Source organism: Edaphobacter flagellatus (genome assembly GCF_025264665.1).
GTDB classification, from domain to species: domain Bacteria; phylum Acidobacteriota; class Terriglobia; order Terriglobales; family Acidobacteriaceae; genus Edaphobacter; species Edaphobacter flagellatus.
The window spans coordinates 3,267,501-3,382,843 of sequence record NZ_CP073697.1; the positions used below are offsets into that span (position 1 = coordinate 3,267,501).

At 54.6% G+C, this 115,343-nt stretch carries 85 protein-coding genes, 1 tRNA gene and 2 rRNA genes (2 of these 88 cut by a window edge); 47 read left to right on the plus strand and 41 right to left on the minus strand.

Annotated features, from left to right (window positions below; translation table 11 throughout):
- Positions 1–2,084 (plus strand): 23S ribosomal RNA (locus KFE13_RS13640); it begins 862 nt to the left of the window's first position.
- Between the two features lie 148 nt (positions 2,085–2,232).
- Positions 2,233–2,349 (plus strand): 5S ribosomal RNA (gene rrf / locus KFE13_RS13645).
- Between the two features lie 123 nt (positions 2,350–2,472).
- Here rrf and KFE13_RS13650 read toward each other — a convergent pair.
- From KFE13_RS13650 to KFE13_RS13660, 3 genes are all read right to left on the minus strand, one after another.
- Positions 2,473–3,174, minus strand: a complete 702-nt coding sequence (locus KFE13_RS13650; protein WP_260703659.1) for a DUF899 family protein — start codon at positions 3,172–3,174, stop codon at positions 2,473–2,475.
- Positions 3,175–3,229: 55 nt separating this feature from the next.
- The gene (locus tag KFE13_RS13655; protein WP_260703660.1) at positions 3,230–3,751 is read right to left on the minus strand and encodes a hypothetical protein; all 522 of its coding nucleotides are present in this window, start codon (positions 3,749–3,751) and stop codon (positions 3,230–3,232) included.
- Positions 3,752–4,101: 350 nt separating this feature from the next.
- Positions 4,102–4,482, minus strand: a complete 381-nt coding sequence (locus tag KFE13_RS13660; protein ID WP_260703661.1) for an MGMT family protein — start codon at positions 4,480–4,482, stop codon at positions 4,102–4,104.
- Positions 4,483–4,624: 142 nt separating this feature from the next.
- Here KFE13_RS13660 and KFE13_RS13665 point away from each other — a divergent pair, with 142 nt between their 5' ends.
- Positions 4,625–5,059 (plus strand): ExbD/TolR family protein, encoded by a 435-nt coding sequence (locus tag KFE13_RS13665; RefSeq protein WP_260703662.1) that lies wholly within the window; start codon positions 4,625–4,627, stop codon positions 5,057–5,059.
- Positions 5,060–5,172: 113 nt separating this feature from the next.
- Here the strand turns inward: KFE13_RS13665 and KFE13_RS13670 are convergent, their stop codons facing one another.
- The 7 genes from KFE13_RS13670 to KFE13_RS13700 all read right to left on the minus strand — a co-directional run bounded on the left by KFE13_RS13670 (position 5,173) and on the right by KFE13_RS13700 (position 13,988).
- Positions 5,173–6,690, minus strand: coding sequence for a sulfatase-like hydrolase/transferase (locus KFE13_RS13670; RefSeq protein WP_260703663.1), 1,518 nt, complete (start codon positions 6,688–6,690; stop codon positions 5,173–5,175).
- 231 nt (positions 6,691–6,921) lie between these two features.
- Positions 6,922–8,892, minus strand: coding sequence for a DUF4097 family beta strand repeat-containing protein (locus KFE13_RS13675; protein ID WP_260703664.1), 1,971 nt, complete (start codon positions 8,890–8,892; stop codon positions 6,922–6,924).
- Between the two features lie 6 nt (positions 8,893–8,898).
- Positions 8,899–10,137, minus strand: a complete 1,239-nt coding sequence (locus KFE13_RS13680) for a B-box zinc finger protein (protein WP_260703665.1) — start codon at positions 10,135–10,137, stop codon at positions 8,899–8,901.
- Positions 10,134–11,090, minus strand: coding sequence for a zf-HC2 domain-containing protein (locus KFE13_RS13685; protein WP_260703666.1), 957 nt, complete (start codon positions 11,088–11,090; stop codon positions 10,134–10,136). The genes KFE13_RS13680 and KFE13_RS13685 overlap by 4 nt, the downstream gene beginning before the upstream one ends.
- Positions 11,091–11,149: 59 nt before the next feature.
- Positions 11,150–11,950 carry an RNA polymerase sigma factor gene (locus KFE13_RS13690; RefSeq protein ID WP_260703667.1) on the minus strand — a complete coding sequence of 267 codons (801 nt, stop codon included), beginning with the start codon at positions 11,948–11,950 and terminating at the stop codon, positions 11,150–11,152.
- Between the two features lie 75 nt (positions 11,951–12,025).
- Positions 12,026–12,562, minus strand: a complete 537-nt coding sequence (locus tag KFE13_RS13695; RefSeq protein WP_260703668.1) for a superoxide dismutase family protein — start codon at positions 12,560–12,562, stop codon at positions 12,026–12,028.
- Positions 12,563–12,641: 79 nt separating this feature from the next.
- On the minus strand, positions 12,642–13,988 hold the full coding sequence (locus tag KFE13_RS13700) for an energy transducer TonB (RefSeq protein ID WP_260703669.1): 1,347 nt from the start codon (positions 13,986–13,988) through the stop codon (positions 12,642–12,644).
- A gap of 106 nt (positions 13,989–14,094) precedes the next feature.
- Between KFE13_RS13700 and KFE13_RS13705 the strand changes: the two genes are divergently transcribed.
- Positions 14,095–15,669 (plus strand): tannase/feruloyl esterase family alpha/beta hydrolase, encoded by a 1,575-nt coding sequence (locus tag KFE13_RS13705; protein WP_260703670.1) that lies wholly within the window; start codon positions 14,095–14,097, stop codon positions 15,667–15,669.
- A gap of 135 nt (positions 15,670–15,804) precedes the next feature.
- Here the strand turns inward: KFE13_RS13705 and KFE13_RS13710 are convergent, their stop codons facing one another.
- From KFE13_RS13710 to trpD, 4 genes are all read right to left on the minus strand, one after another.
- Positions 15,805–16,437: a thymidine kinase gene (locus tag KFE13_RS13710; RefSeq protein ID WP_260703671.1), complete on the minus strand. Its 633-nt coding sequence runs from the start codon at positions 16,435–16,437 to the stop codon at positions 15,805–15,807.
- A 91-nt stretch (positions 16,438–16,528) separates the two neighbouring features.
- Complete coding sequence (locus KFE13_RS13715) at positions 16,529–17,224, minus strand: copper homeostasis protein CutC (protein ID WP_260703672.1); 696 nt, start codon at positions 17,222–17,224, stop codon at positions 16,529–16,531.
- 192 nt (positions 17,225–17,416) lie between these two features.
- A complete protein-coding gene (locus tag KFE13_RS13720) occupies positions 17,417–17,779 on the minus strand; it encodes a YbjQ family protein (RefSeq protein ID WP_260703673.1) in 363 nt (120 codons plus the stop codon).
- A gap of 54 nt (positions 17,780–17,833) precedes the next feature.
- A complete protein-coding gene (trpD, locus tag KFE13_RS13725; protein ID WP_260703674.1) occupies positions 17,834–18,898 on the minus strand; it encodes an anthranilate phosphoribosyltransferase in 1,065 nt (354 codons plus the stop codon).
- A 509-nt stretch (positions 18,899–19,407) separates the two neighbouring features.
- On the opposite strand from trpD, the gene sucC reads away from it, so the two are divergent.
- Both sucC and sucD read left to right on the plus strand, forming a co-directional pair.
- On the plus strand, positions 19,408–20,586 hold the full coding sequence (gene sucC, locus KFE13_RS13730; protein ID WP_260703675.1) for an ADP-forming succinate--CoA ligase subunit beta: 1,179 nt from the start codon (positions 19,408–19,410) through the stop codon (positions 20,584–20,586).
- A complete protein-coding gene (gene sucD, locus KFE13_RS13735; RefSeq protein ID WP_260703676.1) occupies positions 20,586–21,461 on the plus strand; it encodes a succinate--CoA ligase subunit alpha in 876 nt (291 codons plus the stop codon). Before sucC ends, sucD begins: the two co-directional genes overlap by 1 nt.
- A 214-nt stretch (positions 21,462–21,675) precedes the next feature.
- On the opposite strand, the gene KFE13_RS13740 is transcribed toward sucD, so the two are convergent.
- Positions 21,676–21,837: a hypothetical protein gene (locus KFE13_RS13740; RefSeq protein ID WP_260703677.1), complete on the minus strand. Its 162-nt coding sequence runs from the start codon at positions 21,835–21,837 to the stop codon at positions 21,676–21,678.
- A gap of 105 nt (positions 21,838–21,942) precedes the next feature.
- On the opposite strand from KFE13_RS13740, the gene ndk reads away from it, so the two are divergent.
- A complete protein-coding gene (gene ndk, locus KFE13_RS13745; protein ID WP_260703678.1) occupies positions 21,943–22,359 on the plus strand; it encodes a nucleoside-diphosphate kinase in 417 nt (138 codons plus the stop codon).
- A gap of 51 nt (positions 22,360–22,410) precedes the next feature.
- Here the strand turns inward: ndk and KFE13_RS13750 are convergent, their stop codons facing one another.
- Both KFE13_RS13750 and KFE13_RS13755 read right to left on the minus strand, forming a co-directional pair.
- Positions 22,411–22,875 (minus strand): GNAT family N-acetyltransferase, encoded by a 465-nt coding sequence (locus KFE13_RS13750; RefSeq protein WP_260703679.1) that lies wholly within the window; start codon positions 22,873–22,875, stop codon positions 22,411–22,413.
- Positions 22,876–22,921: 46 nt separating this feature from the next.
- Positions 22,922–24,133, minus strand: a complete 1,212-nt coding sequence (locus tag KFE13_RS13755; protein WP_260703680.1) for an SGNH/GDSL hydrolase family protein — start codon at positions 24,131–24,133, stop codon at positions 22,922–22,924.
- Positions 24,134–24,262: 129 nt separating this feature from the next.
- Between KFE13_RS13755 and KFE13_RS13760 the strand changes: the two genes are divergently transcribed.
- From KFE13_RS13760 to KFE13_RS13775, 4 genes are all read left to right on the plus strand, one after another.
- Positions 24,263–25,369 (plus strand): aldose epimerase family protein, encoded by a 1,107-nt coding sequence (locus tag KFE13_RS13760; protein WP_390891572.1) that lies wholly within the window; start codon positions 24,263–24,265, stop codon positions 25,367–25,369.
- A 24-nt stretch (positions 25,370–25,393) separates the two neighbouring features.
- On the plus strand, positions 25,394–26,107 hold the full coding sequence (locus tag KFE13_RS13765) for a CoA transferase subunit A (protein ID WP_260703681.1): 714 nt from the start codon (positions 25,394–25,396) through the stop codon (positions 26,105–26,107).
- Positions 26,104–26,760 (plus strand): 3-oxoacid CoA-transferase subunit B, encoded by a 657-nt coding sequence (locus KFE13_RS13770; RefSeq protein ID WP_260703682.1) that lies wholly within the window; start codon positions 26,104–26,106, stop codon positions 26,758–26,760. The genes KFE13_RS13765 and KFE13_RS13770 overlap by 4 nt, the downstream gene beginning before the upstream one ends.
- Before the next feature lie 80 nt (positions 26,761–26,840).
- Positions 26,841–27,914, plus strand: coding sequence for a glycosyltransferase family 2 protein (locus KFE13_RS13775; RefSeq protein ID WP_260703683.1), 1,074 nt, complete (start codon positions 26,841–26,843; stop codon positions 27,912–27,914).
- Here KFE13_RS13775 and KFE13_RS13780 read toward each other — a convergent pair.
- The 5 genes from KFE13_RS13780 to KFE13_RS13800 all read right to left on the minus strand — a co-directional run bounded on the left by KFE13_RS13780 (position 27,911) and on the right by KFE13_RS13800 (position 33,412).
- The gene (locus KFE13_RS13780) at positions 27,911–28,912 is read right to left on the minus strand and encodes a polysaccharide deacetylase family protein (protein ID WP_260703684.1); all 1,002 of its coding nucleotides are present in this window, start codon (positions 28,910–28,912) and stop codon (positions 27,911–27,913) included. The genes KFE13_RS13775 and KFE13_RS13780 overlap by 4 nt on opposite strands.
- A gap of 83 nt (positions 28,913–28,995) precedes the next feature.
- A complete protein-coding gene (locus tag KFE13_RS13785) occupies positions 28,996–30,234 on the minus strand; it encodes a carboxylate--amine ligase (RefSeq protein WP_260703685.1) in 1,239 nt (412 codons plus the stop codon).
- Positions 30,235–30,294: 60 nt separating this feature from the next.
- Entirely contained in the window at positions 30,295–30,669 is a 375-nt protein-coding gene (locus tag KFE13_RS13790) for a hypothetical protein (protein WP_260703686.1), read from the minus strand.
- A gap of 122 nt (positions 30,670–30,791) precedes the next feature.
- Positions 30,792–31,697, minus strand: a complete 906-nt coding sequence (locus tag KFE13_RS13795; protein ID WP_260703687.1) for an NAD(P)-dependent oxidoreductase — start codon at positions 31,695–31,697, stop codon at positions 30,792–30,794.
- A gap of 35 nt (positions 31,698–31,732) precedes the next feature.
- The gene (locus KFE13_RS13800; protein WP_260703688.1) at positions 31,733–33,412 is read right to left on the minus strand and encodes an L-lactate permease; all 1,680 of its coding nucleotides are present in this window, start codon (positions 33,410–33,412) and stop codon (positions 31,733–31,735) included.
- 176 nt (positions 33,413–33,588) lie between these two features.
- Between KFE13_RS13800 and KFE13_RS13805 the strand changes: the two genes are divergently transcribed.
- Positions 33,589–34,944, plus strand: a complete 1,356-nt coding sequence (locus KFE13_RS13805) for a glycerate kinase type-2 family protein (RefSeq protein WP_260703689.1) — start codon at positions 33,589–33,591, stop codon at positions 34,942–34,944.
- Positions 34,945–34,965: 21 nt separating this feature from the next.
- Here KFE13_RS13805 and KFE13_RS13810 read toward each other — a convergent pair whose 3' ends face one another.
- Genes KFE13_RS13810 through KFE13_RS13820 form a run of 3 tightly spaced genes read right to left on the minus strand, consistent with a single transcriptional unit; the run spans position 34,966 to position 37,758 of the window.
- On the minus strand, positions 34,966–35,985 hold the full coding sequence (locus KFE13_RS13810; protein ID WP_260703690.1) for a PfkB family carbohydrate kinase: 1,020 nt from the start codon (positions 35,983–35,985) through the stop codon (positions 34,966–34,968).
- A gap of 24 nt (positions 35,986–36,009) precedes the next feature.
- The gene (locus KFE13_RS13815) at positions 36,010–37,032 is read right to left on the minus strand and encodes a beta/alpha barrel domain-containing protein (protein ID WP_260703691.1); all 1,023 of its coding nucleotides are present in this window, start codon (positions 37,030–37,032) and stop codon (positions 36,010–36,012) included.
- A gap of 36 nt (positions 37,033–37,068) precedes the next feature.
- Positions 37,069–37,758: a D-lyxose/D-mannose family sugar isomerase gene (locus KFE13_RS13820; protein WP_260703692.1), complete on the minus strand. Its 690-nt coding sequence runs from the start codon at positions 37,756–37,758 to the stop codon at positions 37,069–37,071.
- 216 nt (positions 37,759–37,974) lie between these two features.
- Here KFE13_RS13820 and KFE13_RS13825 point away from each other — a divergent pair, with 216 nt between their 5' ends.
- The 3 genes from KFE13_RS13825 (at position 37,975) to KFE13_RS13835 (ending at position 46,448) form a co-directional block, all read left to right on the plus strand.
- The gene (locus tag KFE13_RS13825) at positions 37,975–39,147 is read left to right on the plus strand and encodes a substrate-binding domain-containing protein (RefSeq protein WP_260703693.1); all 1,173 of its coding nucleotides are present in this window, start codon (positions 37,975–37,977) and stop codon (positions 39,145–39,147) included.
- Between the two features lie 391 nt (positions 39,148–39,538).
- Positions 39,539–43,372, plus strand: a complete 3,834-nt coding sequence (locus KFE13_RS13830) for a carboxypeptidase regulatory-like domain-containing protein (protein ID WP_260703694.1) — start codon at positions 39,539–39,541, stop codon at positions 43,370–43,372.
- Between the two features lie 37 nt (positions 43,373–43,409).
- Positions 43,410–46,448 (plus strand): DOMON domain-containing protein, encoded by a 3,039-nt coding sequence (locus KFE13_RS13835; protein ID WP_260703695.1) that lies wholly within the window; start codon positions 43,410–43,412, stop codon positions 46,446–46,448.
- A gap of 904 nt (positions 46,449–47,352) precedes the next feature.
- On the opposite strand, the gene KFE13_RS13840 is transcribed toward KFE13_RS13835, so the two are convergent.
- Positions 47,353–51,255, minus strand: a complete 3,903-nt coding sequence (locus KFE13_RS13840; protein WP_313900647.1) for a carboxypeptidase-like regulatory domain-containing protein — start codon at positions 51,253–51,255, stop codon at positions 47,353–47,355.
- 59 nt (positions 51,256–51,314) lie between these two features.
- Positions 51,315–52,247 (minus strand): LysR family transcriptional regulator, encoded by a 933-nt coding sequence (locus tag KFE13_RS13845; protein WP_260703696.1) that lies wholly within the window; start codon positions 52,245–52,247, stop codon positions 51,315–51,317.
- 171 nt (positions 52,248–52,418) lie between these two features.
- Here KFE13_RS13845 and KFE13_RS13850 point away from each other — a divergent pair, with 171 nt between their 5' ends.
- A complete protein-coding gene (locus tag KFE13_RS13850; protein ID WP_260703697.1) occupies positions 52,419–53,453 on the plus strand; it encodes a DUF1338 domain-containing protein in 1,035 nt (344 codons plus the stop codon).
- Between the two features lie 59 nt (positions 53,454–53,512).
- Here the strand turns inward: KFE13_RS13850 and KFE13_RS13855 are convergent, their stop codons facing one another.
- Positions 53,513–55,117, minus strand: a complete 1,605-nt coding sequence (locus KFE13_RS13855; RefSeq protein ID WP_260703698.1) for a ribulokinase — start codon at positions 55,115–55,117, stop codon at positions 53,513–53,515.
- Between the two features lie 125 nt (positions 55,118–55,242).
- Between KFE13_RS13855 and KFE13_RS13860 the strand changes: the two genes are divergently transcribed.
- Positions 55,243–56,493, plus strand: a complete 1,251-nt coding sequence (locus KFE13_RS13860; protein ID WP_260703699.1) for an MFS transporter — start codon at positions 55,243–55,245, stop codon at positions 56,491–56,493.
- Positions 56,494–56,497: 4 nt separating this feature from the next.
- Here KFE13_RS13860 and KFE13_RS13865 read toward each other — a convergent pair whose 3' ends face one another.
- Positions 56,498–57,211, minus strand: a complete 714-nt coding sequence (locus tag KFE13_RS13865) for a GntR family transcriptional regulator (RefSeq protein ID WP_260703700.1) — start codon at positions 57,209–57,211, stop codon at positions 56,498–56,500.
- 272 nt (positions 57,212–57,483) lie between these two features.
- Here KFE13_RS13865 and KFE13_RS13870 point away from each other — a divergent pair, with 272 nt between their 5' ends.
- The 8 genes from KFE13_RS13870 (at position 57,484) to fdhD (ending at position 72,163) form a co-directional block, all read left to right on the plus strand.
- Positions 57,484–58,368 (plus strand): dihydrodipicolinate synthase family protein, encoded by an 885-nt coding sequence (locus tag KFE13_RS13870; protein WP_260703701.1) that lies wholly within the window; start codon positions 57,484–57,486, stop codon positions 58,366–58,368.
- A gap of 8 nt (positions 58,369–58,376) precedes the next feature.
- Complete coding sequence (locus KFE13_RS13875; RefSeq protein ID WP_260703702.1) at positions 58,377–59,963, plus strand: fucose isomerase; 1,587 nt, start codon at positions 58,377–58,379, stop codon at positions 59,961–59,963.
- A 274-nt stretch (positions 59,964–60,237) separates the two neighbouring features.
- Positions 60,238–63,585, plus strand: a complete 3,348-nt coding sequence (locus KFE13_RS13880; protein ID WP_260703703.1) for a TonB-dependent receptor — start codon at positions 60,238–60,240, stop codon at positions 63,583–63,585.
- A gap of 88 nt (positions 63,586–63,673) precedes the next feature.
- Complete coding sequence (locus tag KFE13_RS13885) at positions 63,674–66,178, plus strand: hypothetical protein (protein ID WP_260703704.1); 2,505 nt, start codon at positions 63,674–63,676, stop codon at positions 66,176–66,178.
- The gene (locus KFE13_RS13890) at positions 66,175–67,005 is read left to right on the plus strand and encodes an HpcH/HpaI aldolase family protein (protein ID WP_260703705.1); all 831 of its coding nucleotides are present in this window, start codon (positions 66,175–66,177) and stop codon (positions 67,003–67,005) included. Before KFE13_RS13885 ends, KFE13_RS13890 begins: the two co-directional genes overlap by 4 nt.
- Positions 67,006–67,662: 657 nt before the next feature.
- Positions 67,663–70,677 (plus strand): formate dehydrogenase subunit alpha, encoded by a 3,015-nt coding sequence (fdhF, locus tag KFE13_RS13895; RefSeq protein WP_390891574.1) that lies wholly within the window; start codon positions 67,663–67,665, stop codon positions 70,675–70,677.
- Between the two features lie 33 nt (positions 70,678–70,710).
- A complete protein-coding gene (locus KFE13_RS13900) occupies positions 70,711–71,163 on the plus strand; it encodes a hypothetical protein (RefSeq protein ID WP_260703706.1) in 453 nt (150 codons plus the stop codon).
- 46 nt (positions 71,164–71,209) lie between these two features.
- Positions 71,210–72,163, plus strand: coding sequence for a formate dehydrogenase accessory sulfurtransferase FdhD (gene fdhD / locus KFE13_RS13905; protein WP_260703707.1), 954 nt, complete (start codon positions 71,210–71,212; stop codon positions 72,161–72,163).
- Positions 72,164–72,306: 143 nt separating this feature from the next.
- On the opposite strand, the gene KFE13_RS13910 is transcribed toward fdhD, so the two are convergent.
- Positions 72,307–72,381, minus strand: a tRNA-Phe gene (locus KFE13_RS13910).
- A 405-nt stretch (positions 72,382–72,786) separates the two neighbouring features.
- On the opposite strand from KFE13_RS13910, the gene KFE13_RS13915 reads away from it, so the two are divergent.
- The 5 genes from KFE13_RS13915 (at position 72,787) to glgP (ending at position 78,980) form a co-directional block, all read left to right on the plus strand.
- Complete coding sequence (locus tag KFE13_RS13915; RefSeq protein WP_260703708.1) at positions 72,787–74,235, plus strand: adenosine deaminase family protein; 1,449 nt, start codon at positions 72,787–72,789, stop codon at positions 74,233–74,235.
- A 24-nt stretch (positions 74,236–74,259) separates the two neighbouring features.
- Positions 74,260–75,165 carry an alpha/beta hydrolase gene (locus KFE13_RS13920; protein WP_260703709.1) on the plus strand — a complete coding sequence of 302 codons (906 nt, stop codon included), beginning with the start codon at positions 74,260–74,262 and terminating at the stop codon, positions 75,163–75,165.
- Positions 75,166–75,206: 41 nt separating this feature from the next.
- On the plus strand, positions 75,207–75,503 hold the full coding sequence (locus tag KFE13_RS13925; RefSeq protein WP_260703710.1) for a hypothetical protein: 297 nt from the start codon (positions 75,207–75,209) through the stop codon (positions 75,501–75,503).
- Between the two features lie 15 nt (positions 75,504–75,518).
- Positions 75,519–76,895, plus strand: coding sequence for a pyridoxal phosphate-dependent decarboxylase family protein (locus tag KFE13_RS13930; RefSeq protein WP_260703711.1), 1,377 nt, complete (start codon positions 75,519–75,521; stop codon positions 76,893–76,895).
- Positions 76,896–77,174: 279 nt separating this feature from the next.
- On the plus strand, positions 77,175–78,980 hold the full coding sequence (glgP, locus tag KFE13_RS13935; protein ID WP_260703712.1) for an alpha-glucan family phosphorylase: 1,806 nt from the start codon (positions 77,175–77,177) through the stop codon (positions 78,978–78,980).
- 75 nt (positions 78,981–79,055) lie between these two features.
- On the opposite strand, the gene KFE13_RS13940 is transcribed toward glgP, so the two are convergent.
- Genes KFE13_RS13940 through KFE13_RS13950 form a run of 3 tightly spaced genes read right to left on the minus strand, consistent with a single transcriptional unit; the run spans position 79,056 to position 87,090 of the window.
- Positions 79,056–82,415 carry an efflux RND transporter permease subunit gene (locus tag KFE13_RS13940; protein ID WP_260703713.1) on the minus strand — a complete coding sequence of 1,120 codons (3,360 nt, stop codon included), beginning with the start codon at positions 82,413–82,415 and terminating at the stop codon, positions 79,056–79,058.
- A complete protein-coding gene (locus tag KFE13_RS13945) occupies positions 82,415–85,600 on the minus strand; it encodes a multidrug efflux RND transporter permease subunit (protein WP_260703714.1) in 3,186 nt (1,061 codons plus the stop codon). The genes KFE13_RS13940 and KFE13_RS13945 overlap by 1 nt, the downstream gene beginning before the upstream one ends.
- Entirely contained in the window at positions 85,597–87,090 is a 1,494-nt protein-coding gene (locus tag KFE13_RS13950; protein ID WP_260703715.1) for an efflux RND transporter periplasmic adaptor subunit, read from the minus strand. The genes KFE13_RS13945 and KFE13_RS13950 overlap by 4 nt, the downstream gene beginning before the upstream one ends.
- 215 nt (positions 87,091–87,305) lie before the next feature.
- Here KFE13_RS13950 and KFE13_RS13955 point away from each other — a divergent pair, with 215 nt between their 5' ends.
- Positions 87,306–88,796 carry a UbiA family prenyltransferase gene (locus KFE13_RS13955; RefSeq protein WP_260703716.1) on the plus strand — a complete coding sequence of 497 codons (1,491 nt, stop codon included), beginning with the start codon at positions 87,306–87,308 and terminating at the stop codon, positions 88,794–88,796.
- Positions 88,797–88,826: 30 nt separating this feature from the next.
- Positions 88,827–89,951 (plus strand): phenylalanine--tRNA ligase subunit alpha, encoded by a 1,125-nt coding sequence (pheS, locus tag KFE13_RS13960; RefSeq protein WP_260703717.1) that lies wholly within the window; start codon positions 88,827–88,829, stop codon positions 89,949–89,951.
- A gap of 41 nt (positions 89,952–89,992) precedes the next feature.
- Here the strand turns inward: pheS and KFE13_RS13965 are convergent, their stop codons facing one another.
- Positions 89,993–90,346 (minus strand): phage holin family protein, encoded by a 354-nt coding sequence (locus KFE13_RS13965; RefSeq protein WP_260703718.1) that lies wholly within the window; start codon positions 90,344–90,346, stop codon positions 89,993–89,995.
- A 208-nt stretch (positions 90,347–90,554) separates the two neighbouring features.
- Between KFE13_RS13965 and KFE13_RS13970 the strand changes: the two genes are divergently transcribed.
- The 14 genes from KFE13_RS13970 to KFE13_RS14035 all read left to right on the plus strand — a co-directional run bounded on the left by KFE13_RS13970 (position 90,555) and on the right by KFE13_RS14035 (position 107,408).
- Positions 90,555–91,115, plus strand: coding sequence for a pyridoxamine 5'-phosphate oxidase family protein (locus tag KFE13_RS13970; protein WP_260703719.1), 561 nt, complete (start codon positions 90,555–90,557; stop codon positions 91,113–91,115).
- A gap of 55 nt (positions 91,116–91,170) precedes the next feature.
- Positions 91,171–93,303: a phenylalanine--tRNA ligase subunit beta gene (pheT, locus tag KFE13_RS13975; RefSeq protein ID WP_260703720.1), complete on the plus strand. Its 2,133-nt coding sequence runs from the start codon at positions 91,171–91,173 to the stop codon at positions 93,301–93,303.
- Between the two features lie 123 nt (positions 93,304–93,426).
- Positions 93,427–93,684: a hypothetical protein gene (locus tag KFE13_RS13980; RefSeq protein ID WP_260703721.1), complete on the plus strand. Its 258-nt coding sequence runs from the start codon at positions 93,427–93,429 to the stop codon at positions 93,682–93,684.
- Between the two features lie 21 nt (positions 93,685–93,705).
- Positions 93,706–94,077 (plus strand): cell division protein ZapA, encoded by a 372-nt coding sequence (locus KFE13_RS13985; RefSeq protein WP_260703722.1) that lies wholly within the window; start codon positions 93,706–93,708, stop codon positions 94,075–94,077.
- Between the two features lie 77 nt (positions 94,078–94,154).
- A complete protein-coding gene (locus KFE13_RS13990) occupies positions 94,155–94,751 on the plus strand; it encodes a TlpA family protein disulfide reductase (RefSeq protein WP_260703723.1) in 597 nt (198 codons plus the stop codon).
- Positions 94,752–94,784: 33 nt separating this feature from the next.
- On the plus strand, positions 94,785–95,417 hold the full coding sequence (locus KFE13_RS13995; protein ID WP_260703724.1) for an FMN-binding negative transcriptional regulator: 633 nt from the start codon (positions 94,785–94,787) through the stop codon (positions 95,415–95,417).
- 72 nt (positions 95,418–95,489) lie between these two features.
- Complete coding sequence (locus KFE13_RS14000) at positions 95,490–96,653, plus strand: esterase (RefSeq protein WP_260703725.1); 1,164 nt, start codon at positions 95,490–95,492, stop codon at positions 96,651–96,653.
- 116 nt (positions 96,654–96,769) lie between these two features.
- The gene (gene mreC, locus KFE13_RS14005; RefSeq protein WP_260703726.1) at positions 96,770–98,047 is read left to right on the plus strand and encodes a rod shape-determining protein MreC; all 1,278 of its coding nucleotides are present in this window, start codon (positions 96,770–96,772) and stop codon (positions 98,045–98,047) included.
- A gap of 2 nt (positions 98,048–98,049) precedes the next feature.
- Complete coding sequence (mreD, locus tag KFE13_RS14010; RefSeq protein ID WP_260703727.1) at positions 98,050–98,574, plus strand: rod shape-determining protein MreD; 525 nt, start codon at positions 98,050–98,052, stop codon at positions 98,572–98,574.
- A gap of 51 nt (positions 98,575–98,625) precedes the next feature.
- Entirely contained in the window at positions 98,626–100,575 is a 1,950-nt protein-coding gene (gene mrdA / locus KFE13_RS14015; protein ID WP_260703728.1) for a penicillin-binding protein 2, read from the plus strand.
- 4 nt (positions 100,576–100,579) lie between these two features.
- Positions 100,580–101,680 carry a rod shape-determining protein RodA gene (gene rodA, locus KFE13_RS14020; RefSeq protein WP_260703729.1) on the plus strand — a complete coding sequence of 367 codons (1,101 nt, stop codon included), beginning with the start codon at positions 100,580–100,582 and terminating at the stop codon, positions 101,678–101,680.
- Between the two features lie 1,079 nt (positions 101,681–102,759).
- Positions 102,760–102,903, plus strand: coding sequence for a hypothetical protein (locus KFE13_RS14025; protein ID WP_260703730.1), 144 nt, complete (start codon positions 102,760–102,762; stop codon positions 102,901–102,903).
- An 87-nt stretch (positions 102,904–102,990) separates the two neighbouring features.
- Positions 102,991–106,236: an Rne/Rng family ribonuclease gene (locus tag KFE13_RS14030; RefSeq protein ID WP_260703731.1), complete on the plus strand. Its 3,246-nt coding sequence runs from the start codon at positions 102,991–102,993 to the stop codon at positions 106,234–106,236.
- Between the two features lie 221 nt (positions 106,237–106,457).
- On the plus strand, positions 106,458–107,408 hold the full coding sequence (locus tag KFE13_RS14035; RefSeq protein WP_260703732.1) for a porin family protein: 951 nt from the start codon (positions 106,458–106,460) through the stop codon (positions 107,406–107,408).
- A gap of 49 nt (positions 107,409–107,457) precedes the next feature.
- On the opposite strand, the gene KFE13_RS14040 is transcribed toward KFE13_RS14035, so the two are convergent.
- From KFE13_RS14040 to KFE13_RS14065, 6 genes are all read right to left on the minus strand, one after another.
- Positions 107,458–107,841 carry a hypothetical protein gene (locus KFE13_RS14040; protein ID WP_260703733.1) on the minus strand — a complete coding sequence of 128 codons (384 nt, stop codon included), beginning with the start codon at positions 107,839–107,841 and terminating at the stop codon, positions 107,458–107,460.
- 91 nt (positions 107,842–107,932) lie between these two features.
- On the minus strand, positions 107,933–109,300 hold the full coding sequence (locus tag KFE13_RS14045; protein ID WP_260703734.1) for an aminopeptidase P N-terminal domain-containing protein: 1,368 nt from the start codon (positions 109,298–109,300) through the stop codon (positions 107,933–107,935).
- A 20-nt stretch (positions 109,301–109,320) separates the two neighbouring features.
- The gene (locus KFE13_RS14050; RefSeq protein WP_260703735.1) at positions 109,321–110,973 is read right to left on the minus strand and encodes a cellulose synthase family protein; all 1,653 of its coding nucleotides are present in this window, start codon (positions 110,971–110,973) and stop codon (positions 109,321–109,323) included.
- Between the two features lie 59 nt (positions 110,974–111,032).
- A complete protein-coding gene (gene mqnC, locus KFE13_RS14055; protein WP_260703736.1) occupies positions 111,033–112,079 on the minus strand; it encodes a cyclic dehypoxanthinyl futalosine synthase in 1,047 nt (348 codons plus the stop codon).
- A gap of 34 nt (positions 112,080–112,113) precedes the next feature.
- Positions 112,114–112,506 carry a hypothetical protein gene (locus KFE13_RS14060; protein WP_260703737.1) on the minus strand — a complete coding sequence of 131 codons (393 nt, stop codon included), beginning with the start codon at positions 112,504–112,506 and terminating at the stop codon, positions 112,114–112,116.
- Between the two features lie 11 nt (positions 112,507–112,517).
- Positions 112,518–112,982, minus strand: a complete 465-nt coding sequence (locus tag KFE13_RS14065; protein ID WP_260703738.1) for a vitamin K epoxide reductase family protein — start codon at positions 112,980–112,982, stop codon at positions 112,518–112,520.
- 82 nt (positions 112,983–113,064) lie between these two features.
- On the opposite strand from KFE13_RS14065, the gene KFE13_RS14070 reads away from it, so the two are divergent.
- On the plus strand, positions 113,065–113,982 hold the full coding sequence (locus KFE13_RS14070) for a metallophosphoesterase family protein (protein ID WP_260703739.1): 918 nt from the start codon (positions 113,065–113,067) through the stop codon (positions 113,980–113,982).
- Positions 113,983–113,991: 9 nt separating this feature from the next.
- On the opposite strand, the gene KFE13_RS14075 is transcribed toward KFE13_RS14070, so the two are convergent.
- Positions 113,992–115,343, minus strand: partial view of a hypothetical protein gene (locus tag KFE13_RS14075; RefSeq protein WP_260703740.1) — the 3' portion only. 202 nt of this gene lie beyond the right edge of the window; 1,352 of the gene's 1,554 nt are visible here — the last part of the coding sequence; the start codon falls outside the window, past its right edge — the gene reads right to left on this strand; it ends in the stop codon at positions 113,992–113,994.

Consider the following 115,343-nt stretch of genomic DNA (forward strand, 5'->3'; position numbering starts at 1 on the left):
TCGTTCTCTCCGAAATAGCTTTAGGGCTAGCCTCGGGTGATTTGGATCGGTGGTAGAGACATGATTGGACTAGGGGGCTTTCCGGCTTACTGAATCCAGCCAAACTTCGAATGCCGATTACAACCAGCCCGGGAGTCAGACTGTGGGGGCTAAGCTTCACAGTCGAGAGGAAAACAGTCCAGACCGCCTGCTAAGGTCCCCAAGTTACAGTTAAGTGGGAAAGGAAGTCGGAACTCTCAGACAGCCAGGAGGTTGGCTTAGAAGCAGCCATCCTTTAAAGAAAGCGTAATAGCTCACTGGTCAAGAGGTCCGGTGCCGACAATACAACGGGGCTAAAACTGTACACCGAAGCAGCGGATGCACACTTTGTGTGCGTGGTAGGAGAGCATTCTCACAGCGATGAAGTCAGACTGAGAAGACTGATGGAGCGTTGAGAAGAGACCCTGCCGGCATAAGTAGCGATAAGGAAGGTGAGAACCCTTCCCGCCGAAAGTCTAAGGTTTCCTGAGGAAGGTTAATCCGCTCAGGGTTAGGCGGTCCCTAAGCTGAGGCCGAAAGGCGTAAGCGATGGACATCCGGTTAATATTCCGGACCTCCCAACTGTCGTTTGACGATGGGGTGACGCAGAAGGATAAGCAGGACCTCCTATGGCTATGAGGTTCGATGCGCGTAAGCTGGTTTCTCTAGGCAAATCCGGAGAGACTTAACAGTGAGGCGCAAAGCAGTAAGCCGTATGGCTGAAAGCTGCTGATTTCACGCTGCCGAGAAAAACCTCTAAGAAGAATAGTTGGGAACCGTACCACAAACCGACACAGGTAGACGAGGAGAATATCCAAAGGCGCTCGAGTGAAAGCTTGTTAAGGAACTCGGCAAATTAGACCCGTAACTTCGGGAGAAGGGTCGCCACGGAGGTTCATAGCCTCTCGTGGCCGCAGCGAAATGCGAACGGCGACTGTTTAACAAAAACACAGGTCTCTGCAAAGTCTAAAACGACGTATAGGGGCTGACTCCTGCCCGGTGCCGGAAGGTTAAAGGGAGAGGTTAGGGCGCAAGCTCGAAGCTTCGAACTGAAGCCCCGGTGAACGGCGGCCGTAACTATAACGGTCCTAAGGTAGCGAAATTCCTTGTCGGGTAAGTTCCGACCTGCACGAATGGAGTAACGATCGTTCGACTGTCTTAACGAGTTGCTCGGCGAACTTGTAGTACCGGTGAAGATGCCGGTTACCCGCAGCTAGACGAAAAGACCCCGTGCACCTTTACTATACTTTTACTGTGAGTTACGGCAATTGCTGCGCAGGATAGGTGGGAGGCTTTGAGACCGGATTCTCGGATTCGGTGGAGCCAACGGTGAGATACCACCCTGCGATTGTTGTGATTCTAACCTCCTCCCATGATCTGGGAGAGGGACATAGTAAGACGGGTAGTTTGACTGGGGCGGTCGCCTCCTAAATTGTAACGGAGGCGCGCGAAGCTACACTCAGGTCGTTTGGAAATCGACCGTCGAGTGCAAAGGCATAAGTGTGGTTAACTGCGAGACCTACAAGTCGAGCAGATGCGAAAGCAGGCCTTAGTGATCCGGTGGTTCTGTATGGAAGGGCCATCGCTCAACGGATAAAAGGTACGCCGGGGATAACAGGCTGATCATTGCCAAGAGTTCATATCGACGCAATGGTTTGGCACCTCGATGTCGGCTCATCACATCCTGGAGCTGTAGAAGGTTCCAAGGGTTAGGCTGTTCGCCTATTAAAGTGGTACGTGAGCTGGGTTCAGAACGTCGCGAGACAGTTCGGTCTCTATCTGCTGTGGGCGTAGGAGATTTGAAGAGGGCTGTCCTTAGTACGAGAGGACCGGGATGGACGAACCTCTTGTGTTCCAGTTGTCTTGCCAAAGGCACGGCTGGGTAGCGAAGTTCGGTTGTGATAACCGCTGAATGCATATAAGCGGGAAGCACGCTCTAAGATGAGATCTCCCAACCCGTAAGGGAAATGAAGGGCCCAGGAAGACCACCTGGTTGATAGGCTGGAGGTTGAAGCGCAGTAATGTGTGTAGCTTACCAGTACTAATCGCCCGTTCGGCTTGTCCATAGAATTTACTCTGCGCAGAAAGAACATTCGCGCTAGAGAAACTCAATACAAGCTTTGTAGTTATAAAGACTACGTAATACGCAAATTTGGTAAATGTCTGCTCAATCTATTCAGTTGTGAACGATCGCGCGAGCGAGTTCGACAATTTGCCGGTGAGTTTACCGCGAGGGTCACACCCGTTCCCATCCCGAACACGGAAGTTAAGCCTCGTTGGGCCGATGGTACTGCACGCGTAAGTGTGTGGGAGATTAGGTGATCGCCGGCATAATTTTGAAAGCCCCATCTTCGGATGGGGCTTTCTGTTTCTGCAGGTATTGTTTTCTGCAAATCCTGCAGATGTCTCTTCGCATACATAAGTTTGCTGGATAGCTCGGAGTGCCAACCTTGTTTAGCGGTATTCGAGTTTGGGATACCAGTTTCCTCCGCGGCCATCTGGTGTCAGGTCGAAGACGCTCCACAGAGGATCTGGGTCCGGAGCTCCGCGCGGGTCCTGACCTGGATCCGCCATTTCACCACTCGTTTCGCCAGACCAGAAGTGATAGATTTTGCCGTCGCGGCGTGTGAAGATGCTGAGTCCGGGAACGTCGCCGTCTTCGGCGCTGACGTAGGTGCGGGTATAGTCGCCTGTTCCGTCGGAATACAGAGGAAGATAGCGCCAACCGCGTTCTTTTTTGAAGTCGAGAATGCGGTCAATCGGTGAGCGCGCTGTGACTGCGATGGCGACGCGCTCGCGCAAGTTCTTTGCCATACCATCCCATGAGGTGAGCATGGCGGTGCACATGGGACAGGGGCGCTCGCGCTGCGGGCCGAACATCATGCTGTAGATGACGAGCGACTGTTTATCGCCGAAGAGATCGGAGAATCGCACGGAGCCGTTTTCTCCTTCGAAGATGTAGTCCTCAGGAAGCTCTCCGCCAAGCGGCATGGCGCGGCGCATCTCGGCGACGCGTTCGATATGACGGCGAAGCTCGATCTCTTCGGCTAAAAGGGCGTTGCGTGCCTTGCGATATTCGGGACTTTCGTTTGGAAAGTGCGCTCTATTTTTCGCCGCGAGTTCTGCAGCTGGAGTGAGCGGTGTGGAGCTGGCCATCGAATCTCCTTTGTGTTGGATCGAGTCGTACCTGGCGGTTTTTGCGGGCGACGCTTTATTCGTTTGAGATGGTGTTTGGGGCCAATGCAGGTGCTCGGTTCGTCACAGATTCGTGAGGCAGTTGCGGTGGCGTATGCGGCGAAGCCAAAGCGGATTCGCTGGCGATTTCGAGTTCGGCGTAGGTCTTTGGCAGAGCGATGGTGAGGCCGTCGTTGGTGGTGGCGACGGAGCGGACGAGATCCTGGGGGGCCGGCTTTGGAGGAAGATTGCGGAGGTTGGCTGAGGCGAGCTGAAGTCCGTAGAGGAGCGCGGAGGCGATGTTGGGGCGGAGCTGTCCGGTTGCGAGTTCATTGACGACGATGGAGATGGCGAGCTGGATGGATTCGGCGTCTTCAAGAGCGTGGAGCTTGACGTCATGCTGCGGAACGAGGCCGCGCTCGGTGGTCCGGCTGAAGCGGTAGTTTTTGTGGCGTTCGTGAAGGCGGTCGTGGAAGAAGCAGTAGTTGCTGTATTCAAGTGCCGGAGACTGGCATTGTGTTCCGTTGGTCTTGAGGTGCCGGCAGAGTGAGACTCGCATGTGTCGTTTCTCCTAATGGCCCCCCCCCGGGGGCCTTTTCTTGTAAACCTTTTTGTTGCAGTCGTTTATACGATTTGCACAGGATAAAATATTGAATGCAGGTGGTTTACGGGTAAAAATATTGATTCCAAAAGAGAAAGCCCCGGATGGGATGTCCCGGGGCTTTCTGTGAGCTGATTTAAGTGTAACGAAGCGGGGGAAACTAATCGGCAGATTTTTGAAGGTTTATTTGCTTTGGAATGAGGGAGTTGCAATTTTAGGGGGCTTGACAGGTTTTCGCTATGGCCGGCGGTGTGGGGCCATCGGTCCTCTCTGACCCTCCCCCAACACGCGAGCAGCGTTGCGGGGATTTAGGGTAGTGCTTCCCAACTGCGCAGCTGGTGTTCGTAGAGAGTCATGTTGACGCGTTTGCCGCGGAAGCGAACACCTTCCATCTGCAGTCGTAATCTCTGCTCTGCTGCTGCTTCGCCGCGCAGTTTGATCTCGCCATTTGCTCCGACGATGCGTTGCCAGGGGAGTCCATGGAGGGGTTCGGTGCGGAGGAGGCGTGCGACGGCTCGATGGTAGAGCGGATAGCCAGCGGCTGCGGCGACCTTGCCGTAGGTGGAGACCTTCCCTTTGGGGACGGAGCGGATGATGCGGCGGAAGGCATCATCGCGGGACTCGTTTTTGCGGAGAACGTCTTTGAGGATGCGGCGTTTGAGATCCTGCGGGATGGGGCCGGGGCGCATGAAGGGAATGTATCAAGTTTTGCAGAGCTCCCTTATGCGTGGGAGCCCTGCATTGGTTTAAGGGCCTGTCCTCTTCGTGAGGTGCGCGTTCGGGAACCTTGTGTTGGAGAGTGGTGTCAAAAAGCTCATAAGAGGTGAGCGCATGGGCATGACATCGGATGGGAGCAGAGGATTGAGCTCGGAGATCAACGTAACTCCTCTGATTGATGTGCTTCTTGTACTGCTGATTATCTTCATGGTCATACAGCCTGAGACGACGCAGGGGCTGGATGCCCTGGTTCCTCAGCCGCCGAAGGCTCCTGAGAAAGCGCAGACGACGCCGGATGCGATTGTTGTTCAGATTGCTGCCGATGGCATGCATGGCGCGACGTACAGGATCAATGAGACCGCCTTCGATAAGGCGGCGATTGAGCCGAAGCTAGCGGAGATATTTGCGAATCGCGGTGACAAGGTAATGTTCATTAAGGGTGATGCGGATTTAGATTTTTCGGCGGTGGCTGAGGTGATCGACGATGCACATCGGGCGGGTGTGAACAACATTGGGATTATGACGCCCGGGCTGACATCTTCTCGTTGAGTGAGATGTTGTGCCGGTACGGGAGGAATGCGGGGGTTCCTCGGTTCGCTGCGCTCACTCGGAATGACACTTCTTTTTGGAAATACCCCATTTTGTATGGGAGGTTTGCTGGCTTAGGTTTTTAGAGCGGCGAGCCAGGGGCTGGCGGGTGTGGCCAGGGGTTGCTGGTCGAGGTGCAGGCCGTCGTGTTGGGGTGTGGTGTAGGTTGCGAAGTACTGGCTGAGCTGTGCGGCGAGCGATTCGGTGATGGCAGCGTATTGCGACTGGCTGTAGAGGCTGATGGTTTCGCGTGGGTCGGCCTTGAGATCGTAGAGCTCGTTGGGGAAGGTGACGCCCTGGTAGGGGTAGCGGAGGATGAGTTTGTAGCCTCGGCTGCGGATCATGCGGGCATTGCCGTACTCGCAGATGACTGTGTCGTCTTCGCGCATGGGTGCGGTGGATGGCTGGCCGCGCAGGTGAGCCAGATAGGAGCGGCCGGGAGAGTTGATCTTCTGCGCCTGTTGGGGTGATGGTGTGGCCTGCGCGGCTTCGAGCAGCGTGGCGAAGAGGTCGCAGTGATTGACGGGGAGGTCGGAGGTTAGATTCTGCGTGATTCCTCCGCGGGGCCAGGAGATGGCGCAGGGGATACGGATGGATTCGTCGAGGAAGTTTTGCGGGGTGGTGGCGTTGCCTTTCTCCCACATGCCGTGATGGCCTGCGTTGAGGCCGTGGTCGCCGGTGTAGACGATGAGTGTGTTGTCGAGCTGGTGGATGGATTGGAGATGGTCGAGGACGCGGCCGATCTCGCGGTCGATGGTGGTGGCTGCGGCGTAGTACTGCTGGTGCTTCGCGCGTTCGGCTGCGGCATCGGCGGTGACAGGGAGGAGCGGCTTGCCGTGGACGTTTGCGAAGGGCTCGCGGGGTATGTCGCGGAAAGTGGCGTCACGGTAGAGGGCGACGATCTCGTCGGGCATTTGTGTGTGGGGGGAGTGGGTGTCGGTATAACCGACGAAGAGGAAGAAGGGTTTCTGTGCCGTGGATTTGGTTTCGTAGTGGGTGTGAAGGAAGCGCAGCGCCTGGTCGGTGAGCAGAGGTGACTGGAGGCCATCGGGGGTGACGAGCGTGCCGTTGTCGGAGAACTGCTGCTTGCCGGTGTGCGGATACTGGTTGACCCAGTAGGAGAACCAGAAATCGAAGCCAGGATGCGGCGTACGCTCGTGGCCGCAGTGCCACTTGCCGACGAGGCCGGTGTGGTATCCGGCATCGTGGAGAAGTTGCGAGATGAGGGTCTGGTCCTCGAGCCAGGGGAAGGCGTAGGCCTGTTTCGATTCTTCGATCCAGTCGTGAATGCCGTGCTGCGAGGGCATGCGTCCGGTGAAGAAGCTGGCGCGTGCGGGTGAGCAGACGGGGCTGGTGGTGAAGGCATTGTCCATGCGCACCCCGTTGCGTGCGATGCGGGACATATTGGGAGTGTGGACTTCGGAGTTCCCATAGGCCTGCTGCAGCCACTGGCCATGATCGTCGGTGAGGAAGACGAGGATGTTGGGGCGTTCTGCGAGGTGTTGCGGGGTGGCGGCTTCAGCAGGGTGGGTTGTGATCGCAGAGGTGGCGGTGAGGGCTCCGAGCGATTTCAGCAGGTCTCTGCGCTTCAACGTGTGTGGCTCCGATCCGAAGAACTGTTCGAAGCCATCATAGTCAAAAGGAAGGTATAGGTGACGGTGGTGCAGTGAACTCCATCGGAGCCTGGTGGAGTTCCATATTTTTGGGCCAGTATCGCGATCTCGAGGGCTTCGCTTGAAGCGAGGCGCTTTTAAGCGAGGCGAGGACGGCGGACCAGCCTCCGCCGATGGACTGGAAGAACTGCGGCGGAGGCTGGAGATGGCTTAGTGGTGGATGGCCGCGTCGCGTTGAGCGGCGGCTTGTTTGATCATGGCTTCGGCTTGAGCGAGGCGAGCTTTGATCTCTGCGTCGGTGAGGGCATGGCCGCTGGGGCTGCGGGCGTCCTTCGATCCATCCGCGTTGATGCGAATGCTGGTGCCGTCCCTGCCGACGTAGATCTTGGAGCCGTCGGCGTTGCTGGTGTACTGCGTGCCATCGGGGCCGGAGTAGATCTTCGTGCCGTCGGCATTGGTGGTCAGGCGGGTTCCTTTGTTGGCGTAGACGGACGATCCATCGACGTTGGTGGTGATGCGGAGTCCGCTCTTGTCGATGATGACTGCGGAGCCGTCGGCGCTGGTGATGTTGACGCCCTCTTTGCCGATGTTGACGGAGTCGCCACCGTCTCGCATGGAGATTTTGGGTGGTGGTGGCGGCGGAGTCGGAGGCAGAGGAGCGACGGCGGCCTTCTTGATGCTGACGTCCTGCTGCGTGGTGTTGATGCGGACGAGCGGGCCGCCTTTGCCGACGGTGCCGGAGTAGGATTTGCGGTTGGAGTTGTCGCTGCTCTGCTCTTCGAGTCCGAAGTCGTTTTCGAGGTCGCCGTTGGTGGTTTCGGCCTGGACGGTGAACCCGGCTTTTTCAGGTAGCGTGACGCTGACGGAGCCGTTGCGGTTTTCGACGGAAATGTTGCCGATCGGAGGAGCGCTGGTGACGTCGACGGAGCCGTTGCGGTTGGTAACGGAGACGTCGCCTGCGACGCGATCGAGGGTGATGTTGCGATTGCGCGTGGTGAGCGTCAGGGGCCCGACGAGCTGGTCGGCCTGAAGGTCGGCGTTGGGGCTGATCTCGACCTCGCCGTCGAGGCGGGCGAAGCGCAGCTCGGTACGGCTGGTGTGGAAGCGAATATTGCCGGTGATGTGCTGGAGGTGCGTGGTGCCGAAGAACTCGCCGTCGATGTTGGCGGGGCCGGTGATCTCGGAGAAGGAGACATCGCGGGCGCGGCCCTGAACGGTGACGGGGCCGGTGACCGAATGCGAGGAGAAGGACGAGTCTCCGTTGTTGATGCGAGTGAGGACCGGGCCGGTGATGCCGGTGATGGTGACATCGCCGTGGTTGGCGGTGACGTTGACGGGTCCCTTGATGGAGGCGACGTGGACGTCTCCCCGGTTGGAGAAGACGGTGGAGGCGACGGTGGCCGGGACGGTGATGGTGACGTCGGCGCGGCTGCCCTCGATGGAGGGAAGCGTGATTTTAACGGTGTCGTCGAGCGTCTCGATTTTGGGGCTGAGCTGCTGGGCGCGGGAGTCGGCCTCGGAGTCGGAGCGGGTATAGACCTGCTTATGGATGTCGATGTGGACCTGATTATCGTCGCTGGTGCCGGCGATGGAGATATCACCGCGCGGATTGTCGACGGTTATGCTGTGATTGGCGGGCAGGGCCTGAACCAAGGTCTGATCGCTCTCGTGTTTGTCGCCGAGGAACTGGTCCATGTTGTCGGGATCGATAGCGAAGTTGCGGCCCCAGACTCCGTTGTGGAAGCCGTTGAAGGCAGCGCCGACGATGCCGAAGAGGATGAGGAGGAAGAAGACACCTCCACCAAGCGAACGGCGGCGGAACTGGGGATCATCGGCGTGGGCATAGCGGTCCCATCCCCACTCGAGCAGCATGATGATACCGGCGGAGATGAGGACGGCGGGCCACCAGCGGGAGTACCAGCTCCAGAAGTACATGGAGGAGATGCGACCGGTCTGGATGAGCAGGAAGACGACGCCGACGGCGATCAGCAGCAGAGGGCCGACGATCGAGGTACGGCGGGAGCCACGTGCCTGGGCGCGGTAGGCGGCCTGTTGCGCGCGGTAGTAGTCACGCTGCATACGGGCCTGCTCCCTGAGGACGCGGCGCTGGTAGCGCCAGTCGCCCTGGGGCGGAGGATACTGGCCGGGAGGTGGCGGATACGGTGGTGGTTGGCTTGCCATGGCTGTCTAGCGCCCTTCCTGATTGAACGGATTCGGAGTCTCGTCCTGCTGGGCAGGTGGGACGACGGAGGTTGTGGAAGAGCTGGCAGCGGGCGGGGCCTGATAGGGCGGCGGCGGATAGTAAGCCGGAGCGGAGGAGGAGGCGAAGGCTGTGCGCTCAACGAGGATCAAAACGCCGGCGACGATGATGAACAGAGGCCAGCTATGTCCCCAGGAGAGGATGTGGAGGTTAGAGAGCAGGAACATGATGCCGACGAGGATGATCCAGACGGAGCCGCGCATGGCGCTGGCGAGACGCATGCGGTAGTAGGGGGTGCCGTCGTCGCCGAGGGGGCCTGTAGCGGTCATGCGGTTGTAGAAGATCCAGACACCGAGCCCGATAAGGAAGGACGGAAAGAGGATCTGCATGGGAAGCACACGGAAGATGCCGGAGTTTCCGACGAGGAAGAATATGCCGAGGCCGATGAGCCACATGGCTCCGACGGGGAAACGATTGCGGGGGACAAAGGGAGGAGCACTGTTCGGGTCGAAGGCCGGAGGCGTGCTCACGTATGGATTCGAGGCCGGGGGAACGTAATTGGCCCAGGGGGTTTCCCATGGCTGCTGTGGGGGAACTCCCACGACAGGAGGCGTGTTCGGGTCGGCCGGAGGAGGCGCATAGGCAGCGACCGGAGCCGTGTATGGGGTCGACGATCCAGCGCCCCATGACTTACCGAAGCCGAGGCGCTCACCGATATCGTTGAATCCGAATGGGTTGGGTAGCGGCAGACCGTCGCGGCGGGCGACTGCTGTCTGGTAGGCGTCGAAGACCTGATAGAAGATCCAGCCCGCTACGAAGAGGCCGAAGACGTCATGGTGATCGGTCAGCGAGACGAGGACGGCAAAGATGATGAGGTGAACGATGCCTTTGGCGTACTGCTGGTTGTACATCGCGCCGACGCCGGGGATGAAGCCAAGCAGGGCGGCGAGGCCGGGATTGGAGGAGCCGGGGGATGGGGGGACCGCTCCGCTGGGCGGAGGCGGATAGCTGCCGTTGAGGTCAGGATAGGCGTAGCTGTTGCCGAAGTTCGCGGAGGCAGACGGGCCTGCGCCAGCAGACGGTGGCGCGCCGGAGAGTTTAGAGGCGAGGCAGGGCTCGCAGAAGACAGCCGTGCCTACGATACGGGTGCACTCCGGGCAGAGTGCCTTGCCGCAGTTCTGGCAGAAGGCGGTTCGTTCCCGCTCTGGATGGTTGGCGCAGTTCATGCCTGTCCCCCTTGCTGGTGATACCTGAAGACGTTGGGAGTTGAGAGAAGCGAAATCTGTTCACGCGGAGCTGCAGGCCGGGGGGATGTGCCTTGCTCTGCGGAGGCCGTGTATTGAAGGGTCGGCCGCGGGGCTTCGCTGCGGCTGGAGCCGGAGCGAGAACGCGGTGCAGGCTGCTTCTGTTGGCCGGGCGCCTTCTGGTCTTCGTTCTTCTGATCGCCGGAGGGACTGTTCTGATTGGAATCCTGGGCCGGGGTGTTCTGGGCTGGTGCCGGGGTCGAGTCGTCGTGACGCTGCAGGTCCTGAACGCGGGATTCGAGCTCGTAGACCACGCGGAGGTTGTCGATGGAGCGGGCGAAGCGGGCGTTGGCATCGTAGAAGCTGCGGCGGAGGCTGGAAGGCTTGAGGTCGCTGGCTTTGAGCTGGGTGACGTGAATGCCGGTGAGGTTGAGCGTAAGCGCGACGGAGAAGAAGGCCATGGCCGCCGTCATCGCCAGACGCGGCTGCATGAAGTTGTGCCGCAGGGCCTGGACACGGAAGGCATTGACGACGCGCTGACGGAAGGGGACGACGTTGCCGGAGGCAGCCGGCGCGGCGGAGACTGCCGCGGGAACGAGTACCGGTCCCAGCAGCGTGTTGGGCCGGACGTCGGCTACGGGGAGTTCGGCGGTACGGCTGGCGTTGCTGGTTGCGGCGAAGATGCGATCGAGCAGGGCCGGGCTGGGCTCGGGCTGCGGGGTCTTGAGCATGACGAGCCAGTCGGCTCCGCGACGGGCGTCCTTGTACATACGGGAGCAGTCGGCGCAGCTGGCCAGATGAAGGTCGAAGGTGGCCTGGTCGTCCGCCGAGAGAGTATGGTCGAGCGCGTCGGCCAGCATGGCCTCGACGTGGGCGCACTGGAAGCCCGCAGGCTTTGCGCTCCCGAACTGATTGAACTCCTTGAACTCGGCCACTTTTACCACCTCTCTTTCAACTGTATTTCTAACTTTCTATTTCAAGTGTTTCTAATGTTCTATACCTGTTTTTCTATACGTTGTAGCAGTCTTGCAAGTTCCCCCCGGCCACGGCTGATACGGCTCTTTACCGTGCCTTCAGGAATGCGTAAAACCTGAGCAATTTCTTTGTAGTCCATGTCCTCAAGATCGCGAAGGATAACAGCTTCGCGAAGCTCGGGCGAGAGCTGTTTGAGGGCGTCCTGGATGCGTCCCTTGAGCTGGAGGGAGGCGACGTGCTTCTCCTGCGATTCGCGGGGGTCGGCGAGGCGCTCGGCCAGGGTGGGGCCGTCCTCGTCCCCGTCGAAGGTGGCGTCGAGCGAATCGGAGGCGCGGTCGAGCCGGGTGCGGCGGAAGTGATCGACGAGGAGGTTGCGGGCCAGGGTCGTGATCCAGGTCTGGAAGCTGCCTTTCTGGAGGTCGAAGCTGGCAAGGTTCTTATAGAGCTTGAGGAAGACGTCCTGCGTGAGGTCTTCGGCGTCGGTGGAGGACCCGGTGAAGCGATAGCAGATGGCATAGATGCGCCGATGCTGGGAGACGACAAGCTGCTGCCAGGCCTGGGAGTCGCCAGCGAGACACTGACGGACCAGCCTGGCGAGTGCTTCCTGTGCGGCTTCCTGTTCGGGGGTGCGCTCCAATGTAACCTCAACGGACTTCGACGGCTGTACGAGTGTACCGCGTCGGGGGCCTGTTAAAGCCGTCTCCCGTTGTGGGTTATCGGGAGTAGAACGAATAACCTGCACGTGTTGTGCGGGCCTGCGGGCGCTCCTCGGGGAGATGCTGTGCCGGGGAGCCGGAATCGCCATGTGAAGAACGCCCATGCGCTTCTATACGCATGGGCGACGGGAGTTGTTCACATGGTTGTCAAGAGATTGAAATATTTGAGTTAGGAACTGTTATTTGGCGGTCGGGGCGGGTGCCATGATGACGCCGCAGGCGATCCGGTTGCCAGCGTTGCCGGTGGGATCGGTCTTCATATCGTCGGCCTTCTCGTGGACCATGATGGAGGTTCCGCCATTGGCCAGGATGGAGTTGGGGGAAGAGGGGTCGAGCGAAAGGTAATCGACGGTGAAGGTTGCGTTGGCGGTGCCGTCGCCTCCGGCAGTGACGTTCTGGGGCAGGTCGCCGTTGTGGTGGCCCATGGGGTTCTGGAGGCCATGCTGCTTGGCGTCGGGGTTGAAGTGGCCGCCGGCGGACTTGAAGTCAGGGGCTTCGCAGAGGGGCTTCTGGTGGATGTGGACGGCGTGCTCGCCCATGGGGAGGTTCTTGAGCTTGAGCTTGATGACGAGCTTGTTGTCCTTGGAGCTGGAGAAGGCGGCGGTGCCAGCGTCCTTGCCGTCGGAGGTTTTGAGGTCGACGATGAGGGGCTTGGTCTTGGCAAAGGCGGGAACGGCTACGAGGCTGATGGCGAGAATTGCTGCGGAAAGGCGCATCGACTTGTTTCTCCTGAAGAGTCGCTGTTGGTTGAGATGCTCAAACATGCCGAGGGGAAACCAGCAGCAACAGAATAACTTAGAACCGGTTGGCTGTACCGAACAATACTCTGATTGTGGTAATCACCTTCGCAGGAATGCCATCCAAAAGGAACGGCTGATACTTCCATTGCCTGACGGCATCCAGTGCGGTTTTTTCGAAAGACGGATTAGACGATTCGATCACCCCGAGACGGGAGATAGAGCCATCGGTGGCAATCTCGGCGGAGAGGTAGACCATTCCCTGAAGGTGCTGCACCTGGGCGCTCGCGGGGTATATCGGCTTTATTTGCGTAAGAGCCCGGCTCTGTATGACATTTACCGGCAGAGTTTCAAACACGGGTATTTCAGGCTGATCCTTGGTCGTTGTCTGAAAGGGTAATGTATACGGACCGGTTATCTGAACCGGATCGCCTGTCTTGGTTTTTGCCGTCATCCATGAAAATTGCAGCACTTGTTCGCGAGCAAATTGATTGAGTCGGACATTGTCGGAGTCCAGTACGGAGACCTCCTTTGTCGCTCCCTGCTTATCGACCGATACAAGCAGAGTGATGGTGCCTGATGTCTTTCCTTTAGCCACGGAAGGCCATGCGATATCGTGGTGTGGTCTCGCCATCTTCTGGACGGTCGTAGCCGCAATCGAAATGGAAGCAAGAGGGTTAACATCGGTCGCAGAAGCTGGTGTAGCAAAGAAGTCTTCCATCTCTTTTGTCGGCTCCAGAAGTTCAACCTTTCCGGCAAGCAGAGTATTGGGAAGGCGCGAGATGTAGAGGTGAGGGACAGACTTATCGCCAAAACGCTGGTAATTGTTGAACTCTATCTCGTAGCCGGGACCTGTAATCAACGGGAGAAGAGGATTTTTGAGCGTGGAGAAGCACAGAGTGGCGAGCGGAGCGACAGCTTCAGTGAGGTGAATATTCACTGCCGCACAAGCGACAGGGGGTACGCCGGAGCCGAGTTCCCTTTGTTGCAGATGTAGTCCGGGCTGACCCCAGCGGTCGACCGGAACAGGATCTTCAATCCCGCCGACAAACAGCGTGAGCCATTGGGGAAAGTAATCGCCGGTCGTCTCATAATGCAGCCCTGATGCGTTGCGCGTAGTGACCTGATGCAAATTTGGCGCGGTAACAATACGCTTCCAGAGTGTAGGAGACAGCCAGTATTCCTCGATCTCAGCCTGCATGGGGGAGTTTTCATCAAAGACATCGCGAACCTTGAGCTTGATATGAAAAGGGTTTGCCTTCGGCGCAGTAAGCGAGGAATTCGCCAGTGCTGCAGGAAGAACATCTGCAAGAGGAATGGCAACGAACTTTGGTGCCGGTGTTTGCGATGAGAGAGAGGCAGACAAAGAAAGAAAAAGAGCCCACGCGAACATGTTGCGTTGCATAGGAGCAATTATTCGGAATCAATGAGCCGAAAGACAAGCGAAATGTTGTCACTGCTTCGTGTCTTACCGTGTGGTGTAATTTAGTGCGTTCTGTGGAGAGTTCTTGATGAAGCGAATTGCTTTGGGACTAATGATGGCGACTGCGTGCAGTGTGCAGGCGTGGGGACAGCAGGGTTCGGCGACGCGGTGTGAGGGCATGACTACTGTGGTACTCAATAAGGCGAAGGTGACGCACGCAGGGCTGGCGACTCAGCCTGAGCTAGATGCGATGAAGGTGAGAAATGCGGGGACGATGCCTGCGTTCTGTCGTGTGCAGGTGACGGACAGGCCTTCGGAGGATTCAGACATCAAGACAGAGGTCTGGCTGCCGGTGGATGGGTGGAACGGCAGGCTGCGCGCCCAGGGGAATGGCGGGTTTGCGGGCACGATCTATCTGGGTGCGATGGCGGAGTCGGTGCGGCAGGGGTATGCGGCGGTGGGAACGGATACGGGCCATGTGGGAGGGAGGCCGGAGTTTGCTCTGGGGCATCCGGAGAAGGTGAAGGACTTCGGATGGCGTGCTGTGCATGACATGACAGTTCAGGCGAAGGAGCTGATACGGGCTTTTTATGGCAAGCCGCAGGATAAGGCATATTTCACGAGCTGCTCGGATGGAGGACGTGAGGCGCTGATGGAGGCACAGCGGTTTCCGGAGGATTATGACGGGATTCTTGCGGGCGCTCCGGCTTATAACTGGACAGGGTTGATGGCAGGCGCGGCGGAGAACACGAAGTGGATGCGAGCGTCGGCGGAGAATTTTCTTCCCGCATTGAAGGTGCCTGCGCTGGCTGCGGCGGTGAATGCTGCGTGCGATGCAAAGGACGGCGTGAAGGATGGCGTGATCAACGATCCGCGCGCGTGCCGCTTCGATCCTGCTGTGATTGCGTGCAAGGCGGCCGATAACAGCAACTGTCTGTTGCCTGCACAGGTGGAGACCGTGAAGAGGATCTATCGCGGGCCGGTGGATGATGCGGGCAGGGTTGTGTTGAAGGGGTTGGAACCGGGAGCGGAAGATGGGCCGCAGGGATGGGCGCAGTGGATTGCGGGCGATCAGCCGGGGTCGAATATGCCGTTCTTCGGCGAGGGTTTCTATTCGAACTTTGTTTATGGCAGGCCGGGGTGGAAGGCGAGCGAGTTCATGTTCGATCGCGATTACAAGCTGTCGCTGGAGAAGACGGCGGAGGCGCTGGACTCAAAGGACACGAACCTTGAGCCGTTTGTTGCACGCGGCGGCAAGCTGGTGATGTATCACGGCTGGAACGATCCGGCAATTCCGGCGACGATGTCGATCCACTACTACGAAGGCGTGACGAAGACGATAGGTGCGTCGAAGACGGAGAGTGCCATGCGTCTGTATCTGGTGCCGGGGATGCAGCACTGCGCATTTGGGCCGGGGGCGACAGAGTTCGGCCAGGGGATGGGAGCACGCGGGGATGCAGAACACGACATCTTTACGGCGCTGGAGCAGTGGACGGAGAAGGGGATGGCTCCTGGAGTGCTGACGGCGGAGAAATCGGCGGGCGAAGGTGCAGCGCGAGCGGTGGTGATGTCGCGTCCGTTGTGTCCTTACCCGCAGGTGGCGAAGTATGACGGGAAGGGTGATGTAGCGAAGGCAGGGAGCTTTGCTTGTGTGGCGAAGTGAGTGATTGTTGGCTTCGTGATGTACGGGTAGAGAAAATCGATCTCTCCGCTTTGCGCTTCGGTCGAGGTGACACCCCTTATTTCTTGTAATCGAGTTTTTTTGTAATCGAGTGTCCAGTGGGTCTTCGAGCTGGGTCTACCTGCTGACGGTGGGTAGCTCGAGTTGCTCGCTCTGGTGTTCGTCGATGTAGGGCTGGAAGTGGGCACGGCAGCGGGCTTCATAGAGTCCGGCGGCTCCTACGACGACGAGCTCCTGGCTTTGTCCGAGGCGTTGGGTGTGGATGGCGGGAGCTCCACAGGTCATGCAGACGGCGGAGAGCTTGGTGACCTCGTCGGCGAGCGCCATGAGGTTGGGGACGGGGCCGAAGGGCTCGTTGGCGAAGGTGGTGTCGAGGCCAGCGAGGATGACGCGCTTGCCGAGGTGGACGAGCTCGAGGGCGAACGGGATGAGGTGGTGGTCGAAGAACTGGACCTCATCGAGGCCGATGACATCGACTTCATGAATCTTGTTATTGGTGAAAAGCTCTTCGCGGAGGCGATCGCTGGACGGAGGGATGGTATCTGCGTCGTGTGTCTGTGAGCTGTGACTGGCGATGGCGGTGCGGTGATAGCGGAGGTCGATGTCGGGCTTGAAGCAGGCGACACGCTGACGGGCGATGCGTGCTCGCTTGAGGCGGCGGATGAGTTCTTCGGACTTGCCGGAGAACATGGGGCCGGTGATCATCTCGAGCCGGCCGACTTCGTGGCGGCCTATGTTGGTGGGTTGCATATGGGGACGGCCTCTCGATAGTTATCGTAAATATTGGAGGCGTGGATATCTGAGGCGAAACTTTTGAGCGGGTGGAGGAGCCTGAGCAAGGCTAGTTGTGTGCGGTGTGCAGGGTGCGGATTGCGGCGCAAATCTTGGAGGCGTCGAGGTGGCCGATGGGCAGTGGCGCCTCGGGTGTTCGGACCTGTGAGCCGAGATGGAATTGCTGGATGAAGGGATTCTGGCTGCGGAGTGTGTGCAGCTCGCTGATGGGATAGCCGTTGACGAGGAGCTTACGGTGGTCGTCCTGCCAGAGGTGTGCGTACTCACGAAGGCTTTGGGTACGTGCTTCGGGAGTGGTGCCGCTTCCATGTACAAGGACGGTGTCGATCTGGGGGATGGAGCGCAATGCTTTTAGCGTGCCAGTTGGGGAGACTGTTCTCTCGAGGGCGTTATGGAAGGTGATGCGCGTATTGGGAGCCGCAGCGGTGATTGCATTGACAGCGTCGAGATCGAGTCCGCCGTTGCGGATGAAGCCCAGGACGAGGCCATCTATTTTCATGGCGTCGAGTTCGCGGGCTTTGCGGACCATGGATGCCAGCTCGTCCTGATTGAGGATGCCGAAACCTCTGTTTTCGCGCAGCATGACACGTACGGGGATGGAGACGGTGTCGAGAGTCTCACGCACCATGGTTGCCGGTGGGGTGAGGCCGCCCTGGTTGAGATCGATAGCCAGCTCAATACGTGAGGCTCCTGCAGCAGCGGCGATGCGTGCCTCTTCAGCCGATGAGGCAATGATTTCGAGCATGATGGCGGGATGTGTTTCGGCAGGGAATGGAGCGAGTATGAAGCTGCCACATGCGGCGAGGAAGCATCGCCGATTGATTTGCGCTAACGATGTTTGAGAAGTTCTCACGCTATGACGGGATCATAGGCGCTGGGATGGATGCGGGAGGCCGCGGGTGGAAGGAGAGTCCCGCGGCTGTCCAATGGGTTGGAATCAGACGATTCGTTCAACGGTGACAGCGGTGCCGTAGGCGAGGACCTCGGTGACGCCGTTCATAAGTTCGTTGGCGTCGTAGCGGAAGGCGATGACGGCGTTGGCTCCGAGTTGTCCAGCGTGGAGGGCCATCATGGCGAAGGAGTCCTGGCGCGTCTTTTCGCAGAGCTGGGTGAAGATGGTGATGTCTCCGCCGAGCATGGTCTGCAGGCCGGCTCCGAGGGTTCCAAAGATGTTGCGGGAGCGGACGACAATGCCGCGTACGATGCCGTGGTTGCGGACGACGCGGTAGCCAGGCAGCTCAAGTGCCGAGGTGATGAGTGCAGGATCGATGGTGAGTTGTGGCGGAGGGTAGGTTGACATTTGCGCGATGCACTCCTTTACGGAAGTCAGGAAGAGGATACCTGACTTCGTGTGTCAGGAGTTACGCGCGAGCGAGGCGATGAGTTCCGTGACAGCGCCTGAATCTATAGTACGGGCCGCCAGAGCGACGCCGGTGGGGATGTCGGGCGCGAGGTCAGCCGCGACGAGTACGGCGGCAGCGTTAAGCAGAACGATATCGCGGCGCGGGCCGGGCTCTCCGTGAAAGATGGCAGTGAGGATCTGCGCGTTGGTGTACGCATCGCCTCCAACGAGCGATTCGAGGGGAGCGCGGGTCAGCCCGGCGTCTTCGGGGGTGAGAGTGGAGAGTGTGACGATGCCGTTGTGGACTTCGGCGATGTGGGTGGGGCCGGAGATGGAGATTTCATCGAGTCCGCGGGTGGAATTATCGGCGTTTTCCGCTGTTCCATGAACGACGAAGGCATGGCGTGTATTGAGCAGAGCCATGGCTTCGGCGACGAGTGCGACGGCGTGAGCGGAATAGACTCCCATGACCTGCGCCGAAGCTCCTGCAGGGTTGGTGAGGGGGCCGAGGAGATTGAAGACGGTGCGGACTCCGATGGCTTTGCGCACGGGCATCACGGCTTTCATGGCTGGATGAAGCGCAGGAGCGTGAAGGAAGGCGAAGCGATGCTGGCGCAGAGCCTGTGCAGCCTGATCGGGAGAGAGGCCGACGGGGATACCGAGAGCTTCGAGAACATCGGCTGAGCCGGTCTGTGAGGTGATGGCGCGGTTGCCGTGTTTGGCAACCATGATTTTGGCCCCGGCGGTGGTGGCTCCGGCGGCTGCGGCAACGAGGGCGGAGGCAGTCGAGATGTTGAAGGTGCGGGAGCCATCGCCACCGGTGCCGCAGGTGTCGACAAGTTGAAGACGCTCGTCTTCTGCCAGGGGGATTGCGGTGACATTGGCTCGCATGACGTCGACGAAGCCTGCGAGCTCGGCAGGGGTTTCGCCACGGGCTGCAAGTGCTGCGGTGAGCGCGGCGATCTCGATCTCGGAGAGGTTGCCGGCGAGGATCTGCTGGAGTACTTCGCTGGCTTGTTCGCGCGTAAGCGTGGCGCGGCTCTCGATGACGTGCCTGAGATGGGGATGTGCGGGCATTGACTTGAGGATACTTGAAATCTCAGAGGAACTCTGAACCCAGTTCCACACTGGGAATCGGCAATAACGAAGTGTTGATTTCGTTTAATTTATTCCATTTTGGGAGGTGAATTTGGATAGTAGCCACTTGTCTTTGCAAGGCAACAGAAAAAACGTGCAACTTTGTGAAGGGAAGTTTTTGTTTTTATTGTTGCCGCCAATATTCCTCTGTGGAGGTTGTTCCTTATATCGTTCTCCAACCGAAACAACTTGTGACCAAACCGATGGAGCAGCGGTTGCCAATGATGATGGCGACGCATAGGTCTGGCAATCATCGGAGACATGTTATTTCGAAGAGGTCGCCTGAGTCTGAGCGCCCGATTGAGTCTCCGACGGGGAGTGCTCTGGAGCAGTCGGAGATGGTTCCAGCGGGCGGGGAACGATAACCGCACTGTTGTTCGCACTTTGCATTGCAGGTAGATGTTTTGCTCCGCTACACTTTTCGCGCGGGTGGAGTTCACAAGACATCTATGAAAATTCACGAATATCAGGCAAAAGAGATTCTGCGGAAGTACAGTGTGCCGGTTCCCAGCGGCGAGATGGTTCAGACGCTGGAGGAGGCGGACCGGGCAGCGAAGGACCTTTTCGATAAGGGCAATCCTGTCGTTGTGGTGAAAGCGCAGATTCATGCTGGCGGCCGCGGCAAAGGCGGTGGTGTGAAGGTAGTGAAGTCGCTGGCAGATGCGTCGACGGCGGCGAAAGCGATTCTCGGCATGCAGCTGGTGACACACCAGACGGGGCCGCAGGGCCAGAAAGTACAGCGTCTGCTGATCGAGGAAGGTTCGGCGATCGATCGTGAGCTTTACCTGGGCATTGTGCTGGATCGCGCGGCGGCGCGGTTGGTGTTTATGGCTTCGCAGGCCGGCGGCATGGAGATCGAGGAGGTCGCGCATGCGACTCCGGAGAAGATTTTCAAGGAATATATTGAGCCGGGCATCGGGCTGCAGCCGTATCAAGCGAGGAAGCTGGCGTTCAAACTCGGCCTGAAGCCAACGCAGATCAATGACGCCGTGAAGTTCATGCTGGGGCTCTACAAGGCGTTTGTGGAGACAGACGCGACACTGATGGAGATTAATCCCTTCATCACGACGAAGGACGACAAGCTGCTCGCCCTGGATTGCAAGATCAACTTCGACGACAATGCGATGTTTCGTCATAAGGATTTGAAGGAGCTGCGCGATCTGAGCGAGGAAGATCCGCTTGAGGTGGAGGCTTCGAAGTTTGCGCTGAACTACATCAAGCTGGATGGCTCGATTGCCTGCATGGTGAACGGAGCCGGTCTGGCGATGGCGACGATGGACATCATCGAGTACGCGGGTGGCAAGGCGGCGAACTTCCTCGATGTGGGCGGCGGCGCCAACCAGGAGCAGATCGAGAATGCGTTCGGCATTCTGCTGAGCGATCCGAATGTGAAGGCGATCTTCATCAATATCTTCGGCGGCATTCTGCGCGTGGATGTGCTGGCGACAGCCGTTGTGGCTGCGGCTAAGAAGCTGAATGTGACGCTTCCGATCGTGCTGCGGCTTGAGGGCACGAATGTGGAAGAGGGCCGGAAGATTCTGAAGGAGTCCGGACTGAAGTTTGAGGTGGGCGCAACGATGAAGGAAGCTGCCGATTTGGCAGTTGCCGCTGCGAAAGGTGGTAAGTAATGGCAGTTCTGGTGGATAAGAATACGCGGCTGATCGTGCAGGGTATTACGGGGCGTGAGGGTACGTTCCATGCGAAGGCCTGCGCGGAGTACGGCACGAAGGTTGTGGGTGGGGTGACGCCGGGGAAGGGCGGTACGACGCATGAAGGCTGGCCGGTGTTCAACACGGTCGAAGAGGCAGTGCGGGAGACGGGTGCGAATGTGTCGGTGATCTTTGTGCCTCCCCCGTTTGCTGCGGACGGCATTCTGGAGGCGACAGCTGCGGGGCTTCCACTGGTGATCTGCATCACCGAGGGCATTCCGGTGCTGGATATGGTGAAGGCGTGGGATGTGGTGCGTCAGTCGAAGACACGATTGATCGGGCCGAACTGCCCGGGTGTGATCTCGCCGGGCAAGGCAAAGGTCGGTATCATGCCGGGACGCATTCACAAGGAAGGCTCAGTGGGCATTGTGTCGAAGTCGGGTACGTTGACGTATGAAGCGGTGTATCAGCTGACGCAGCGCGGCATTGGCCAGTCGACGGCGATTGGTATCGGCGGCGATCCGATCATCGGCACGACGCATATCGATGCGCTGAAGCTGCTGAACGAGGACCCGGAGACCGAGGCGATCATCATGATCGGCGAGATCGGCGGTACGGCGGAGGAAGCTGCGTCGAAGTATATCAAGGAGAATGTGAAGAAGCCGGTGGTTGGCTTTATCGCGGGGCAGACGGCGCCTCCCGGGCGCAGGATGGGCCATGCGGGTGCGATTATCTCGGGTGGCGAAGGCACAGCTGCGGAGAAGATGAAAGCGATGACTGCAGCGGGAATTACTGTGGTGAAATCGCCCGCTGAGATTGGCGATGCCATGGCGAAGGTGCTGGGTAAGGCTTAGTTCATTCGTTAATTGTTGGTGAATGGAAGGGCATGGCTTTGGCTGTGCCCTTTCTTCTTTTTCGACGGAATTCTGCAGCCATCTGGCGATGAAGCCGCCTGAGAGAGTACCCAGCTTGTAGGTGGGCGAAACTGGTGGTTCCACGAGCAAAATGCGGGGTTCCTCGACTCGCCTGTGGCTCGCTCGGAATGACACTTTGGGGGGAGATGGAGATTTATCGTTGCTGGCGGCGATAGAAGAAGCCTGCGGCGAGGAAGACCATGGCAACCAGAATGGACAGCTGGGCGTGCTGGAAGGCGTGCTGGCGCAGGGCGATGAGGCCACTGGCGAGCCAGGCGGCGCATCCGACGAACCATATCCAGGCGAAGTTCTTCATACAGTTAGGATGCCTCTTCCTGACTTGGACGCGCCATGCCCCAGCCGCGTCATAGGAGCGCTTGCTTTACACTAAATGAAGCAGAAAACAGCAAGGAGAGCTACGTTGTCACAGCGCACATTCAGCATTATCAAGCCGGACGCGGTCAAGAAGGGCCACGCGGGCGCCATCCTGGCCGAAATTGAGAAGGCCGGATTCAAGATTGTTTCGATCAAGAAGGTTTCGATCTCGAAGGCCCAGGCAGAGGGCTTCTACTATGTTCACGCGGCGCGTCCGTTCTTTGGCGAACTGACGGAGTTTATGTCGTCGGGCCCCATTTTCCCGATGGTTCTGGAGAAGGACAATGCCATCGCCGATCTGCGCAAGCTGATGGGCGCGACCGATCCGGCTAAGGCCGAGGAGGGAACGATTCGCAAGAAGTTTGCGGCTTCGATTGGCGAAAATGCGATCCACGGTTCGGATGCCGAGGAGACAGCGGCATTTGAGATCGGGTACTTCTTTGCTGGGTTTGAGTTGAAGTAAGTCGTTTCAAGAGATAAAGGCAGCTGCTGACCGGCGGCTGCCTTTATTGCTTTAAAGCGGTTTCCGAAAAGTTATACAGCGGTCGACGACTTCGAAGCCCAGGGCTTCGTGAGCGTGCAATGAGATTGTTTCTTCGATCCAGGTATCGGATGCCATCTCTCTGCATCCGTGACTACGAGCCCAAGCTTCTGCTGCATCGACGAGCGCCTTTCCTATCCCCTGCCGCCTGAACTGCTTCTTGACGAACCAGCCTTCGAGGAAGCCGACTGGGTGTTCCGAATCGCAACCGTCTGCATGGGAGCGAAGCCCCACTTGAACGAACCCCGTGATATTTCCTTCTGCATCCTGAGCCACGAAGACGGTGGCGGGCAGGGGGCCACACATTTTCGTTTTGAGGAGGCGCGCAATCTCGCGACGATACTCGTCTTCTGTGCCATCGGTCCAGAGAAGAGCGCACATAGCCGCAATCTCTGCTATATCCACCAGCTCAGCCTGCCTGACAGATCGATCTCGCATGAAATAAGCCTCTCAACTATTGGACGATCTGCGATGCGAGAAGAGGTTATTTTGTGAATAGCTTCAGGTCGATAGAGTTGCCCATGGCTTTGTAGCCTGCGTCGCCAGGGTGGAGGTGGTCGCCTCCGTCGGCGGTTGAGGAGAAGACGGCTGGGTTGGCTGGATCTTGTGTCGCTTTGTCGAAGTCGACAAAGCCGTCGAGGACACTGGTGGTACGAATCCACTTATTGACGGCCTGACGCATGGCTTCGCCTGCTGGGGAGGAGTATTTGGCTCCGACGTAGGGGGTGAGTGTGGCGCCGTAGACCTTGATGCCGTGGGTGTGGGCGCGAGTGGCAAGTTGGCTGAGTCCCTGGATGAGGTCTTCGGCGGTGACGATGTCGTAGGGTTTGGTGGGATCGGCTGCGTGGCCAATGTCGTTGATGCTTTCAAGGATGATGAGGTATTTGACGCTGGCCTGAGCAAGCACATCTCGATCGAAGCGGGCGAGGGCGCTGGGGCCGGCGTTGTCGTGCAGGACGCGGTTGCCTCCAATGCCTAGGTTGAGGACGCCGAGGTTGCGAAGTTTCTTATCGGCCTGCAGGCGCTGGGCAAGGATGTCGGGCCAGCGCTTGTTGGCGTCTTTGGTGCTGCGAGCGCCGTCGGTAATGCTGTCGCCGAAGGCGACGATAGCGGCGGAGTCGCCGTTGGTGCGTACGTCGATGCCTTTGAGGAAGGGCCAGTTGGTGATCTCGGAGAGAGTGTCGAAGGACCTGGCTCCGGAGACGCTGCCGGGGGCGGCATAACTCGTTTGATCGGCGAAGCTGTGTTGCGAAACCTGCTTCATAGGCTGGGCCGGGACAACGAAGCTGACGGCAACATCGGAGAGCGGAGCGAGCTTCAGGGCGGCCGGATCGCTGACAGCTAATGCTCCGGGAGGAATGACGATGGAGGTGCTGCCGCCGAAGGTGAGTGGGCGCGCGGAGGTTGTGTCGATTTCGTTGCCAGTGGTCCTGAGTGCGATATAGGCGGCGTTGATGGTGAGGGGGTCAAGGCCGAACTCGTTGGTGAAGATGACGCGAGCGGCATCACCGGCGATGGAGGTGTGGACGATCTCGCGGTAGGTGGTGTCGGCGGCGCCATATTTGCCTTCAGCGTTGGACTGCGCCATGGGAGCGGTGGCCCAGGTGCCGACCCAGTGGTCGGGGGGGGCGGCGGAGGCAGCAATGCAGAAAAAGAGTGAGAGCAGGCAGGAGGCGGCGAGTTTTACCAGGTTCATGAAGGTCCCTTCTCAGAGATGATCGACGCCCTCATGGTATCTCAATGGTTGAGGCTGGCGGGTTTTCCGGCGGATGATTGGTGAAGTATAGTGGCTTGGTTAGTTGGCTGATGCATGCGAGGTGTGGGAGTGACGATTCGAACGCTGGGGGTTATGGTGGTTGGCATGACGATGGCGATACAGGCTCATGGTGCCGTGACGAAGGCTGCATTTGGAAACACGCCGGATGGAACAGCGATCGAGATTTATACGTTGAAGAGCGATGCGGTGGAAGCGCGCGTGATGACGTACGGTGCGCGGCTGGTTTCGGTGAAGACAGCGGACAAGGCTGGTAAGGTGGGCGATGTTGTGCTGGGGTACGACTCGTTAGCTGGTTATCTCGCGGATGGAAAGACGTACTTCGGCGCGGTCGTTGGGCGTTATGGAAATCGCATTGCGCATGGACAGTTCACGCTCGATGGGAAGACGTATGAAGTACCGAAGAACAATGGCGAGAATTCGCTGCATGGCGGCACAGTTGGGTTCGACAAGCTGGTGTGGAAGGCGCGCGAGGTGGCTGAAGGCGTCGAGATGACATTGGTGAGCAAGGACGGCGACCAGGGGTATCCGGGAACGCTGACGGCACATGTCCGTTACACGCTGCATCACAATGCGCTGCGGATCGACTACAGCATGACGACAGATAAGGACACGGTGGTGAACCTGACAAACCACAGCTACTTCAATCTTGGTGGCGTGGGGAGTGGGACGATTTTGGATGAAGAGATGATGATTGCGGCGGACAAATATACGCCGACGAATAGTGGGTTGATTCCAACGGGAGTGCTGGCCCCGGTGGAAGGTACGCCGATGGACTTTCGTAAGCCGGTAGTCATCGGCAAGCGGATCAACGACAACTTTGAGCAGCTGAAGCTAGCGGGAGGCTATGACCAGAATTGGGTTCTGCGCGGATCCAATGGAGAGATCAAGACCGCGGCCAGGGTGCATGATCCAGTGACGGGGCGTGTGCTTGCGGTGACGACGACGGAGCCGGGTGTGCAGTTCTATACCGGTAATTTTCTGGATGGCACGTTCCATGGGCCGAATGGTGTGGTTTATGGGAAGAACACGGGACTTTGCCTTGAGACGCAGCACTTTCCGGACTCACCCAATCATCCTTCCTTTCCGACGACAGAGTTGAAGGCAGGGCAGACTCGTCACAGCATGACGACATTCACTTTTTCGGTTGAAAAGTAGCAGGCAGGATTTGAGGCAACACGCATGAACAAGGTTGTGGCATCGGCGGATGCTGCGGTTGCAGATATCGCGTCGGATTCGACGATTATGCTGGGGGGCTTTGGGTTATGTGGCATACCAGAGAACCTGATTGCTGCGTTGGTGAAGCGACGCATTACGGGCTTGCATACGATCAGCAACAACATGGGGGTTGACGGCTTCGGCATGGGGTTGATGTTGGAGGCGGGCATGATCGCTTCGCATATCGGCAGCTATGTAGGTGAGAACCGCAAATTGGAGAAGATGGTAATCGCCGGCGAGTTGAACCTGACGCTGGTGCCTCAGGGAACGCTGGCCGAACGGATTCGCGCTGGGGGCGCGGGGATTCCTGCGTTTTATGTGCCGACGGGGCTGGGGACTGTCGTTGCAGAAGGCAAGGAGATGCGGCAGATTGGCGATCGTACCTATGTACTGGAAACAGCGTTGCATGCGGATTATGCGTTGATCAAAGCGTGGAAGGGTGATCGGCTGGGGAATCTTATCTATCGGAAGACGGCACGGAACTTCAATCCGGCTATGGCGACTGCGGCGAAGGTGACGATTGCGGAAGTGGAAGAATTGGTGGAGCCGGGCGAGCTTGATCCGAACGACATTGTGACGCCGGGGATTTATGTGAAGCGCGTGGTCGTTGGCGAGCGTTACGTGAAGCCGATTGAGTCGAAATTTATTAAGGCGCAGCAGGCAGGTGGTGCGGGATGAACGGCAAGGAAATGATTGCTCGCAGGATAGCGCGCGAGGTGCAGGATGGGTTTTACGTCAATCTTGGCATTGGCCTGCCAACGATGGTTGTTTCATATCTGGCGCCGGGCATTGATGTGGTCTTTCAGTCGGAGAATGGGATGCTGGGTGTGGGGCCTCCACCGGATGAGGCGCATACCGATCCTGATCTGATTAATGCAGGAAAACAACCGGTGACGGAGCTGGCTGGGTGCTCGTACTTTGGCAGCGAAGAGTCATTTGCGATGATACGCGGCGGCCACATGGACATGAGTGTTCTGGGTGCGATGCAGGTGGATGAGCAGGGTAATCTGGCGAACTGGATGATTCCCGGCAAGATGGTGAAGGGGATGGGGGGCGCCATGGATCTGGTGGCCGGCGCCAAGCGCGTGATTGTTGCGATGGAACATCAGACGAAGGAAGGCGAGCCGAAGATTTTGAAGCAATGCACATTGCCCCTGACGGGTACGCGGGTGGTGCACGATATTGTGACGGAGTTGGGATGGATCTCTGTAACTGCGGATGGACTGGTACTTATGGAGATTGCCGAGGGGATTAACCCGGAAGAGGTACAGAAGAGGACGGAGGCAAAGCTTATGATCTCTCCTCAGTTACAAAAGATGACGATTCAATAGTCACTATTTGTCCCTGAATTCTGTGGGAAGCTCCTGAAAGCAGGATGGTGTGCTGTGTATGAATTTTCACACACGGCATATTGTTCGATTGCATCAAAATATTAGAAATGGCTTTTAACTCCCCATTCGTGACCGGCACGCGGGTTCCGTCTGTTCTTATCGTCATTCTGAATTGGAACAGTCTTGGCGAGACTGAGGCCGCACTGCAATCGGTGCGGGCGATGGAGTACTCCAATTTTCGTGTGCTGGTCGTTGATAATGGCTCTCGCGATGGCTCGAATGTTGAGCTGCGGCGATGGGCTGGTGATCGTATTGAGATTTTGGAATCACCTGCCAACGTCGGGTATACAGGTGGCTGCAATTTCGGTATTGAACGCGCGCTTGAGATGAATGCCGACTATGTATGGCTGCTGAATAACGATGCTTTGGTCGAGCCAGGGACACTGGCCTCACTGGTGGAACTGGCTGAGAGCGATACGCATATCGGTCTGGTTTCGCCGCAGATTGGTGCATTGGATCAGAACCGACTCACCTTTGCAGGCGGTGTGATTTCCTTGAAGCGCAAGCTCTATGAGGAGACGAACGATCCTGCTGTTGCTGCAGAATGGAAAGAGCGGTATCCCACTGCCGGACTTGTGATTGGAACGGCGATGCTCGTTCGAGTGGAACTGGCCCGAAGGATTGGAGTGCTAGATTCGACCTTTTTTGCTTATTTTGAAGATATTGACTATTCGCTGCGAAGTGCTGCAGCAGGTTATCGCAATGTTATTGACGCGCGCACAACGGTGCGGCATCTGGAGAAGAATCGTAATACACAGCCGTTCGAGATCAAGCCGCATTACTGGTATTACATGGCGCGGAATGAAAGCCGATTCTGGAGAAAACACCTGGGTTTATGGGGAAGCCTTCGGCTACGGTGGTATAGCTTCAACGGATTTATGCGGCATTACAATCGTCTGAACGCAAAAGAGCAGAGCAGAAATGCGATTCTTGCCGGGCTATGGCACGGGTGGCTCAATCGAGGCGGTGAATACAGCTCGGATTTTCGAATGCCAAACATGCTTGTAGCATGTGTGAAGCTTTACAGTCAGAGACCTGCTTTACGACGTTTCGAAAACGTATCTCAGAAGGAAGAGGTTCTTTCACGCGCCTAATAGGGAAGCCATCCAATGCGTGAGAGGAAGAGTGTTTCTGCGCGGAAGAGCAGGGCGTCAGGATTGGTCGCCATGCGAAGCAGATTCGTGGGCTGCATGCGCTGAGGCGTGTTGACGCCTCCATAAAAAGAGAAGCCTAAACGATAGCCGAGTTCCTGCGCAATTCGTTCGGTTGTTTGATTGAAACTGCCATAGATGCCTACGGGATAGGCAATCGAAGTAATGGAGCTGCCGATTCCTTCTTCGATCGCCTTCTTGGATTTTGAGAGCTCGAGCCACTGGTCTTCGGGGGAGAGCTGGCCAAGGATGCGATGGGACCGGGTATGCGATCCGATGGTCATGCCGGCGGCCTGCATCTCTCTCGTTTCTTCCCAATTGATAAAGCGGCGGCCTGTTATGGGAAGCTCGCATTCGGTTTGAAGGCGGAGCTGCTCCAGCAGCTTTTCGCCATGATGGTTATCGGGTCGCTTGTAATGACTGAGTACAGTACGAATGGCGGGTTGACGGTCTGATGTGAGATTGATCGTGAGAGGAACTGGATACTGAAACGAAAGGCTCGTCTTTTTTGTGTTGCGGACACGATAAGCGATTTCGTCCCACCAGGGGATTGTGTTGGTGCCGACATACTCAGAGACGAGAAAAAAGAATCCTGTACAGTCGTTGGACTTGAGGATATTAAAGGAGGTCAGATAGTCGTCGATATATCCGTCGTCAAACGTGATGGCGACGCTCATGTGGGTGAGTTTTTCTTTGCCCGAGACAATGGCTTCGAGTTCTTCGCCGTCGACGACATGAAAGTGGCGTTTAAAGTACTTGAGTTGCTGGTCGAGTTCATCGGTCGAGGCACTATAGAGCGCGCGGTCAAAGCGTGAGGCGCTGGCATTGCCGATTCGATGATGCGTTGCGATGAGAATTCCCGGCTTGGAGCGGAGAGCCTCAAGCGTATGAAGAACGCCAAGTCGCCTGAGTAGGTTGGCGGCTAGAGATCTTTTGGACATGCGGTAAGAATTCCCCCAATGATTCGATAACGGTCCCTAATTGCTTATTCGTTTGATGCAGTGAGAATTACGAGCACACGTACTTACTCAAGCTTTCGCAACAAACCAACTGAACGCAATAGTGTTCCAATTGCAACGCGTGCGCAGAACCTCATTGTTTCCAGTGTGGGACGAAGGTCGCGGAGATCGAAGTCAAAAAAATGCAGATTGCTTTTGTAGCTGCTAAATAGTTGCTTCCACGTCAGAATACCGCGCTCTACATAACGTGGCATAGCCGGGATGTCGCGACGTAGAACGACATGCCGGAAATTGAAGTTGGTGGTTTCCATGGGTTCGATCGGCTGTCCGATGAGATCGAGATAGTGCAGCCAGCCGATAGGAACCCCAGCGTAAATGGCAGCATCTGCGGTAACGCTGTAACGTGGATTGGCTTCGATGAGACGTACTACGCCGTCCCGGGTGTCTCTTTTGACTTCAATCTCACAGATGCCAACGTAGCGAATGCTGCGCAGAAAGTTATCGCATAGTGCGGCGATCTCCTGATCGATGACTGGTTCCACCATGGAGCCTGAGCCAAAGAGGATTGGGTTTGCGCGAAGTTCGTGGACGACAGAGTAGCCGATGCGACGGCTATCGGAGCCGTAAACGGAGAGATAGCAGAATTTAGCGTCGTCTCCGCCAGAGATGATTTCCTGTACGACTGCTTCGGGGCGATAGGTTTCTGCCTGCGAATAATTGTCGAGTAGGGAGGCTGGCGTCTCGGCGGTGATCAGTTTCAAGCCGCGCAGTTTGTTGCCTTCGGGAAGAGAGTCCCACTCGCGTTGATGGCGTGGTTTGATGAGGCACGGGAAGCGGGCTTCCGCGGTGAATCGTTCGAGATCGGCCCGAGACTGTATATAGGCCGTGCGTGGAATGGGCAGGTTGTGTTGAGCGGCTAGCGCATATTGCTGCTCTTTTGTGGCAAGGGCAGCCTGCACGGCGATGGATTCGAGGGAAAAGATATAGTGGGCCTGAAGCTCTTTTGCATGATTTCCTAAAGCCGCAACGAAGATATCGGCTGCCGGGATGATGACCGGTTTTGTGCCGAGCTGGTTAGCGAGGCCGATCATGAAGGCGACCCAGTCTGCCGGGGAGGTATCGGGATTGGGGCATAGATGCGACTTGCCGTACGAGGAGCGGAAACCTTCGTGCGAAGCATCATAGTCTATCCCAACTACACGAACGCCTTGACGCAGAAGATCACGCATAAGGTTGAGTCCGGTTTGATAGACGCTGGCGACTACGACTGGCGGCCAACTATTTTTTGCATGAGTTGCCGTCAAGCAAGGGTTTCCTTCTTTCATGTGAGATGCGGATAGTCGGAGTGGTGTTGGCGAGTGGCTCTATGGATTCTTTGAGCGCTCTTTGATGCTTTTTGCGAGCTGCTCTACCTCTTGCGCCTTTTTAATGACAGAGACGGAGAGCGTATCTTTATTGCTCTTCTCTACCTCGGCCTTCAGCTCCTGGGTCAGACGATAGAGTTTTTCTGTGTCGGCCTGGAGATCAGCTCTCCGCTTTTCCGCAGGGGTCATTGGCGAGGATGAAGTGGATTTTTGATTGGTAGCTGTAGCAGCCTGAGTTTGTTTGGTTGCTGAGCCGCTGTCTTGTTTTGACGTATCAACTGCCTGAGCCACTAATGCGCCACAAAACACGAGCGGTAGTGCAAGAGTGTGCAATGCGCTGCAGATCAATCCAGATTGGGTGAGTAGCTTACGCATAGTCGCTTCCGTCTGCTCAAGACAGGTGCCCGAGCCAACTGTATGACGATTGAAACAGATCGCTGTTATCGCGTCCAGATAAAGCACTCGGCCAGAGTTGTATCTGACCGAGTAGAGGAGGCTTAGTTAGAAGGAGTTCCGGATGCTTTCACTTCCGTTCCGGTGAGGTCTTCGAGAAGGCGGATGGAGCCGCAAATGTCGTCTTCGCCGTAACCTTTTGCGATGGCAGCGCGAAGCATTTGCCGGGACAGCGACGTTACGGGAGCGGGGATGTTGAGCTCAGCGGCGGAATCCAGCATGAGCTGCATATCTTTTTCCAGCCACTTGACGGAGAAGTTAGTTGTGAAGTCGCGTTTGAAGACCATAGGGGCTTTGACGGAGATAAACGTCGATTTAGCCGCGCTGTTGTTGAGGATATCGAGCATGATCTCTGGATCAACTCCAGCTTTGGTTGCGAGAACCATGCTTTCGTTGAACGCTTGCAGCAGATTGCCGAGGATCATGTTTTGGGACAGTTTGGCATGAAGTCCCATGCCAGGGCCGCCGCAGTAGTAGAGCAGCTTGCCCATGGCTTGAAAGTAAGGGGTGATCTTCTCAAAGATCTCCTTCTTGCCGCCAACCATAAAAGTGAGTTGCCCGTTTTCCGCTCCGGCTTTGGAGCCCGTGCAAGGGGCATCGAGGAATTCGATGTTTTTTATGGCAAGCTCTTCGCCGATTCGACGACTTTCGGAAGGAGAGACGGTACTGCAATCGACGATGATTGTGCCAGGTTTGGCCTTTTCGATGAGGCCATCTTTGCCGAGGATGACTTCACGCACCATGGCGGTGTCTCCGACACAGAGGAAGATGCAATCACTTACTTCGGCGACATTGGCCGGTGTTGCATACGCAGTGCCGCCTTGTGCGGCCAGTTGCTGCGCTTTGGAGGGATTGTGCGACCAGAGTGCTACGGTGTGTCCTGCGTCGATGAGGTGTTTGGCCATCGGACCACCCATGATGCCGAGGCCAAGAAATCCTAAATTTGCCATTGGTGTGTATCCCCTTTACTTGGATTGTGCATGGTTTAGAGGTGAGTGAAATAGGCGTAGAGCATGGCAATACCGCCTGTCATGATGATGAGGAGAAGGCTGTGGCGGAAGGTAAAGCGAAAGAGCCTGACCTGCTGCTGGGCCGTAAGACCGGTGGACGCTGCGGCAACGGCGATGGTTTGCAGGCTGATCATCTTCCCCATAACTCCACCTGATGAGTTTGCGGCTGCCATTAATACTGGTGAGAAGCCGAGCTTGTTTGCGGTAACAACCTGGAGATTGCCGAAGAGTGCATTCGATGAAGTATCTGAGCCGGTCAGGAAGACTCCAACCCAGCCAAGCAAGACGCTGAAGAATGGGAAAAATGGGCCGGTTGCGGCGAAAGCGAGGCCGAGCGTGGCAGTTGCTCCACAATAATTCATCAGAAAAGCAATGCCTAACACTAACGTAATGGTTGCGACAGGGAAGCGTAGCTGTCTGATGACGAACAGCAAAATATTGCCGAAGCGGGCTGGCCTGACACGAAGTAAAACAGCAGAAAGAAGGGCTGCCACCATGCAAGCTGTGCCTGGCGCAGCGAGCCAATTCAGGGTAAAGAGTGCGTGGTAGGGGGATTCATTGGCCACGATCGGCGGCATTCTGTGCACTATGTCGTGCAGATAAGGCCATTTGATAACGATGGTTACCGAACCGAGCAGATGCTGCATCGGCTGGATGCCCCAAAGCAGGACGCAGCAGACGACGAGGCCATAGGGCATCCACGCGCCAAGGACCTGAGTAAAGGAATAGTCGGCAGGTGTGCTTCCTTGACGAGAGATGTTAGCGGATTCTGTCTCGTTCTCCGTGCGAGAGAGTCTCCAGAATGCCGAGCTGTGTACGAGGTGTGGAGAGGATGGATCGGCGGGAGCAGTATTCTTCAGATAGATGATGAGCACTGCTATTGTTGCGACGGATGCAAGGATGTCGGTGAGAGCAGGGCCGAAGTGTGTTGACACAAGATACTGACCTCCACCGAAGACGACACCTGCGAGCATGCAGGGGAAGACAATTCCTTGTAATGCACGCTTTCCGCCAATGGCCATCATGAGATGGAGAGGTATGATGACGGCGATTGGAGAACAGAGCGCACCTACGGCAGCACTTAATTTATTGAGAGGAAGTCCTGTTGTTCCGGCAAGTGTGTATATCGGGATCCCGATGGAACCAAAGGCTACGGGAGCTGTGTTGGTGAGCAGGCAGATGGCTGATGCGCTAAACGGAGAAAAGCCAAGTCCGATGAGCATCGTGGACGCGATGGCAACAGGCGTTCCGAATCCAGATGCCCCCTCAAGGAAGCCTCCGAATGCAAATGCTATGAGTATGGCCTGCAATCGCGGATCAGGCGTGAGACGACCAATGGAGTTCTTGATGATTTCGAAGCGTCCTGTCTCCACTGTGATACGAAAAAGGATAAGAGCCCAGAAGATGATCCAGCATATAGGAAACAGTCCAAAGGCTGCGCCGTAAAGGATTGCACTACATGCAGCTCTGATGGGCATATGGTAGCCCGCTGTAGCCAGCAGAAATGTGATGATTAGACCTATGATGCCGGCTATCCATGCCGGCCTGCGGAAGACGCCAAGCAGCAGGAGCATCGCAATAATGGGCAACGCAGCCAGAAGAAAAGAAGTGGCAAGGCCAAAATGGAAGAGGAAATACGATTGCTGCCAGGTCAATATGGTGTCTCCTGAGAGCCGAATCAAGTTTGAAGTGGGTGCTGCCGACACAATGATTGTATGTGTTGAAGAATAGGTTGCGCTGCTGATCACGTGAGCTTGTATGATTTTTGCCAGTTTGAGTGGCAGAGGTCTAAGAAGATGCTTTCCATGTTTAGGACAAAAGCCTTATTTTTATGAGCGATCCAGGATTCAGTTCAAAATTGAAGTCTCTCCGCGAAATGGCACACCGCATATTCGAAGAGGCCATGGATGCTTGCTCGGTGTCTCGGGCATTTGCATCAAAAGTCAGCGCCAAAGACAACATTCTTCGATTGGGGGGAGTGGAGTGTGCCGATCTTTCAGAAGTGAAGCGCATCCTGACAATCGCAATTGGCAAGGGGGCTGGCAGCCTATTGCAGGCTTTTCTTGAGCAGCGATCGATTGTGGATGGCCGTGAGGTGCTGGGTGTTCTCGATGCGCCTGACGGCTTGGAAAATTTACCTGCCGGTATCTCTTATTTCCGGGGCGGACACCCTCTTCCCAATGAAGCTTCATTTGCAGCTGCGCGCAAGGCTCTGGATTTATTGGTTTTTTCTGTCGAGGACTCCAGGGCGAGTGAGACTTTCTGCTTTTTCCTGATGAGTGGTGGGGGATCTGCGATGTTTGAACTTCCTCTAGACCCCTCCATTTCGCTCGAAGATACCGCTCAATTTCATCGAGCACTCGTGCAGAGTGGCGCCTCCATCATAGAGATCAATTGCATCCGGAAACATTTCTCAGCTGTGAAGGGTGGGCGTCTTGCGTTGGCCGCGAAGGATCTTCGTCATATCACGCTTGCTGTCTCCGATGTGCCATCGGGGCAGTTGGATAGTCTTTCGTCCGGGCCTACCGTGCCCGATTCATCTACGGTAGAACAGTGCAGAGCTATTCTTGAGAAATATGCATTGCTTCCGCAGTTTCCTGAATCTGTTCAGCGATTCTTTATGACGCCGCAATTTGTAGAAACTCCGAAAGTTGGTGAGATCCGAGAGAATATTTTTTCCGTGCTTTCTTCCGATGATCTGGCGGTTGCGGCCAGTGAAGCTGCAGGACGATGTGGATTTAAGACATTTATCGATAATAGCTGCGACGATTGGGATTATGCCGCGGCGGCAGACTATCTGCTTAATCGCCTTAGAGTGCTACGACGGGAACATGGCCGAGTCTGCCTTATCTCGGCTGGCGAAGTGACGGTACGCTTGTCTTGTTCGAATCATGAAAAGCGTGCTGGAGGGAGAAATCAGCACTTCGCGCTCTACAGTGCACTGCAACTTCAAAAGCTGGAATCTACCGTGATCTTATCGGTGGGTTCGGATGGTATTGACGGAAATAGTATGGCAGCAGGTGCGGCCGTTGATATCACTACAGTGCTTGAGCGGAGATTTGAAGCGCAGAGAGCGTTGAGCAGGTTCGATTCCTTCTCGTTTCTGAATGCTATCGGAGATACCGTTATTACAGGTCCAACAGGCAATAACCTGCGAGATTTGCGTGTGCTGCTAGCGGATGAATAATTTACGCAATCTTATCCGATGTCATAGCCGTGTCGTTGTAGCTATCTTCGTAATGTTCTTTAATAAGCCCGCTTGAAAGGGTATTTCTGGCGACGACCGCAGCAGGAGAATTATGTCTTCAAGTGTTGGTATCGCATCCCAACCCTTCCGGGCATCGTTGCGTCCCGAAGCTTTGATGGCGGCAGCCGCTGAAGCAAATAAAATTGCTTCATCCAGCGGGATCTCACGGGCTATAGCAAGCGCAAATGCTCCATGAAATGTATCGCCACAGCCATTTGTGTCGAAGGCATCAACTTCGAAGGCTGGAAGATGCGTAACATTACTATGACGGTTGCTTGCGTAGTAACAACCATCTGCTCCTGCTGTTACTACAGTGGCCGCTCGTCCTGCTTTTGCAAGATGCAAACAGGCTTCATGCGGATTTTCAGCGTTACTCGCCCAACGGGCGAATTCATAAGGAACAACTAGATAGTCTGCAAGTTCGGCTAGTTGCTTGGCAGGCTCGGATTTACCTTCGATATCGCATAAAAGTGGAATGCCTATATTACGTATTTTTCTTGCTACATCAATGGGCACATGCCCCGACACGTGATCCAGTAACACAAGGCACGCTGACAAAAGAAGGGAATCGGGGATATCTTCTGGTGCGAGTGGACGAAATTTCGAGGCATCATAAAACACATTGCGATTGCCTAAGCTATCGACCACAATCGTGCTGTGGTATGGGGCTGCGATGCAATCTCGAATGATGTGAGAGGTGTCTATATTTTTTGTTTGCAGCTGTTGTTCAATGTACTGCGACAGCTCATCGCCCCCTAAGCGCGCACAAAACGCGGATCGTCCTCGGAGTGTGCCGACGGTAGCGATAGCAGTGCAGGCGGGTCCCCCGCCATAGCGCTTCTTGGCTTCAACTGCAATTTTAATGTTGGGCGGAGGATAGGATGAAATATACAAAAGATCGTCTACGGCAGCGATCCCTATGGCAAGAACATCATAGCTCTTCGGGGAGAGAATGCTTACGGATTTGTGTTCTTGCTGCATGGATGAATGTATTCGTTTAATGGCTTACTTGCCGTAGCTCAGTACGGGCGACGTTAGTTCCATATCTTGCTTCAGTGACCGCTGCGGTGGAATGTTTAGCTTAGTCAGGGCGCCGTGATAGGAACTTACGGCTTCTGCAGGGGATAATTCGTCGTCCGCGACCCTGCGGAGATGCTCAATAAATGACAATTGGTGTTCTGCAGTATTAATTTTTCGGCCAAATAGAGCAACACGAGCACCGCATTTTTTTGCCGAATGCAATAACGCAAACGCATCATGTGTTGTTCCTGCGGAACCACCAAGTACGCCTACAACAAGAGAGGGATCATACGTGCAAATCTCTTCCATCGCTGCGGGGCCATAGTAAGGGATTTTCAAAAAAAGTGGCCTGGCAATTGTTGGAAGTCCCGCCAGCAGGCGAACGATATGATCATTCACGAAGGACGGGATTGCTTCCTTCGGGATTCTATGTATGTCGGATGGAATATTGGGGCCGAAGACTTCAAGAAAATGATGAAATGTTTTCGTCTCTGCTTCAAGACGGAAATCCTTGTATGCCTGCATCGTAGCCAGATCGTAGTCGGGCTGATTGTTGAAAGTGACAGAATAGAGTCCAAGGTTAACGTATGATTTTCGGAGCTCATGGGGGGGCAGAACGCGGCCCATTTGAATATGGTCGATGGTTGTCGATGAGAAGGGTTTTGAAGGCATCTCAGCATATGAAGATCCGCGAACAACATGAATATCCGTCGTATCATTTGCACGGACGGCAGGTGTCACAGGAGAGTTTTCAAAGATACGTTCTTGAATAGATAAAATTTCAGAGGTACTTGCAGACATTAACATGATGTCGACAAAACCCTGGGCAACAATCTCACGAATCTGATCACGAAATTCGGGAAGGCTACGTTGATTTCCGTGGTGATTTTTGCCCGGTGCGCCAATACCAAATGCCATATCGGCGTCTTTCGCGTCAGCGATGATAAAAGCACGATTGCTGGGAGATTTTTGAAATGCTTCCAGTTTAGTGGCCAAAGTTTTTTGCATATCTCTAAGAATTGCGAACGATATTTGTTTGAGGCTTTAGCATGTGCGCTTTAAATATTCTGTGCAGAGTAGGCGCAGAGGTGGTTCATCTTCTTCTATAACAGGGAAGCGCGGTATAGGAAGATGGAAATAGTTGTCATCTGCATCATTATTGGTAGACGAAATTTCCCCGATAAGTGCAGGGCCATTCGTTGCGTAAAAAGTGTGATAGGTGTGTGGTAGAAGAGTTATCGATTCGCCAGCTTTTAGTGTTACTGTTTTGCCCGCATCAATCTTTCGAAGAATGCCATCGCAGATGACGTGGACTGATGTATCCGCCAGTTTTCCACCCGCAGTGGAATGATAGAGCTGGACGACAAGGTCGCCATTTGTAGTAAGACCACCTCGGTTGATGATGTCTTCCGTTTTGGTGTGATGACAATGTAAAGGGGTCACCTGTTGTTCTCGAACAAGCATGATCTTTTCTGCGTATGGTTTAAAATAGCCAGTTTTATCATCTCCACCATTGCGAAGTGTAAAGAGTGTGAGGCCGCACGATAGAAAATTGCCAGAGCCAAAATCCGTTATATCCCATCCAAGTTTACTTAGTTGAATCTCGTCAACTTCCTTTCCGCAAAGGCGCCACATATCTGGAGTCCAACTCGCGAAGGGAGGGAGAAAAAAGTGGTTTGCCGCAAAAAAATCTATCGCTTCGGCAATATATGAATTTATCTCAGACCGTTTCAATTCTTTCCTTTCGACAGCACACCAACGTTTCAGGACAATGCAAGAATACGTATAGCCGAGAAGAAGATGATATCGAAATCATTATTTGTTGCTAATCGTTTTGCACTGTAAAACAAAATTCTCTTTCGCGATGAGAATATGCGTGAGATGGGCTTATGAAAACCTGAATCTGTTTGGGTTTAGCTTGTCCTCAAAAATGCTAGAGTATTTCACTATATGAAATCATTGCCTGCTCCACACGATACTAAGTATCCAGTGCGCAAACGGTCTTATACGGTTCAAGCTGTTGTGCGGGCTGTTGCCGTGTTGAATGCCTTCGCTTCAACATCGGAAGTTCTTGATTTACATGTCGTTGCCGGGCGAGCCAAACTCAATCGAGGCACTACCTTTCGATTGCTGGAAACCCTGGTTGAAACAGGGCTACTTGAACGTGCTGGGAAGCAGGGCTACCGATCATCGATTCAGACAACGAAAGCAAGACGATTTCGTCTCGGCTATGCCTCGCAGAGCAATTTACTCCCCTTTACAACATCTGTAACAGACGGACTGATCACTGCTGCAAATGCAGCGAATATCGAATTGCTCATATTGAACAATAAATTTAGCGCACGGACAGCTCTGCAGAACGCCGAGACTTTCGTCGCGGAGAACGTAGATCTGGTGATCGATTCGCAGATCAATCTGAATGTTGCGGCGCAAATTGCGGCGAAGTTTTCGGATGCGCGAATACCTTTTATAGCCTTAGATATCCCGCATCCGGGCGCTATCTATTTTGGAGCAGACAATTACAAAGCTGGGCGTATGGCTGGCCGCTATCTTGCACGTTGGACAACGAGGTATTGGAAGGGGCATGCAGAGCAGTTGATCTTGTTAGGCGTCGATGCAGCGGGGCCATTGCTTAATGCTCGCTTAACAGGAATAGTCGATGGCATTACGGAGCTTCTACCAGGTGGGGCCGATATACCTCGCCACCATTATGACACTAAAGGTGGACAATTTGAAGCTACACTTGACCTGGTGCGGAAACACCTGCGTAGGCGTAGAGTGGAACGAGCTTTGATTGGAGCGGTGAACGATACGACTGCGATGGCTGCTCTGCAAGCGTTTCGTGAAGCAGGTATAGAAAAAGAGTGCGCCATTGCGGGGCAGGATGGTAGTGGGCTGGTCCGCGAAGAGCTAAGAAGATCATCTAGCCGTTTAGTCTGCTCAGTGGCCTACTTTCCTGAAACATATGGTTTAAAAATTATTCAGTTAGCGCTCGATATTCTCAACCGAAAACCCGTGCCACCAGCAATCTTTATTGAGCACGAAATCCTCACTCCAGAGAATGTCAATAAGATCTATCCGAATGATAACTGGATGCAGCATATCCCAAAGCGCTTTATCTAAGCGTTGTTTTTGGTGAGGTTTTCGTTTTATCCTATAAAACGAATTTTGAGGCGAATCCGCGCAGACAAATTTAGATGTTAGTGAACAGCTAATACCAAGCTGTTCCTATATTTTTAGCGATAATGCACGAAAAATGTAAAACCTTTTGCCTAAAATCCAGAAAAATAGGCATCTATTTTCATTTGAATGTCTAAACAAAAATAAAATGATTTTCGAATGAATGAAAAGTGAGATTTGAGCGTTGACAGTCTTTCTTTCGGCGCAATAAAAACCTTCTCGAACTCAATGAATAGTTCGCCGTTCCATTCTCATGCCTGCTATGCAGTCCGATGATGTTGGCTCGGTCAGATATGTGCGAAGGGACGACTTTGAGGCTCTCAGGGAGAATGGAATGAAGACAATAAAGACCAAATTAGATGAGAGATATTTGGCGCTACGCGAATATTTAAGGCTCTGGTTGCGGGCGAGTATGTTTTTGGCCCTTCTTTTGATGATGTTTCTTCTGAATCCTCATGCGCTTCGGGGCCAGACGGGACAGGGAACGATTGCCGGAACAGTCAGGGATTCCAGCGATGCAGTTGTTCCCGATGCCCTTGTAGACGTATTTAATACTGCGACTGGTGTGAGGCAATCCGCGAAGACAAATGGCCTGGGTATCTATAATGTTATTTCACTAAACCCGGGAGTGTATGAGGTGACTGTCACGAAGACGGGTTTTGAGAAGGCACTTACAAGTTCCGTTACGGTAAGTGCGGCTCAAGCTACCACGGTAAATGTTTCATTGCGGGCTGGAAGGGCCACCGAAGTTGTAACAGTGACATCGATGGATGCACTCCTGTCTAAGGATACGTCGGATGTGACGACGACTGTGGATCATGCGGTGGTCGAAAGCCTACCCTATCCTGAGCGCAGTTCACTTGAAGCTTCCTTATTAGTACCCGGTGTTAATGGTGATCCTCTACAGCCAGGTGGAGTCGCGACAGAAAATCCGAACGCTTATACGAGCTATGTTGTGCCGGGTGCAAGTATTAGTATCGGAGGCGCTCCTCCTGGAACCAATTCGATTCTTGTGGACGGATCAGATGTGACACAGGGAAGTTATGCCAGGGCAGGAGTGAATCTCTCGGGCCGGGATGTGCAGGAGACGACAGTTGTGGTCACAGGTCTTTCTGCGAAATATGGTCGCACTAGTAGTGGCGTGATTGTACAGACCAGCAAGCCGGGGACGAATGAATATCATGGTGCAATCACGTGGCGACATACAGACCCTTATTTCAATGCATTTCCGTTAGGTAATAGTGCGGCGAACGCGTTACACGAAAACTACTACGGCTTTTATATAGGTGGCCCTGTGTGGCTCCCCAAGATTTACAACGGACATGATAAGACGTTCTTTTATGTCGGCGTAGAGCCAGCACGTATGCGGAATCGATTTGCGTTTCGAGGAACTTTCCCGACACCGGATGAGCTTTCGGGACATCTGCATAATTCACTGGCGTTGTTGAATCAATCGATTTTGAAGAGTCAGGGGTATGCTGCTGCATTAGCAGCGCCACGGATTGGAACGATCAATTACCAGTCGACAGTTGATGCCAACGGATTTCCGAATGGTCCTTTCAGCCAATCTCAGATTCGCTCAGTTCCGAACGATGATGTATCTCAGCAGTTGGCTAAAAACCCGTTAGCACAGTTCGTTCTGTCGCAGTTTCCAACGCCGAGTAACCCAGGGCCTTATATCAAGTTCGACTCACCAAACGCAGATTCGCAAAATGATGGAACGAATGCTGTGTATGGTCGCGGCGTAATTAACGAAGACAATCGCTATTCGTTCCGTATCGATCATCAATTCAATAATGCGAATCAGATTTTTGTGCGGTATACAGTGATACCGGTGATCGCGACCCGCTTCTTTGCTGTGGATGCGACTAATCCTCTGACGATTGTACCGAGCGATGCTGCGCGCACACATAATATAGCGGTTGGCTATACGCATCTCTTTTCCAACTCGGTAGTTAATGTATTCCGTTACTCCTTTCTGCGGGTTAATCAACAACGACTCGCCCCGCACAGTGCGCAGTCTCAAGACTATGCGGCGAAGTATGGTTTGACCCCAGCCACATTTGGCAAGGGCTTTCCCAGTCTTGGCAATCTAAATGCGAATGGTGTTGCATACACGATGCAGATGGGCGTGGGAAATGCCGCGCAACAGGTGGATCAAAATTTTATTGTTGGAGACGACGTAACCTGGACGCTCGGCCGTCATGTTTTTCAGTTCGGAGTCGATGTTCGCTGGATTCAATCGAATCAATATGATCTAAGCGGTGCGACGGGCGGTAAATATACCTTCTCAGGGAACCAGACGAACAATGGTGCGGCGGGCGGCGCACCCCTTGCTACGTTTATTCTTGGCACAATTTCTACTTTTTCGAATACGCCGGTCACGGTACCAGGCTACTATCGCTGGCGCTACTATGCGGGTTACTTCCAAGATGACTGGCGTGTAACGCCAAAGCTTACATTGAACCTTGGCGTGCGGTACGAAGTAGAGACGCCGCGTTCGGAGAAATTTAACAACCAGGCATATCTCGCGTTTACACCGGGCAATTTGAATGGATTCGCAACGTCAACCGCATTCTGTTTCTCAGGTGCCTGCGGTTTACCGCGTTCGATGTGGCCGACGAATTTCTATGGACTGGAACCGCGTATTGGTATCGCGTATGCGCCAACGGAGAGGATGACGGTTCGTGCTGCGTATATGATGTCGCGTCTTCCACTGAGCGGCTATGAGAATGTACCCGATCCTAACTTCAATGTCTCTTCACAGACAGTCACATATCTATCGGGAGGTGTTTCACCCAATGCCATCACCAACTATATTACCAACCCGGTGGGGCCGCTAACCTCGGCTTATACAGCATTGAATGGGAATCGAGGACCAATTCTCTATTCTACCGGCCTTGCTCCGGTATATATTTCGCATTCGAATGCCGTGCCGTATTCGCAGACATGGTCGTTGACAATGCAATATCAGGCAGGAACAAAGACTCTGCTGCAAGCTACATACCAAGGGTTAAAAGGAACACATCTAGCAGGAGCATTCAATGGATCAAATAATCCTGGAAACAGAAATCTGAATGTTCCAGGTGTTGGCCAGCTTGTGACTGCGGTACAAAATCATGCCAATCTGAACTTTACATCTCCAAACCAATGGGGGATTACGCAGAATGGTGCTTTAATCCCGGAAAGCAATTTGCAATTGCTCAATCCTTATCAAAATTTCTTTAATCAACCACTACCTGAAGTTTTTCCGCGTATTGGAACATCGGAGTACAACGGCTTCTATGCGAGCATAAATCAGAGGTTTGGGAGCGGTTTCTCATTGCTGGCGAACTACAGCTGGTCGAAGTCTCTGGATAATGTCCCGAATACGAATACTGGGGCGAACTCCGGTGGATTTGGTGCTGCACTAGCGCAAAACCCGCTTGATCTTTCGAATGAATGGGCCGTGGCTAGCTATGATCAGCCGAGTAGGTTAAAGGCAGGCTATGTCTACCAGCTTCCGCTTGGAAGAGGAAAAAGGTTCGACGGCCATAACTGGCTCGTGAATCAACTGATTGGCAATCTAACCACCTCGGGCATCTTCACGATGGGGTCGGGATTCCCGGCTCAAGTCGTGCTTGGAACTTCAGGCTACTTTACATCGTTTACCCCCAAGGGGACTGCTGGATGTACGACATCAGGAAATAATCAGTATTGCAGCGGAGGGGCGTTGCCTGCGAACTTCAAGCTGCGTCCGAATATTGTTCCGGGAGTTCCTCTGATCAATAAAAACTGGAAGCAGAATGTGTTTAATGGACAGTTTGTGCCGTATCTGAATCCAGCTGCGTTCGCGACACCGGGATCACCAAATAATCCTGCGCTGGGAAATGCGCCGCGTACACTAGCAGGCGCAAGAAGCCCACGTGAGACGATGTTTGATGCGATGGTCAGCAAGGGCTTCAGCTTTACTGAGAGGTATAAGGTGAATGTTACCGGAACCTTCAGCAATGCCTTTAATCATCCGGTGTATTACGGATCAAATGGACAATTGCAAAGCTCGGTTACGACTAATAATGTCACGGGTGTTGTTACACCGGTGACATCTTCTACTTTTGGTCAGTTCAACGCTGGTCAGACGGCAGGCATGTCGCGCATTATTCGTGTTGGAGCTGAGTTTATCTTCTAACTTTATTGGGCGGTTTCAGCAAAGCTGAAAACCGCCCATGTTGTATTTAAAGCTACTGTCGGTGGGTCCTGTTTCTATGGTGATATTGGTGCGCGTTGGCATTACTTTTTCTCTCTACTTCTTCCTGTTGATTTCACTCCCAGTGCGGTTGATTGCACAGATGGTGACTGGGGCCAAGATGCCTGGCTATGCAGAAGCTTTTGGTTTAAATGCAAGTGAGCAGGCTGCGGATTACACGGTTCAGGAGATAGCTGTAAAGGCCGGGAGCGACACCATGGCAAACGTGCTTTTGCCAGACGAGAAGCTTGTGTTGACTTATCGCTTTACCAACAAGACTAAACAAAGGCTGCACGCGCATGGAATGTTCCAGCTTATTCGGTATCAAACGGCTGTAGCGGTTGGAGATATCTGGGTCCCACATGTCTCGAAACTAGCCGAAGAAGGCGTGACGCTATTCGAGGTCAATCTTGCGCCAGAGGGATTTCAGGATGTCACCGTACGCCCAGCAGTACCAGAACGTTTTGGGGGATATGTCCTGATTGCGGACCTCACCGGGCACGGCAGAGCTTTTGCCTCGGCGCTGGTGCGCTCGATTCAACCGGACACAGGACGCGTTCAGTATCCAACCTATGCTCTGGATGCGACATGGCCACAGTACATGAATGAAGGCGTGCTGGTGCTCTTTGAAAAACTAGGTATTAAAGGGATGCGACTAGGAGCATCCTATGCGCCGGAGAGTGCTCCTGAGTATATGAAGAATATGCAGGAGTTGGATCGTTACATGCAGTGGGTGCAAAAGCATGATGTCACTGCCATGTTGACACTCGATAACGGCAGTATGACGACGCAGCCGTTGGGTAGGCCACGCCCGTGGCTTTCTTCAGAAAGCAAGATGCTGAAGACAAAGTCGGACATGGCGTGGCTGCCGAGCTACGACAAAGATTTTCAGGACTGGGTGCAACGCATATCCACGAATTACGGATGGCCCAAGGGAAATGTGAATGCGGTCGAGTTATGGAACGAGCCGTGGGAGAGTATTTCCATTTCAGGTTGGGGTGCGGATATCCCTCGTTATCAGGAGATATTCACGCACATGGCTCTTGGAGTGGAAGCTGCGCGTGCAAAGGCCGGAGTGAAGGTTCTGATTGGTGGTACGTGTTCGTCGTCTAATGCACGGGACAAGCTCTTTGCGGATGGTACGGACAAATATTTGAAATGGTTGGACTTTGTCAGCGTGCACTATCAGATGCTCTCGGCGGACCCCTCGGAGGTTCCAGAGTGGATGAATCGGAAGAGTGAGTATGGCCCGGTTCGTGTGTGGGATACAGAGAGCTGGATTGCTAATTCGGAAGACCGTGTCGCTGGAGTTATTGCGTCGATGCGTGCGCAGGGACAGTCGCGCACGGCTGGGGTGTATGGCGGAAACGTCTATGACAGCCACAATGTTCGACTTGATGGTCAGGTCTATCCTGTAGTGCAAGCATGGGTGCCAGCTGCTGCAGTTGCCGCGACACAGAAGTTTATTGGGCAGCGTGCATTCAACCGTCTTCTCTTTCAGAACGGACTGCCCTGGATTTTTGTTTTTGACGGGATATCTACTGGGGAAAAGCAAGCGCAGGAAGAGGATGGAACGGTTGTCGTTCTTGGTGACCTCAAGGCGCTCTACGATCCAAATCGTACGGTCTTTCGTTCGGTAAAACTTTTACCAGATGCAGAGCTGACCGTATCGAATCAGGGCCACTTTATTCGGGCGTATGATTTTTACGGCAATGAGATACAGAGCGACAGCGATACGATCCACGTACCTCTGAATGGAAGGGGTTATTTTCTACGTGGTGATGGCCGTATCGGATCATTTGCAAGGCTTTTGGCGGAGTTGAAGAATGCAAATGTGACAGGGTACACGCCTGTTGAGATTATTGCTCACGACATGATGACGCCGGTCGATCAGGGATCCACGCTGCGTCTTTCATTGACCAACATTCTTAATCGTCCTGTTACAGGACAGATACATGTTGCGCTCGAAGGTTTGAAATTCGTAATAGCGCACCAGACTATATCCTTGGCCGCAAATGAAACGAAGGACATCCTATTCTCTATAGCTAACGAGAAACCTGTTGCAAGCAATACATATAACCTTTCCGCTGAATTCGATGGGATTGATGGGCATTCTGTATTGCGGGAAGAAGTTCATGTGAATCAAATCGCACATCGAACGATCCAGGTTGATGGAGATCTCGCTGATTGGAGAGGTGTGCTTCCGCAGGTAATGCCAGGTTCGGGGATCGGCGTCAATATGACAGAAGAAGCGTGGCTACCGTTTACAGATTTCAGTCAAGGCGTGACGAATGGAATTTCGACTGTTTATCTTGCTTATGACGATACCAATTTCTATTTTGCAGCCAAAATTTCCGATACCACATCCGATCCCGGAATGCTTCGTTTCGCCAAGCGTGATGATGACTCCTACTTCTACCCCGATCGTGCAGAAGATACTGATGGCAAGATGCTCACATGGCCTGCGAACACACGACACTATTCTTATCGCAAGCATTTCGACGTACCTTCAGGAAGCGGCGAACATGACAACGTTCAGATAGCCTTTAATGTTCTTAAGGACAAGCCGTGGTTGCCGCATCCTCTTGGCGTAATGCCGCACTTTATTACCTATTGGGATACGGATTATGAATATGCACTGAACCCAATAGCCGATACATATGGTGGCGGAGCGGAGATATGGAGATTGCAGTCGCCAGGAATGCCACGGAAGCACTTTTTTCCAAGACAGCCGAGGTCGCCTGTTGATGGTGGCCCGGTAACCGGTCAACTTGTTATTCGACGTCAAGACAATACGAGGCTTGTAGAAGCGGCTATTCCGTGGAGTGAGATGCCCGCAGTGCGCGCCCTGATCGCGGCTGGAAAACCAGTGAAGTTCACGTGCCGTGTGAATGACAATAAAGGACCAGCTCACGAGTTGGCGGCTGATCGCAGCGTTTCCATCACGAACTCAATCACATTTCATGATGACTGGAAAACGCATTGGGCGAATGAGCTTGAGTTTAGCGCTGAACAATAGCTATAGAAATGACTCTTCTTGCCAGAGCATTTCGAGAAAAGATGATCAGGCTTTCGGTTCCCATCTCTGTTGGTATTCGCGGCCCCACAACTGCATGGCAGTACTATCGTTTTTGATGCGTCCCGTAGTTGTGTCTATCTCCAACTTGCGGTTGACGAAGTAAGAGATGTTGGTTTAGCTGCAGCGCTGTAATCGAAATCTTCCCTCTGCATGAACGATTGACGGCAACCTTCAAAGCAAGGCTTCAATACGACGAACACGCGCCACTTCGCTGTACCCAATGTAAATTGGAGCAGTTCATCATCGTTTATGACAACCTCCAGCGCAGCGCAGGATCAGCGGCTCAGCATGAATTGGTGATAGCAGGATATGGAGGGGAAGATGCAATCTGCTTCTCCTAACGCAATGTACATGCTGCCCATGCGTTATTTAAGTGAAATTCTAAATTCAGCAGGCTTGTGCCGATGCTGTAGAAAGAGACCGGTGCCGACTGGATTTGTGCGTCTGTCTCTGTGATTGGTTGAAGCAGGGCCTGTCGTGCCGCGGGTTACACGCCACGTGTCCAACACGCACCGAGCATCTCCCTTTTTCAGTCTGGAGTACGCTGAGAAGCAGATCTGCGGCCATGCCAACATGGAGATGCCGGCGACCAGTTGAATAATGAACTGGCTTAAGTCGGTAAAGTGCGTCCGCCCAGAGGCCACCATCACAGAGTAGATCACCGTGACGCCCCCGGTGAGCAAGACTCCCTATCGCGGAGGGGTACCCCTGCCGCGGAAGTACGGCTACAGCGGCTAGAATTTCGCTAAACCAATGGGAATCTTCTCATTGGAATCTTTCGTCCTGAACCAATGGGGCGTAATCTCACCTAAGTAGATTTTGGGTGTATGGAGGGCTTATCTGCTTAAAATTCAACTCGCGCATGGAACTGGGCTAGTCGGTAATTGGTTAACAGGCCTGTCGCAACCCCGAAGTCATTTGGATTATCGATGCGTGCGGAGATGGTCTTTGCGTCAAAACGCACGCTGTTCGTGACGTTGAATAGTTCGATTCCTGCCTTCACTTTAAAGCGCTCGTTTACAGAAAATGCTTTTTCCAGGCCTGCATCTTCCTCGAAGTAGCCATCACCACGAAGCGGATTCCTTGTTCCCGATTCGCCCGGCAGGGCAAAGTCAAATGCTTTGAGAACTAATGAGGGGTTCGCAAAGCGTTGTGCTAAGGATCCACGGCCGCCAGGAATCCTTCCAATCTGTGTCGCAAATCCCTGAATATCATAGTTAGTAGGGAAGTTATTCCCGTTATTGACATCAAATGGCAAGCCGCTAGTCCAACGAACGATTCCTGTGGTCTGCCAACCACCGATCAACAAATCTTTAAAACGGGAAATTGAAGACCCAAACCGCTGGCCACGGCCAAAAGGCAACTTCCAGATGTAATTTGCATTAATTTGGTGGCGCAGATCGTAATCCGAGGGGCCATAAAGCTGATTAGGATTCCATGTATTGAAGATTTGCGCGTCATTCGTTGATCCCGAAGATCCCAGGCGCTCCGCCTGCGAGGTCGCGTCCAGCGACTTTGAATAGGTGTAATTGAAATCTGCTTGCAGGCCAAGTCCAAATCGTTGTCGATAGACAGCCTGAAGGGCATTGTAATTTGATGTACCGATTGATCTCCACGCATAGAGTGCGGAGAACTGATCATGAAAGAAGCGGTTGGATGGATAGGCCCCGTTGGCATTGATTCCGGCACCTGTTGCTGCATCAGGCATGTCTAGCGCATATAGTGCGTTGGCTTCGTTATATAAGTTCAGTTGATAAAGCTGATAAATATTCTGCGTTGCAGTGAAGCCAGGGCCAAACCCAATATCCTTTCCGTCAAGAACACCAAACAACTGTTGCCAGTAGGCGATTGGTTGAACAGTGGAGACATCGACACCGGCACCATTGTTAACTCGAGCCATCTTCGACATCTGTGCCGCAGCCGCAAAATAAGTTGTTCCTGCGGCGGCCAAATTCGTTGGCATGGCAACATCTTCCTGCTCCAGCAGGTGACGGCCGAAACGCCCGACATACGTGATCTCAAACGAGGACCCGTTGCGAATCTCACGTGCGATAGAAAGATCCACGACATGCGAATAAGGGGTTTTGATCGAGGAATCCTGGGACCAGTAAATCGCCCCACTCGTTGGGCCGCTACTTACAGGGATGCCGGGGAAGCCGATCTTGGGTGGCGGAGGTAGAAGGCTTTGAGGAACATTATTCACACCGGTAAATCGAGGGGCGTTTTCGATCTTCAGCGCTCCAGCACTAGTCTGAAGAGTTGTGGCAAGACCAAACGATCCTTCATTTACGAAGTTATTCACAATGGCCGCGCCAAAATGGTCAAACACAAGTGAATACCCTGCTCGAATGCTGGTCTTTCCGGTTCCCAATAACCTCTTTCCGAAACCTGAACTTGGAATGGGTGAATATGCGATGGCAAATCGTGGGCTAAAATTTGTTTTCTCTGGCGTCCAATAATCTGGCTTTCCGTTATAGCGTCCATTCAAGGGAAACCCGAGTTCTCCAGCACCACTAGCTGCTTGTCCTGCAGCAGCTAACGTTCCGCTATTATTCACAAAGTCAGTCAACGAAAAATTCCCAGGGGCGCAGGCATTATTCAAAATTTTACATACTCCTACCTGTGTTCCCGTTGTTTCTGCAGGGACCTGAAGGTAGGAGTAGCGCACTCCATAGGTGAGCGTCAAAGTGCTAAGTGCTTTCCAGCTATCCTGTGCAAAAAATTCGTATTCATTCCATCGATAATCGCGAGTGACAGGTGCGCCAACTGGAAGCGTGGATCCGCTCTTCGTGGTGTTGTAGGTGACATTTCCAACATTGATAATTCCAACAATTCCCATCAGGCTTGCGTTGTAGTTTCCTGCATACTGTTTAGCGACCGCGGGATAGTTAAACGCTGCGGGGTCAAATGGTCCACCGCTTCCAGCTATTGCCTGCGGGTTGAGGTATTGATAGGTTCCGGTCGCATTAGAGTATGAAAGTGCATTGCTGGACGTAATCGTCTCGATAAAACGAATATTAGTTCCGAAGGCCAGATTGTGGTTGTGCTTCATCCAGCTAAAATTATCTGCTAGATTATAGACAGGTATGATCGTCGAATTGGATGAGCTCGTAGGTGTGAACGAGGTAATCCCTTGCAACGTCACATAGGGTCCAGACAAAAGTCCTTTATTGCTAAATCCTTGGCGAGTAAGTCCGAATACAAGGTTATTTACCAAATTATTACTGAGAAGCTCCGTATAGCCGGCTGCAAATCCCTTGCTGTTCGTCAGCAAGGTTGTGCTCGGAGGTTGTCCAGGAAACTTCGGCCCGCTGGGCTCACTGTCGTTTTGTAGGTTTCCACGCCAGAAGAGCATATGCTTCCCATTGCCCATAATGTCCCAGTCGAGCCTTCCGGTATAGGCGTTATAGCTGTGTTTTGCGACATAAGAAAAGCTGAATCCCTGGTTGTTGAATCCATCACCAATAGATTTGTTGTTAGGTAAAGGATAAGAACTGATCAACCCAAGAACCGCAGGGTTGACTCCAATTCCTTGTGGATCCATAGCTTTCAGATCGGATGGATGCAGGGTATAAACCATTTGCCCATTCAGCGGGGAGCAACGAGAATCCGACCCGTCTGCGCAAACATAGGTTAGATTGCCAGATCGGAAGCCTGCGGTTGGAACCGTATTGCTGTTCGAAGTAGAACCTTCTGTATCGCGTCTCCCCTCGTAGTTCAGAAAGAAGAAGGACTTTTGTTTCTTGATTGGTCCACCAACAGAGGCCCCAAATACGTTGCGAATCAGTTTTAACGGGGTATTGGGCAAGCCGTTACTCAACTGCGTCTGTTTATTGAAGAAGTCGTTAGCCTGAAAAAGATTATTGCGATTATAGGCATATACCGCACCATGAAATGCATTTGTGCCACTTCGGGTAACCAGCGTTACTTGTGCTCCGGAAGAGCGCCCATCCTGAGCATTCGCATTACTTGTTATTACGCGGAAATCCCCAACTGCATCTTGCGATACGCGCAATACGCTGGTAAAGGCATAGCCCATGTTAATGTCGTTTACGTCAACGCCATCCAGAGTGATATTGGACTGATCCGAGCGGCCACCGTTAACTGCTCCACTTCGTGAGTCGTTACTGGTATTTCCGTTCGATGTTGTGCCTGTATTCGAACTCTCTCGGCCCAGAAACGTAACGCCCGGTTGCAGGCTCAATAAGTCGGGAACATTCCTCGCTTCGCTTGGCAAATTGACGATCTGCTGCTGAGAAAATGCATTGCCTAGCGTTGCGTCAGTTACATTGAGGACGGGCTGAACATCGGCGCTTACTGTCACATCCGATGAAACAGTAGCTATACTCAGCGCCACATTGATCGTGGCAGGCTGGCTTACCAGAAGTTCGATGCCCGTCTTTTTCACCGTAGTAAATCCTTTGGAACTGATCGTTAGTTCGTAACGTCCCGGTGCCAGTTGTGAAAACTGGTAATCGCCACTTCCATTTGTTAGGTCTGTACGGATAGATCCGGTCGTCGTTCGCGTGAGTTTGACATCTGCTCCAGGGATGACTGCGCCACCTGCATCGGTTACGCGTCCTCCTAAGGAGGTCGTTGCCTGCGACCAGGTCAAAGGGGGACAGAGGAACAGCAAACAGGCTAGAGCGGTCCACGTCGTGTGCTTTAAAGGCATGCTGACTAACCCTTTCTCACGCAAATAGAAACACGGAAATGGCCTTGAGCCTTTTCCTGATATCGTTTTCATCTAATAAGTTACCGATAACGATGACCAGCAAATTATCACTTAATTTGGGATCTGGGATATCAGTATTTTTTTAATCTCTTATGATTTTTTTGCATGACCGGCTGATCTGCTGTTCTGGCTTCGTGAATCATCCATTGAATGAAAGAGGCTGTAAGGGGTGCCGAAGCCTTGGCCTCAGGCGCAACCACATAGTAGGAATTCGTGCTTCGAATGGGATAAGTGAACAAGAGAGAGAGCTTGCCAGAAGTGAGCTCATCTTCAATCAGGAGTTTTGGCAAAAGGGCCACACCCAGCCCACAGACTGCCGCCTGTGCGATCAGACCGAACTGCTCAAATCGCGGACCGCGCAGGGGATGAGAGTTATTAATTCCCATCAATTTGAACCATTCCGACCAGGCTTCAGTACGAGTTGATTGATGGAGCAAGACGGCATGCGTTAAGTCCGCGGGTTTCCTGATTCGATGGGCTGTTTCGAATTTTGGGCTGCAAACCGGCACGGTCTCTTCGTCCATAAGGTGATAGGCGACAGCTCCAGGCCAATTCGGTGATCCGTAGTGAATTGCAGCATCGAAAGGCTCAGCTTCAAAGTCAAATTGTGTGGACCGAGTAGAAAAATTTACCGTGACATCCGGATATCGCTGTAAAAAACCAGATAGCCTTGGTACGAGCCATTGGGTCGCAAAGGTCGGCAGGACCGCGAGGTTAAGAAGGTTTGCATTTCCACCGCAAGCCATGACTCGACTAGTAGAGCTTTTCAAATCTACCAGCACCCTATTCACATCTTTGAGATAGAGCCTGCCTGCATCGGTAATCACCATTCGCTGGCGCACTCTTTCGAATAGAGCAACATCCAACAATCCTTCTAGCTGGTGAATCTGGCGGCTCACTGCGCTCTGGGTCAAATTCAACTCGACGGATGCACGCGAGACACTCCCGTGTCTCGCAACGCTTTCAAAAGATTGCAAGCAGGCGATCGATGGAAGCGATGTCATGAATATCCCCCTCAATGTAGTGATGATTAACTCTCATGAAGTGCTGAAAGCATAGCATTTTACATTTCAACCCAATGAAGAGATAACTATTGCGATCGGCAGCGAATGCGATCAGCCATTCCTTGATCAATACGCGTTCTACTGCAGGAGTACAGAAATGGAGACGGAGTGATGCAATCAGGATTCCGAGGTACGTTGCGAGTAGTCCTTGACGAGATAATTGGGATCGAGCGAACAGGACGGCTATTCAGGGTTCTCGAAGTTAATCGTGCACTTACCGCGGATTCAATGCCGAACGCTTCAAGAGCGATACTGGCACAAGCACTCAACATGCTGCTTTTCGAGGACCTGTTAGAGCGAGTTCCTGAGGCAAAAAGCTATGTAAAGTATTGCCTTCATCATGGAAGGACCGTCATGCACGATCATGGTGCTGTTCGCACAATTGCTACGACAGGTATGGGAAGCCTTCCAGGCGGAGAAGAAGCAATCACACGGATTTTGCGTCCTCTTGGATACGCTCTTAATGGGATCTATCCATTAGAGAGGCTGCGCATGACAGGGCGTTCCTATGCTCAGGTTGACCTCCCAGAGGAGATTGCACAATTTTTTATCAGCGAACTGCATCCTGAACGTTTTTCTACGGGCTTTCAGGAAGCTTTAAGTCGTGTTACTTCAGCTTCAACAGACCCACTCACTTCTGAGGCGCAAGTACTGCTTGAAGAGTTGGAATCTACGCATTCTCTAAGCATCGATCAGAGTGTCGCTTTACTGCCGGCTCTCGTCTCTTGTTTTGGTCGTCAGCACGGAGAAATAACCCTCAATGACTATGAGCTATTGCTGGCTGAATCCTCCGAAGCTGCATGGATTTCAACTGAGGGTAATGCCTTCAATCACGTCACAGATCGTGTTGAGGATGTTGACCGTTTGGCGGCCGAGCAAAAGGCATTGGGGCAACCCATGAAAGCTGCGGTCGAGGTTTCCCAATCCGGCAGAGTACGCCAGACCGCGTTCCATGCAGCACGCGTCCTCAGAACCTTCCATGTAGTAGGTGGCGTGGTAGAAAAAGAAGTGCCCGGCTCTTTTCTGGAATTCATTACGCGTCTGCCATTGCCGCAGGATGAATCAGAGAAAAAACGGTTGGACCTGAGTTTTGATAGCTCGAATGCGCAGGCTATCTTTAAGATGACTTCCACCGCAAAGGCATAAATTTCACTATAGACAAAAATGCGCTGACCTTCTTGTCGAAGCGATGCATCCGCAATCTCCTAACGCCAACTTGGAGTTGGAGCGGAGCAAAACATGCTTTGGCGAATGCTTTTAAGTCTCGGCAGCACATGTCCGAGGGGTTTGGGTTCAGCATGCGGAAGCCCCATTGCTAAATAGACATCTCGATAGAGGTGGTAGAGTGCCTCTGCTCGAGCGGACTCCTCTGGTTGCGGCATGGTTACTTTATACGGTAGACAGAGAGCGTCTTGGGCAGCTTCGATCGAAGGGAACGATCCAGCTGCCTTCATGGCGAAGATGACCGAACCTAAACTAGTGGGTATGCCGTCAGGAACCAACACGGGTTTGTTGAGAACATTCGCATAGATTTGGTTTAGCAGTGGACTGTTCTGAGGGATTCCACCTCCGTTCACTACACGATGTACTGGTACACCGCTTTCTTCCATGCGCTCCACAATAATTCTTGTCTGAAATGCGGTGGCCTCGATAGCAGCAAAGAGTTCGTCCTGCGGTGTACTCTGTAGGTTCCATCCCATGGTGATCCCGCCTACATCAGGATTACCGAGAACAGTGCGATCACCGTTATCCCAGCAGAGCTTTAGCAAACCTGTTTGGCCGATGCGGTAGCCCTGGAGCTTTCCAGCTAGTTCGCCGACCGTGGTTCCTGCACGTCTAGCTATGGCATCAAACATGTCACCAACGGCAGGAATACCTGCTTCAATGCCGGTTAGTGAAGGATTGACGCTACCAGGAACAATGCCGCTGACGCCAGGGATTGCATGTTTGTCGCGCATTACGGCAATTACACACGTAGACGTCCCCACGACATTGACGATGTCCCCCTCACGACAACCGGCTCCTATAGCGTCCCAATGTGCGTCCAGCGCACCTACCGGAATTGGAATGCCCGCTTTAAGCCTAAGCCTCTGAGCCCATTCATGCGTTAGTGAACCGCAAATCTCATTGGATGTAAGGAATGAACCACTAATTTGATCCCGCATACTTGCCAACAGAGGATCGACCTGAGCAAAGAACTCATCTGGTGGTAACCCACCCAAAGCAGCGTTCCACATCCATTTGTGGCCCATAGCGCAAATGCTTCGCTTTAAGCCATCGGGTTTTCTTGCGCCGGTCAAGGTCGCTGCTACCATGTCGCAATTTTCCAGAGCTGTCGCAAACCGCTCTCGCTTCTCTACTGAGGCGTGGCGCATCCAGTGCAATACTTTTGCAAATCCCCACTCCGGAGAGTAATAACCACCACACCAATCGATATGCGGCAAGCCCATGCGATGTGCAGTCGCGGTGATCTGTTGCGCCTCTTCTGAGGCTCTCGTATCACACCAAAGGTAATATTCATCAAGTGGCTGGAGGTCGCAATCAACCATGATCACACTCGACCCGGTCGTGTCGATCGCAATCGATGCAACATATTCTCCATCCGTTCCCGCTACGCTCAATACAGCACGACAGGCTTTTGTTAGTGCATCCATCTGATCGAAATGCGACTGAGTAGCATAGGCGCCGTAGTTCGCATGACGATGTAGGGGATACTCGGCCACTTCCGTGCCGAGCCGACCACGTTCCGAATCATACAAAGTAACGCGAACACTCTGCGTGCCAAAGTCCGCGCCCATGACAATTGCCATTTCGTTTCCCTCACATTGCCTATACAGTCATCGGTATGCTGCTAGAAGAAGCTAGTGTTGCACATTATTGTCGACATATGATACTCATATCCAGCCTAAGATGAACTAATTTTGGAGGGCTTCGTTTGCCTGCAACTACCTCGGCGGTATCGCTGAATAAGCATCATCAAAGCAGCTATCGCTGGTGGTTGATTGGGATGCTGTGGTTTGTTTGCTTTTGCAACTATGCGGATCGGCAGGCAATTTTCTCTGTTTTCCCTCCTTTGCGCAGCGAACTGAAGCTTACAGATGTCCAGCTAGGTATCGTTGCCTCTTCGTTTATGTGGATGTATGCGCTTGTTGGTCCGATAGCTGGCTGGGTCTCGGACCGTGTTCCCCCGCGTACAGTCATATTGTGCGCTCTAGGTTTCTGGTCCCTTGTGACAGCGGCCACTGCATTCTGTCATAGCTTTGAGCTGATAGTATTTTTTCGGACGCTTGGAGGATTAGGCGAAGCCTTTTACTTTCCAGCGGCAATGGCGCTGATTGGTCTTTATCACTCTGCGTTCACACGTTCTCGGGCCATGGCTCTGCACCAGTCTGGCGTCTATGCAGGCACCATAGCTGGCGGGACTCTAGCAGGATTTATTGCACAAGAGCACAGCTGGCGTACATCGTTTATCGTCTTCGGCGCAGCCGGTATTCTGCTGATGGTCTTCTTAGCTATCGGATTGCGCAAACCTCCGGCAAGTGCTTCGAATATTGAACTTAATGCAGATCAGGATTTCTTGCGCGGAGTGGTGGATGTTCTTTCTCGGGGGCGTGTTCTTACGCTGATTGGCGTTTTTATTGGCGCGAACTTTGTAGCTGTCGTTTTCTTGACTTGGTTGCCGACCTTTCTCTACACCAAATTTCACTTCGGCCTTGCGAAGGCAGGCTTTAGCAGTACGGCCTATCTGCAAATAGCATCTGTTACTGGCGTTTTATTGGGGGGAGCACTCGCTGATCGTCTTGCATCCCATCGAGTAGGAGGGCGCCAGCTGGTCCAAGCCGTTGGCTTACTACTTGGTGTGCCTTTTATTTATTTGACAGGTTGGTCCCTAACAATGACTGGCCTGATCGTTGGGATGGTAGGCTTCGGCTTTTTCAAGGGTATGTATGATGCGAACATATGGGCTTCGCTCTATGACGTAATTCCTGTTGAGCGACGGGGCGTTGCGGCCGGACTGATGAACTCATTAGGCTGGCTTGGCGGCGGTTTTGCCCCTATCTTTATTGCAAAAGCAGCAGAGAACTTTGGCCTGAGCGCATGTCTTAGTGCTACTTCTGCTATTTATCTTTGCTTGGGGTTTGTGCTTCTACGCCTCGTATCCAACATGCGGCGCAGTATTACCTGATACGCTACACAACAAACGGAGCGGAAGCATCCAGTGCGGTGAGATGGCTTTCACGCTCCCACTGATCGAATTCATCTAAGCGCTCTCGCGCGCTAGCTTGAATATGCTCAGCTAAAAGCCGCTTCGCTTCCTCAGGGTTGCGTTGCAACACCGCCTGAAGAATGGCTCGGTGATGTTTGTAAATCCGTTCCAATTCTTCCCTGCAGTGGCCACTCTTGTGGATTGCGAAGATGCGAATCATTAGCCTCGTGTCGTTCACGACTTTCAGAATGCGGACATTCGCGGCCAGGCGAATGAGCAAAGCATGAAAACTAAGATCGGCGACGGAGAAGCGCTTCATCTGTTCGACATTAAGCTCTGGCTTCCCGCTATTTTTAAGCTCGCGAATTAGGGCCTGCGTCTCTTCAAGAAAGCTTTCCAGGCGGGTTTTATCCGCTGGACGTACACCATCACGTGCGGCACGTCCTACGGCGAAGACCTCCAGAGCTTCTCTCAGCTCATACAGATCAATGATTGCTTGTCGGGTTAACTGGGTAACGACAAGGCCACCTCCAGGGTTTAAATCCAGAAGACCCTCAGCAAGCAGCTGCCCTGCGGCTTCTCGAACCGGCGTGCGGCTGCTGCCCAGTTCTTTTGCAATAGCGAGCTCGCTCAACAGGGTACCTGCTGGAAGTTGGCCCGTGGCAATTTTGGTTTGGATAAGCTGATAGGCCTTCATCCGTGCGGATTGCTTAGGACCAGGATGGTGCGTGCTGGATCGGCGTGGCACATCCCGAGTGTAAAACAGTCGTTCTAAAATTTAAAAATTAATTTATATGTCGACATACAAAATACAGATTTGCTACTCTCACTTGGAAGCTTTGTACGCGGCAATTCAGGTGACTTTTTCACATTTTGTGATGTGCGAGTGGTTATGTCAGATCGCTAATACACTCCACCGTTTGTTTCTTTTTGTTGTTGCGAAACCTTTCTTTGGAAGGAACAAAATTAATGACGAAATATTACGGAGTCTATGCGGCACTTCTGACGTCACGGGATGCGGAGGGCGATCTTGACCTCACAAACTACAGAAGACAATTCAACATGCCAGCCGAAGAATTACTCTCCGGTTATGCAATTAATGGTGCTACAGGAGAGTTTCTCATCTGTGCTCCAGATGAGCTTGCGGTAATGGTGAGTACCGCTCGCAGTGCCGCACCCTCTAAGCAGCTTATTGTCGGTATTGGGGCAAGCAATGTAAGAGGCGCCGTCTTGCGTGGAAAAATTGCGAAGGACAACGGCGCCGATACCTTATTGCTTCCGATGCCGAGCTTTTTCCCATATCGGCAGGATGATTTGCGAGCCTTTGTGCTCGCGGTTGCTGATGCCGTTTCCTTGCCCATACTGCTTTATAACCTTCCTCAATTCACTACTAGGCTTGATGTAGACACTGCGATAGCTCTTCTAAAGGCACACGAAAATATTGTTGGTATCAAAGACAGCAGTGGAATGCTCGACATCATGCGGGCCATTACAGAAGCCAAACTTGGCGTTGCGCGCATTATTGGCAACGACGATGCGCTGTGTAAAGCACTAGAGTTAGGTTTATGTGATGGTGTTGTATCCGGGGTAGCATGTACGCTACCGGAGCTAATAACACGCCTCTTTATCAATGGGCCTGCCAGTGAAAGTTTTGCTCCAGACCGGTTGCTGCTCGATCAGTTCATCGCACAGCTATCTTTGCTGCCGACGCCGTGGGGGCTGAAGGCTGCCAGTCATGTGCGAGGTTTCTCGGATGCAAGCTATCCTTTTCCGCTCTCATCAGAACGACAGATTGAGATCGCTGCGTTAGAAAAATGGTTTTGTGGCTGGATGCATTCCGTAATAAAGGAATAAAGGTGTTTATGAAAAGTATCTATCTTGTCACCAGTGGCGATCTTCGACAGAGCGCTAATGAAGTCTGCTGGCCAGCCCAGGCTGAGCTGGAAAGCACACTAACAAAGTGCTTCGCGGATAAAGGGTGTAATCTGATTCGCGCTTTTCCGTACGATGCTTCGAAGGGGCACGGTTTTATTTCCAGCCAGCGGATGGGGATGAATATCTTCACAACTATCCCCAAGGATGCTCCATTAGTTTTCGCTACGGCAGCTTGGCAATACACGCACCATGTGCTCCCAGGTATGCGATCACATCATGGCCCCATCCTTACTGTGGCTAATTGGTCTGGCAAATGGCCGGGACTTGTGGGGCTCTTGAACCTAAATGGCTCTTTGATCAAAGCGGGGGTACGCTTTTCGACGTTATGGAGCCAAGACTTTACAGATGATTTTGCTCTTGGCGGCCTAAGTGAATGGATCGACACTGGCACGATCAAGCACAATCCTGCACATGTAACATCGCTGGATGGTGCAATTCTTAGCAGCGATGCTCACCAGCTTGGAGAAAAACTCGCATCGGAATTGAAAAAAAGGAAGGTCATTCTCGGTGTTTTTGATGAAGGGTGTATGGGAATGTATAACGCCATCATCGACGATGAACTGCTTAACCGTTCAGGATTCTACAAAGAGCGCCTGAGCCAATCGGCACTGTATGCTCGCATGCGCACCATAAATAATGATGATGCAAATGCCGTGCGTGCATGGCTAAATGCGAAGGGACTAAAATTTAATACCGGCACTGACGAAGCAACGGAACTTACGGACAAACAGGTCTTCGATCAATGCCGTATGTATATTGCGGCAGTCAGAATTGCGGATGAATTTGGTTGTGACAGTATTGGTATCCAGTATCAACAGGGGTTGAAGGACCTTGTGCCTGCATCCGATCTTGTTGAGGGCCTATTAAATAATCCGGACCGCCCGCCTGTTAGGAACGACGATGGGCGTGAACTTTTTACTGGGGATGCCTTACCACACTTCAACGAAGTAGATGAGTGTGCAGGCGTGGATGCTGTCGTAACGAATCGCTGCTGGAAGGCACTTGGTCTTGATCCTTCCACCACGTTGCATGATGTTCGTTGGGGGAAGGAGTACGATGGCAACTTTGTCTGGCTATGGCAGATATCGGGGGCTGCCCCTGCAAGTCACTTCGTTAATGGTTATGCTGGCTCGGAGAGCGATCGTCAGCCTCCTATGTATTTTCCACTTGGAGGGGGAACGCTTAAGGGGATTGGCAAGCCGGGAGACATCGTCTGGAGCCGAATTTTTGTCGAGACTGATTCCATCCACATCGACATAGGTTTGGGAAAAGTCGTCGCGCTGCCTCCGCAGGAGACGGAAGCCAGGTGGAATGAAGTTACAAAGCAGTGGCCGATGATCAGCGTTATTACGGAAGGTATTGGACGCGATGCCTTCATGGCACGCCATCGGGCAAACCACGTCAGCATCGCATATGCGGGAAGTCGTGAAGAAGCACTGAAGGCACTTACTGTAAAAGCAAGTATGTGCGCGGCTCTTGGTATAACGGTCCATCTCTGTGGGGTTGTCTTATAGCAATATGGAGAGAATGGTGCTATCCCCTGTAGGACTAAAATTGGAAGATCCTATCAAAGACGCGCAGTAATTAAACTGGCTGCCAAGACCAAGACAGTGTGCTAGTCGCTTTAGCGGTTCCTAAAAAAACTTTAAAAATTCGTGCGATAAAAATAGTGAATTTTATATGTAGACAATTTATATACATAATCGTATAGTTTCGTCCGTATTGAAATCTCAGTTCGCTCGGTTGCTTTGAAGTGAGCAGATAAATTAGCGAACATAAAGGTGAACAATGACGACGAACGGACGATTCGGTTACGCTTCGGGCAGGGTCCTTGGTTCGTGGAGAGAGCATGTCGGGAAGAATATCCATGCTGCATTCACACTGATGGCGTATCTGATGTTGGGCACCACTACTGTATTTTCCCAAGTAAATTCGGCCGGAACGATTTCGGGCCGGGTGACAGATTCGCAAGGCCATACGATATACGGTGCCATCGTATCAATCGTTGAGCAGCAAACAAATGTTGAGAGCAAATTGACGACCAACAGTTCGGGGTTCTATTCGGCAGGATTTCTCAAGCCGGGCAGCTACTCCGTGAAGGTAAGCGCAGTGGGGTTCGAGAGCGCTTTGAGTCAAGGCCTGACCTTGCAGGTGGGGCAAGTCCTGGGGCAGGATTTTTCTCTTAAAATAGGTCAGGTTAGCGAGACTGTGAATGTAACGGCAGGAGCGCCGTTGCTTAATACAGAATCTGGGGATCTGGGGAATGTAATCTCGCATGAGCCTGTGGTGCAACTGCCTTTGAATGGGCGCAATTTTTCACAGCTTGCCCTGTTGGTGCCAGGCGTGAACTCGGGTTCGGTAGGTGGTGTACGTGCGACCGGCGGCGGTAATGAGACACAGCGCGCTGGAACATCGGTTACGGCGAATGGGGCGCGCGGTAGCTTTAATCTCTACATGATCAATGGCATTCAAAACGTAGATCAATCGGTAGGCACAGCGAAAGTATTTCCAAATCTGGAGGACATCCAGGAGTTCAAAGTGCAAGTTGGCAATTCTGATGCGCAATTTGCTGCTGGTGGAGCTGTAGTGAATGTCGTAACACGGTCGGGCTCTAACTCATTTCACGGATCGGCATTTGAGTTTATTCGCAACTCCGCATTGGATGCTCGTGGATACTTCGACTCGGCCAAACCTCCGTTCCAACAAAATCAATTTGGCGTAGCATTGGGAGGGCCAATCAAGAGGGATAAATTATTTTTCTTTGTGGATTATCAAGGATTAATTACTCACACTGCACCTACGGCGATTACAAGTGTCCCTACACAAGCGATGCGCGCCGGCAATTTTCAGGGTTTTGCGAGTGTATATGACCCAGCGACATATAACGTAGCCACAAAGACACGTACGCCATTTGTGAATAACCAAATTGACCCATCGCGCTTTGACCCCGTTGCTGTCAATCTACTGCAGGTGCTCCCACTACCAAATCTTGCCGGGAACGCTAATAATTTCCGCTATAACAACCTTCAGGTTAATGTGCAACATCAGTATGACGTACGGTTGGACTACATCATGTCGTCCAAGGATAGCGTATTTTTGCAGTACACCAACGGACGTGCCGATGTGAGCTTTCCTAAAACTCCTGTGAAGGTTGGCAGCAGTTTCAATCCCCTCGCATTTGCAGGTGCTAACCGAAATAATCATGCGCCAAGCCTACAAGCCACTCTACAAGAGACACACATATTTTCGTCGGCTTTGGTTAATGAACTAGCGCTAGGTTACACCCGGTTTATTTTGAGAGTGAGCCCCTTGGATCAGGGATACAACACATCAGCAGCATTGGGGCTGCAGGGTGCAAATACCGCTACAAATACTGATGGTTCAGGTCTAGCAAGTCTCACGATGTCCGGTTTTAGCGGGTACAGTGCGAGCTTCCAGCCTGAAATAGTACCGCAGAATACGATCCAGCTTTCAGATAATGTGCTCTTTAACTATGGTGCGCATGTATTCCGCTTCGGTTTTAGCGGTGTACATAACAATTTTGGATTCAATCAACTTTCTGCGCCATCGGGACAATTGAGTTTTACGGGAACCTATACGAACAATGGAGCATCATCAGGGGGATCTGGATTTGCAGACTTCTTGCTTGGACTCCCAGTGAGTTCTACAAAATCGATTCTTCCTAGTGGCATGCCCTATGTTAGCTACACAGATTTCGGATCTTATGCTCAGGATACCTGGCGCATTACGCCCAAGCTTACAGCGGTATTGGGACTGCGGTATGACTTATTTACATCGCTTATTGATCGAAAAGACCGTCAATCGAACTTTGTCCCGGACGGCGGAACAATCGCGGCGGCACCTGGTGGCACAGGTACCGTTGTCATAGGAAATCAGGGTGGTTATAGTCGCGGCATTGTGCAGACACGGAAGTTGAACTTCACACCTCGGCTCAGTCTTGCTTATAAAGTCGGCGATAAGACGGTAGTGCGATCGGCTTTTGGTGCATATTTCTTTAACGAACAAGGTACGGGGTCATCTGCGCGATTGTTCCTGAACTATCCATTCGCACAAACATTTAGTACAACCTGCGATGGTGGTGTGCCTTGCCTTTCGACCTCTACAGGTATTCCGCTTGTTCCTTCGGCAAGTAATGTACCGGTTGTTGTTTACTTTCCGCTGAAAAATCCGACACCTTATGTAAATCAATGGAATTTCACTATTGAGAATCAGGTTACGAGCTCTCTTGTCGTGCGTGGGTCTTATGTAGGTGCAAAAGGCACACACCTTGGTATTGCGCTCAATGAGAATGTAGCTATTCCGGGATCTGGAAATGTCTTATCACGACAGCCGTATGCCGCGTATTCGACAATTCAGGCGTGGGAGAATCGCGGTGTTTCGAGCTACAACGCATTACAGCTTTCAGCGGAACAACGCGCATGGCGAGGTCTGCAGTACCTTGCAGCCTACACCTGGAGCCGCAGCGTTGACGAAGGCTCTGGGGGAAATTCCTCTTCGAGTGAATCACGTATCAATATTCAAAATCCCCGCAATCTTTCGGCAGATTACGGCCTTTCAGATTTTGACCATCGGCATCGATTCACCTTCAGTCCAGTGTATGAACTTCCTTTTGGACGCGGAAGGCAATACGGGTCACATGTCCACTGGTTTGTCGATGGTGTAATAGGGCAATGGGATTTAACGGGTATTGTTACTTTGCAAAGTGGCGCTCCGTTCTCAGTTTCTATGTCATCAAATGCCTCGCTGAATACGGGAACATTTCTACGCCCTAATCGCATCTGCAATGGCAGTAAGCCTAGTGGGCAACGGACACTCTCCGCCTACTACGACATAAGCTGCTTCGTGAATCCACCCCAATATCAGTTTGGTAATACAGGACGTAATATCCTGATTGGACCGAGTTATCAAACTATTGATGCGGGCCTCCATAAGGAGTTCCGTATTCGAGAATCGCTGGGCATGCAATTCCGGGCAGAGTTCTTCAATCTGTTCAATACCGCGAACTTTGGCTTCCCAGGCAACAGTATTGGCTCCGCATCGGCAGGTAAAATCTCGGCGTTGGCAACAGGGGCAACGGCAAGACAATTGCAGTTTGCAGCGCGGCTTCACTGGTAACCAACAGGATCTATTTAGGAATAATTTAGCTGATTATTCAGGATTATGCCCATAACCGTTTTGTAGAAAGCATGAGGGAATAGAAGGCATGAAGCGTAGGACATTTTTGCGCGTTGCAACGGCGGCGGCCGCTGCCTCCAGCATAGGAAATAAAAGTCTGTTGAATGCGCTGGAGCTGGGATGGACGGAGATGAATGACGTCTCTGTATTGCTGCCCCCCTCCCCTACAAAGCGTGAGCGCGTTGCCGCAGAGATGCTAGTCGACGAGATTATGAAGCGGTGCGGTGTAGAGTGGAAGATAGGCTCTACAGGCACAATCAAAATTTATTTGGGAACACGATCCTCATGGTCTGGATTTGGGGGAAGAGTCGTCTCGGTTATGGGGAAAGCCACGAGGCTTCCTGCAGAATCGTTTGCGATTGAAAGTCGAAGCGAAGGTGGCTCATGGATTGCAGTATGCGGAAGTGATGAGCGCGGATTGATCTTTGGTGTAGGCAAACTGCTCCGTATGTTTAACCTGCAGCGACGATCCATTGCAACAAAGCTATCGTCGCTAAATCTAACAAGTTCGCCGCATTATGCGATTCGCGGCCATCAGCTTGGATATCGACCCAAGACAAATGCGTACGATGCGTGGACCGTAGAGATGTGGGACCAGTACATCCGGGAACTCGCGATCTTCGGGACAAATACAATCGAATTGCTTCCTCCCATCACCGATGACCTCTCCGATAGCCCACACTTCCCCATTCCACCACAGAAGATGATGGTGGAGATGTCGCGTATCTGCGATAAGTACGATCTGGATGTTTCGGTGTGGTATCCGGCGATGGCCAAAGACTATAGCGATCAGAAGACCGTCGAAGCTGAGGTTCGCGACTGGGCGGCCGTTCTTCATGATCTGCCACGCGTGAACGTCGTATTTGTACCAGGAGGAGATCCAGGACACACACCACCAAAGTACATGCTGGCATTACTCGAAAAAGAGAAAGCCAATCTACGCAAGACACACCCAGAATTGCAGATGTGGATGTCGCCACAGTCGTTCAATGCAGCATGGATGGACGAGTTTTACGCGATGGTGAAAGAGCCTCATACGCAGGTCTGGCTGGATGGAATTGTGTTTGGCCCGCAGAACAGAAGCTCGATTGCGGAATTGAGGAAAAAGCTTCCGGAAAAATATCCGATTCGCTTCTATCCAGACATCACGCATAGTATTCAATCGCAATATTCGATGAACAACTGGGATATCGCTCTTGCGCTAACAGAAGGTCGAGAGGTCGTTAATCCAAGGCCCGAGGCAGAAGCTGCAATCCTGCGGTCAGAACTAAAACACACGGTGGGGTTTGTAAGCTACTCAGAAGGTTGTAACGACGACGTAAATAAGTTTGTGTGGAGCATCCTGGCATGGAGTCCAGAGATGCCCGTAGATATTGCACTTAGAGATTTTGGGCATTACGTCATCGGAGCGAAGGAAGGTTCAGGCTACGCTCAAGGCTTGCTGGATCTGGAGCAGAACTGGAATGGGCCATTAGCCACCAATAAGTTGGTAGATATTACTCTGCAAAAGTTTCTGAACTTGGAGCGGAATGCTTCACCATTTGTACTGGAGAATTGGCGTTGGCAGCAAGCAATGTTCCGCGCCTGCTGCGATGCATATGTACGGCAGCGATTATTGTTCGAGACTGGAGAGATGACGAGGGCTAAAAGTGTTCTAGGGCGGATCGAAGATGTTGGATTCGGTTCGGTGCCATGGGGAATTGGCGATGCCCCCGCGAAAACGCCTGCTAATGGCATCGATCCGCAAAATTTAATCGATGAAGCCTTAGATATTTTACGCAGAAGCGCAATAACACTGGTTTCCCCAGTGCTTCGTACGCGAATTATGGAGCTTGGTTATGCCCTGCTGCAGAGCATTCACCAGCAACTTGCTGTTGAGCGCTATGCGGCTGAGGCTGTGGATCGTGGCGCACCACTCGACACGATCGATCACCCGGTAACCGACGGGCCGTACTTCCAAAAGCAATTAGCCACGATCGCGAAGATCGAAGATCAAGAAGAGAAGATCATGGCGATTCGTACTTTGTTGGATCGCACGAATCCTGGCCCTGGCGGCTTCTACGATGAGTTAGGCAATACCGAGAACCGGCCTCACCTTGTACTCGGAGATACTGTGGGCGACTTCGACTTTCGGCGTTCTGTGCATGTAGGGACTAGCTATCCTGATCATTATGGTGCAAGTATTCCTATGGCGTGGAAACACTGGGCTGAAACATTGTACGAGGCCCCCTTAAAGATGCACTATGCAGGGCTTGATCCGGACGTCGAATATACCTTGCAAGTTGTGATTTCAGGTGACTCACGCGGGGTGAAGACGCGGCTTGTTGCCAATGAAGGAATTGAGATCCATCCATTGCAGCTAAGACCTTGGCCGCCCGCTTCTCAGACATTTTCTGTACCACAAGCCGCAACTGCCAACGGAGAACTATGGCTGACGTGGACACGTGAAGCTGGACTAGGTGGCAATGGACGTGGATGCCAGGTAGCAGAAGTGATGTTGAAACCTGTCGTGAAAAAGGAGCCCACGGCATGACGGGAGAGTATCGAGCCGGAGAACATCCGCCATCCACAGATAGGTGGAATATGGTTCGCCGGCGATTGAGCGCAGGCGAGTATGTGATTGGAATGACAGTAACCTCCAGCAATATAGAAACGGCAGCCTATGCCGCCACACTCGGCTTCCATTTTTTATGGGCTGAGATGGAGCACTCGCCGCTTTCGCTGGAGTCGTTACGAGCAATGGTGCTTGCAACCCGCGGACTTGAGGCTCCTGTCTTTGCAAGAGTTCCCTGGTCAGAATTGTGGCTCGCAAAACGTATCCTAGACCAGGGAGTGCAGGGCGTGATCTTCCCATTTGTCTCAACACCGGAACGAGCGGTAATTGCGGCTCAAGGATGCCACTATCCACCATTTGGGAAGAGAGGTTCAGGTGCAGGACTCGCCGTTACGACTTGGCCTGTAGCGGGGAATTACTATGACTCCGCTGATGCGAATGTGCTGGTCGTTTGTGTTGTTGAGGAGGCGTCTGCCCTCGATGAGATCGAGGCGATTGCTGCGACTCCTGGTGTGGACGTGATCTTTATCGGTGTGAGCGACCTGTCATTTTCCTTGGGATTGCGAGGACAGCAGGATGATCTACTGGATACAGCGATTGCGAAAATTGTTGCCGCAGCTAAGCGGCATGGGAAGTGGCTAGGGCGTCCTGCAGGAAGTGCGGCAGAGGTGAAGCGCTTTCATTCGGAAGGATTCCAATTCTTCCAGTCTGTAACCGAGCTCGGATTGATGAAGCTGGGAGCCAAGGCACTATTGGAGCCGCTTGGAATTAAAGATAAGCCGCGTGAGCAGAAGACATTTTATTAGAGTTTGTTTCGGAATATCAGTGGTAGCTTGAAGATCTGTGTGATGTACGGTTTGTTCAGGCATTCGACGGATGGAAGGCGTTGGTTCGGATGCTTGCTAAGGACTACGGAAATAGGATTCATTCGTGAATATCAACGTCCGCGAGAAGTTGTCCTTGCAGGCGCTTCGCCACTTTTCTTAGAGCCCTAGCTCGACTGAGAACAAATTTTTTAGTGCTTAGCATCCGATCAACTCCCGTGCCGCTGCTGGCAACATCTTCAACAGCAGATATCTCTCTAGCCCAAACAACGATGCAACTTCGTAACCTTCGATCAGATCACCGTCCATTTGGTCCGGCGTAACCCGCAGCTCTCTATGAAGTACCGCTTCCAATACATTTACCGTATCGGTCAAAGACCGGGGCGGTGCCGCCAGATGTGAATCCTCACTCGTGCTATGGTGCACACGGCAAATTTTTGTGTCCGCTACTCAACGAACATATAATGGCAGCCGCTGTTATCTTCGCTACGATTGAACCCGGCAATCTTTCTGCAGAAAGCTCTACCTTCGATCAAGAGTTGAGAATTTGCCCTGCTGCATCTGTCCAAGTGTTTGAGACGGTTTAGATGAAAGAGCAATGCTCACCAGAATCCAATACGGCCTGAGCTCGGAGGAATTATGGGTATATCTGGACTAATCGAAGGCTATGCAGAAATGCCGCACCGAAGCACTACATCCTCCGTCGAGCTCTTTATAGATGGAAAGATGGTTGCTGCAGGGCAGGATAAATTGCTTCTCGAGGTTATTCTCCGGGAGAAAGAAATTCCCCATATCTGCTACCACTCACCTCTTATGGGGCCGATTCAGACGTGTGACACCTGCATTGTGGAGGTCGACGGAAAGCTCGCTCGCGCTTGTGGCACCAAGGTCACGGCGGGTATGCAGGTTGATACGGAATCGAAGCGTGCAAAAGATGCCAGAGCCGAGGCGTTCGATGTCATCCTGGGCAATCACATGCTCTATTGCACTGTATGCGATAACAATAACGAGAATTGCCGCGTTCATAACACGGCACTGGAACTCAATGTCCAGCATCAGGAGCACTCCTTCAAACCAAAGCCGTACGAAGTGGACATGTCCAATCCGTTCTATCGTTATGATCCCAGCCAGTGCATCCTTTGCGGTCAATGCGTACAGGCTTGTCAGACCGTAGAGGTCAACGAGACTCTTTCGATCGGCTGGGAGCTTGAGCATCCGCGCGTGCTTTGGGATGGTGGCATGCAGATTGCCGGATCAAGCTGTGTCTCTTGTGGCCACTGCGTCACGGTCTGCCCGTGCAATGCCTTAATGGAGAAATCTATGCTTGGCGAGGCTGGGTTTCTGACCGGACTCCCGAAAGATGCTCTGAACAAGATGATCGATGTGGTAAAAGCCGTTGAGCCAGAGATGGGATACGGCGCGATCATGCAGGTTTCACAGGTCGAATCCAAGATGCGCGAAGAACGAATCAAGCGGACAAAGACTGTATGTACCTATTGCGGGGTCGGATGCAGCTACGATGTCTGGACAAAAGAACGTAAGATCCTCAAGATCGAACCTCTACATGGTGATGCGAATCAAATCTCTACTTGCGTCAAGGGTAAGTTTGGGTGGGATTTCGTAAATCACGAGGACAGACTGCAGAAGCCTCTGATGCGCGAAGGCGATACTTTCCGTGAAGCCAGTTGGGATGAAGCCCTGAATTTTGTCACAACGAAACTGAGCAGCATCAAACAGCAGTATGGACCAGATTCGATTGGTGTAATCGTCTCCTCGAAGACGACGAACGAAGATGGTTTCCTGATGCAGAAGTTCGCACGAGCCGTCATTGGTACAAACAATGTCGACAATTGCTCACGATATTGCCAATCGCCGGCCACGATGGGATTGTTCCGCACGGTGGGCTATGGAGGCGACTCTGGCTCCATTAAGGATATTGGTAGTTCACGGCTGGTAGTTATCATCGGTGCCAATACGGCGGAGAGTCATCCGGTCCTGGCGACTCGAGTTAAGCGGGCTCACAAACTGTTCGGGCAGAGATTGATTGTTATTGACCCCCGCGAAAATGAGATGGCGGAGCGCGCCGACATTCATGTTCGCCCTCGTCCCGGAACAGATCTGGTATGGATCTCCGCAATGAGCCGCTACATGTTTGATAACGGCTTAGCCAGACTAGACTTTCTTGACAAGTGGGTCCACGGCGTGGACGAGTTCCGAAAAAGTCTTGAGCCTTTCACCATGGATTACGCCTCCAGAACCTGCGAAATACCGATTGAAACACTGAAGCGTGTCGCGCAAGAGATTGGCAAATCCGAGAGCACCTGCATTCTTTGGGCTATGGGCATCACCCAGCACACGTCGGCATCCGATGAATCCACGGCAATTTCCAATCTGCTCCTGGTTACGGGGAACTATATGCGTTCTGGCGTCGGCGCCTACCCCTTGCGTGGACACAACAATGTACAAGGGGCAAGCGATATAGGCGCCATGCCCGACCGGTACCCTGGATATCAGTTTGTGAATGATCCGGCGATTCAGGAACGGTATGAGAAGCGCTGGGGAGTCAAACTATCTCCAACACGCGGATTGGATAACCATCAGATGGTGGAAGCCATACACGAGGGAAAGCTGCGTGCGGTTTACCTGTCAGGAGAGGACATGATCTCGGCGGACTCGAATGCAAATGTCGTAGGGGCTGCGTTTGAGAAACTAGATCTCTTCGTTGTGCAGGACATTTTTTTCAGTGAAACCTGCCGTTACGCGGATGTCATACTCCCTGGAGCACCTGCTCTTGAGAAGGATGGGACCTTCACCAATACCGAACGGAGGATTCAGCGTCTGTATCAGGCCATCCCTGAATTAGGAGATTGTAAGGCTGATTGGAAGATTACCCAGGAGATTGCCAACCGAATGGGAGCAAACTGGAACTATCAGCATCCCTCGGAGATCATGGATGAGTTGGCCTCGCTGTCTCCTCTATACGCTGGCGTGAACTATGAACGCCTGGAGGGGTATAAGACGCTGCAATGGCCTGTCGCGCCAGATGGCACTGATGAGCCGATTCTTTACCTGAATGGCTTTGCCTTTCCAGACAAAAAAGCCCGGCTCTTCCCGGTTGCTTTCCATGAGCCGGACGAAAAACCAGACAGAGATTTCGATCTTTTCTTGAACAATGGTCGCTTACTGGAACACTTCCATGAAGGAAATATGACCTATCGGGTCAATGGTATTCGCGAGGAAACTCCGGAACCCTTTTTAGAGGTTTCAGAGGACCTGGCGAAGGAGCGTGGAATTGAATCCGGACGGTGGTTGCGCGTGACCAGTCGGCATGGTTCCCTGGTCATCAAGGCACTTGTCACAAAACGCGTTCATGGTAATCAAGTATTCATACCCCTTCTTTCGCGGAATGGCCCAATCAATGTTCTTACCGGATCCCATGCGGATCGAGCGACCAACACACCGGCATATAAGGAAACGGCGGTTAAAATCCATCTCCTGCCGGATATGGGAAGCAATCCGTTGAAGCCGTTGAATTTTCGCTACTCAGGAAAACCGACGCCGCAGCCGGGAGTGGAGGTCGAGAGAAAATGGAAGCGCAAAGACTACCACATGCCTGGCACGGAACCGTTAGTCCAAATTCAAATTGAGAAGTGATCCGAGAGGCCAAAGAGAGGAGGAGCTGACGATATGGCAAAACCGGTCGGCATAAAAGAGTTTACACCCCGTAATTCGCGCGACGACCTTATCCGCCGAGTAGAACACGCGCCGATGGAGCACGCAGAGGCGATTCTCGCTTCTTACGATCTACTCCAGCGACTGTATGATCGCGGCGTGATCGATCTATGTAATGGAATGCTCAGTGCTGGAGATGAAATTGTAGAAAAGATTGCCGATGTTGCGAGTTCGAAAGAAGCGGTTACAGGGCTTCGATTGGCCCTCATTTTCGGGAACCTGATGACTTCTATCGACCCGGCTAAAGTGCATATGGCATTGTCTGCCTCTGAACGTGACGCACCTCCGTCGCTATTATCGATCCTGAAACAGGCATCATCCAAAGATGCGCGTCGAGGACTCGCGGCTTCTGTCGGTTTACTGAATACCTTGGGTGCAGCTTTGAGTTCAAGCAGTGCCAAGGAATAAATGTGTTCCCCATGAGCATCCTCAATCAAGTGAGTGGTTTTGAATAATGCGGAAATCAATCCAACCGACTGTGGCTCATGATTCTCCTGCCGTCCGATGCTCACAGGCGGAGCGGGTAAGCGGCGTAAGAGTCGATAGCACGACAGAAACATTGGCCGTAGAAGAGCCGCTTGAGATTCAGCTCGGCTATGGGACGAGCGGAAGACGGACGACGAAGTCTATTTCCGTAACAATGCGTACGCCTGGCCACGATGTCGAGTTGGCAACAGGATTCTTGATGACTGAGGGGGTCGTGCGCGACGTTCATGATATTGCGCACGTCTCCCATGGGGAATACCGAGAAGACTGTTTACGAGGCGATGACATAGATCAGAACTCTGATCGGGCCATTCTCCCCCGACCCATAAAGAACAACACTGTTCGTGTCGATCTCTATCCAGACGTCTTGGTAAACCTCGCGAATCTGGAGCGGAACTTCTACATGACCTCCAGTTGCGGCATTTGCGGAAAGGCATCCTTGCTGGCATTACGATCTGTTTCTCCACCTCGTCGACGAAATGAATTCTCAATCGATGTTGATGTCCTTTATGCATTGCCTGATTGCATGCGGCGTCGTCAGTCTGTATTTGATCGAACTGGGGGGCTGCATGCCGCGGCTCTCTTCAGCGCGAAAGGAGAGCTGCTTGGCCTTCGCGAGGATGTGGGAAGACACAATGCCGTCGACAAACTGCTAGGGCGCGAGTTTCTGGCTGATCGCACTCCGCTGCGAAACGCCCTCATGCTTCTATCGGGGCGTGCGAGCTTCGAGCTACTGCAAAAAGCGGTGATGAGCGGCATTCAAATGATCGCTTCGGTTGGCGCACCCTCCAGCCTCGCGGTAGAAGTAGCAAAGGAGTTCGACATCGCGTTGGTGGGATTTCTGCGTGATGAGTACTTCAACGTCTACCACGGATCTGAGCATTTGAGTGGATTGGTCCCACAAGGGAGTAATGTCCTATGAAGCAGAGAATTGAGGGAGCTACCCGGAGGCTCCGAGTCTCTCGCTTTTAAAACGCGATTTCCGTTGGAACATTACCGAGAAGACGGCGATAATCGATCCCACTTTTGCTGGTTAGGGAAACTCTTTCAAATCGTTGATTTTATTGGTGGCCAGAGACGGGATCGAACCGCCGACGCCGGCCTTTTCAGGGCCGCGCTCTACCACTGAGCTATCTGGCCTTGGCAATCAAGCAAAACGCCTCATCGGGGATCGCCAAGAACGCCCGGGCGTACGTCTGTGCATCGGCCTTTTTCAGGGAGCTTGCTACCGGCAGGAAACCAGCAACTCAAACGCAAGACAAGTATACCAATCCTTGGCCAACTCTCCAACCCTAACCTCGCGCTATCCTGCTCATATCAAAATAATGATAAGGACGCCTTATGTTCCGTCCCTTGCTGAGCTTTGCCACTACCATCCTCTGCTTGTCGTCGGTTGCGTTATCCGAACCACCGAGACTTGTAACGCCTATTTCCACTCCGACGCTCCAGGAGCAGCGTGCCATTCGAGCCTTTGAGCAGGCTCGTAAGAATCCGCTCACACTCCATGCTTTCTTGGTCAATCTCCCTAAGGGAGGTGATCTTCATATGCATCTGGCCGGAGCCATCTACGCCGAGACCTTCATCCGTAACGCTGCCGAGGACGCTCTCTGCTATAGCCCCGCTATACGCAGTTTCTTCAAACCATCCGCCACGACACGCAGCATCCCCCCACAACCCGTTTGTGGAGAAGGGAACCGGCGTGCCGAAGATGCTTTTAAAGACCAGAAACTCTATGACGCAATGGTCGACGATTTCTCGATGCGGAGTTTTATTCCCTCCGCTTCGATTAGCGGACATGATCAGTTTTTTGCTACTTTTTCCCGTTATGGTGCTCTCAACCGTTCACACCATGGCGAGTGGCTGGATGAAGTCGCCACCCGCGCAGCTGCACAGAACGAGCAATACCTGGAAGTGATGGAGACGCCAGATTTCGCTGCAGCTGCGAAACTCGGATACTCCATCCCCTGGCCTGATACTGTGGCGAATTCTCTGGCAACAGATACCGGCGATACTTCCCGCCCAAGCAAGGTAGCTCTGGCAAAATTGCGCGATCAACTCCTAGCTGATGGACTACGTGATATTGTCTCTGCCAACAGGCAGGAATTCTCCGACGCGCTTGATTTACGCAATCGTATAGAGCACTGCAATACTTCGACAGCGGCTCCGGGTTGTTCCGTGACGGTTCGCTTCCTTTATCAGATTCTTCGAGGTTTCCCACCACAACAGGTTTTCGCACAGACTCTCCTGGGTTTTGAGGTTGTTCAGGCCGAGTTGAACTCCGGTCACCCCAACGTTGTCGGTATCAACTTTGTCATGCCTGAAGACGGCCACCTCTCTATGTCCGAGTATCACCGTCAGATGGTGATGCTCGATTATCTGCATAGCGTCTATCCAAAAGTTCATATCTCACTCCATGCCGGTGAGCTGGCTCCTAGCCTCGTTCCGCCTGATGGTCTTCGCTTCCACATCCGCGAAGCCGTCGAGCTTGGCCACGCGGAGCGCATCGGTCACGGCGTCGATGTCATGTACGAGACACGTCCTAACGAGCTGCTCAAAGAGCTGGCCGTACATCACATCATGACCGAGATCAATCTCACCTCGAACGACGTCATTCTCGGCGTCACGAAGGATTGGCACCCATTGCCGGTCTACCGCGCTGCTGGGGTTCCCGTTGCTCTCTCGACCGACGATGAAGGTGTATCTCGCATCGACATCACGCATGAGTACACACGCGCTGTGCTCGACTTCTCGCTCTCCTATCTCGATCTCAAGCGTATGGCGCGGACCTCGATAGAGCACAGCTTTCTCTCTGGGCCCAGCTTATGGGCGCAATCTGACAACTTCACGATTGTGAATGTCGCCTGCAAGGCTGATCGACTCGGCTCAGCCAACCCCTCACAAGCATGCCACGCATTTCTTCAATCCAGCGAACGGGCTCAAGAGCAGTGGCAGCTCGAACACCGCTATCAAGTCTTTGAATCCAGCCTCCCGTAGCCAATCGGGGGATATGCCTTTACTATGATGACCGTGCGAACTCACGTCCTTCTTGCTCTTGCTCTGTTTGTGTCCGTGGCTCAGGCCCAAAAAGTGACGCTCCCTCTCTGGCCCCAGGGTGCGCCTGAACCCTATACCGGCGGCCCGGAAACAGAGACCACAAAGCCTACGGATCGAATGGTTGCGGGCAAACCTGTTCAGCGGCCAACCAATATCAGCAATCCCATACTCGCTTTTTACCCCGCACAGGGAGCTCATAAGAGTGACGCGATGGTTCTCGTCTTTCCCGGCGGGGGGTATCGCATCCTCGCGCACGATCTTGAAGGAACCGAAGTTTGCGCTTGGCTCAACTCCATTGGAGTTAATTGTGGTCTGGTCAAATACCGCGTTCCCATCGACAAGCGTTTCCCGGATGACACACGCGATATCGAAGACGCACAACAGGCCATGCGGATTGCTCGATCCCACGCTGCTGAATGGCATATCGATCCCCACCGCATCGGGGTTCTCGGCTTCTCTGCTGGAGGTCATCTCGTCGTGATCCTCGGCAACCATCCCGACTTTAAACGCCCCGGCGAGCCTCCTTCTGACTCTTCTATCAATGCCCGTCCTGATTTCGTCATCGGCATCTATCCTGCCTACCTTGCCGAGCCACCTGCGCTCACACAGCTTTCAAAAGGCATTGAACCTTCCGCGCAAACCCCGCCAACATTTCTGCTTCAGGCTGCTGACGATCCGGTCCATGTCGAAAACGTCCTCGTCTATGCCGAAGCGCTCAAGCAGGTCAAAGTTCCTGTCGAATTGCATGTCTACGCCGAAGGCGGTCATGGCTATGGACTCCGCCTCACATCGCTTCCTGTAACGCAGTGGCCATCGCTGGTCGAGACCTGGTTGCACACGATCAGCATCCTTCCCGTTAAGATGAATTAGGAAGTCCGCATTTCATATCCGTACGCTCAGGAAGGCATCGCATGAAGAAAGTTCTTGTCACCTTCGCCCAGTTCCTGCTTTTCCTTTTAGCCTTTGCGGTCGGCAGCTTCCTCCATCCGTTCAACCTCCACTGGGCGACAACCACTGCTGATTCAGGAGCCACGCGATATTTTGTTGCCGATGGACTCCTCCTCTCGCTTGGTATCTTCGTCGCTTTCCTTGCGATACAGGCCATTCGTAAACGCACCTGCGATACCCCGTGGACGATTGTTGCCTTCCTTCTCTCGACGGCGATCGGCTATGCCATCAAGCTTGGCTTCGTCACCCGCGAACTATAAAGACGCCTAAGAAACATGTCTCAGACGACACATCCAACAGATATCTTTGCTCTCCTCCGCGAGGCGCAGCATCAGCTCGATCAGGGATTCGCTACACTCCCTGCAGCATCCACGCCCGCACTTGATCCTGATGCGGAAGCAATCCTGAATGAAGCTGCAGAGCGCTTGCATGATAACTATCCCTATGCGCATCCGCTTTACGCGGGCCAGATGCTCAAGCCGCCGCACCCCATCGCGCGCGCGGCGTACGCACTTGCGATGTCGGTCAACCCAAATAATCATGCTTTAGATGGAGGGCGTGCCAGCTCCGCGATGGAGGTCGAAGCCGTCGCTGCGTTGGCGACAATGTTCGGCTGGCCGCAGCATCTTGGTCATCTCACCAGCGGGGGGACCTTCGCCAATCTGGAAGCACTCTGGGTTGCCGGTCAGTTAGCACCTAGTAAGAAGATCGTTGCATCCGACCAGGCTCACTACACGCACTCCCGCATTTCATCGGTTCTCGGCCTGCCTTTCGTCGCTGTTTCATCAGACAACAACGGCTGTATGGACCTCCATGCTCTGGAACAGCTTCTCCGCAGCGGTGAAGTCGGCACTGTTGTCGTCACGCTTGGAACGACAGCCATCGGCTCGGTCGACCCACTCGACCGGATTTTCGCTCTGCGCGACCAATACTCCTTCCGCATCCATGTAGACGCGGCCTATGGAGGCTATTTCACTCTTGCTGGCAATCTCGCACCCGCCACGCGAGCCGCTTATGATGCGATTCCGCAAGCCGACTCGATTGTCGTCGATCCACACAAGCATGGTCTCCAGCCCTACGGATGCGGAGCCATCCTGTTTCGCGATCCTACGGTTGGGCGCTTCTATAAGCACGACTCACCCTACACCTATTTCTCCTCCAAAGATCTTCACCTTGGTGAGATTTCTCTCGAGTGCTCCCGTGCCGGAGCCTCGGCTGTTGCCCTCTGGACCACTCAGCGTTTACTGCCGTATACCAGCGGCGGCAAATTTGCGCGGGGTCTGGAAGATGGCCGTAATGCTGCACTCGAACTCAATCGTCGCATTGTGGCAGATGCACGATTTATTGTCCCAATCTCTGGACCTCAGCTTGATATCGTCTTCTGGACCGTGCGCTCCAGCCAGCAGACTCCCGAGGCGTCCTCGGCACTTGCCAGCCGCATTTTCGATGAGGCAGCTCATTTCGACCTCCATCTCGCCCTGGCCAGCCTGCCTATCCATCTCTTCCCAACGGAGACCTTCCCTGGCCATTCCAGCGGTTACGTTACGTGCCTTCGTTCCGTCCTGATGAAGCCCGAGCATCTGGCCTGGATCGATGCCATCTGGCAGCGCCTGGACCAGGCGACTGCCCATGTTCTGGTGGAACCAATCTAGCTACGCGCTGTTGGCGGCTCCTTTGGGAAATGGACTCCAGCGGTTGCCGATCGAGTATGCAAGCCCTGTGCTTTCAAGAATTCACCTGGGATTTCCACCGTTTTTCGCCTGTCAATCCCCCCTCAGCATCAACCGAAATCACTAAATTCTTATATCTCAGTGTCACAAACCCTTTGGTACACTCACGCCTAAGAGGCTCAGTACCGCGGCTTTCCAGAGCGTCTCAAGTTACCGTTGCCGCGGCCCTTTCAACCCGTTTTTCAAAGGAATTACCCGCGCATGAGTTCTCCCCTTTCCGCTGTTTCTGCAGTCGCCCCGGATCTCTCTCGCCGCAGCATAGCTTATTTTTCCATGGAGATTGCGCTCTCCCCAGCCCTGCCTACCTACTCCGGCGGCCTCGGGATGCTCGCTGGAGATACTCTCCGCTCTGCTGCCGATACCTCCGCACCGATGGTCGCGATCACGCTTGCTCACCGCAAAGGCTATTTCCGCCAGAAACTCTCTGATATTGGCCAGCAGACCGAAGCCGATGTTCCATGGTCGCCTGAGACTCTGCCGTCTGCGGGACACACCGTCACCATTACCATTCAGAACCGCCCCCTGCAACTTCAGGCTTGGCGCTTTGATGTCGTTGGTACGACCGGACACATCGTACCCGTCTATCTGCTTGATGCCGACGTCGAAGGCAACGACTCATGGGACCGCCACCTCACCGATCACCTCTATGGCGGTGATACCTACTATCGACTCTGTCAGGAGGCCATCCTCGGCCTTGGCGGTATCGCTCTCCTGCAGGCCCTCGGCGTGACCCCCGAGGTTTATCACATGAACGAGGGGCATGCCGCTTTGCTCACGATCGGCTTGCTTGAGCACCGTGTCGCCCAGCGCATCGCTGGTGGCTCTCTTGCTCAGGCTACGAACGAAGATCGTGAGGCTGTCCGCCAACTGTGTGTCTTTACCACCCATACTCCTGTCCCTGCGGGCCACGACCAGTTCGGCACCGACCAGATGTATCAGGTTCTGGGCCACGATCGCGGCGCTGCTGTTGAGGCGGCCGGTGGTATCCACAATGGCCTCATGAATATGAGTTACCTTGCGTTGTCACTCTCCCGCTACGTCAACGGAGTGGCTATGCAGCATGGCAAGGTCTCCCAGGTCATGTTCCCCGAGTACAAGGTGCACTCCATTACCAACGGAGTACACGCCGCTACCTGGCTCTCGCCTTCTTTTCAGGATCTCTTTGACGACGAAATCCCCGATTGGCGCACTGACAATCGCTACTTCCGTTCCGTGTATGGCATTGATCCGGCACGTATCTCCGCCTGCCACATTAAGAACAAGCAGAAGCTCTTCGCTACGCTCGCGCGCCGGACCGGACACTACTTTAATCCGTCAGTGCTGACGCTCGGCTTCGCGCGTCGTGTCGCTACGTATAAGCGTGCTGGCCTGCTTCTGAACGATCCCGCTCGCCTGGTTGCTCTTGCCGAAAAGATTGGCGGTCTTCAGATTCTTTACGCCGGAAAGGCTCATCCTGCTGACAACGCGGGCAAAGCGCTCATCCGTGATGTCTATGAAGCGGCAGTCAAACTTAACTCAGCATCGCTTAAGATCTACTATGTCGAGAACTACGACTGGGAACTTGGAGCCCTTCTGACGCAGGGTGTCGACGTCTGGGTCAATACCCCACGCCGCCCCTATGAGGCATCAGGAACTTCCGGCATGAAAGCCGCTTTGAATGGTGTTCCTTCGCTCTCGATTCTCGATGGCTGGTGGATCGAAGGCTGCGCCGAAAACACTACCGGCTGGGCTATCGAAGACGGAGAGACGGAGGCAGTGGAGGCCACCAGCCTCTATAACAAGCTTGAGAAAGCTGTGGCTCCGCTTTGGTCCAATCCCAACGCTTGGGCCAAACTCCAGCAGCACTGCATCGGCATCAATGGAACGTTCTTCAACACGCACCGCATGCTGAGCCAGTATCTCTCCAATGCCTATTTCCCCTACACCGACACGCAGACCCGAGTCGCTATCAACGCTGGACTCGAAAAGACGACAGACATAACACTGTTGGCTAAAGTCCGCAAATAAAGCAATTTTTATTGTGATGGTTAGAGATACCCCGGGGCCACACCCTCGGGGTTCTGATTTTTAAGCTGAGATGAACTAATCTCCGGCAACTGTTTGCGGAGCTGAGCTAATGACCTTCTTCTCTGGCACAGTCTTAGCGAACTTCGCTCTCAGTCGATCGAAGAACAGGTAAACCACCGGGGTAGTGAACAGGGTCAGGCATTGTGAAACGATCAGTCCGCCGACGATCGTGATGCCCAGCGGGCGACGAAGCTCGCTTCCAGTTCCGCGCCCTAGGGCCAGAGGGAGTCCACCCAGCAGAGCAGCCATCGTAGTCATCATGATGGGGCGGAAACGTAGCAAACAAGCCTGATAGATTGCATCAACCGGCTTTTTGCCCTCAATTCTCTCAGCTGCCAGCGCAAAATCGATCATCATGATTGCATTTTTCTTCACGATACCGATCAGCAGAATAATGCCGATCATTGCAATCACGCTTAACTCCACCTTGAACAGCAATAGAGCTACGATGGCGCCGACACCCGCCGAAGGCAACGTGGAAAGAATCGTCAGCGGATGAATGAAGCTTTCATACAGCATGCCAAGCACAATATACACAGCTATGAGTGCCAGCAGAATCAGTAACGGCTCGCTCGATAGCGAAGCCTGGAATGCCTGAGCAGTACCGGCAAAGCCGCCGCGGACTGACGTTGGCATTCCTATGTTAATGCGTGCCTGCTCGATGGCCGCTGTTGCCTGGCTCAACGAGGCACCAGGCGTAAGGTTGAAGCTTAGTGTCGCCGCGGGCATCTGCGATTGATGATTGACTGTCAATGGGATGCGTTGCGACTCGTAATGCGTAATTGCCGAGAGCGGAACCATCGCCCCCGTCGTGCTCTTCACGTAGATGTTCTTCAAAGAATCGGGGTCGCGTTGGTATTCCGGAGCAACCTCCATCACAACGTGATACTGGTTTAGTGGCCTGTATGTCGTCGAAACCTGTCTCTGCCCAAACGCGTCCGACAGAGTTGAATCAATCGTTAGCGGTGAGATGCCGAGTCTTGAAGCCGTATCGCGGTCGATCACTAACTGTGCTCGAAGCCCCTGGTCTTGCTGGTCCGTTGCAATATCCTTCAGCTCGGGCAATTTCTGCATCGCAACCATCAGTTTTGGAGCCCATTCGTCCAGATCCTTCAGATTGTCTGATGTAAGGGTGTACTGATACTGCGTCGCCGAACTGCGCCCGCCGATCCTCAGCTCCTGTTGAGACTGCAGATACAGTGTCGCTCCTGGAATGCCGGCAGTCCTTGGCCGCAAACGATTGATAATAACCTCGGCTGAATCGCCGGTCTTCTGTCGTACCGCATCGTCCTTGAGAGCGATAAACATATTGCCTGAGTTCGACCCGCCACCACCTGGGCCGCCGCCGCCAACGAACGCCATAACATTCTCGACCCCCGGGTCCTGTTGAACAATGGCTGCGAGTTGGACTACTTTTTGCTTCATCGCATCGAAGGAGACATCTTGCTGTCCGCGGATCATTCCGCCAAGCCGCCCTGTATCTTGCTGCGGGAAGAAGCCCTTCGGTACGAGAATGTAGAGATAGACATTCAGCACGAAGGTGAGGATGGTGATCGTCAATACGAGTCCTTGGTGTCGAAGAACCCACTGGAGGCCACGTTCATACTCTTCTGTAAGCCACTTCAGACCCTGTTCGCCCCAGCGGTAGAAAAGACCATGCTTGCGCTTATCATGCGATTCCAGGAACTTTGCGCTGAGCATTGGCGTCGTCGTCAGTGAAACCGCAAGCGATACCATAATCGCTGCCGAAAGCGTTACGGCGAACTCTCTGAAGAGTCGGCCTACGATTCCGCCCATGAGCAGAATGGGGATGAACACAGCAATCAGCGAGATGCTCATTGAGACCACCGTGAATCCGATCTCACGAGAGCCGTCCATCGCAGCCTGGAACGGCGTTTTTCCGCTCTCAAGATGTCGCGAGATATTTTCGATGACCACGATGGCATCATCAACGACGAAGCCCGTTGAGATAGTCAGAGCCATCAAGCTCAGATTGTCCAGTGTGTATCCCAGCAGATACATGACACCGAAGGTTCCGAGCAAACTTAATGGCACAGAAACGCTCGGAATCAATGTTGAGCGGACCTCACGCAGGAAGACGAAGACCACCATGATGACCAGCAGGATCGAGATCACCAATGTTTTCGTAACGTCCTTGACTGAGGCTCGGATCGTCGTTGTCCGATCCAACACAACGTCAAGCCGAATCGCAGGGGGGATCGATGCCTGCAACGTCGGTAACAGCTTCAGAACACTGTCGACCGTTTCAATGACATTCGCCGTCGAAGTCTTGAAGACGATCACCAGAATGGATGGCTTGCCGTTGAAGGTGCCACCTGTGTGGATGTCTTCGACCGAATCAATAACCTGAGCTACATCCTGAATGCGTACAACACTCGTACCAGCTGTTGCCGTTTGCAACGCAGTAGCAGTCGGACTGCTCGACGTATTACTCGCTGTCGTCGAGTTCGCACTACTTATAGCGCTTTGCAGGGACGCGGGCAGTCCATTGGATGCTGCTGCACTGCTTACTGGACCGCGGCCAGTCGAAACAATAAGAGGCGCATAGGCAGCAGCGCCAAAGAGCTGATCTGTCGTGCTGATGCTCCATCGTTGCGTATCGTTCTGCAGATATCCCTTCGGCTGGTTGACATTGATCGTTCCAAGGGCCGCCCGCAAAGCTTCAAGACCCAACCCATAGTTGGATAACTGAGTAGGGTTCGCCTCAATCCGGACAGCTGGTTTAGCGCTGCCGCCGCAGAAGGTCTGCCCAACACCTTCAACCTGCGCGATCTTCTGGGCCAGAATGCTGTCGCATGCATCGTAAATCTGCGGTACGGAGAGCGTATCGGACGTGAGCGCCAAAATCAGAATCGGCGAATCGGCCGGATTGATCTTTCGATAACTGGGATTCTGTGGAAGATTCGACGGAAGCTGGCTGCGCGCAGCATTGATAGCTGCCTGTACGTCACGCGCAGCACCGTTCACATCGCGGCTCAGATCGAACTGCAGTGTAATCGAGCCATTGCCAAGCCCTGAACTCGATGTCATCTCATTGACACCGGCGATGCGTGAAAACTGTCGCTCCAATGGAGTCACAATCGCCGAAGCCACTGTCTCTGGGTCAGCTCCGGGAAGTCCGGCGCCAACCGAGATGACCGGAAACTCAACCTGCGGAAGGCTCGCTACCGGCAGCATTTTGTAAGCGACTGCACCCGCGAGAATGATCGCCACCGAAAGCAATGTTGTAGCTACTGGACGCTTGATAAATGGCGCAGAGAAGTGTGCTCCGCCTGCCTTCGATAAACTCAGAGCCTCTTTGCGAGCCTCGTTCAGGCTGTGATTTTCACCCGGTTTGTGATAGATGTCGGCCATCAGTCTGCGCTCACCGCGTGCTCATGCGCTCGGAGCTCTGCATCTGCTTCTTTGGTGTGCAGATACTTCCGTCCAATGCGGTCAAAGAATAAGTAGACGACTGGAGTTGTAAATAATGTCAGTACCTGCGAAACAATCAGGCCGCCGACGATGGCAATACCTAGCGGACGGCGCAACTCGCTTCCCGTACCCGTGCCCATCGCTAGTGGTAATCCACCCAGCAACGCTGCCATCGTCGTCATCATGATCGGGCGGAAGCGCAATAGGCAAGCCTGATAAATAGCCTCCTCTGGCTCCATATCATGCTCGCGCTCCGCTTCGAGAGCGAAGTCGATCATCATAATGGCATTCTTTTTCACGATACCGATCAACAGGATGATGCCAATCAATGCGATAACACTCAGGTTGACATGGAAAAGCAACAACGCCAGAATCGCGCCTACACCTGCTGACGGTAATGTCGAGAGAATAGTGATCGGGTGAATGTAGCTCTCGTACAGCACGCCGAGAACAATATACACAACGATGAGCGCGGCAAGAATCAGCAGAGGCTCGTTAGTGAGCGATGCCTCGAATGCTCGCGCCGTACCTTGAAACTCTGCATTAACGCTCGGAGGAAGATTCAACTCTTGCTTCGCTTTGTTGATTGCCGCTACCGCATCGCCGATCGACTTCCCAGGAGCCAGGTTGAACGAGATCGTTACAGCAGGGAACTGTCCCTGGCGATTGATGGCAAGGGACGTTCTTCGCTCTTCAAAATGTGTGAAAGCGGACAGCGGAACCTGTGTGTTGTTTGAACTCTTCACATAGATGTTGTCCAGTGAAGTTGGTGTCGTCTGAAATTTAGGAGCGACCTCGAGCACAACGTGATATTGGTTCAGTTGTGTGAAGATGGTCGAAACCTGTCGCTGTCCGAAGGCGTCGTCCAGCGTGTCGTCAATGTTTTGCGGAGTGATACCCAAACGCGACGCTGTATCGCGGTCGATCACCAGATGCGCTTCCAGTCCTTCCAGTTGTTGGTCGCTGGCAACATCCGTCAGTTCAGGAAGCTGAGATAGCTTCTCCACCATACGATTCGTCGTTGAGGCAAGCTCCGTTGCGTTCGCGTCTTCCAGCGAGTATTGGTACTGTGTGCGGCTTACGCGATCTTCGACGGTCAGGTCTTGCAGTGGTTGCAGATAGCACTGAATACCGTCAACCCGCTTCAATTTCTGGTTCAGGCGCTGAATAATATCCGTTGCGGAATTAGTGCGCTGTTCGCGATCGCGAAGATTAATCTGAATGCGTCCGCTATTGAGTGTCGAGTTTGTTCCATCGATACCGATGAATGAAGAGACGCTCTCAACGTCCGGATCCTCCAAAATAGCGCGAGCAAGTTGTTGCTGCTTTGTACTCATCGCCTGGAAACTGATCGTTTGGGGGCCCTCGGTGATTCCCAGCAAAACGCCTGTATCCTGCACAGGGAAGAAGCCCTTCGGTACGACAATGTAGAGATAGATCGTGAGAATGAACGTAGCCAGCGTCACCAGCAGCGTCAACGTCTGGTGGCGCAATACCCAGCGCACACCGACCGCATATTTTGCGATGACATACTCGAAAAACTCTTCGCTCTTACGGTAAAAAGCATTCTGCTCGCTCTCGGGCGTGTGCTTCAGCAGCTTGGCGCACATCATCGGCGTCAGCGTCAGCGAAACAATAGCCGAAACCAGAATCGTCACCGATAGCGTGACCGCAAATTCACGGAAGAGACGTCCAACGATATCGCCCATAAACAGCAACGGAATCAGCACTGCAATCAGCGAGATCGTCAGCGAGAGAATAGTGAAGCCGATCTGTTCGGATCCCTTTAGCGAGGCCGTCAGCGCATCATCGCCCTCCTCGAGATAGCGTGAGATGTTTTCGATCATCACAATGGCGTCGTCGACAACGAATCCCGTCGAAATCGTCAACGCCATCAGGCTTAGGTTATTCAGGCTGTATCCCAGCAGATACATTACCCCGAAAGTGCCGACGATTGAGAGAGGAACAGCGATCGACGGAATGATCGTGGCGGCAATCGACCTGAGAAAAAGGAAGATCACCATGACGACCAGAGCGATCGTTAGCATCAGCTCGAACTGCACGTCCTTCACCGAGGCCCGTATGGTGTTCGTTCTATCGGTCAGTACCTCGAGCGTGACAGTAGCTGGCAACGAAGAGCGCAACTGCGGTAACAGTTTTTGAACTTCGTCGACGACGCCAATGATATTGGCGCCCGGCTGGCGCTGAATATTGATGATGACGGCAGGTTTGAGCTCCAGATCTCGAGCAGGTACAACATTGCCTTTTTCGTCCTTACCTTCGGGACGGGCCGACGTTCCCATCCACGCTGCCTGATATAGATTTTCTGCACTGTCCACAGCATTGGCGACGTCGGAGAGTCGCACCGGCGAGCCATTACGGTAAGCAATAATGACCGCGTTGTAATCGGCCGCTGTCTGTATCTGATCGTTCGCGCCGATGGTATAGGACTGATGCGAGCCATTCAGCGTACCCTTGGCCTGATCGACGTTCGCAGTGCCCAGCGCGCTGCGCATATCTTCAAGGCTCAGGCCATAATTGGCCATCGCCGTTGGATTCGCCTGAATACGGACAGCGGGCTTCTGGCCGCCGTTGATGGAAACCAGACCAACGCCTGAGAGCTGCGAAATCTTCTGCGCCAGAATGGTGTCGGCAATATCCTCCACTTTCGACATCGGTAGTGAAGGACTGGTCAGTGCCAGCGTCAGGATCGGAGCATCAGCCGGGTTGACCTTGCTGTAGACCGGCGGATTCGGTAGGTCTTTCGGCAGGTAGCTGAAAGCTGCATTGATGGCAGCTTGAACATCCTGCTGTGCAATATCGATTGATTCAGCCAGATCAAACTGCAGTGTAATGACGCTACCGCCGCCTGAGCTGCTCGATGTCATCTGCGTCAGACCCGGAATCTGGCCAAATTGCCTCTCCAGAGGGGCTGTTACGGACGATGCCATGACCTCCGGGCTGGCCCCTGGATAGAAAGTCATTACCTGAATAGTCGGGTAATCGACCTGCGGAAGAGCCGAGACGGGAAGCTGAAGATAAGCGACCCAGCCGGCAAGCAAAATGGCCACCATCAAAAGCGAGGTGGCCACAGGCCGCAGAATAAATGGCCTGGATGGACTCATGGTTGCTGGCCTCCACTATGGCCCTGACCCTGCGGTTTCGGCTGGGTATTGGTTTCTTGGGCATCCGAAGTCACCACGCCTGTTGCGGCGCGGTTCGGATTCACGGGTTTTGGACCATTAGGATTCGATGACTGTCGCGGGATTACACGGCTACCGTTGCGAAGCTTCTCCTGTCCGTCCACGACGACGACCTCGCCAGCCGACACGCCGCTCGAAAGAATAATTTGCGAGCCTTCCGTCAGATCCACTTTGACTGTACGTACTTCAACATAATGCGGGGGTTGATTTTGTCCACCATGACCAGGACCTGCTGCGGCTTGCGGAGTACCAGCCCCACCCTGCGATCCTTTACCCGCACTGTGTCCGTTTCCGTTGCCACCCTGTTGCCTTAATGAGGCGGGTGGCTCGCCATCCTTCACAACGTAAACATAGTTGCCCTGAGACCCGGACAATAGAGCCGCTGCCGGGATCACGATTGCATTCGGCCGCTGCTCAAGAATCAAGCGGACGTTGACGAACTGATTCGGGAACAGAGCGCCATCCTTGTTGTCGAAGATGGCCTTGACCTTTACTGTTCCGGTGGTGGTGTCGATCTGGTTGTCTACTGTCAACATGGTCCCGGTTGCAAGGTGCGTCGTTCCTGAGCGGTCATACGCCTCAACCGGAAGCTTTTTGCCCTGCCGTACCAGGTCGAGCACATCGGGAAGATGATCCTCGGGAAGAGTAAAGACGACAGCGATCGGCTGGAGTTGCGTTACGACCAGCAGCCCATTCGCGTCAGCTGCATGGACGATATTGCCGGGATCAACCAGACGAAGACCGACAACACCGTCGATAGGCGAGGTGATCTTCGTGTAATTCAGATTTACCTGCGCCGCCTGAATCGCGGCCTGGTCCGCCTGAATGGCTCCACTGGACTGTCCTGCCGCTGCCACCTGTGCCTGCGCGTTTTCGTTCGAGACCACTCCGGCCTGATAGAGCGCGGTATAGCGATTTGCCTGCGCCTGATCGTTAGCATGCTGGGCCTGATCTTTAGCCAGCTGACCCTTTGCTTGCGACAAAGTAGCTTGATAGGGTGCCGGATCGATCTCAGCCAGCAACTGCCCCTTCTTGACTGCTTGTCCTTCACGTACGTTTACACGGATCAACTGGCCATCTACCCGCGACTTCACCGTAACCGTGTTGTACGCTGTCACCGTTCCTAGCTGCGTCAGGTAGATGGGCATGGTCTTCTGCTGTACCGCGAGGGTCTGGACCGGGGTTGGTCTGTCGAGCGCCGCTGCCATCTTCTGACTCTGGGCCGTCTGTTCCTCAGTATTCTTGCGGATCTTCCAGACTGCTGCGCCGACCGCTAAGGCGACTATCAGCAGGACGAGCCATTTGCGAAAGCCTAGCCCTGCGGGTTTCTCCGGCTCAGGCGAAGTAATGCGCCGTTCCGGCGCGGAAGGTGCGATGCGGGGTTCTTGTTCGCTGATGGGGGCTGACGACATGGGTGCGTTCACCGGTGCTCTCAGTTGTTAACTAACCAGGCTGTTGATGAAATCTGTGAAACAGAGGATGTTACCGCTCGGAGGAAACATCAGAATAAATGATAATGACGGATAGAAGGTTGCGAAGGTTTCGTCGTTCCTTGCACTAAAACGACATAATATCGACGAAACCCACCGGTAGAAAGAACTTAACTCCCTAGGGAAGGAACACAATTTTGGTTATCTCCGACACCGTGCTCGCGCCTGTCACCTCCCCGGTGCTTTGTGTTGACCTCGACGGCACGTTGGTCAAATCGGATACTCTTGTCGATTCGACACTTGCCCTCGCACGCCAGCATCCTGCACTCCTGCTCAGGCTTCCGGGGTGGTTGATGGAAGGTAAGGCCTCTCTTAAGAAACACATAACAGCTTCCGTGTCACTGGATGTAGCCCATTTGCCCTACAACCGGGAACTTTTGCAATATCTCGAGCAGGAGCACGCAAAGGGGCGTCCTATCTATCTGGCTACAGCTGCAGACGAAGCGCTGGCCCGGCGCGTCGCCGACCATCTTGGTTTGTTTGACGGCGTTTTAGCCTCAGACGGAGCAAAGAATCTTGCAGGAAATAACAAATTAGCCGCCTTTCAGCAGGCCTTTGGGGACAATTTCTGTTACATCGGCAATGCATCTCCTGACCTCCCGCTCCTGCGAAGCTGCCGCGAACCCATGGTGGCGAACCCGACTCCGGCATTGAGCGCAGCGTTGCGGAGGGCAAACGTCATCCCGGTTCGGACGTTTTCTGAGAAGACCTCTTCCTTGAAGGCCTGGTCAAAAGCGATCCGTATTCACCAGTGGGCCAAGAATATCCTTATTTTTCTGCCAGTTCTGCTGGCACATGCCCTGTCTCCGGCCCTGTTTGCAGCGGCGGGAATGGCGGTCCTTTCTTTTGGGCTTTGTGCCTCAGCCACCTACATCGTGAACGATCTATTGGATATCGAGGCCGACCGTATCCATCCACGTAAACGCCGTCGACCGTTTGCCTCTGGCGATCTCTCGGCAATCTCGGGCGTCGGCGTCATCGTTGCCTTCCTGATTGCCTCCATTGCTATTGCCATCGCGCTGCCCGCGGTAGTTGCGCACATCTCTCCAGCAAAAGCACTAGTCCGGCCATATCACTTTCTGGCCTGGCTGGCGATCTATGCCGTCACGACGCTGGCCTACTCGCTACGGCTCAAGCGTGCCGTACTGGTCGACGTCATCGTCCTCTCCGGTCTGTACACCATCCGAATCCTTGCGGGTTCGGCCGCAACGGGAGTTGATGTCTCTACGTGGCTTGCAAGCTTCAGTATCTTCTTTTTTCTCTCTCTGGCCTTCGTTAAGCGTTTCGCCGAGCTCGAAAACCTGCGTGAGCGGGGCGGGGTTATGTCCAAGGGGCGTGGCTATCACATCTCCGATGTAGAGCAGCTTCGTAGCTTCGGTTCTGCCTCCGGCTATGTTTCGGTCGCCGTCCTTACGCTCTATATCTCGAACCTCGATGCAGCCCAGCTCTACACGCACACCAAGCGCCTTTGGCTGCTGGTTCCCGTTCTATTGCTCTGGATCAGCCGTCTCTGGCTCCAGGCATCGCGCGGAGAACTTGATGAAGACCCGGTCGTCTACGCCATCACGGACCGCCGCAGCCTGCTCCTTGGGGCGGTCGTCCTATTGATTGTGCTCTCGGCTCTGTAATGACGCATCTCATTTATCCTGAAGCAGACAATGAGTGATACGATTCCCCAGCTCTCCAGCTATGACGAGCCTTCGCTCGAAGCCGCTTTCGCCACACTTTCGGCCGAAGTCCGCCAGCAGGCCGCGGCTCTTGCCAATGCCGAAGCGCAGGAAAACTTTCGCCTTCACTGGCTCGGCCGCAAGCAGGGGCGACTGAAGCTTATCTCCGATGCCTGGCTTAAGGCCGCTCCTGCCGAAGCACGCAAGCCTCTCGGCATCCGGTTCAATCAGCTCAAGCAGCAGATCGAAGAGACTCTGGAATCAGGAGCGGTCGCAGCGAAGGCCGGGGCAGAAACCAATGTTCAGGGAATCGATATTAGCTTGCCCGGTACGGCGCGACAGCCAGGCATCGCTCATCCCCTGCTTTCGACCATGCATGAGGTCGTACGTGTCTTCCACCAGTTGGGCTATTCCACCAATCTTGGCCCGCAGGTTGAGAGCGATTTCTATAACTTCGAGGCACTCAACTTTCCGCCCAATCACCCTGCGCGCGACACACAGGACACCCTGCAGATCGCCAACCAGCAAGCGCGGCCCTCGCGCGACCGCCTGCTGATGCGCACGCACACATCGCCCGTGCAGATCCGCACCATGATCGCGCAGGGGCCTCCTGTCCGCATCGTGATTCCGGGTAAGGTGCATCGCAACGATGCCGCCGATGCAACGCACTCGCCCATCTTCCATCAGATCGAAGGGCTTTGCGTCGACACCAACATCACCTTCTCCGACCTTAAAGGAACGCTTGATCACGCCATGAAGGCGCTCTTTGGCTCGGCAGTAAAGACGCGCTTCTTCCCGAGCTTCTTTCCGTTCACCGAGCCCTCAGCCGACGTGCAGATCTCCTGCATCTTCTGCGGAGGCACAGGCTGCCGCAAGTGCAAGCATTCAGGTTGGATCGAGTTGCTGGGCTGCGGCATGGTCGATCCGGCGGTATTCGCGGCGGTTACAGCGGAGCGTCGCAAGAAAAATCCTGACGACGATGCGTACGACCCAGCAAAGATCTCAGGATTCGCCTTCGGTATGGGCGTCGAACGCATAGCCATGATGCTGCATGGCGTCTCCGATATCGGTCAGTTCTATTCAGGCGATATGCGGTTTTTAGAGCAGTTCGCTTAAATAAGCATGGGCATGATCGCTTCGATCATGCCAGTTTTTGTTCAGTTCGAATCGCTGGCCGGCTTGGGGAGAAATCCGAAAAGCAAGTGAACGATGGCTAGCCCCAGCGCTCCAAGAAATGCTGCCTTGAAGGTCGTCACGGAAAATCCCGGCACAAATTTAGCCGAAAAATACAGAATCACCGCGTTGATGACCAGAAAGAACAAGCCGAAAGAGAGAATCCCCAACGGTAGTGTGACAAACTTCAGCAGCAGTCCCAGCGTTGCGTTCAATAAACCAATCACGATGACGGCAATCAACGCCGAGACGAAATTGCTGATATCGAAGCCCTGAACGAAATGGGCGATAACTAATAGGGCGACAGCATTCAGAATCCAGTGCAGCAACCAGCGCATAGCGTGATCTTCTCCTGGGTAGGTTGAGCAAGCACTAGCCCTGTGCTCGCTCAACGAAGCATACCTCACCCAGGCGAAGGCGGGAACAATAGTTGTAAAAACAATAGTTATAGTTACTTCGACTTCGACACTCCACGGTCAGAGTCGATCGTGCGCAATCTACATTCGCGGCTCATGACAGGTAAACTTGTCTAAGGGGCGAAGTACCATGGGAAAACTATTCCAGTGCATCGAGCCGGCTCATCGCGAATTCATCGAGCGGCAGCATATCTTCTTCAATGCCTCGGCGGCGGCGACCGGGCGTGTCAATGTCTCACCACGTGATGTTGCCGCTCTGCGTGTCCTTAGTGCGCACTCTGTCGTTTACCTCGATCGCACTGGCAGCGGTAATGAAACGGCTGCCCACCTGCTTGCGGATGGACGCCTCACTCTGATGTTCTGCGCCTTCGAAGGCGCTCCGCTCATCCTGCGTCTCTACGGACGTGGCCACATCATTCCTCGGCCCAGCGAGCAGTACACCGCACTCCTCAAGGCGCATTTCGCAGCTGCCGAGCCTCCCGGAGCCCGCCAGATGGTCTGGCTTGATGTTGATTCGGTTCAGACCTCTTGTGGTATGAACGTTCCCTTCTTCGACTATGTCAGTGAGCGCGACCAGCTGACTCGTTGGGCCGAGGTTAAGGGTGAGGCGACGCTGGATGAGTACCGCCGGCAGAAAAATGTTCAGAGTATCGACGGCTTCCCGACAGGCATGTTTGAACCTGTTTCTTAGTTCCTGCTGCGCTGCATCAGGGCAGCTTCACCATTTAGACTAGAAGCCGTTCATCATGAGAGTGCTTACAAGCTGGCTGCGCCACTATCTCCCTACGCTTTCTGTTACGGATCGGCAACTGGCCGACGACCTCACCCTTCGCGGCATCGCCGTCGAAGGCGTTCACCAGCTTAGCGACGGGCATCTCTTCGAGATGGACATCACGACCAACCGCGTCGACGCCATGAACCACTACGGCATCGCGCGAGAGGCGGCAACGATCTACAACCTTCCGCTTGCGCCGCTTCATCCTGCGCTGCCCATCGGCACGCTTGTCGATCAGCCGTTCTCTGTCCGCATCGCGCCGGAGGCCAAGGGCCTCTGTGGGCGCTTCACGGCGCAGGTGCTGCGTGGCGTCACCATCGCTCCAAGCAGGGGACGCGTCGCCGAATATTTCGACCTGCTTGGCCAGAAGCAGATCTCCAACGCCGTCGATGCTTCTAACTTCACTCTTCTCGGTATGGGGCATCCCACGCATGCTTTCGACCTCGATAAGATCGAAGGCGGCATTATCGTCCGCCTGGCGCGCAGGGGCGAAAAACTCCGACTGCTTGACGGTACCGAGCGCACGCTCGAAGCCGACGACCTCGTCGTAGCGGATGAGAAGAAGGCGCTCGCCTTAGCGGGCGTGATGGGTGGCTGGGATTCGATGATTACCCCTGAGACGAAGAATATCCTCGTCGAGGCGGCATGGTTCGATCAGGCCAGTGTACGGCGCAGTTCGCGGCGACATCTGTTGCATACCGATGCCAGCCATCGCTTCGAGCGGGGAGCCGACTTCAACGCCGCTCCTCTGGCCAACGCGCTTGTCTGCGAACTGATTCTTGAGGCAGGCGGGAAACTCGAAGGCGAGCTTGTGGATGTCATCGATCCCGATGTCGCTGCCCGAACGGCAAACCGCGTACCCATCGAACTTGCCGTCGCGCAGGTGCGCCGCCATCTTGGCACCACCCTCGATCCCGAAGGAATCACTGCGGAAATCGTCCATCAGTATCTTGCCTCGCTGGGCTGCGAACCGCTGTTGCATGGCCTTGATGTCTACCTCGTCAAGTTGCCGTCATGGCGTCTCGATCTTGAGCGTGAGATCGACCTGATCGAAGAGATTGCCCGTGTTTATGGCTACAATCGTTTCGCCAACACGCTGCCAACGGCACTACCGGTCGTTGACTATCCCTCTGCTGCCGCCGAGCATGCCGTCCGCAACCGTCTGTTGCAGCTTGGCTTCAGCGAAGCCGTCTCCAGCACTTTCGCGAGCCGCGAAGATGCTGACCTTTTCTACGGTACTGACGCCGAGATGAGCGCAGGAAAGAAGACTGTAGCGATGGAGAACCCTCTCTCCGAGGAGGCCTCGCTCCTTCGTCCGTCACTCATTCCGGGCATGCTTACGATGCTCGCGCACAATCTCAACCGCGACGTTCGCGAGGTGCGGCTCTTCGAGCACGGACAGGTCTTTACCGGAACGATTCCGGCTGATGCCGGCTATGTCTCCGAGGTCCACGAGAGCCAGCAGCTCTCGCTCGGCATGACCTCGGCTGAGGTGCGTCCGACGCCGCTGTACCCAGCCGTCGATGCGCCAATCTTCGAGCTCAAGGGCGTGATCGAATCGCTCACATCACTGTTCGTTCTTCCCGGTGGCGAGGCAGCGCTCTCCTTCACGACGGCGAACACCCCGGCATGGCTCGAGCCTGGCCGTAGCGCCTGCGCGCTTCTTAATCATCAGCCGATTGCATACTTCGGCGAACTGGCATCGTCTTCGAAGGAGGCTCGCAAGCTACGTCAGCCTGTCTATCTTGCGAAGATCGATCTGGTACGGCTCTATGAGCTTCCGCTCCGGCGTGCTACTTCGCACGAGCTTTCGCGTTATCAGGCTGTCGAGCGCGACTTCTCGTTCGTCTTCGCCGATTCGATCGTTTGGAGCAACATCGCGGAAGCCATCCACGCACTCGCCATTTCGGAATTGACGCGTCTTACCCCCGAGGAGATTTTCCGCGATCCGAAAGGGAAGGCCGTTGCGCAGGGCCAGTATTCGCTTCTCCTGCGGACTGTCTTCCAATCGCACGACCGAACCTTGCGAGAGGAAGAGATCGCCAGTTGGTCCATGCGCATCGTCGAGACGCTGAAGGCTCTCGGCGGAACGCAGCGTGCGTAAGATTTTCCAAGATTACGAAGGAATTTCCCGCATCCATTGTGGTTCCCCGGCCAATTTCGGTCTGGTTATCCACATCTTTTGCGCGTCTATACTGAATCGAAGATTTCTTGCAGGAGTGTAGTGATGACCACAGCAGCGATCAGCGTCGACGAGTTCCAGGCACTTGAGCAGAAGGTGCTGCGCGCCGTCGAGATCGTCAAGAAGGAGCGCGAGGCTCGCGCCAAAGCCGAGGCCGAGGTCGCCAGCTTGAAAGAGCAGCTCGAGTTCCAGACCCTGGTTGCCAGCGAGGCCCAGGCTGCCGTCAACACGCTCACGAAGGATCGCGAAACTGTAAAGACCCGTGTCGAAAAGATGCTGCAACAGATGGATGAACTGCTGTAGCGAAACCAGGAGGAAGATTAGATGGATCAGACAGCGCAGACGACAAAGACAGCTTCATCGCAGGTTGAACCCCAGCCCGAGAAACAGTCCGTCGCAGTCGAGATCTACGATCAGATCTACCATCTACGCGGTATCGATCCCGCTTATATTGAGCAGTTGGCGCAAATTGTCGATTCGAAGATGCGCGCCGTCTCCGCACTGGGCAACACCGTCGACTCGCTGCGTGTCGCGGTGCTGGCCGCGCTCAATATCGCTGATGAGTTGGAGACCCTGCGCCAGCGTTACGAGAGCCTCTCCGGTAGCCTCTCTCTTTCGCAGGTCACGATGCGCTCCCGCGCCGGTTCTCTGGCTGGCCTGCTGGACGAAGTGCTCGAAGATCGCAAGGTCGGCTGACTTTCTTCTTGATCTTTCCGCGATTCTCCGTGAATCATGACGGCTGTCCTGAACAGTTGATTTTACGGAATTTGTAAATGCATCTTCTTTCTGCTTTTACGCTTAGCTGTGTTCTCATGTGCCCGCTCGCCGGTGCTGCACAGTCTTCCGACAGCTACAAATCCGATCCGAAGTACGTCGCCGCGATGGCCGAAGGCAAGAATCCATCGCTCTCGTTGGCGAAGATGGCCCCGGCCTTTAATGTCACTGCTTTGGATGGTTCTCGCTTCAACCTGGATGAGATGGGCGGCAAAGTTGTTCTGATCGACTTCTGGGCAACATGGTGCGGTCCATGCAATCGCGAGCTTCCTCATATGAAGAAGCTCGCTCAGGAGTTTGCAAACGAACCGCTGGTGATTATCAGTGTCAGCTGGGATTCAGACGAAGCGAAGTGGAAGGACTTCATCGCCAAGAATGGCATGACGTGGGTGCAGTACCGTGATGCCGATCATGCACTGTCGAATGCATTTGGCATCAATGCTATTCCGCATTACTTTACGATCGACAGCGATGGCGTTTTAACGGCGGAGATGCTGGGCGAAGATTCCAACGTTGAGGGCAAGTTAAAGAAGCTGATTGCAAAGGCCAAGGCTGCTCGCGAAGCGGCGCCTAAGACGACAGGTATTGGAGACTGACGCGCTCTTTTTCATGCTTGAATAGAAGCAGGCATGTACATTCCCAAATTCAATGAAGAGACGCGCGTTCCGGTCCTCGATCAGCTGATGCGCTCCCATCCTCTTGCCACGCTCGTTACGATGGGGGCCTCGGGCCTCTTCGCGACGCATCTTCCTATGGTGCTTCACCGTGTAGACGACACCCACGCCACGCTGCGCGGACATCTCTCCCGCGCGAATGCGCAGTGGCGCGAATTCCGTCCCGATGTGCAGGCCCTCGCGATCTTCTCCGGACCGGAGCACTACATCACACCCAACTGGTACCCGGAGAAGGCGAAGACCGGCAAGGTGGTTCCCACGTGGAACTACGCCGTCGTGCATGCCTATGGCTCGCTGCGGATTATCGAAGACCCCACATGGCTACTCGAGCACCTGAACATGTTGACGAATACACATGAAGCTTCCTCGCCTACGCCATGGAAGATCAGCGACGCTCCCGAAGGTTATGTCGAAACCATCGCGAAGGGGATCGTCGGCATCGAGCTTGCGATTGAGCGGCTGGAGGGGAAGTGGAAGGTCAGCCAGAATCAGAATGAACAGACGCGGGCCTCTGTCGCTCGGGGGCTCGAAGCGCTTGGGGACGAAGCCAGCCTCGCCATGCGCGACCTCGTCAACGGAGAACGTTGAGTGCAGGTTTGTATAGCCTCTGAAAGGCCTGTTGATGCCTGTGGGGCCGTTCTGGGCTACACTTTCTCGCGTATGAAGATTGCCCAAATATATCTCCCTGTAGCGATCTCCCTGTTCTGCGCAACGACGGTCTTCGCGCAAGAACCCGCACGCCAGCAGCCTGCTCCGCCGCCGCCTCCAGTTCGTTCTGTCGAGGTCAATCCAGACCGCACGATCACCTTTCGCTACCGTGATGCTCTTGCCTCTCAGGTAAGCGTCTCGGTCGATGTAATGGGCAAGCCGCTCCCGATGGAGAAAAATGGCACCGACGTCTGGTCGGTCACTACCGAGCCGATGGCGCCGGAGATCTATGCCTATCACTTCAGCGTCGACGGCGGCAGCCGGCTCGATGCGGCAAATCCTCGTTTTGCGCCGAACCTCGTCGGTATTTCGAATCTCATCGAGGTTCCGGGTGACGCGCCTCAGCCATGGGACGCGACCAACGTCCCTCATGGCGTCGTGCATCATCACACCTACACCACCAATGTTGTTCTTGGGCTTGCAAACAACCAGAGCGATTATTACGTCTATACGCCGCCCAACTATGATCCGAAGGCAAAGAAGCCCTATCCCGTCCTGTTTCTGCTGCATGGCTGGAGCGACGATGCGTCCGGCTGGACTGCTGTCGGACAGGCGAATCTGATCCTCGACAATCTGCTGGCGCAGGGCAAGATCAAGCCGATGGTCGTCGTTATGCCACTTGGCTATGGCGATATGTCTTTCGTCCGCGATCACGATGTCTGGAACCAGTCGGAAAAGATCGACCATAATGTCTCCCTCTACCAAAAGGCACTCCTCTCCGAAGTTCTGCCGCAGGTGGAATCGGCCTACAACGTCTCGCGGAAGCGCGAAGGGCGTGCCATTGTTGGCCTTTCGATGGGCGGACTTGAATCACTGACAATCGGCCTGACGCATCCCGATATGTTTGCTTATGTTGGAGGCTTCAGTTCAGCCGTGCATTCTCTCGATGCAGCCGCGCAGTTTCCCTCGCTCGATCCCAAAATGGCCAATCTGCGTCTGCTGTGGATCGCCTGCGGCGTCGACGATCATTTGATTACACCCAACCGCGAGTTCATCACCTGGCTCAAGGGGAAGAAGATGCCAGTTACGCAGATCGAAACCCCGGGCCGACATACCTGGTCGGTATGGCGCGACAACCTCATCCACTTCACGCCATTGCTGTTTACCGACAAGTAGGTGGGAAGGGCGGATCGAGCCAGATTTCATCCAATGCACCAGGCATTCATCAAAATGCACCAAGCGAGCCAATCTGCGCGATAACCGCAATCGCGGGATAATAGATGGAGAAGCGCATGGAATCCTTCTTCATCCGGTTTAAGAACGTTCTGGTGCTGGTCACGGTCCTGCTGGCGCAGACCATCGGTCTGGCTGTCCAGGTGCGCCGCCCGGTCGAAGGGGGCGCACCTGATGGTCCTAAGGTCACATTGCTGCGGTCCTGGGTGATTGGTGTCGTCACACCCTTTGAGCGTTTTTTTCACGGCTTCGGCCACGTCGTTCGCTATGGCTGGTCCGACTATATCGATCTCAGAAACACGCGCCAGCAGAACCGCGACCTGCAGAACGAGGTCGCCCGTCTACGGCTTGAACAGGCACAGCTGGCCGAGGATGCAGTGCAAGGCCATCGCCTCCAGGAGCTTCTCAAGTTTCAGCAGAGCTATATCGCCTCGACTGTCCCTGCGCAGGTTATCGGAACCAGCGGAACCGACCAGTCGCGCGTGCTCAATATCGACAAAGGCTCAAGTGACGGCATCAGGATCGATCAGGCGGTGATTACTCCTGACGGCATCGTCGGCAAAATACGTGAGGTGCAGGGACATACCGCACAGGTCCTCGTCATCAACGATCAAAGCTCGGGCGCTGGAGTTCTGCTGGCGACCACCCGCATCCGCGCCATTCTGCGCGGCACGTCAACCGGGCATATCATCATCAACAATCTCACGCCGGACTCGCGCATCAAGCCGGGCGAGCAGGTCCTTACCTCAGGCGGCGATCAGATCTATCCCCGTGGTCTGCCTGTTGGTACGATCGAATCGATTGCGCCCGACCCCGACCATCAACCCTATACCATCATCCAGCTCAAGCCCGCGACCAATCTCTTTCAGCTTGAGGAGGTTCTGATCATCACCGGCATGCAGTCCACATTGCCTGGCGCTGCACAAAAGGATCTGGCTCAAGGAGTAGCCACCGCGCAGCAGTTGGCAGCCGAAAAAGCTGCGGCCAAAGCCGCCGCTGACGAAGCTGCAGCCGAGGCTGCGGCCCAATCCGCTTCGCAGGTTGTTGCTGAACGCCTCCCCAGCCTCCACGACGGGGAAACGTCAGCTGATCCCAATGCTGCGGGAGCCAATGTCGCCAAATCCACTTCGGCAAACCCTGCTGGAACCATCCCCAAGCCGCTGCCTGCATTACACCCTGACAAGTACAGCCCCGGAACAACTCCACCGGCTTCGACGCTTACACCAGGAGCCGGGCATCCATCCGGTCCTGTTAATGCGCCTGCGCCACGTCCAAAGACAAGCTCTACGAATTCGAGCGACCAGCCTGAACCGGAGTCCGTCAGCCCGAATAACTAACTATGCCAAGCCTTAGCTACACATCGCGTCAGGAGCTCGAGCAGCATAGCTTTCCGCCAGCTGTCACCCTGCTTGTGCCCGTGGCCGCTATCGTCCTGCAGGTACTGCTCTCGAAGCTTTACTGGCGGCTGGACATCCTCGACCTGCCTCTGATCGTCGCGATCTTCTTTGCCGTCTCCCGCCGCAGCCCGGCAGCAGGTACTCTTACCGGCGCTGCCATTGGCTTGGCGCAGGATGCGCTGACCGGACGTCCCATTGGCGTCAACGGCATGGCAAAGTCGGTCATTGGCTACATTGCGGCCAGCATTGGCGTGCAGGTCGATGTCGATAGCCTGGTGACGCGCGTCGTCATGAATTTCGGCTTCTCCATCCTGAACAGCATCCTTCTGTTCCTCATCAATCGCCGCCTGCTCGGACAGGCCGAAGTTCACGTGCAATGGGTGCATGAGCTCATTCGGGCACTTGCTAATACTGTTGTTGCTATACCGATCTTTTTTCTGCTCGACCTGACCAAACGGCCGGAGTGAAAGGACTCTGAGCACGTCTAACCGTTACACGCATCTGCAACCCGAGACACGATGGAACTGACTCCCCAATCCGAGCTGATACTCAAGAAGGCCGAGAAGCTGCCTGTCGCCAAGCTGACCGCTGTGCAATATCTGATTGCGGCGATCCTCGTGATTCTTGGCGCCGGCCTCTGGAGACTGGAGGTTGTCAGCGCCGATAACTTCCGTGCTCTGGCCGAGGCCAATCGCATCCGCAAGGTTCCCGTGCTTGCCCCGCGAGGACGTCTCTTCGATCGTGAAGGCCGTCTGCTGGTCGACAACTATCCTTCGGTCTCCTGCTTCATTCTGCGCGAACAGGTGAAGGACCTTGAAGCCGATATTCCGCTGATCTCTGTTGGCCTGCACATTACGCCAGATCAGATTCATGCTGTGCTGCGCCGCTATCAGGCAGCACCCAAATACCAGCCAATCCCGTTGAAACAGGACATCACTCCCGACGAGCAGGCCTTTATCGAGGCGCACCGTAACGAACTGCCCGAACTGGAAACGCTGGAAGAGCAGCGACGGCTTTATCCTCGCGATGGCTTCGCGGCGCACCTGATCGGCTACGTCGGTGAAATCTCAGAAGATGATTTGAACAAAGAGAAGTATGCTTTCTATCAACCCGGCGATGTGGTCGGAAAGTCAGGTGTGGAAGCAACATATGATTCTTTGCTGCGCGGTGTGGATGGCAGCCGTGATGTGATCGTGAACTCGCACGGCAAGGAGATCGGCCATCTGGGCCAAACGCTGGCCCAGCCGGGCAAAGACCTGAAGCTCACCATCGACCTTGATATTCAAATGGCAGCCGAGAAAGCGATGGAGGGCAAGAACGGTGCTGTCATCGCCATGGACCCTCACACCGGCGAGATTCTTGCACTGGTGTCGCGGCCGACCTTTGACCCGAATCAGTTCGCTGTCCGCCTGACAAAGAGTTATTGGAACGAGATTCTGACCAATCCCGATCACCCGCTGTTGAATAAAGCGATTCAGGCGCAGCTGGCTCCGGGGTCGACCTTCAAGATCATCATGTCGTATGCGGGCCTTGAAGAGGGTAAGGCACAGACGATGCATGTGCCCTGCAATCATGGCGCAACCTTCTACGGGCACTATTTCTCGTGCGACCGCAATCATGGGATGGTGAGTATCGATACCGCTATTCCGTATTCATGCGACACGTTCTACTACACGCTGGCGGATCGGCTTGGGATTGATACGATTGCGCGCTATGCAACGTCTGTTGGCCTGGGGCAGAAGACGGGCGTTGACCTTCCCGATGAAGCTTCAGGGACTGTTCCTTCGACGCAGTGGAAGATGAAGAACTTCCATGAGAAGTGGTACGCAGGCGAGACAATTTCTGTCGGCATCGGTCAGGGAGCCGTTACGGCGACTCCAATTCAGCTTGCACGTGCGCTCTCGGGGATTGCTTCGGGAGGCGTGCTTCACCGTCCGCATCTCGTGTTTCCTGACGAAGTTCCGCCTGATATGGAAGAGGCAGTGCATGAGACGTTTCCAGGGTCGGGAGAAAAGACGATTCCTCTATCGCCTGAGAACTGGGAGACGATTACGGATGCTATGTATTCTGTAACCTCGTCGCCCATCGGAACTGCCTATGCTGCTCGCCTGGAGGGCATTGATTTTGCCGGAAAGACCGGAACCGCAGACGTTGTCAGCGGGCGCGATAGAAGCAGCAAGAATAAGAACACGATTCCAAACGCGTGGTTTGTCGGCATGACGCCGCGGCGCAATCCCGATATTGTTGTGGCTGTTCTTTGGGAGCACGGTTACTGGGGCAACAACTCGGCAAGGCTGGCTTCGGGAATCATCAACGCCTTTGTCGAGAAGCAGCGCAAGCGCGAGAACAACGTTAGGATTGCTACGACGCCTGCGCCAGCTCCGGCTGCACCTTTGACGCCGAATCAGCCGACCGCGCAGGCAGCTCCGGCGCCTGCGGTGCCGAAACCTACGGAGGCTACGAACTAGCACGATGCTCCGCCTCTCCTCTTACCGCGACTTCGACTGGGTGTTGCTTGGCTTTGTCCTGCTGCTCAGCGTGATCAGTGTGCTTGAGATCAAGTCCGCGACGCTGCATACCAAGTTTCATGGCTTCGATCACAAGCAGATCGGCTTTCTTGCGGTTGGCCTCTTCCTGATGTTCGTAATGTCGGCGATCGACTATCACCGGCTGCTCGACATTGTGCCGTGGGCGTATGGCATCAGCATTCTGTCGCTGATTGCGGTCAAGCTGGTGGGGCAAAAGGTGCTAGGTGCGCGCCGGTGGATCAATCTGGGCGGCGGCGTCCACTTTCAACCTTCGGAGTGGGTCAAGCTGGTGCTGATTGTGGCTGTGGCTCGATACTTCTGGAACCTGGGCAATCGCGAGCTGAGCTGGCGCGATATCGGCAAGGCCTTTGCGCTGGTGTGCATTCCCATGATGCTGGTGCTGATGCAGCCGGATATGGGAACGTCGCTGACGTATTTTCCAGTGCTGCTATGCGGTCTCTTCCTTGGCGGCATTCGCTTCAAGCAGGCGGTTATTCTCGTTTTGATCGCCGCGGTTCTTGGCGGGATTGCGTGGAAGAGCGGCAAGCTGCTGAAGCCGTACCAGAAGGCACGTCTGACAGCCTTTATCGATCCGGATGCCGATCCCAAGGGCAAGGGCTACCAGATTCGGCAGTCGCTGATTGCGGTTGGGTCGGGCGGAATCTGGGGCAAGGGAGCGAACAAAGGGACGCAGACGCAAGGCGACTTTCTGCCGATTCCGTATACGGACTTTATCTTTGCGGCCTTCTGCGAAGAGCACGGCTTTGTCGGTGCGCTTGGCGTGTTGTTGATCTACTTTCTGATCCTGATGCGGCTGATTCAGAATGCGCAGACGGCGGCGGATCTTCCAGGCGCTTACATCATCATGGGCATCGTTGCGGTGATCGTCTTTCAGATTGCGGTCAATATCGGCATGGTCCTTGGGCTGATGCCCGTTACGGGCATTCCGCTGCCGCTGATGAGCTATGGAGGATCATCCATTCTGTTCACCTTTTTGGCTCTGGGGATCGTGATGAATGTCCGCATGAGCCGGTTTGTGAACTGATTGGCCCCCCTCCCCCCTGTGTTTTTCGTAAAAGCTTTATTTTGTTTTTGTTGTGCGATTTGCACAGGCTAAAATATTCATTTGATGTGGGTTAGTTATCAAAATATTGATTTATAAAGAGTTAGCCCCAGTCCTTTTGGAATTGGGGCTTTTTGTTTGCTGATTTAAGTGTAGCGAAGTGAGGGAAACTCATCGGCAGATTTTTGTGGGTTTATTTGCTTTGGAATGAGGGAGTTGTGATTTTGGGGGGCTTGACAAGGTTTTCGCTCCAGCTGGCTGGAGGTCGTTTCGCCTTTCGGCTTCACTCCTGCCTTCGGCAGAGCGGTGGCCGCTTCGCGGCGGCTGGACTTAGAGGGCCAAGCCTGAAGGCTTGGCGTACCTAGAAGCGGTTCGTGCTGCTGCGCGAATGGCCCCGCCCATGTCGCGATGAAGCTGCGCCATGATGAGTGGGGTACCTGTTTTGGTGGCTGGGAGATGGCTCCGCTTTGGTGGCGGGGATGGTTCTGCGAAAAAAATGCGGAGCGAGCCTTCGACTTGGCTCGAGATAGGCCCTCAAGCCGAATGTTTAAGGAGGCGGTTCGTGGTGGCTGGATTCGATACCCTTTGACTTTGCTCAGGGCAGGCTCTGAAGCCCGTGTTTCTTGACGGGGTGGGCTTTGGGGTGGAGGTTGGGGATGGGGAGGGTTCGACTGCGTCAGATTGTGGGACAGAGATGGCTTGGAATGATCTTTTCCTGAGGTGGGAGGATGTGCTGTGGCGGGGCGACTTTGCTGAAGAGGTTCTTTCGAGTGGCGGGTGTTGCGGCTTTAGTGCAATACTAGATGCAGCACCCTGGCACGCGGCTGTAGATGCCCACGTCAGCGTGAAGTCCCGCTTCTCCCAGGCGAATATTCCCCGGAGAGCGGCTAACAAGATTTGTTGAAGAAAAGGCCGGCCAGGCGAGAGGTTCCATCCGTTGGCCGGACAGGATTCAGAGAAGATGAACGCATCCGGATGGCAAACGGCCGCACCTCAAACTATGAATATTGAGGCAGTTACGGTCACCGATTCCGCATGCTGGCAGTTGCTCGAAGGTTCCTTTGGCGTATCCGATCTCAACCGTCCACCCGGTTCGCACAGGCGATCCCGGACGGCAGAACATGTTTACCCATCCGCTGGACGGTCATCTGACGCCCGTCGATTCGAGTCTCTCCGTCTCTCCCATCCTGTCCGTTCGGCGGTGAGCCAGACCTAAACGAAAAGGTCTGGACACGCGATCCCCTCGGCCTCGGTCTGCCGCCCGTAAAGGCGGGCAGAAAGAGTAGAGCAAGATGCCGAAGGAAATTTATATATCAAGCACGCCGCACGAGACGCGGCTTGCCATTGTCGAAAACGACGCACTGACAGAGGTTTACTACGAGCGGGAGAACGAATATACGCTCGCGGGATCCATCTATAACGGCCGTGTGACGCGTGTGCTTCCGGGAATGCAGTCGGCGTTTGTCGACATTGGCCTGGAGCGCGACGCGTTTCTTTACATTACGGACTTTATGGAGGAGGCCGGAGATTCGGCTGACTTCGAGGGCGAGGGTGGACAGCGCCGCAATAACCGTCAGCCGCAAACGATTGAAGGCGCACCGCAGGGTGAGCGCAACCGCGATCGCAATGGGCGTGGACGCCGTGATCGTGGCCGTCAGAGCGAAAGCGAGCCGCAGGAGACGCAGGATAGCTATGAAGGTGCCGAAGCGGGTGCCGAGGAGAGTTATTCGGCTGAGCCGCGGGAGGAGAGCGCCGAGGTGGGTGAGGGTGCTCCGGGAGCGGATGGAAGCCGTCGCTGGCGTGGCCGTCGTGGCCGTCGCCGCGGTCGCGGACAGAGGGATGATGCCCGTCAGCAGGCTACGGCGGGAGAGCCGCAGGAGGCCGAGGCTGTCAGCGGCGATGCGTATGAGTCGTCGCTTGAGGTGGATGGAGCGGCGGAGCAGGAGCTCCATGTAGAGGCTGCTGCGAGCGAGAATGATGTGCCGCAGGAGAGCTTCAACCGCGGCGATCGTGGTGGGCGGAACGAGTCTCGCAACGATCAGCGCCGCGATGGGCGAGGCCGGGATGACAGGGGGCGTGGAGGGCGCGATCGCAATGGCCGTCGCGTGCCGCGTGGATTTGCTCCGCGCACGTCGCACTATGGATTGGAAGACGGCTATGTAGCCGCGGAAGAGACGCAGCAGGATGGAGCGGCTCCTGTGCCGATCATTCTTCCGGGTGAATCGCTGTCGAAGTATCGTCCGGCGGGAGAAGAGCCGCAGGCTGCTGAGGCTGCGAAGGCGGCTCCTGCTGTGGTTGCTGTGACGACGGCTCCGGGCTATGTGATTCCTGAGGGATGGGACGGAGGCTCGGTGCTTCCGGGTGAGTCGCTGTCGCGTCATCGGAATCGTCCGGCGGCTGCTCCTGTTGCTCCTGTTGCTGCGGAGCCGGTTGCTCCGGCCGAGGTGGTTGCTGCGGAAGAGGCTCCGGTGCACAACGAGGTTGCGGCTGCGGAGGCGACGGTTGCGGAGCATGTGGAGTATGAGCCGACGGAAGCGTCGGTTTCGTATCGCGTGGACCCTGTTGCGCCGAGCGAGTTTCGTCAGAGCGCTCCGGTGGAAGAAGAGCCGATGACGGAGGTTGAGGAGATCGTCGCCGAGCATACGGAGCTTCCGCACGCGGAGATCGAACAGCTTGAGGTTCCTGCGGCGCAGGTTGAAGAGTTGCATCACGCGGAGCCGGTGGTTGAGGCTGCTGCGCCTGCGCAGGATGTGACGGAGATTCATGCGAACGGCACGATGGAGTCGTTTGCTCCTGTGGTTGAGCCGGTCGAGGCCGAGGCTGAGCGGGAAGCGTTTGAGCCGGGCCATGTCGAAGAGGAAGCGATCGACGACGAAGACTACGACACGACGATGCTGCACGCTTCGTCGGTCGAGGAGCTGGACGATCTGGACGAAGAAGAGACGCTGGAAGGCGCTGCCGACCTGGGCACGATGCTGCGCGAGATGTCGATTGACGAGATTACGCGCGCGGGTGTTGAGGAAGACGAAGAGGATGACTTCGAGGAAGAGGACGCTGTCGATGATGGTGCCCACGAAGCGTTTGCTGAAGACGCGCTCGATACGGAGACGGAGTCGGAAGAGGCAGACGAGGCGGAGTATGCCGAGGATGGCGAGCAGGCGGCGGAAGTGGAAGGTGCTCCCGCGCAGGACCGGAGCCGTGATTCGGAGCGCCGACGTGGGCGTCGCGATGGACGTCGTGGGCGTGACCGTGGCCGCCACTCGGGTGGCGGAGATCGCGAGCGCAGTGGGGGAGGGCGCGGACATCATCACAGCCGCAGCTCGATGCAGGCGACGAATCTGCCGGCGATCAGTGAACTGCTGAAGCCGGGCCAGGAGATCCTTGTGCAGATTGCCAAGGAGCCGATTGCGAAGAAGGGTGCGCGCATTACGTCGCACATCGCGCTGCCGGGACGCTTCCTGGTGTTTATGCCAACGGTGAATCATACGGGTGTCTCGCGCAAGATTGAGTCGGACGGCGAGCGCCGCAGGCTGAAGGAGATTCTGCTGAGCGAGAAGGGTGAGGCCGCGGGCGGCTTCATCGTACGCACGGCAGCGGCTGGAGCTACGGAAGAGGAGCTGCGCAGCGATCTGCGCTTCCTGCTGAACCTGTGGGCGGATATCAAGCAGCGTTCGGAGTCGTCGAAGTCGCCTGCGCTGATCTATCACGATCTGAATCTTGTGGAGAGGATTCTGCGCGACCAGGTGACGGATAACTTCTCGGCGATCTGGGTCGATAGCGAGTCGGACTATGAGCGGATTCTGCGCTTCCTGCAACGCTTCCAGCCTTCGCTGATTCGTCGCGTGAAGTTGTACTCGAAGGAGGTGCCGCTGTTTGAGCAGTTCGGCATCACCGAGGAGATCAACAAGGCGCTGCGCTCGAAGGTGTGGCTGAAGTCCGGTGGATCGATTGTGATCAACCAGACGGAGGCGCTGGTTGCAATCGACATCAACACGGGCAAGTATGTGGGCAAGACGGCTCGCCTGGAAGACACGATTGTGAAGACGAACCTCGATGCGATTCCAGAGATTGTGCGGCAGATTCGTCTGCGCGACCTGGGCGGCATCATCATCATCGACTTTATCGATATGGATGAGCGCAAGAACCGCAATCGCGTGATGGCTGCGCTGGAGGAGGAACTGAAGAGCGATCGCGCTCCATCGAAGATTCTTCAGTTCAACGATTTTGGCCTGGTGGCGATTACGCGTAAGCGCGTGAAGCAGTCGCTGGAGCGTACGCTTTCGACGCAGTGCAGCGTGTGCACGGGAACCGGCATGGTGAAGTCGCCGGTGACGGTGTGCAACGACATCTATATCGAGATGCGCAAGATGGCCAAGCATCTGGATCGCGGCGATGTGATGCTGCGCGTGCATCCGGATGTGGTGAAGCAGTTGAAGTCGTCGACGAAGTGGTTGCAGGAGATGGAGGAGATTGTGGGCAAGACGATCCTGGTCAAGTCCGATCCGAGCCTGCACCCGGAGCAGTTCGACATTCACTAATGGCCGTTAGCAGTAAGTCACACGGGCAGGCATCCTGCTGATTGCAGGGTGCCTGTCGTGTTTATCCGTCACAAAAACGATGACGAAGCTGTCATCCTAAAACGAATTTCGAGCGTCCTACACAACAAGCAGATTAATTTAGGGTTATTGACATCTAACAGTTGTAGGGATTGCAGCAAAAGCTTATGGGAGTCAAGAGGATGCACTGGAAAATTCAAAGCTTGTCAACGCTGGTTCTTCGTACAGCGGCTGTCACACTGGTTAGCACTGCCGGAACGCTCTGCCTGCATGCACAGTCCACGTCAGCCACACAGCCGGTTAAGGCGCTTGATCTGAAGGCCAGCCTGATGGCTCCGGTTTCAGTTACGACGCCGACCGATCTCAACTACAGCTCGAGCGTAGGCGCAGACGAGATGGCGAAGGCGGATGATCTGGGGCTGGGGAATGGGGAGATGCAGCCACCTCCGAGACGTCGCTATGGCCGCACGAATTACAGCGACCGCTGGCACAATCCGGATGGATCGAAGAAGTACACTTTTGCGGTCGGCGGCGGTTTCGATGCTCCCGCCGGGTCGACGGGAAAAGATCTTGCCGTGAACTGGAGATTCCAGGTAGCTGGTGGATACAACATCGATAAGAAGCTGAGTGTGCAGCTGGAGTACGACTACGACAAGTTCAATCTGACGAGTGGCAACATCAACCGTCAGTTCAATCGTTACAACTCGCTGGGACTGGTCGACCAGAACGGCAACCCGATCGACTTCTCAGGGCTTGATGGAAGCACGCACGTCTGGTCGCTTACGCTGAATCCGAAGTACAACTTTTATCAGGGTGAGTCGGCTGGAGCTTACGTGATTGGTGGCGGCGGTTTCTACCGTAAGGTAACGAACTGGACGTTGCCGCAGCAGGGCACCTACTGCGACTTCTTTGGCTTCTGCTACACCTTTACGCAGAACCAGGTCTTCGATCACTACTCGAATAACGCTGGCGGTCTTAACGCCGGTATCGGTTTCACGTATCGCTTGTCGCGCTGGGCATCGGAGAACGTGTATGCAGAGGCGCGCTATGTGTGGGTGGACAACCAGCCGAGCACGAACTCTGTGAATGGCCTGTATCCGGAGAATAATCACCGGACGGGCTACTTCCCGGTGACGTTCGGCATACGCTGGTAGTTGGTATGTACGTTGAGCAGGGCCCGGCCATGTGCCGGGCCTTGTGCTTTTAATGCTGGCGCATCTCGATTGCGTATCCTGCTACGGCTCCGACGACGATACAGGAACTTGATACGAGGACATGAATCAGGCCGTTCTGTTCTGCTTCGCCATGATTGAGCCAGAGGGTGCGGATGAGGATGACTGCAAGCAGAGCTGCGGCGAGAAGTGGGTTTGCTCCGGTTGCCACCCATGCCACTAGATATCCGCCAATGCAGGAGAAGAGCAGCCAGAGCAGATCCTGGAACAGCTTATAGGGACTGCGGAGACGATAGTTCTCGACCGCAAGAGCAGGGTGCAGTCCTACGATGGCGAAGGTCGAGGCCAGCATCAGTGCGATGACGGCAACATACCCGAAAACAAGCGCAACAACGAGCAGTGAGACAGAGAGCATAGGGTGGTCGAGCTGCCGGTGCATCTCTGGAGGCGAGCAGGTGTCGCTAGAATAGCGAACACCTATCGTTGCGCAATCGAGTCAATAGTAATCACGGATGCATTACTGCCTCGATCTCCGAGGCTTCATGGGGAAGCTGCGCGACGAGATCGATTAACTTGCCATCGGGGTCGACATAGAAGACATCCTCGATGCGGATGCCGATGTTCTCTTCGGGAATGTAGATTCCCGGTTCGATGGTGAAGACCATGCCCCTGGTGAGTGGCTTGGTGTAGTCCCATGGATCGTGGACGTTGATGCCGACGAGATGCCCGAGGCCGTGAACCATATACTGGCCCAGCGGCTGGCCGTGGAGGTCTTTGCCGTGGGCGTTGACGTAGGCGAAGGCGACCTGGTCGAGCGAGTCGGGGTCTTTGTGCTGCGGATCGTTGATCTTGGATTTGCCCGCTACGAAGGCTTCGGCGGCGGCGCGCTGTGCGCCGAGGACGATGTTGTAGATTTCGCGCTGGCGTGCGGTGAAGTGGCCGTTGACGGGCATGGTGCGGGTGATGTCGGAGGCGTACATGCTGTATTCGCCTGCCTCGTCGATGACGACGACGTCGCCGGACTGCATGGTGCGCGCATTGTCGCTGTAGTGCAGCGTGGTGGAGTTGGGGCCGGAGCCGACGATGGGTGCGTAGCTGGGGCGCTCGCAACCCTCCTGCATCATCTTGGCGATCTCGATACCGGCGACGGTGCGTTCGCGTACGCCGGGCTTGATGGCACGCATGCCCGCGCGCTGTGCGGCGATGGATGCATCGGAGGCTTTGCGCAGCAGCTCGATCTCGGCGGGCGATTTGATGGCGCGTAGCGGGACGATAAGTTGGGCTACGTCTCCGGCTGGCTCGAGTGAGCCGAGGCCGAGTGTGGCGGCGAGGAACCCGAGTGCGGATTGGGCCTGCGTCGAACCTTTCTCGGACCAGATGTTGCGCAGGCGCGCGCGGTCGGCGGCGACGAGCTTGTTGAGGACGATGGGCAGCTCGGTCATGGGCAGCACTTCGTCGAAGCCGGTCGTAGCGGCGACGTTGGGCGTGGCTGCGTCCATCTTGGGGCCGGTGTATTTTTCGAGGCGCAGGTTGCGCGTGGGGAGGAAGAGGATCTCGCGATAGGGCTGGGCTGGGCGTCCGCCGAGTGCGGTGCCCGGAGTTTCGGCGATGGCCTCGACGGCAGGGAGGACGAGCATGGCGGCGCCGGGCTCGTTCCATCCGCTGAGATAGTAGAAGTCCTCGTCCTGCCGGTAGGGCATGAGGTCGAGTACGGGTTCTTCAGCAGCAAAGAGGAGGGCTGCGCCGCCGTGGAGCTTTGTAGCGAGGGCTACGCGGCGCTGGCGGTACTCGGATTTGGGGACGGAGTCGAGGGCGTGCAATGCGGTGCAGGCGATTACCAGCAGAGTTGCAATGGCGTGTAGACGAAGCTTCATGAGCGAATGCTCCTTACGAACTAGATCCCCATGGGGAAGGGCTTCTCGTGGAACTCCTGCCCGGCGGTGCCGAAGCGCTCAAAGCGTCCCTGCAGCAGACTGAGCAGGCCGGTATACCAGTAGCCGAAGACGAAGAGCACGAGGAACGGGACGGTGAAGTAGTTCTCCGTCGAGATGGCGTACCAGACGGTGAAGGCGAAGTAGGTGCCGATGGCGAGCTCGATCCATGGGATGATGCCGAGGCGCTTGCGGTACTTCTTGGCCTGACTCTTTTCGCCCTTTTTATTGACGCGGTACTTCGGGGTGCGTGCGAAGGCGGACTGGACGCCGAAGAGAGCTTCGAGCACGGCCTTGGCGTTGGTGATGGTGAGGCCGACGCCGAGGGCCATGAGGAACGGCAGATAGATAAAGGTCTTGAGCCAGCTTTTCGGGAAGAGCTCTTTCTGGCTGACGAGATAGAAGCTGGAGATCGACATGGTGCTGGCCATGAAGAGTGGCAGGTCGATCAGCAGCATCTGCAGCAGGCCCTGCCAGCTGCGGATGATCATGGCGGGCATCAGCAGCACGCTAAGGACGATCATCAGCGGATAACTGATGTTGGCAGTGAGGTGGTACCAGGCCTCGAGCTTGGTATGCCAGGGCTGGTCGCTCTTCATCACGCGCGGAAGGATCTTCTTGCCGGTCTGGATGAGGCCCTTGGCCCAGCGTGCCTGCTGGGTTTTGAAGGCGGTCATCTCGATGGGCAGCTCGGCGGGGCACTCGACGTCCTGCAGGTATTTGAACTGCCAGCCGACCATCTGCGCGCGGTAGCTGAGGTCGGTGTCCTCGGTGAGGGTGTCGTGCTGCCAGCCGCCTGCGGAGCCGATGGTCTCGCGGCGCCACATGCCGGCGGTGCCGTTGAAGTTGAAGAAGACACCGGCGCGCGAGCGGCCTCCGCTCTCCAGCACGAAGTGGCCGTCGAGCATGATGGCCTCGACCTGCGTGAGCAGGCTGTAGTCACGGTTGAGGTGCGTCCAGCGCGTCTGCACCATGCCGATGTTGGTTTCGGCGAAGTGATGGATGACCTGCATGACCCACTCACGCGGTGGGACGAAGTCGGCGTCGAAGATGGCGACGAATTCGCCTTTGGCGACCTTGAGCCCGGCATCGAGCGCACCGGCTTTGAAGCCGTAACGGTTCTCGCGGTGAATATAGGTGATGGGCTGCGGGTCCATGCCGGCGAAGCCGCGGGCGTAACGCTCGACGATCTGCTGCGCGACGACGGTAGTCTCGTCGGTGGAGTCGTCGAGCACCTGGATTTCGAAACGGTCGCGAGGATAGTTGAGGCGACAGCAGGCGTCGATGAGGCGGTCGATGACGAACTGCTCGTTGAATATGGGAAGCTGAATGGTGACGAAGGGGAGCTGGCCTTCGGGGAAGCGTGCCGGCGGTTCGCTCCATTTCGCGGCGTTCTTTTTATTGCGGTAGTAGAGCCAGACCAGCTGGTAACGATGAATGCCGTAGAAGGCGAGGATCACCATCACGATGAAGTAGGGAATCAACAGCGAGGTGTCGAAGGCATTCCAGCGATAGAGTCCCTTGAAGGTCTTGTCCAGGTAGTGAGTCTTCCAGTAGTGGCTGAGGCCGTGCGGCGCCAGAAGCAGCCCGAGGACAGAGGTCAGGCGCGTGGTCAAAGATGGAAGATAACTTAGCAGTGCTGGCTCCGATGTACTTTGTATCGAACCGATTCTACCTAATTCAGGAACATCGTCCGGTACAAGGTGTCTCGCTGCACGGGTTTGAAGCCAGCATCGCGAATGATGCGGCGCAGCTCCTCTTCCGTGGTGCAGTTGGAGGTTCCGGCCGCCTTGACGACGTTTTCTTCGAGCATGACGGAGCCGACATCGTTGCCACCGAAGCGCAGACCCATCTGCAGTACCTTGAGTCCCTGGGTGACCCAGCTGGCCTGTACGTTTTCGATGTTGTCGAGATACATGCGGCTGATGGCGAGCGTTTTGAGGTATTCGACGGAGGTGGCCTCGTCCCATCCGCGGCCGCCGAGAGCGGTGTTGTGCGGCTGGAAGCTCCAGGGGATGAAGGCGGTGAAGCCTCCGGTCTCCTCCTGCAGGCGGCGGACGACATCGAAGTGGTTCATGCGCTGCTCAAAGGTTTCGCCGACGCCGAACATCATTGTCGCGGTGGTACGCATGCCGAGCTCGTGGGCGGTGCGGTGGACGCTGACCCAGTCTTCGGTCTTGCACTTGAGGCGCGCGATGCGATGGCGAACATCGTCGTCGAGAATCTCGGCACCGCCGCCGGGGATGGACTGCAGACCGGCGTCGCGGAGACGCATGATGGTGTCGCGGAGGGAGAGCTCGGAGTACTCGGCGATGGCGAGAATCTCGCTGGCCGAGAGGCAATGCAGCCAGATGTTGGGGAAGCGCTCGCGGATGCCGCGGAAGAGGCGCTCGAACCAGTCGATCTTGAGGTCGGGATGCAGGCCGCCCTGCATCAGCACACCGGTGCCGCCCATTTCCTCGGTCTCGCGGATCTTGTCGTAGATGGTCTCGAAGTCGAGGATGTAGCCTTCGCTGGAGAGCTTGCCCTTCAGTGGCCGGTAGAAGGCGCAGAAGGTGCAGTACTCTGTGCAGAAGTTGGTGTAGTTGATGTTGCGGTCGATGATGTAGGTGACCACACCCTCAGGATGCATGCGGCGGCGAACCGCATCGGCTTCCATGCCGATTCCGATTAGATCGTCACTGTTGAAGCAGTCGAGCGCCTGTTCGCGGCTGATTCCCATAGAGGTATTTTACGCCTTGTGAGGCAAGGACAGCCTAGTGGCCACGCGTCAGCAGAACGATTACCAGTATGAGGAGAACTGCGGTAAGGCTTGCGCTGATCTTGATCCACAGGTTGGCTGAGGCGAGTTTGTTGTTGAGCAGGTCGATGTGCTTGTCCTGCCTTTCGATGGCTTGTTGCGCAAGCCGTACGCTCTCGTTCAGCTCGGCGATCTGACTGCCCTGTTCGATCAGTTTGCTGTAGAGCCCGGCGTGTGCCTTGGTGACCTGGCCGAGATCGGCCTGGACGCCTTCGGCCATGGCGGTCAGCGCAGCCTCGTTGGCCCGCTCGTTCGCGGTGCGGGAGGAGAGGTACTTGTCGGCCAGCGGCACGAGCCGGGTGACGTGGGGCAGAAGCTCGAAGAGTTGCATGAGAACCTTGGGCCACATACGCAGGAAACCTACCTCTCCGCGGCGTTCAGCCGGCGCGACTGGATCGTCCGCGTCGCCAGAACGAAGCCGGTCACCAGAAGGATTGCTGCTGCGATTCCTTGAGACCATAGGCAGTAGATGCACCATTTCTCCAGAATGTATGCCTCGATGTAGCTAAGAAATGCGGCAAACATGAAGGCGATGAGCGATGCCTGGAAGGTGAGCCACCATTGGCTGGTAAGCGCGAGGATGGCGATCAGGGCGTAACCGACGATGCCGAGGGTGGCAATGGGGATGTGATGGCCGCCCTTGGGGTCTTCGTCGAAGCTGCGCGGAGGAAAGACGGCGAAGCGGCTGTGGTTGACGGCGCCGCAGTCGAACTTTTCTGTGACGGCGCAGGGCGGAGCCTGGGAGGGGTCCATGTTGTGGACATGCAGCGCCATGGAGGAGACAACGATGCCTGCAACTGCCAGAAGAGCGACCAGATACTTCATCGCTTGATTCTACGATGCCAGCGTGGGTTTCGAGAGGCCTGGTCTCTTCAAACCGTCACACGGGAAGGGCTACAATAACCGCGTGAAGACGACCCGTAGAGAGTTTCTTACGCTGATGGGAGCGGCCGGAGCTGCAGCCGCTTTGCCGAAACCGCTGTTTGCCGCGCCAGCCAAGGCCGAGCCATTTACGTTTCTCTTTCTGACGGACAGCCATATTCAGCCAGAGCTGGATGCGGCCAAGGGCACGAGCATGGCCTTCCACAAGGCGAAGACGTTCAAGGCCGACTTTGCGATTCAGGGTGGCGATCACGTATTCGATGCTCTCGGTGTACCGAAGCAGAGGGCTCTTTCGCTGTTCGATCTGTACGACAAGACGGAGCAGGACCTGGGGTTGAAGGTACATCATACGGTCGGCAATCACGATGTGCTGGGTATCTATCCGGAGAGCGGGATTCCGGCGACCGATCCGTTGTATGGCAAGAAGCTGTTTGAGGATCGCTTCGGCAAGCGTTACTACAGCTTCGACCATAAGGGGCATCACTTCGTCGTGCTGGATTCGATCGGTGTTACCGACGATCATGCTTACGAAGGGCGCATCGACGCCGAGCAATTGACGTGGTTGAAGGCCGATCTTGCCGCGCTGCCTGCAAAGACGCCGATCATTGCCTCGGTGCATATTCCGCTGGTTTCGGCGTTCGCGTCGTATGTTCCGGAGTCGTCCACGATTGCGAAGCACCATGGTCTTACCGTGGCGAACGCGAATGAAGTGGTGGATATCTTCGAGGGGCATAACGTACTCGGCGTGCTGCAGGGGCATACGCACATCAACGAGAACGTGGAGTACAAGGGTGTCCAGTACATTACCAGCGGCGCGATCTGCGGCAACTGGTGGAAGGGCTCACGCATGGGGACGCCGGAAGGCTTTACAGTGGTGACGGTTGCCGATGGCAAGCTGACGTCTCGCTATGAGACGTATGGGTTCAAGGCGGTGGGGTCGTAATCGCGGCTTCTATTTCTTCTGTGGCGTGTCGATGAAGGCGAGATTATCGCGCAAGTCCAGACGTATGCGGGCTCGGCTCAAGCTTTCGGCGCCCAGGAATCCTCCAAAGTAAGTGGACGACGACACGACCCACGAGTTGATAGGACGGATGACTTTACCGAACCGCATTGCATACTCCGCCCCACCCAGCAGTTTGGCAGCCTGCTTGTTAGAGTCGTCGTACTGCTTTACCGGAATCGCGTCCTTTGCAGTCTGGGTCGAGACCTGTTCGTGCGGCATATAGATATCAAGCAGGAACAGGCGGGTGTGGACGGGATCGATTTGCGTGGGAATCAGTGGCATTCCACCTTCATCATAGATGGACATCCAGTCGCTTAGTTCTTTCGGGCGAAAAGCAACCTGATTGGGCCAGGGGCCGGCATTGATCGATGCATGCTCCTGCGCATCCATCGTCACCTGGCTCCAGTGCGCTTTGATCTGATCTGGAACTGCCGGAAGTGGGTCCAGGGTCATCTCCAATGCAGACAGGTCAAGTGTGGTTAGAAAATCGCCAAAGAAGGCCAGAGGGATTTCACCACCTCCGTAGTGATCTTCATTGTCGATGATGATTGGACAGTTGCGATACTCCAAATCTCCGATCTTCACGCTGGACGCTCGCACAAGATCTGTGTCCGAGCTCTCTTCTCCCAACCGCACGTGGCGGTAAAGCGGCGTCCAGTTGGACAAACCAACGTCCTTAGCCGCGGCGCGAGAGAGATAGATGGAATCTCCCAGGCCGAGAGACAATGTCTTCGCATGTCCGTTGATCTTTACGTCGAGCTCCACCGGCATACCAAACAGGCTCAGATTCGGATTGAGATTCGTAACCTCAAGATGGATAGGAACGCGTGCATGTGGATGAGGAGCAACCACGGTACATCCATCGGCGAGGACGAGTTGTACCTGTTTCGCGTTGGCAACCCAGTGCGCCTTGCGCTCGGCCGCTTTGTCCGGGATACCCGAGGCGATCGACTGATAGGCTGCGGGCTGTTCGTCCGGCGGACGAGTCTCCGCCCAGATCTCGCGCACACGAAGAGGAGAAAGCTGATGCGCCATCCGCGCATGCTTCGCTGCCGCCTCGCCCTGCCCGGCTGCCAGCTCGATTCGCGCGGCCAGAGCCAGTGCGCGATAGTTGCAGGGGTCGAGGGACATTGCCTGTGAGACGGTCGTCATTGCGGTTGTCGCATCTCCGCGTATCCACTGAACTCCAGCCAGAGTGGAGAGAGCTATAGAATTCTGCGGATGCGCATGAAGCAGCCGGTTGGCATCTTCCGTGGCATCGTCCAGATGCCCCCATGCAACAAGCGTCTCGATAGCCTTGG

Bases quoted from the DNA above. Each gene is read 5' to 3' on its own strand.
- KFE13_RS13650 (WP_260703659.1), bottom strand. From the start codon at position 3,174: ATGGCCAGCTCCACACCGCTCACTCCAGCTGCAGAACTCGCGGCGAAA.
- KFE13_RS13655 (WP_260703660.1), bottom strand. From the start codon at position 3,751: ATGCGAGTCTCACTCTGCCGGCACCTCAAGACCAACGGAACACAATGC.
- KFE13_RS13660 (WP_260703661.1), bottom strand. From the start codon at position 4,482: ATGCGCCCCGGCCCCATCCCGCAGGATCTCAAACGCCGCATCCTCAAA.
- KFE13_RS13665 (WP_260703662.1), top strand. From the start codon at position 4,625: ATGGGCATGACATCGGATGGGAGCAGAGGATTGAGCTCGGAGATCAAC.
- KFE13_RS13675 (WP_260703664.1), bottom strand. From the start codon at position 8,892: ATGGCAAGCCAACCACCACCGTATCCGCCACCTCCCGGCCAGTATCCT.
- KFE13_RS13680 (WP_260703665.1), bottom strand. From the start codon at position 10,137: ATGAACTGCGCCAACCATCCAGAGCGGGAACGAACCGCCTTCTGCCAG.
- KFE13_RS13690 (WP_260703667.1), bottom strand. From the start codon at position 11,950: ATGGGCGTTCTTCACATGGCGATTCCGGCTCCCCGGCACAGCATCTCC.
- KFE13_RS13695 (WP_260703668.1), bottom strand. From the start codon at position 12,562: ATGCGCCTTTCCGCAGCAATTCTCGCCATCAGCCTCGTAGCCGTTCCC.
- KFE13_RS13700 (WP_260703669.1), bottom strand. From the start codon at position 13,988: ATGCAACGCAACATGTTCGCGTGGGCTCTTTTTCTTTCTTTGTCTGCC.
- KFE13_RS13705 (WP_260703670.1), top strand. From the start codon at position 14,095: ATGAAGCGAATTGCTTTGGGACTAATGATGGCGACTGCGTGCAGTGTG.
- KFE13_RS13710 (WP_260703671.1), bottom strand. From the start codon at position 16,437: ATGCAACCCACCAACATAGGCCGCCACGAAGTCGGCCGGCTCGAGATG.
- KFE13_RS13715 (WP_260703672.1), bottom strand. From the start codon at position 17,224: ATGCTCGAAATCATTGCCTCATCGGCTGAAGAGGCACGCATCGCCGCT.
- KFE13_RS13720 (WP_260703673.1), bottom strand. From the start codon at position 17,779: ATGTCAACCTACCCTCCGCCACAACTCACCATCGATCCTGCACTCATC.
- trpD (WP_260703674.1), bottom strand. From the start codon at position 18,898: ATGCCCGCACATCCCCATCTCAGGCACGTCATCGAGAGCCGCGCCACG.
- sucC (WP_260703675.1), top strand. From the start codon at position 19,408: ATGAAAATTCACGAATATCAGGCAAAAGAGATTCTGCGGAAGTACAGT.
- sucD (WP_260703676.1), top strand. From the start codon at position 20,586: ATGGCAGTTCTGGTGGATAAGAATACGCGGCTGATCGTGCAGGGTATT.
- KFE13_RS13740 (WP_260703677.1), bottom strand. From the start codon at position 21,837: ATGAAGAACTTCGCCTGGATATGGTTCGTCGGATGCGCCGCCTGGCTC.
- KFE13_RS13750 (WP_260703679.1), bottom strand. From the start codon at position 22,875: ATGCGAGATCGATCTGTCAGGCAGGCTGAGCTGGTGGATATAGCAGAG.
- KFE13_RS13755 (WP_260703680.1), bottom strand. From the start codon at position 24,133: ATGAACCTGGTAAAACTCGCCGCCTCCTGCCTGCTCTCACTCTTTTTC.
- KFE13_RS13765 (WP_260703681.1), top strand. From the start codon at position 25,394: ATGAACAAGGTTGTGGCATCGGCGGATGCTGCGGTTGCAGATATCGCG.
- KFE13_RS13770 (WP_260703682.1), top strand. From the start codon at position 26,104: ATGAACGGCAAGGAAATGATTGCTCGCAGGATAGCGCGCGAGGTGCAG.
- KFE13_RS13780 (WP_260703684.1), bottom strand. From the start codon at position 28,912: ATGTCCAAAAGATCTCTAGCCGCCAACCTACTCAGGCGACTTGGCGTT.
- KFE13_RS13790 (WP_260703686.1), bottom strand. From the start codon at position 30,669: ATGCGTAAGCTACTCACCCAATCTGGATTGATCTGCAGCGCATTGCAC.
- KFE13_RS13795 (WP_260703687.1), bottom strand. From the start codon at position 31,697: ATGGCAAATTTAGGATTTCTTGGCCTCGGCATCATGGGTGGTCCGATG.
- KFE13_RS13805 (WP_260703689.1), top strand. From the start codon at position 33,589: ATGAGCGATCCAGGATTCAGTTCAAAATTGAAGTCTCTCCGCGAAATG.
- KFE13_RS13810 (WP_260703690.1), bottom strand. From the start codon at position 35,985: ATGCAGCAAGAACACAAATCCGTAAGCATTCTCTCCCCGAAGAGCTAT.
- KFE13_RS13815 (WP_260703691.1), bottom strand. From the start codon at position 37,032: ATGCAAAAAACTTTGGCCACTAAACTGGAAGCATTTCAAAAATCTCCC.
- KFE13_RS13825 (WP_260703693.1), top strand. From the start codon at position 37,975: ATGAAATCATTGCCTGCTCCACACGATACTAAGTATCCAGTGCGCAAA.
- KFE13_RS13830 (WP_260703694.1), top strand. From the start codon at position 39,539: ATGAAGACAATAAAGACCAAATTAGATGAGAGATATTTGGCGCTACGC.
- KFE13_RS13835 (WP_260703695.1), top strand. From the start codon at position 43,410: ATGTTGTATTTAAAGCTACTGTCGGTGGGTCCTGTTTCTATGGTGATA.
- KFE13_RS13840 (WP_313900647.1), bottom strand. From the start codon at position 51,255: ATGAAAACGATATCAGGAAAAGGCTCAAGGCCATTTCCGTGTTTCTAT.
- KFE13_RS13845 (WP_260703696.1), bottom strand. From the start codon at position 52,247: ATGACATCGCTTCCATCGATCGCCTGCTTGCAATCTTTTGAAAGCGTT.
- KFE13_RS13850 (WP_260703697.1), top strand. From the start codon at position 52,419: ATGCAATCAGGATTCCGAGGTACGTTGCGAGTAGTCCTTGACGAGATA.
- KFE13_RS13855 (WP_260703698.1), bottom strand. From the start codon at position 55,117: ATGGCAATTGTCATGGGCGCGGACTTTGGCACGCAGAGTGTTCGCGTT.
- KFE13_RS13865 (WP_260703700.1), bottom strand. From the start codon at position 57,211: ATGAAGGCCTATCAGCTTATCCAAACCAAAATTGCCACGGGCCAACTT.
- KFE13_RS13870 (WP_260703701.1), top strand. From the start codon at position 57,484: ATGACGAAATATTACGGAGTCTATGCGGCACTTCTGACGTCACGGGAT.
- KFE13_RS13875 (WP_260703702.1), top strand. From the start codon at position 58,377: ATGAAAAGTATCTATCTTGTCACCAGTGGCGATCTTCGACAGAGCGCT.
- KFE13_RS13880 (WP_260703703.1), top strand. From the start codon at position 60,238: ATGACGACGAACGGACGATTCGGTTACGCTTCGGGCAGGGTCCTTGGT.
- KFE13_RS13885 (WP_260703704.1), top strand. From the start codon at position 63,674: ATGAAGCGTAGGACATTTTTGCGCGTTGCAACGGCGGCGGCCGCTGCC.
- KFE13_RS13890 (WP_260703705.1), top strand. From the start codon at position 66,175: ATGACGGGAGAGTATCGAGCCGGAGAACATCCGCCATCCACAGATAGG.
- fdhF (WP_390891574.1), top strand. From the start codon at position 67,663: ATGGGTATATCTGGACTAATCGAAGGCTATGCAGAAATGCCGCACCGA.
- KFE13_RS13900 (WP_260703706.1), top strand. From the start codon at position 70,711: ATGGCAAAACCGGTCGGCATAAAAGAGTTTACACCCCGTAATTCGCGC.
- fdhD (WP_260703707.1), top strand. From the start codon at position 71,210: ATGCGGAAATCAATCCAACCGACTGTGGCTCATGATTCTCCTGCCGTC.
- KFE13_RS13915 (WP_260703708.1), top strand. From the start codon at position 72,787: ATGCATCTGGCCGGAGCCATCTACGCCGAGACCTTCATCCGTAACGCT.
- KFE13_RS13920 (WP_260703709.1), top strand. From the start codon at position 74,260: ATGATGACCGTGCGAACTCACGTCCTTCTTGCTCTTGCTCTGTTTGTG.
- KFE13_RS13925 (WP_260703710.1), top strand. From the start codon at position 75,207: ATGAAGAAAGTTCTTGTCACCTTCGCCCAGTTCCTGCTTTTCCTTTTA.
- KFE13_RS13930 (WP_260703711.1), top strand. From the start codon at position 75,519: ATGTCTCAGACGACACATCCAACAGATATCTTTGCTCTCCTCCGCGAG.
- glgP (WP_260703712.1), top strand. From the start codon at position 77,175: ATGAGTTCTCCCCTTTCCGCTGTTTCTGCAGTCGCCCCGGATCTCTCT.
- KFE13_RS13940 (WP_260703713.1), bottom strand. From the start codon at position 82,415: ATGGCCGACATCTATCACAAACCGGGTGAAAATCACAGCCTGAACGAG.
- KFE13_RS13945 (WP_260703714.1), bottom strand. From the start codon at position 85,600: ATGAGTCCATCCAGGCCATTTATTCTGCGGCCTGTGGCCACCTCGCTT.
- KFE13_RS13950 (WP_260703715.1), bottom strand. From the start codon at position 87,090: ATGTCGTCAGCCCCCATCAGCGAACAAGAACCCCGCATCGCACCTTCC.
- pheS (WP_260703717.1), top strand. From the start codon at position 88,827: ATGAGTGATACGATTCCCCAGCTCTCCAGCTATGACGAGCCTTCGCTC.
- KFE13_RS13965 (WP_260703718.1), bottom strand. From the start codon at position 90,346: ATGCGCTGGTTGCTGCACTGGATTCTGAATGCTGTCGCCCTATTAGTT.
- KFE13_RS13970 (WP_260703719.1), top strand. From the start codon at position 90,555: ATGGGAAAACTATTCCAGTGCATCGAGCCGGCTCATCGCGAATTCATC.
- pheT (WP_260703720.1), top strand. From the start codon at position 91,171: ATGAGAGTGCTTACAAGCTGGCTGCGCCACTATCTCCCTACGCTTTCT.
- KFE13_RS13980 (WP_260703721.1), top strand. From the start codon at position 93,427: ATGACCACAGCAGCGATCAGCGTCGACGAGTTCCAGGCACTTGAGCAG.
- KFE13_RS13985 (WP_260703722.1), top strand. From the start codon at position 93,706: ATGGATCAGACAGCGCAGACGACAAAGACAGCTTCATCGCAGGTTGAA.
- KFE13_RS13990 (WP_260703723.1), top strand. From the start codon at position 94,155: ATGCATCTTCTTTCTGCTTTTACGCTTAGCTGTGTTCTCATGTGCCCG.
- KFE13_RS13995 (WP_260703724.1), top strand. From the start codon at position 94,785: ATGTACATTCCCAAATTCAATGAAGAGACGCGCGTTCCGGTCCTCGAT.
- KFE13_RS14000 (WP_260703725.1), top strand. From the start codon at position 95,490: ATGAAGATTGCCCAAATATATCTCCCTGTAGCGATCTCCCTGTTCTGC.
- mreC (WP_260703726.1), top strand. From the start codon at position 96,770: ATGGAATCCTTCTTCATCCGGTTTAAGAACGTTCTGGTGCTGGTCACG.
- mreD (WP_260703727.1), top strand. From the start codon at position 98,050: ATGCCAAGCCTTAGCTACACATCGCGTCAGGAGCTCGAGCAGCATAGC.
- mrdA (WP_260703728.1), top strand. From the start codon at position 98,626: ATGGAACTGACTCCCCAATCCGAGCTGATACTCAAGAAGGCCGAGAAG.
- rodA (WP_260703729.1), top strand. From the start codon at position 100,580: ATGCTCCGCCTCTCCTCTTACCGCGACTTCGACTGGGTGTTGCTTGGC.
- KFE13_RS14030 (WP_260703731.1), top strand. From the start codon at position 102,991: ATGCCGAAGGAAATTTATATATCAAGCACGCCGCACGAGACGCGGCTT.
- KFE13_RS14040 (WP_260703733.1), bottom strand. From the start codon at position 107,841: ATGCTCTCTGTCTCACTGCTCGTTGTTGCGCTTGTTTTCGGGTATGTT.
- KFE13_RS14045 (WP_260703734.1), bottom strand. From the start codon at position 109,300: ATGAAGCTTCGTCTACACGCCATTGCAACTCTGCTGGTAATCGCCTGC.
- mqnC (WP_260703736.1), bottom strand. From the start codon at position 112,079: ATGGGAATCAGCCGCGAACAGGCGCTCGACTGCTTCAACAGTGACGAT.
- KFE13_RS14060 (WP_260703737.1), bottom strand. From the start codon at position 112,506: ATGTGGCCCAAGGTTCTCATGCAACTCTTCGAGCTTCTGCCCCACGTC.
- KFE13_RS14065 (WP_260703738.1), bottom strand. From the start codon at position 112,982: ATGAAGTATCTGGTCGCTCTTCTGGCAGTTGCAGGCATCGTTGTCTCC.